This window comes from Streptomyces sp. NPDC090021, assembly GCF_044748225.1.
Classification (GTDB): Bacteria; Actinomycetota; Actinomycetes; order Streptomycetales; family Streptomycetaceae; genus Streptomyces.
Genome location: NZ_JBIVFO010000001.1, coordinates 1 through 111157 on the forward strand (window position 1 = coordinate 1; position 111157 = coordinate 111157).

A 111157-nucleotide genomic window follows, 5' to 3' on the forward strand; every position below is an offset into this window, starting at 1 on the left:
ACCCGTGATCGGGTGCACACGCACGAAAGAGCGGGCGCATCATGTCGGAATATGACCGACGCGCCACAACGTCCTCGCTGTGTTTGTCGCCTGCCGGCACCCGAAGGCCCGACAGGTCTTTTTCAAAGGAACCTCATCCACCGAAGTGGACGGGGTATCAACTTCTGGCGTTGATTTTTGGCACGCTGTTGAGTTCTCAAGGAACGGACGCTTCCTTCGTACTCACCTCAGCCTCTCGGCTGCGGCTTTCCTCCGGGCTTTCCTGTCTTGCGTTTCCAACTCTACCAGATCATTTCCGCGTCCTGCTTCTCGAAAGTCGCAGTCGATTCGGATTTGAATTCGGTGACCGTTGGGGGTCTTTGCCTCTCGGCTTTCCACTACGTTAGCGCTTTTCCCTTGCGACTCATAATCGAGCCGCCGGCCGGGAATTCGGGCATGCCGAATAGAGCCCCGCCAGGGGTAGGTCGTAGGTAGTGGGTTGGCCGCTCGAAGGTCTGCCGATGGCAGTGCCCCGTAAAAGCGGCTCGAGCAACGTTAGGCGTCCGGCCAGGGCGAGTCAAGTTGAGCGGCGGCGTGGCGCGTGGGCCCGGTAGGGGCTCACCGTCGGGTCGTGAGTGATCCAGAAGCGGTACGGGTGGTCCGCGCCGGCTCCGCCGACTCCCGTGCGCGGGCCGCTGCTCACCAGGTCGGACGAGGTGGGGGTACCCGCGAGGAGGGACAGCGGGGAAGCGGGGCCTCCGCAGAGGTCGGTCCCGTCCAGCGAGCGGTCGATGTCCAGGGCCATGGCGAGGCGGGCCGGCCCTTTGGCGAGTTCACGTGGGTTTCTGGCCGAAACTCGACGTTTGGCGGCCAGGTCGACACCGACCGTGATCTCGCCCGCGCGCACCAGCACCCCACTCGCCCGGCCCTCCGGGCCGCACACCAGGTTGAAGCTGAACCACATGCCGTAGATGAAGTAGACGTACGCGTGTCCGGGCGGGCCGAACATCGATGCGTTCCGTGCCGTGCGCCCGCGGTAGGCGTGCGAGCCCGGATCGGACTCCCCCTCGTACGCCTCCACCTCCGTGATGCGCAGTTCCAGGGGCCCCTCCCCGGTACGGCGGACGAGGGTGCGGCCGAGGAGGTCCGGGGCCACGGTGAGGGCCGGGCGGTCGAAGAAGGACCGGGACAGGGGCGTACGGTCAGGACGCGCGCTCATCCGGTCGAGCGTAGTGGACCGCGCCCACCTGCAACCGGGACCTAGTGTTCCGCGTTGGTATGGGGTAGTCGCGGCGTAGTCGCCAGAACGTTCAAGGGGAGTTTGAGCATGGGCTTCAAGAAGCTGTTCGCGAGCCTGGGTGCCGGTGGTGCTTCGGTGGACACGATCATCACCGAGCCGAACGTCGTTCCGGGCGGGATCGTCCAGGGCGAGGTCCGTATCCAGGGCGGATCCGTGGAGCAGCAGATCGAGGGGCTGTCCATCGGGCTGCAGGCGCGGGTCGAGGTCGAGGGTGGTGACCAGGAGTACAAGCAGAACGTCGTCTTCACGAAGCAGCGCCTCGGCGGGGCCTTCCAGGTGCAGGCCGGTGCGCTGCACGTGGTGCCGTTCGCGATGGAGATCCCCTGGGAGACGCCGATCACCCATTTCGCGGGTCAGTACCTGCACGGTATGAACATCGGGGTCAGCACCGAGCTGGAGATCGCCCGTGCGGTCGACGCCGGCGACCTCGACGCGATCAACGTGCACCCGGTACCGGCGCAGCAGGCGATCCTGGACGCCTTCCGGCAGCTGGGCTTCACCTTCCGCAGCGCGGACATGGAGCGGGGGCACATCCGCGGGACGCGGCAGACGCTGCCCTTCTACCAGGAGATCGAGTTCCTGCCGCCCTCGCAGTACCGGGGGCTGAACCAGGTCGAGCTGACCTTCGTCTCGGACGGCCGGGAGATGGACGTCGTCCTGGAGATGGACAAGAAGCCGGGTCTGTTCAGCGAGGGCAGTGACACCTACCGCTGCTTCCAGGTGGGTCTGCAGTCGTACCAGGGCACGGACTGGGCGGCGTACCTGAACCAGTGGATCGCCTCGGTGGGCTCGCAGCGCAACTGGTTCTGATCCGGACGGCGGGGACGGGCCCCGGACGCCAGTGGCGTCCGGGGTCTACTGGGCCGTCCCGCTCGCCTGCGCGGGCCCGCGCGCCCACGAGGCCGGTCGCCGGCGTCGCCACGCGTGCGACGGGCGCCGCGAGCGGCGGGAAACGAGAGGGTCTTGCAGGTTTCGCAACGCGCGGGGTGATCGACGATCTTGCTGGAGGCCTAGGCTCCGTCTTTGCAGGGGTTTCCCATTTCGACCAGGAGGTCTTGACGTGTCCGAACGTGACAGGGCGCCGCTCCCCCACGATTTCCATCCCGAGGTGCACGAGTTCACCGTGACGAGTGAGGACGTCTCCCACGGAGCGGACCTGCACGCCGCACAGGTCCTCACGGGGAAGAACGTCTCCCCGCACCTGCGTTGGGAGGGCTTCCCCGAGGGGACGAAGAGCTTCGCCGTGACCTGCTTCGACCCGGACGCGCCGACGGGCAGCGGGTTCTGGCACTGGGTCCTCTTCGACCTGCCCGTCTCGGTGACGGAGCTGCCGGCCGGTGCGGGCACGGGGGACTTCCCGGGCCTGCCGGAAGGTGCCGTGCACGCGCGGAACGACTACGGGACGCGGGACTTCGGCGGTGCGGCCCCGCCGCGCGGGGAGCGGCACCGCTACGTGTTCACCGTGTACGCGGTGGACCGTGAGCAGCTCGGCCCGGACGAGGACTCCTCGCCGGCGGTCGTCGGTTTCCATCTGCGGTTCCACGCCCTGGGGCGTGCGCAGCTCGTCGCCGAGTACGAGGCGCCCGCCGCGCGCTGATCGTTCGCCCGGCGTTTGCCCGGTCCTGGTCTAAAGAAGGCCGGGACCGGGCATTTTTATTGCGTTGTCCCGCGTGGCGCGCGCGGCCAGAGTGGTTGCGGGCCCTGCCGCCATGGTGGTCGCGGGCCTGCACACGGGAGGTGGGCGAGATGCGGGACACGCTGGTGCTGAATGCGAGCTTCGAGCCGCTGTCGACGGTGACGCTGAACCGGGCTGTGGTCCTGGTGCTGCAGGACAAGGCCGTCGTCGAACAGTCGCACCCCGATCTCCGTGTCCGCGCAGCGACCATGGACCTTCCGATGCCCCGGGTGATCAGGCTCTGCCGGTACGTCAGGGTGCCCTTCCGAAGACACGCTCCCTGGTCGCGGAGGGGGGTGTTGGTCCGGGACCAGCACCGGTGCGCCTACTGCGGCAAGCGCGCGACCACGGTGGACCACGTACTGCCGAGGGCGCAGGGCGGCGGGGACACCTGGCTGAACACGGTGGCGTCCTGTGCCGAGGACAACCACCGCAAAGCGGCCCGGACTCCGGAGGAGGCGGGGATGCCGCTCCTCCGGAAGCCCTTCGTACCGTCTCCGGCGGACGCCATGCTCCTTGCGCTGGGGGTGGCCGGGCGGGAGGCGCTCCCGGATTGGCTGGAGCGTTCCGCCTAGGACGTCTGCGCTGGGCGGCGTAGTTCTGCTACGTCGCTCAGCGGACCAGCAGCTGGACGATCGCGAGGATCCCGACCGTTACGATGACGCCGCGCAGGACGGTCGGCGGGAGGCGGCGGCCGACCTTGGCGCCGATCTGGCCGCCGATCGTCGAGCCGACGGCGATGAGGAGCACGGCCGTCCAGTCGAACTCGGCGACGAACAGGAAGAAGACGGCCGCGATGCCGTTCACCAGGGCGGCGATGACGTTCTTGACGGCGTTGATCCGTTGCAGGTCGTCGTGGAGCAGCAGGCCCATCAGCCCGAGGTAGAGCACGCCCTGGGCCGCGCCGAAGTAGCCGCCGTAGGCGCTGGAGAGCAGCATGCCGCCGAGCAGGACCGGGCCTCCGTCGGGGTGGCCGGTGTCGCCCCCGGCGGCTTCCTGACGGCGGCGCAGGGCGGCGGCGAGCCGGGGCTGCAGGACGACGAGGACGAGTGCGAGTCCGATCAGGATCGGCACGATGGTGTCGAAGGAGTCCGACGGCAGGGCGAGGAGCAGGGCCGCGCCGGTGAGTCCTCCGACGGCCGAGACCGAGCCGAGGCGCAGGATGCGGGCGCGCTGCCCTTGGAGCTCCTTGCGGTAGCCGATGGCCCCGCTGATCGAACCGGGCACCAGGCCCAGGGTGTTGGACACGTTGGCGGTGACCGGTGGCAGACCGGTGGCCAGCAGCACCGGGAAGGTGATGAGGGTGCCGGAGCCGACGATGGTGTTGATCGTGCCCGCGCCGATGCCGGCGGCGAGAACCGCGAGTGATTCCCAGATGGACATGGACTGTGCCATCCCCTTTGCATGAGTGAGTCGCCTCCCCGCCATGAAGGTCGAGGGGCCTCACTGATCATGCATCAGGGGGTGTGCGGGCTCAGTCGATGGGGGGCTGCTCGCGACGCTCGGCGGCGTCCTTGTCGCGGGCGGCCGGGATGCCACCGCCGTCCTTGCCGGAACCCTGCGGGTTGAATCCCGAACCTCCGCCGAGGGGACCGAAGTTGCCCATGGCGCCGGAGAGGCCCTTCAGTGCGTCGCCGATCTCGCTGGGTACGATCCAGAGCTTGTTGGCGTCGCCCTCGGCGATCTTCGGGAGCATCTGCAGGTACTGGTAGGCGAGGAGCTTCTGGTCGGCGTCGCCGGCGTGGATGGACTCGAACACCGTACGAATGGCCTGCGCTTCACCCTCGGCCTTGAGCGCGGCGGCCTTGGCCTCACCCTCGGCGCGCAGGATGGAGGACTGCTTCTCACCCTCGGCGCGCAGGATCTCGGACTGCCGGACACCTTCGGCCTGGAGGATCGCGGCCCGCTTGTCGCGGTCGGCGCGCATCTGCTTCTCCATCGAGTCCTGGATGGAGGTGGGCGGCTCGATGGCCTTGAGCTCGACGCGGTTGACGCGGATGCCCCACTTGCCGGTGGCCTCGTCGAGGACCCCGCGCAGGGCGGCGTTGATCTCCTCGCGGGAGGTGAGGGTGCGCTCCAGGTCCATGCCGCCGATGATGTTGCGCAGCGTGGTGACGGTGAGCTGCTCGATGGCCTGGATGTAGCTGGCCACTTCGTACGTCGCGGCCCGGGCGTCGGTCACCTGGTAGTAGATGACGGTGTCGATGTTGACGACCAGGTTGTCCTGGGTGATGACGGGCTGCGGCGGGAAGGGGACGACCTGTTCGCGCAGGTCGATCCGGTTGCGGATGGAGTCGATGAACGGGACGACGATGTTGAGGCCCGCGTTGAGGGTGCGGGTGTAGCGGCCGAACCGCTCGACGATGGCGGCGCTGGCCTGCGGGATCACCTGGATCGTCTTGACCAGTGCGATGAAGACCAGAACCACCAGAATGATCAGGACGATGATGATCGGTTGCATGCGGTTCCCCGTGCCCTTCCGGCTGTCTGTGCTGCCCCGTTGATCGGAGTCTCGCAGACCTGTGGGCCGCGAGCAGGCTGCTTCTCACATCACGACGGCGGTCGCCCCGTCGATCTCCACCACGTCGACGGACTGGCCGGGCTCGAAGCTGGTGTCCGCGTCGAGGGTACGGGCGGACCAGATCTCGCCGGCGAGCTTGATGCGGCCGCCGCTGCCGTCGACGCGTTCGAGGACGACTGCGGTTCTGCCCCTCAACGCGTCGACTCCGCTGCGGTGCTGGGGCCGCTGGTCGCGGTGCCGTTTCGCGATGGGCCGGACGACGGCGACGAGCGCGACCGACACGACCACGAACACCAGGACTTGGGCCACCACTCCCCCGCCGAGGGCCGCCGTGACGGCGGCCGCCACCGCCCCGACGGCGAACATGCCGAACTCCGGCATGGCGGTCAGGACCAGGGGGATGCCCAGTCCGACCGCGCCGATGAGCCACCACACCCACGCGTCGATGTCCACGTGGTCATGGTAGGTCGGGTGGGCGCGGTCGGGACAGGGTGCGGGGGCCTGTACCGGAGGGTGACCGGCGCGGCTGCTCGGTGGCGGCTAGGGCGTGTTTCGAAAGTAGCGCCGTCCGCCCGGAGGGCGGGCCCCGCGGCGTCTGGTGCGTGCGATCGCAAGGCGGAGGGTCGTCCTCGTACTGGGCGTACTTGGACGATCCCGACAACGCGGCGAGCGTGCGTACCAGGCGCCGCGGGGCAGGCGGGACTTTCGAAACACGCCCTAGCCGAGGGGCAGGCCCTGGGCGGTCCAGCGGTCGGTCCCGTTGCGCTCGACGACCAGGGGGAGGCCGAAGCAGAGCGAGAGGTTGCGGGAGGTCAGTTCGAGGTCGATGGGACCGGCGGTGACGACCTTGCCCTGGCGGATCATCAGGACGTGGGTGAAACCGGGGGCGATCTCCTCGACGTGGTGCGTGACCATGACCATGGAGGGGGCGAGCGGGTCGCGGGCGAGGCGGCCGAGGCGGCGTACGAGGTCCTCGCGGCCGCCGAGGTCGAGGCCGGCGGCGGGCTCGTCGAGGAGCAGGAGCTCGGGGTCGGTCATCAGCGCTCGGGCGATCAGGGTGCGCTTGCGCTCGCCCTCGGAGAGGGTGCCGAACTTCCGGTCGAGGTACTCGGTCATGCCGAGCCGGTCGAGGAAGGCGAGGGCGCGCTGCTCGTCGACGGCCTCGTACTCCTCCTGCCAGGTCGCGGTCATGCCGTAGGCGGCGGTGAGGACGGTCTGCAGGACGGTCTGCCGCTTGGGGAGCTTGTCGGCCATCGCGATGCCGGCCATGCCGATGCGGGGGCGCAGTTCGAAGACGTCGACCTTGCCGAGGGTGCTGCCGAGGATGGTGGCGGAGCCCTTGGTGGGGAAGAGGTAGCTGGAGGCGAGGTTCAGCAGAGTGGTCTTGCCGGCGCCGTTGGGGCCGAGGATCACCCAGCGCTCACCCTCCTTCACCGACCAGGAGACCTGGTCCACCAGAGCCCGGCCCTCGCGGACCACGGATACGTCCACCAGCTCCAGAACATCGCTCATGAGCGTGTTGTCACCCCTTGCAGTCACGGTTCACTGTGCGCCGGTAGACGCAGCCCCAGGGGAAAACCTACGCCACTGGGGAAGGGGTCCGGGGCCGGGGCCCGGTGCCGGGGCCGATCCGTAAAGTGGGGGGATGCTTTTCGAACCACGTTCAGGGCGGCTGGCCGCCTGGGGGAACGCGCTGCTGGCCGGTCTGGTCTCGCCCGACGAAGCCGCGATGTCGATCGTGGGTGAGGACGCCGTGCACCGGGTGGAGGGTCTGCCGGGCGAGGCGGGTCCGGTGGGGCTCACGCTGGCGCTCGGCCGGCTCCGCGCGCTGGGGGTGACGGGACTGCGGGTGGCGCTGCCGGTGCCGGGGCATCCGCTCGGGCTGAGCGGGCCGCCGGAGTTCAACGCGCGGGCGCTGGAGGCCGAGGAGGCGATCGTCGCGGTGGGAGCGGCGCTGGGGCTGGTTCCGGAGGTGACGGAGGCCGGCCCGGCCGGTGACGTGCATGTGTCGGTGACCTGGCACGTGCTGCCGGTACGGGAGGCCCCGCCGGCGGACGTGCCGTCGCTCGGCGAGGCGGAGCGGGAGCTGGCGGAGGCGCTGCGCGAGGCGACCGTGGTGTTGACCCGGCTGGACGTGGCGGGGTCGGGTCCGGTGGCGGAGGCGGCGCTGTCGGCGTACCGGGCGCGGGCGGATGCGGGGCGGGACGCGCTGGCGCCGGGGTATCCGGCGCGGGCGGTACGGGTGCTGGCGCTGGCGCAGCGGGTCGATCTGATGGTGTCGCTGGCGTACGAGAGCGGGCACGGGGGTGCGGTGGCCGCGTCGGAGATGGCGGCGCGGTCGGAGGCCTTGCGGCCGGTGGAGCGGGTCGCACGGCGGGCGCTGGTTGCCGCGTACAACGCGGCGGTGGAGCAGCACTAGCGGTTCTGTCGGCTCTTTCGGATCTTGCCGGATGGGCCCGGGGCGTCCGGTGCGGTGCCTCGCGAGGCGGAGGGTGCCTGCGTACGGGACGTACTCGGGCGCCCCGGCGGCTGAGCGCGGTGCCGTGCCGCGGGCCGGGCAGGGCAGGGCCGGGCAGGGCCGTGCCGGGCAGGGCCGTGCCGGGCAGGGCCGTGCCGGGCAGGGCAGGGCCGGGCAGGGCAGGGCCGGGCCGGATCCGGGAGAGGGTCCGGGTCGTGTCCGGGACGGAGCGCCGGCCGCCGGGGCGGGGCGGGCGCGGCGGCGTCCGGTGCGTGGGGCCTCCCCGGGCCCGCAGATCGCGACGCGGCGAAGCGCCGGTGTCGGGGGCCGCGGGGCGGGGCGGGACGTTGCGGAAACGCCCCGGCCGTACGCCTCCTGCGGGGTTCCGGGAACCGGGCTGCGCCCGGCCTCGTGGGGGGGGCGGCCCGGTGCTCGGGGTCAGCCGTCGGCCCCGTGTCTCATGCGTCGGCGGGGCTGGCGGTGGCCAGGCCCGTGGGGACGTCGTCCACGACGCCGCCGTTGCGGGTGTCGACGACCGAGACGGTGTCGGAGTGCAGGCTCGCGCCGGGGGCGTGCGGCAGCATCCGTCCGCCGTCCGGACACGAGGATGCGGCCCCGCTTCCAGGGAGAGGGGGGAAGCGGGGCCGCAGGTCGGGACGGGGTCAGGCGTTCACGCCGGTGTTGCCCCACGCGCCGTTGAGCAGGCCGATCACGTTGACCGTGTTGCCCACGACGTTCACCGGGACGTGTACCGGGGCCTGGACGAGGTTCCCCGAGGCCACGCCGGGCGAGTTCAGGGCCTCGCCCTCCGCCGACGCACCGCCGTGCGCCGAGGAGACACCCGCGCCGGCGGCGAGGAGGCCGCCCGCGATCATGGTGACGGCTGCGGCCTTCTTGAAGTTCTTCACGTTCTCGTCCTCCAGTACGTCGGCCGCGACCAGCCGTCGCGGCACGTCATGGAGAACGGCCGCCCACGGCCGGGGATACGCCATGTGGGCTACATACACCCGACCGTATGAATCTCAGACCGGAAGGACTCGGTCCGATTCGGCCGCCTCACTCCGTTATTCCGTGCCTGACCGCCCACAATGCGGCCTGGGTCCGGTCGGAAAGGTCCAACTTCATCAGGATGTTCGAGACGTGCGTCTTGACCGTCTTCTCGGACAGCACCAGCGCGCGGGCGATCTCGCGGTTGGAACGGCCGTCCGCGATGAGGCCGAGGACCTCCCGCTCGCGGTCGGTCAGCGAGCCGGGGCGGCCCGCCGCCGGGCTCTGCTCCTCCTGGGCGAGCAGGGCCTCGGCCACCTCCGGCTGGAGCACGACATGACCGGCGCGGACGGAGCGGATCGCTGCGGCCAGGGCGTCGGGGTCGATGTCCTTGTAGACGTATCCGGCGGCGCCCGCGCGCAGGGCGGGGACCGCGGTCCGCTGCTCCGTGAAGCTGGTGACGATCAGCACCCGCGCGGGGTTCGCCGGCTCGCGCAGCCGGCGCAGGGCCTCGATGCCGTCGGTGCCCGGCATCTTCACGTCCATGAGGATCACGTCGGGCCGCAGCTCCTCGGCGCGGGCGATGCCCTCCTCGCCGTCGGAGGCCTCCCCGACCACCTCGATGTCCTCCTGGACCTCCAGGAAGGTGCGCAGGCCCCGCCGGACCACCTGGTGGTCGTCGACCAGCAGGACCCGGATACGGCTGGCGCTTCGGCCGGTGCTGTCAGCCACCGGGTACCTCCATCTCGATCGTGGTGCCCTGCCCGGGCTCCGAGTGCACGGTGAGGCGGCCTCCGACACCGCTCGCGCGGTCCCGCATGGAGACCAGCCCCAGATGACGGCCCGCCCGGCGGACGGCCAGGGGGTCGAAGCCCTTGCCGGAGTCGACGACCCTGAGGACGGCGCCCCCGGCGGCTGTACGGGCCAGGGTGACCTCGACCCGGTCGCCGTCCGCGTGGCGCAGGGCGTTGTGGAGGGCCTCCTGGGCGACGCGCAGCACCGCTTCCTCCTGGGCGGCGGGGAGGGCCCGTACGCCGTCGCAGGTGAAGGTGACGTGCGCGGTGTGCGCGCGGTCGAGTACGTGCACGTGCGTGCGCAGGGTGGCCACCAGGCCGTCCTCGTCCAGGGCTGCCGGGCGCAGCTCGGTCACGGCGGCGCGCAGTTCGTCGGCGGCCTCCGCCGCGAGGGCGGCCACCTGCTGGAGCTCGTCCTTGGCGCGGGCCGGATCGCGGTCGACGAGGGTCGCGGCGGCCTGGGCGGTGAGGCGCAGGGAGAAGAGCTTCTGGCTGACGGCGTCGTGCAGTTCGTGCGCGAGCCGGGAGCGTTCCTCCGCGATGGTGAGCTCGCGGCTGCGTTCGTAGAGCCGGGCGTTGGTGAGGGCGATGGCCGCGTGCTGTGCGAGGAGGGAGAGCAGTTCCTGGTCCTCGTCGGTGAAGACGCGGTCGGTGCCGTCGGGTGCGCCCCGCTTGTTCGCGAGGAAGATCGCGCCGAGGGTCTCCTCGCCGTCCCGGACCGGCATGCCCAGGAAGTCGGACATCTCGGGGTGGGCGGCGGGCCAGCCCTCGAAGCGGGGGTCCTTGCGTACGTCGGCCAGTCGCTCGGGGCCGTCCTCGTGGAGCATCGCGGCGAGGATGCCGTGCTGCCGGGGCAGCGGGCCGATCTGCCGCCACTGTTCCGCGCTGATGCCGTCGACGACGAACTGGGCGAAGCCGCCGTGGTCGTCCGGGACGCCGAGGGCCGCGTACTCGGCGTCCAGCAGTTCGCGGGCCGACACCACGATCGTGCGCAGGACGTCGCGGACCTCCAGGCGGCGGCTCATGGCGAGCAGCGCGGTGCTCACGGCGGCCAGGCCGCTGCGGGGTCCGCCCTGCGGGGGGCTTGCGGTCATGGCCTCACCGTACCGGCGGCCGTGACCTGCGGGATCGGGCGGTGGAGGGACTCCGGGCCCGCCGCAGGGCGTAGGTCGAAGGGACCGGTACGGGTGGGGCCGGCGGCCGACGCGGGTGCGACCCGGCGGTTCCTAGGTTGAGGGCATCTGCTGATCGGGACGAAGGCGAGAGGTGCTGTCATGTCGGTGGCGATCGTGACGGGGGCTTCCAGGGGGCTCGGCCGGGCACTGGCCGGGGAGCTGGCGGGGCGCGGCTGGGACCTGGTGCTGAGCGCGCGGGGTGGGGCGGCGCTGGGGGAGGTGGCGGCCGGGCTGGAGCGGGCCGAGGGGGTGCGGGTGGTGGCGGTGGCCGGTGACGTGTCCGCGGCGGCGCACCGGGCGGCGCTGGTGGCGGCCGCACGGGGGCTGGGCGGGCTGGACCTGCTGGTCAACAACGCGGGGGTGCTGGGGGCCGAGCCGCTGGTGCCGCTGGCGGCCCAGCCGGAGGCCGGGCTGCGCGAGGCGTTCGAGGTCAATGTGCTGGGGCCGCTGGGGCTGGTCCAGGAGGGGCTGGTGCTGCTGCGGGCCTCGGCGGCGGGGGCGGTGCTGAACATCAGCTCGGACGCCGCGGTGGTTCCGTACGCCACGTGGGGTGCGTACGGGGCGACCAAGGCGGCCGTGGACCTGATGTCGTCCGTGCTGGCGGTGGAGGAGCCGGGGCTGCGGGTGTGGTGGGCGGATCCGGGGTCGATGCGGACGCGGATGATGGCGGCGGCCGAGCCGGGTGAGGACCTGGCGGGGCTGCCGGCGCCGGAGGAGGTGGCGCCGGTGCTGCTGCGGCTGCTGGAGCGGGGTCTGCCGAGCGGGCGGTACACGGCGGAGGGGCTGGCCGCGGCTCAGGCACCGGCCGGGTCCTCGGCGGGCGGCGGGACCGAGCGATGAGCGGGACCGGTGCGTACGTCGGCGGGGTGGACGGGAGTCGGGCCGGGACGGGAGGCCGGGCGGCGATGGTGCGGGAGGAGACGACGGCAGGACTGTATATAAGGGACATTCCTCGCGAACTGCTGGCTCGGGTTCCGGCCGAGCAGCGGGGTCCGGGGCTGGGGCGGGACGCGGTACGGCTGCTGGTGTCCCGGGGCAGCACCCGGGTGTCGCTGCACGGCTTCCGGGAGCTGCCGCACCTGCTGCGGGCCGGTGACGTGCTGGTGGTGAACACCTCGGCCACCCTCGCGGCCGCAGTGGACGCCCGGCTGGGCGGCGAGGCCCTGGTGGTGCACTTCTCGACCCGGGGTGACGACGGCCGCTGGGCGGTGGAGCTGCGCACCCCGGCGGGCGGCGGGACGACCCGGCCGCGGCCGGGCGGGCCGGCCGGTGCGGTGGTGGAGCTGCCGGGTGGCCGCCGCCTGGTCCTGGAGGAGCCGCTGGCCGCGGGTGCGGACCGGCTCTGGTGGGCGCGGCCCTGCTCCGACCGCTCCTCCTCCGACCGCTCCCCCTCCGACCGGCCCTCCCCCGTTCCGTACGGCGTTCCGGAGCTGCTGCGGGAGCACGGGCGGCCGATCCGGTACGCCTACACCGAGCGGGACCTGCCGCTGTCGGTGTACCAGACGGTGTTCTCGGCGCCCGAGTCCGACGGGGCGGGCTCGGCGGAGATGCCGAGCGCGGGCCGGCCCTTCACGGCGGAGCTGGTGGCGCGGCTGGTGAGCCGGGGGGTGCAGTTCGCCCCGCTGACCCTGCACACGGGGGTGGCCTCACAGGAGGCGCACGAACCGCCGTACCCGGAGCGGTACACGGTGCCGGCCACGACGGCGGCGCTGGTGAACGCGGCGAGGGCCGGGGGCGGGCGGGTGATCGCGGTGGGGACCACCGCGGTGCGGGCGCTGGAGTCCGCGGCGGACCCGCGGGGGGTGGTGCGCGCGGCGGGCGGGTGGACCGACCTGGTGGTGACGCCGGAGCGCGGGGTGCGGGTGGTGGACGGCCTGCTGACCGGGCTGCACGAGCCCGAGGCCTCCCACCTGCTGATGCTGGAGGCGGTGGCGGGGCGGGACGCGGTACGGCTGGGGTATGCGCAGGCGCTGGCCCGGCTCTGCCTCTGGCACGAGTTCGGCGACGTCCATCTCCTCCTCAGGGATGACAACCGTCACTGAATGAATTGCTGGAGCAACGCATGGTGAGGACGACGTAAGGGCGGTGTGAGCCCCGGCATAGGACCCACATCACTTACGAAGCTCCCTAGTGGAGGAGACCAGGCCCTGTCAGGGCGGACGGGCGTAGCGCCGAGGCCGGAAAACGCGCCTCGGCGCCCGCCCCTGATCCACTAAGCGGGATCGTACGTCACACCTTTGCCACAGGATTTTGCCGCCGCTAAGAATTGCTCCCGTCGCCAGGCGCCGCGGATCCCGGATCCGCTCGGCGCCTTCCTGCGGCCCCCGCTATTCGAAGAGGTTGCCCCGCCATGTCTGCTTCCCGCACTCCCGGTCACAGTCGTCTGACGAAGGCACACAAGCTGTCCATCGCCGGTGTCGCCACCCTGAGCGCCGCCGCCGTCGCCTTCTCCCTCGTCCCGGCCGACGCAGCCGAGGCCGAGACCCTCTCGGCCGCCCCCGTCGCCTGGACCCAGGCCGTGAACGGCACGCAGACGAAGGCCCTGTACGGCCACCTCTCCACGCAGCACGTCATCGCCGACGCCAACGCCAAGGCCGCCGCCGTCGCCGCGAAGGCCAAGGCCGACGCAGACGCCAAGGCCAAGGCCGAGGCCGCCGCGAAGAAGGCCCGCGAGCAGAAGGCGGCCGCCAGCCGCTCCGCCGCCCGCACCCCCGTCTTCGCGAACAACCTTGACGGCTGGATCAAGGAGGCCCTCTTCATCATGAAGAAGGAGGGCATTCCGGGCACGTACGCCGGTATTCACCGCAACATCATGCGCGAGTCCAGCGGCAACCCGCTGGCGATCAACAACTGGGACATCAACGCCCGCAACGGCGTCCCCAGCAAGGGTCTGCTCCAGGTCATCTACCCGACCTTCAAGGCGTACCACGTCAAGGGCACCAAGTTCGACCAGTACGACCCGGTCGCCAACATCGTCGCCGCCTGCAACTACGCGGCCGACCGGTACGGCTCGATGGACAACGTCAACAGCGCCTACTAGGCCTTCGGCGGTCCTCGCCCACCCCGACACGCGCCGAAGGGCGGCACCCGGATCACGGATCCCGGGTGCCGCCCTTCGGCTTTCCGGCGCTTACTTGCCCGCGCGCATGACCTCGGGCTCGTGGCGGCGCAGCAGGCGCTGCACCAGGAACCCGCAGGCGATACCGAGGGCCAGCAGGACGATGATGTTCAGGCTCCACTGGCCGACCGTGGCGTCCCAGAGCGGGTCGGTGTTGGTCGGGTTGTCCTGGTCCCACGGCGGCATGAGCCTGCCGAGGTTCAGGGTGGTGCCGGCGGCGGCGATGGCCCAGCGGGACGGCATCAGCCAGGCGAACTGCTCCAGGCCCGGGGAGTCGTACACCTGGAAGAGGATGCCGGTGAAGACGACCTGGACGATCGCGAACATGACCAGGAGCGGCATGGTCTTCTCGGCGGTCTTCACCAGCGAGGAGATGACCAGGCCGAACATCATCGAGGTGAAGCCGAGCGCGATGACCGACACGCACAGCTCGACGGCCGGCGGCATCAGCAGGCCCTCGGTGGGCAGGTCGCGCGGGGTGAAGCCGATCGCGCAGATGATCACGCCCTGGATGGCCGTGATGAAGCCGAGGACGATCACCTTCGACATGAGGTACGCCGACCGGGACAGGCCGGTCGCGCGCTCACGCTCGTAGATGACGCGTTCCTTGATCAGCTCACGGACCGAGTTGGCGGCGCCGGAGAAGCACATGCCGACCGCGAGGATCAGCATGATCGTGCCCGCGTCGCCGTTGAAGCGCGACGGCGGCCTCGGCGGCGCCAGGCCGAAGGTCGCGGGGATGACCGTGGAGACCACGCCCAGGACGGCCGGCAGGATCAGCATCAGACCCATGAAGCCCTTGTCCGACGCGATCACCGAGACGTAGCGGCGGATCAGCGTCCACAGCTGCGAGCCCCAGCCCTGCGGCTTGGCGGGGCGCATCTGCTGGGCCGGCGGCATGACGACCGGCTGCGGGGCGACCGCGTCGAGCTCGGCGGCGTAGAGCTGGTAGTGCTGGGAGCCCTTCCAGCGGCCCGCCCAGTCGTAGTCGCGGTAGTTCTCGAAGGCCGAGAAGACGTCCGCCCACGTGCCGTAGCCGAAGAAGTTCAGCGCCTCGTCCGGCGGGCCGAAGTAGGCGACGGACCCGCCCGGAGCCATGACCAGCAGCTTGTCGCAGAGCGACAGCTCGGCGACGGAGTGCGTGACGACGAGGACCGTGCGGCCGTCGTCGGCGAGGCCGCGCAGCAGCTGCATGACGTCGCGGTCCATGCCCGGGTCGAGACCGGAGGTCGGCTCGTCCAGGAAGATCAGCGAGGGCTTGGTGAGCAGCTCCAGGGCGACGGACACGCGCTTGCGCTGACCACCCGAGAGCGCGGTGATCTTCTTGTCCTTGTGGATGTCGAGCTTGAGCTCGCGCAGCACCTCGTCGATGCGGGCGGAGCGCTCGGACTCGGCGGTGTCGCCGGGGAAGCGGAGCTTGGCCGCGTACTTGAGCGCGGTGCTGACCTTCAGCTCCTTGTGCAGGATGTCGTCCTGCGGGACCAGGCCGATGCGCTGGCGGAGTTCCGCGAACTGCTTGTACAGGTTGCGGTTGTCGTAGAGGACGTCGCCCTGGTCGGCGGGCCGGTAGCCGGTCAGCGCCTTGAGCAGGGTGGACTTGCCGGAGCCGGACGGGCCGATGACGCCGATCAGCGACTTCTCCGGGACGCCAAAGGTGACGTCCTTGAGGATCTGCTTGCCGCCGTCGACCGTGACGGTGAGGTGGCGGGCCGAGAAGGAGACCTCGCCGGTGTCGACGAACTCCTCCAGGCGGTCCCCGACGATGCGGAACGTCGAGTGGCCGACGCCGACGATGTCGTTCGGGCCGAGGAGCTGGGTGCCGGACTTGGGCAGCGGCTGGCCGTTGACGTAGGTGCCGTTGTGGCTGCCGAGGTCGCGGATCTCGAAGCGGCCGCCGGGCATCGAGTGGAACTCGGCGTGGTGGCGGGAGACCTGGAGGTCGGAGACCACCAGGTCGTTCTCCAGCGCACGGCCGATCCGCATGACGTGGCCCAGCGCGAGCTGGTGGAACGTCGTCGGGCTGCGGTCGCCGCCGTAGCCCGGTGCGCCGCCCTGCGCCTGGCCGGGCGCGGCGCCGCCCTGCTGGTGCGGGACGTGGGCCTGCGGCTGCTGGGGCTGCTGGGGCTGCTGGTTCCAGGCCTGCTGGGGCTGCTGGGGCTGCTGCGGGGCCTGGTAGGCCGCGGACTGCGGCTGGGGGTACGCCTGGGCCGGCGTCTGCTGTGCCTGCTGCGCGTGCGCTGCCACGGCGGACTGCGGCGCGCCGGCGGCGCTCAGATTCAGCCGCGGTCCGTCGGTGGCGTTGCCCAGGTGGACCCGCGTGCCGGGCACCAGCGCGATCTGCTGGACCCTGGCCCCCTGTACGTAGGTGCCGTTGGTGCTGCCGTGGTCGTCGAGCCCCCAACCCTGGCCGTTCCAGGCGATGGTGGCGTGCCGCCATGACACCCGCGCATCGTCGATCACCACGTCTCCCTGGGGGTCACGCCCGAGGGAGTACGACCTGGACGGATCGAGCGTCCAGGTCCTGCCATTCAATTCCAGTACGAGTTCCGGCACTCCAGCCCCACTTAAGTCCCCCGAGAATCCCCCATGACGTCAGGGAGTCTAGGGATGGCGAACATCCGGGGGAACTATTTCAGGCCTGCACCCGTATGTGGAATCCGGGCCTTGCCGGGGCGTCTACGTCTGCCCGTTGACGGGGTCGAAAGTCGCCCGGAGAGTGAGATACGGGACTTCTCGCCCGGGAGTTCCGTCGCATACCGCTCGGCATGCATCGGGGGGTCGCCGCGTGCGCCGCATCCGTTGGGGAGACGTCTTCCTGTCCGCCGTGGCCGCCGTGGGCTGGTCCCTGATCGCGATGGCGGCCGTGGCCGGCCCGGGGCTGCACCTGCTGGGCGCCGACGCCGCAGGGGGTTCGCTCGGACCGATGACAGCGGCCGTGGTGGTCCTCGCGATCGGTGGAACCGTGGACCCCTCGGGTGACGTCTCGGTCTTCGGAGTTGCCGGGGCGGAGGCCGAAGCCTCGCTGGACGTCATGCCCTTGGGGGTGTCGCTGGCCGGCGCCCTGGTGCTGGCGGGGGTGTTCCTGCGTTCGCTGCGGGCCGGCGCGGGGCCGGGCGAGACGGCCGCCCGGGTCGCGGCGTTCACGGCGCTGCTCGTCGCGACGGCGGGCGGGCTGGCGTGGGCCGGCCACGACGTGGTCACCCTCGACGGCGCGGCGCTGCCGGGCACCCGCGTCCCGGTGCGGGTCGAGGTGCCGGGGGTCGGTGACGTCGGAGGGCTCCTCCCGGACCACGTAGGGGACCTGATCGAGGCTCGGACGAGGGTGGGTTTCTCCGTGGTGCCCGGGCCGACCCTGCTGGGCGCGGGTGTGTGGGCGCTCGCCGTGCTCGCGGTGGCGCTGCTGGTCTCGCGGCGCGGGCCCGCCGTGCTCGCCCGGTGGCGGCCCGCGGCCTCGGCGGTGGTGACGGTGCTGCTGGTCGCGGTGGTGGCGGGGCTGGCCTCGGCGGTGTGGGCGGCGGCGGACGACGATCACCCCGGGCGGGTGATGGGCGCCGCGCTGCTGGGCGCGCCGAACGGCAGCTGGCTGGGGGTGCTGCTGGGCCTGTTCGTGCCACTGCGCGGCAAGGCCTCGGGCGAGCCCGCGCGGTTGCTGCCCGATCCGCTGGACGAGCTGCTGTCGGCCTCCGTGCGGGAGCCGGTGACGGTGGCCCGGCTCGCGGAGTACGACGAACGGGTCTGGCTGCTGGTGGCGGGCGTGTCGCTGCTGCTGCTCGCCGCGGGCGTGGTGGCGGCCGTACGGACTCCCGGGCGCGGCGTCGCGGGCTGCGCGGTGCGGCTGGGGGCGGTCACCGGGGTGGCCCTGGCGGTGCTGGTGCGGCTGACGCGGCTGTCGGCGGACGCCTCGTCGGCGGTGCTGGGCGTGGACGTGGTGGACGCCGGGGTGGAGCTGAGGGGGGACGTCCCGTACGCGCTGCTGCTGGGCTCGGTGTGGGGTGCGGTGGCCGGTGCGGCCGGTGCGGTGCTGGCCGGCCGGCGCCGGGCGGCTGCCGTACCGGCCCGGGATCCGGGCGGCGGGCCGCCCTGGCCGGCGGCCGCGGGCGGTGCCGGCCGGCCGGCACCGGTGGATCGCGGGGCGCCCACGGCCCCGTACGGCGCCGGGCCGGGCGGGCAGGGCGGGCAGGGTGGCCCACCCGGGTGGGCGCTTCCGTACCTGGACCCCGACGTCTCCTGGGACGTGACGGTCACCGGCGTACCGCCGCACCCGCCGCGGCGCACCCGGCCCCCGCAGCGACCGCCCTTCACTCCACCGCCCCCGCCGGCCCCGCCACCCCCGCCGGAACCACCGCCCCCGCCGGAACCACCGCCCCCGCCGGCCCCGCCGGAACCACCGGGTCCGCCACCCCGGCCGCGCTGACGACCGGGCGCGGCGCGGCACGTTCAGGAAATGGGACGGGGGTCCTGTCCCGGGAGCCGGGAAGATACGGTGAGGGCACCATGAGCGCATCGCAGACCTCCGACGTCCCCACCCTCCTCGTCAAGATCTTCGGCAAGGACCGTCCCGGGATCACCGCCGGGCTGTTCGACACCCTCGCCGCCTACTCCGTCGACGTCGTCGACATCGAGCAGGTCGTCACCCGTGGCCGCATCGTCCTGTGCGCCCTCGTCACCAAGCCCGTGGGCGGCAGCGAGGGCGACCTGCGGGCCACGGTCCACAGCTGGGCCGAGTCGCTCAAGCTGCAGGCCGAGATCCTCTCCGGTACCGGTGACAACAGGCCGCGCGGCAGCGGCCGGTCCCATGTCACCGTGCTCGGACATCCACTCACCGCCGAGTCCACGGCCGCGATCGCCGCGGAGATCACCGGGGCCGGCGGCAACATCGACCGTATCTTCCGGCTCGCCAAGTACCCGGTGACCGCGGTGGAGTTCGCCGTCTCCGGCGTGGAGACCGAGCCGCTGCGCACCGCGCTGGCCACGGCCGCCGCGCACATCGGCGTGGACATCGCCGTGGTCTCGGCCGGGCTGCACCGCCGGGCGCAGCGCCTGGTCGTCATGGACGTGGACTCGACCCTCATCCAGGACGAGGTCATCGAGCTCTTCGCCGCCCACGCCGGGTGCGAGGCCGAGGTCGCCGAGGTCACCGAGCGGGCCATGCGCGGCGAACTGGACTTCGAGCAGTCGCTGCACGCCCGTGTGGCGCTGCTGGCGGGCCTGGACGCGTCCGTCGTCGACAAGGTCCGCGCCGAGGTGCAGCTGACGCCGGGGGCGCGGACCCTGATCCGTACCCTCAAGCGGCTCGGCTACCAGGTGGGCGTGGTCTCCGGTGGCTTCACCCAGGTGACGGACGACCTGCGGGAGCGGCTGGGGCTGGACTTCGCCTCCGCCAACACCCTGGAGATCGTCGACGGGAAGCTGACGGGCAGGGTCACCGGGGAGATCGTGGACCGGGCAGGCAAGGCCCGGCTGCTGCGCCGCTTCGCCGCCGAGGCCGGGGTGCCGCTGGCCCAGACGGTGGCCATCGGTGACGGCGCCAACGACCTGGACATGCTGAACGCGGCCGGGCTGGGCGTGGCCTTCAACGCCAAGCCGGTGGTCCGCGAGGCGGCGCACACGGCGGTGAACGTGCCGTTCCTGGACGCGGTGCTGTACCTGCTGGGGATCACCCGCGAGGAGGTCGAGGCCGCCGACCTGGCCTGACCTTCCGAAGGTGCGCGAGGCACCCCGATCCCGGACATGAGTGGGCCCCGACGGCCGGTGCTTGGCTGCCGGGGCCCCCGCGCGTGCGGCGCCGGTCAGTGCCCCTTGGGGGTCCAGTAGTCCAGCAGCGTGCCCACCCCGTGCTCAAGGGACTTCCACGAGCCGGTGAAGGAGACGACGGCGAGCGCCGCGGTCGGGAATCCCGTACGGGTCATCCGTGCCAGGGTGTCGCCCTCCGCGCGGCCGGCGAGGGCGTCGGCGAGGGCGTGCATGCCGGGGTTGTGGCCGATGACGAGGAGGTCGCAGACCTCGTCGGACGTCTCGTTCAGCAGGGCGATGAGCTCGCCCGGCGAGGCGTCGTAGATCCGCTCCTCGTAGTGGGTCTTCGGCCGGTGCGGCATCTCCTGGACAGCGAGCTTCCAGGTCTCGCGGGTGCGAGCGGCGGTGGAGCAGAGGGCCAGGTCGAAGACGATTCCGGTCTCGGCGAGCTTCAGACCGACGGCGGGTGCGTCCTTGCGGCCCCGTTCCGCCAGCGGACGGTCGTGGTCGGACACATCGGGCCAGTCGGCCTTGGCATGCCGGAGGAGGGCGATCCTGCGGGGTGTGTCTGCGCTCATGGCTCCCAGCTTCGCATGAAACGGGCCGTGGGGCGCAGGGGGTTGAGGGGGCTCGTCCCCGGTGGTGAGGGGCGCTCGGAAGGTCAGCCGACGGCGCGCAGGAGCTGCTGCGCGACCTGGACGAGGCCGGAGACCTCGCCGGTGGCCGCGTGGGCCTCGCCGGATCCGGCGAGGAGCAGCAGGAGGAGGCCGAAGGCGAGTGCGGGCAGGGCCAGCGCCCACCAGTGCAGCCGGGTGCTCGCGGCGGTCGCGCTGCGGGCGCGGCGGGTGGGCGGGAGGGACCGTGGGTGCGTGGGGGCCGACATGGCCGCCTCCGTGGGTGTGTGGACCGGGCTGACTCGCTGCCTTCCGAATCTATTGATCCGGGAGGGCGGTTCCCATCCGGGGCGCACCCCACTTCACCCTGAGCCTGTCCCCCTAGGGGTTGGTGGGGGTGTCCCCACCGACCCGGGCGGCGGCGGCCGGCGTCACGGGGAGGCGATCGTCGCGATGACGGAGATGATCACGGAGACGACGAGCATGGCGCCGAGGACGAGGCCGAGCTTCCTGCGGCCGCCCTCGGGGTTCGGTTCGAGTACGGGAGACATGCGGGTCAGTCTCGCATGCCGCATTCGTCCTCGATCGTGCGGTCCCGGCCCGCCAGGACCCCGAGGGCGATCTGCGGCACGAGCAGGCCCGCCATCAGGGCGAGAGGCAGGTCCCAGCCTCCGCTGTGCTGGTAGAGGGTGCCGATGACGAGGGGGCCGGGGATGGAGATGAGGTAGCCGGTGCTCTGGGCGAAGGCGGAGAGCTTCACCACCCCGGCCGGGGACTTGGCCCGCAGCCCGATCATGGTGATGACCAGGGGGAACGCGCAGTTGGAGACGCCGAGCAGGAGCGCCCAGGCCCAGGCTCCGGCGGCGGGCGCGAGGGAGAGCCCGAGGTAGCCGGTGAGGCCGAAGACGCCGAGGGTGACGGCGATGGCTCCCTGGTTCCTCATGCGGCCGGCGAGGCCGGGGATGACGAAGGCGAGCGGGACGCCCATGACCATGGTGACGGCGAGGAGCACACCGGCGGTGGAGGCGGAGACCCCGGCGTCACGGAAGATCTGCGGGAGCCAGCCCATGGTGATGTACGCGCCGGTGGCCTGCAGGCCGAAGTAGCAGGCCAGGGCCCAGGCGGTACGGCTGCGGGCGACCCGCGGGCCGGTGTCGGTCCGTACGGCCGCGCCCGCGCCGGTGCCTGCCGCGCCGGTGCCTGCGGTGGCCGGGCCGGTGCCCGCGGCCGTCGGGGCCCGGTCGGCGCGCCGGGCGGCCCGGGCGATGGGCAGCCACAGCAGTACGGCGACCAGGGCGGGGGAGGCCCACATCAGCAGGCCGGTGCGCCAGCTGCCGCCGAGGGCGTCGGTCAGCGGGACGGTCGCGGCGGCGGCGAGCGAGGTGCCGGCGGCGAGGGCCATGGAGTAGAGGCCGGTCATGGTGCCGACCCGGTCCGGGAAGTAGCGCTTGACGATCACCGGGAGCAGGACGTTGGTGAGGGCGATGCCGGCCAGGGACAGGGCGCTGGCGGCGAGGAAGCCGGCGGCACCGTCGGCGAAGGGGCGTATCAGCAGTCCGGCGGCGACGGCGGCCATGCCGGCGCAGACGACGGCGACCGGGCCGAAGCGGCGGGAGAGCCGGGGTGCGGTGACTCCGAAGACGGCGAAGCACAGGGCCGGGACGGAGGTGATCAGTCCGGCGACGGTGCCGCTCATGCCCAGACCGGCGCGGGTCTCCTCGAAGAGGGCGCCGAGGCTGGTGATGGCCGGGCGCAGGTTGAGGGCGGCCAGCACGATTCCGACGATGAGCACCGGGCCGAGCCAGGCCGGCTGCGCCGTCGCGGACGGGGCGGGGACCGCGGTGCGGCCCGCGGCGGGCCGGGTGAGCGTCTTGGTCTCTTCGTCGGACATTCCGCCATCATAGAATCATGGGATGATTGGTTGTCCAGTCGTCGTCCGCCACTCCTGCCGTCCGTCACACCTGCACGCGCACCGCATGCGCGGCCGCAGCCGCACGTGAGAGGAACCCATGCCGCTGACCTCGCCCCGGCGCTCCGCACTCGTCGATCAGGTGATCGCCCAGTTGCGCAACCAGATCACCTCCGGCGAGTGGCCGGTCGGCTCGCGCATCCCCACCGAGCCAGAGCTCGTGGAGCTGATGGGCGTCGCCCGCAACACCGTGCGCGAGGCGGTGCGCGCGCTGGCGCACAACGGCCTCCTCGACATCCGGCAGGGCTCGGGCACGTACGTCATCGCGACCAGCGAGCTGGCCGGCGTGATGCACCGGCGCTTCGCCGGGGCCGAGCCGAGGCACATCGCCGAGCTCCGCTCCACGCTGGAGTCCTCGGCGGCCCGGCTGGCGGCGGAGCGGCGTACGGAACGGGACCTCGTCCAGCTGGACGCCCTGCTCGCGCGTCGCGAGGAGGCCTGGGCGGGCGGGGACGCGGAGGTCTTCGTGGCCGCGGACGTCAGCCTGCACATGGCGGTGGTGACGGCCTCGCACAACGAGGTGCTGATCGAGCTGTACGCGGACCTGGGCGAACTGGTGGCCGACTGGCTGCGGGCCGACGTGGGCACCGCGCTGGATCCCGCGGCCCATCTCGACCACGCCCGGCTGATCGAGGCGATCCGGCGCGGGGACGGGGACGCGGCGGCCTCGGAGGCCGCGGGCTACCCCTTCGTGTGCCTGGGCAGGGAAGCGCCGGGGGGTGCGGTCACGGCCGCCGGTGACTGACCCAGGCCGCGCGGACCTCCTTCCAGCAGCGGCCGACGAGCTCGGCCCGGCCGGCCGGGCCGACGGCCACGGCCGCGCCGTCGCCGTCCAGGTCCCACCAGCGGTCGCACTCGACGTGCAGGCTCACCAGGTCGGTCTCCGGGTAGGCGTTGTGGCAGTGCGCGGTGACCAGGGAGCCCTCGACGGTGGTCGCGCAGTCGGCGCCGAAGAGTTCACGGCCGGCGGGCGGGGAGGGCTGCACGGGGGGTTCGGCGGGGATGTCGGCGAGGTCCACGACGGCCGGTGCGGCGGGCCCGGAGCCGGGTACCGCCTCGTCTCCGGAGGGCTGCGCGGCGACGGCCGGGATCAGGAGTCCGGTCACGATCACCGACGTGACCAGTATCGATACCGCTCGGCTCGGCCTGGTGCGCACCCCTGCCTCCTCCCCGCCGAAGCCGGGAAGATCCCGACTTGGCTAGTTTGCAGGCATCTGTCCCGGTTTTCGACTCGGGAAGATCCGGTCGGCCGGTGAACATGCGAGCGAAGCCGCCGGCCCGTCCCGGTCCGCGGGCGCACACGAGAACGGCGGCGGCCGCCCCTCCCTGAGGGAAGGGGCGGCCGCCGCCGTACGGACACGGGGTCCTGACCGGGGGTCAGGCACCCATCGCGTGCACGCCGCCGTCCACGTGGACGATCTCGCCGGTGGTCTTCGGGAACCAGTCCGACAGCAGGGCGACGACGCCGCGGCCGGTCGGCTCCGGGTCGCTCATGTCCCACGACAGCATGGAGCGGGTGTTCCAGACCTCGGCCAGCTCACCGAATCCCGGGATGGACTTCGCGGCCATGGAGCCGATCGGACCGGCCGAGACCAGGTTGCAGCGGATGTTCTCCTTGCCCAGGTCGCGGGCGAGGTAGCGGCTGGTGGCCTCCAGCGCGGCCTTGGCCGGGCCCATCCAGTCGTACTGCGGCCAGGCGAACTGCGCGTCGAAGGTGAGGCCGACGACGGCCCCGCCCTCCGCCGGGAAGAGCGGCTTGCAGGCCATGGTCAGCGACTTCAGCGAGAAGGCCGAGACGTGCATGGCGGTGGCGACCGACTCGAACGGCGTGTTCAGGAAGTTGCCGCCGAGGGCGTCCTGCGGCGCGAAGCCGATGGAGTGCACGACGCCGTCGAGGCCGCCGAGCTCCTCGCGGACGAGGCCCTCCAGGCGGGCCAGGTGCTCGTCGTTGGTGACGTCGAGCTCGATCACCTTGACCGGCTTGGGCAGCTTCTTCGCGATGCGCTCCGTCAGGGACGGGCGCGGCCACGCGGTGAGGATGACCTCGGCGCCCTGCTCCTGCGCCAGCCGGGCCGTGTGGAAGGCGATGGAGGACTCCATCAGCACACCCGTGATGAGGATGCGCTTGCCCTCGAGAATTCCGCTCATGGTGATCAGTGACCCATGCCCAATCCGCCGTCAACGGGAATGACGGCTCCGGTGATGTACGCGGCGTCGTCGGACGCCAGGAAGCGGACGGCTGCCGCGATCTCCTCGGGCTGCGCGTAACGGGCGAGCGGCACCTGCGCCACGATGCCCGCGCGCTGCTCGTCGGTGAGCACCTTCGTCATGTCGGTGTCCACGAACCCGGGCGCGACGACGTTGAAGGTGATGTTGCGGGAGCCCAGCTCGCGGGCGAGCGAGCGGGCGAAACCGACCAGTGCGGCCTTGGAGGCGGCGTAGTTGGCCTGCCCCGCCGAGCCGAGGAGCCCGACCACCGAGGAGATCAGGACGACGCGGCCCTTCTTCGCGCGGAGCATGCCGCGGTTCGCGCGCTTGACCACCCGGAAGGTGCCGGTGAGGTTGGTGTCCACGACCGAGGCGAAGTCCTCCTCGGACATCCGCATCAGCAGCGTGTCCTTGGTGATGCCGGCGTTGGCCACGAGCACCTCGACCGCGCCGTGCGCGTCCTCGATCTGCTTGTAGGCCTGCTCCACCTGCTCGGAGTCGGTGATGTCGCACCGCACCGCCAGGACACCGAGTTCGGTGAGGGCCTGCGGCGGCTCACCCGACCGGTACGTGATCGCGACCTTGTCGCCGGCCTCCGCGAAAGCTCGGGCGATGGCGAGGCCGATGCCCCGGTTTCCTCCGGTGACGAGAACCGAGCGGCTCAACGGATCACCCTTTCACTAGCGTTCTGAATACCGAAAACCTATAGGCCGCATCGCTCGTACGGGGAATCGGCCCCGACAGGGCCTCGCAGCGGGCTCTGTCGAATCCCTACAGAAAGATGTAGGCACAAGGGCCCCGATCACGACATGATCGGGGCGACCGGCCCCGACCCCGGGAGGACTTCCGTGCCCCATTCCATCGACGCGGCATTCACCGCGCTGCCCCTGCGGGCGCTCGCCGACGCGGCGCTCGCCCGGGCCCGCGCGCTGGGCGCCGACCATGCCGACTTCCGGCTGGAGCGGATCCGCAGCGCCTCGTGGCGGCTGCGCGACGCCAAGCCCTCCGGCGGGTCCGACACCACCGACCTCGGCTACGCGGTCCGGGTCGTGCACGGGGGCAGCTGGGGGTTCGCCTCCGGCGTGGACCTGACCATGGACGCCGCCGCCAGGGTGGCCTCGCAGGCCGTGGCCATGGCGAAGCTGTCCGCCCAGGTGATCAAGGCCGCCGGTTCCGACGAGCGGGTGGAACTCGCCGAGGAGCCGGTGCACGCGGACAGGACGTGGATCTCCGCCTACGAGGTGAACCCCTTCGAGGTGCCGGACGCGGAGAAGGCGGCCCTGCTCGCCGACTGGAGCTCCCGGCTGCTGGCGGCCGACGGCGTCGCACACGTGGACGCCTCGCTGCTCGCCGTGCACGAGAACAAGTTCTACGCCGACACCGCGGGCACCACGACCACGCAGCAGCGGGTCCGGATCCACCCGCAGCTCACCGCGGTCGCCGTCAACGGCGCCACCGGTGAGTTCGACTCGATGCGCACCATCGCCCCGCCCGCCGGCCGCGGCTGGGAGTACCTGACCGGCACCGGCTGGGACTGGGACGCCGAGCTGGAGGAGATCCCCGGCCTGCTCGCCGAGAAGATGCGGGCGCCGAGCGTCCAGGCCGGGCGCTACGACCTGGTGGTGGACCCGTCCAACCTGTGGCTCACCATCCACGAGTCCATCGGCCACGCCACCGAACTCGACCGGGCGCTGGGCTACGAGGCCGCGTACGCGGGGACCTCCTTCGCCACCTTCGACCAGCTGGGCAAGCTCAGGTACGGCTCTCCGATCATGAACGTGACGGGCGACCGCACCGCCGAGCACGGGCTGGCCACCGTCGGCTTCGACGACGAGGGCGTCCAGGCGCAGAGCTGGGACCTCGTCAAGGACGGCACCCTGGTCGGCTACCAGACGGACCGGCGGATCGCGAAGCTCACCGGGCTGGGCCGCTCCAACGGCTGCGCCTTCGCCGACTCCCCCGGACACGTGCCCGTCCAGCGGATGGCGAACGTGTCGCTCCAGCCGGATCCCGGCGGCCTGTCGACCGAGGACCTGATCGGCGGAGTGGAGCGCGGTATCTACGTGGTCGGCGACCGCTCCTGGTCGATCGACATGCAGCGCTACAACTTCCAGTTCACCGGGCAGCGGTTCTTCCGGATCGAGAACGGCCGGCTGGCCGGACAGCTGCGGGACGTCGCCTACCAGGCCACCACCACCGACTTCTGGGGCTCGATGGAGAAGGTCGGCGGCCCGCAGACCTACGTCCTGGGCGGCGCCTTCAACTGCGGCAAGGCCCAGCCGGGCCAGGTCGCGGCCGTCTCGCACGGCTGCCCGTCCGCACTGTTCCGCGACGTGAACATCCTGAACACCACGCAGGAGGCCGGCCGATGAGCACGCACGATCACCACGGGATCCGCCGGGGGTCCGGGGGTCGCCCCCCGGGACAGCACAGCCTGAACACCACGCAGGAGGCCGGCCGATGAGCCGATCGACCAAGCCGCACGAGATCGTCGAACGTGCCCTGGAGCTGTCCACCGCCGACGGCTGCGTCGTCATCGCCGACGAGGAGTCGAGCGCCAACCTGCGCTGGGCCGGCAACGCCCTGACGACCAACGGCGTCACCCGCGGACGGACCCTGACGGTCATCGCCACGGTCGACGGCAAGGAGGGCACGGCCTCGGGGGTCGTCTCGCGCTCCGCCGTCACCGCGGACGACCTGGAGCCCCTGGTGCGGGCCGCCGAGGCGGCCGCGCGCGGCGCGGGCCCCGCCGAAGACGCCCAGCCGCTGGTCAGCGGGACCCCGGTCTCGCCGGACTTCACCGACGCTCCCGCCGAGACCACCTCCGCCGTGTTCGCGGACTTCGCCCCGGCCCTCGGCGAGGCCTTCGCCCGGGCCCGGGCGGGCGGGCGGGAGCTGTACGGCTTCGCCCACCACGAGCTGGTTTCCACGTACGTCGGCACCTCGACCGGCCTGCGGCTGCGCCACGACCAGCCCAACGGCACCCTGGAGCTCAACGCGAAGTCTCCGGACCGCCAGCGTTCGGCCTGGGCCGGGCGCGCCACGCGGGACTTCAAGGACGTCGACCCCACCGCGCTGGACGCGGAGCTCGCCGTACGGCTGGGCTGGGCGGAGCGGAAGATCGACCTGCCCGCCGGACGGTACGAGACCCTGCTGCCGCCGACGGCCGTGGCGGACCTGCTGATCTACCAGATGTGGTCGGCGTCGGCCCGGGACGCGGTGGAGGGCCGTACGGTCTTCTCCAAGCCCGGCGGCGGCACGCGGCTCGGCGAGCGGCTCACCGAGCTGCCGCTGACCCTGCGCAGTGACCCGAACGCGCCGGGCCTGGAGTCCGCGCCGTTCGTCATCGCGCACAGCTCCGGCGACGACGTCTCGGCCTTCGACAACGGCCTGCCGGTCCCGGCGACCGAGTGGATCCGCGACGGCGAGCTGGCCCGGCTGTCGACGACCCGGCACACGGCCGGCCTGACCGGCCTGCCGGTCTCCCCCGGCTTCGGGAACCTGATCCTGGACGGCGGCGGCGAGAAGTCCCTCGACGAGATGGTCGCGGACACCGAGCGGGGCCTGCTGCTGACCTGCCTCTGGTACATCCGCGAGGTGGACCCGGCGACGCTGCTGCTGACCGGCCTGACCCGGGACGGCGTCTACCTGGTGGAGAACGGGCAGGTCGTGGGCGAGGTGAACAACTTCCGCTTCAACGAGTCCCCCGTGGACCTGCTGTCGCGCGCCTCGGAGGCGGGCCGGACGGAGAGGACCCTGCCGCGCGAGTGGAGCGACTGGTTCACCCGGGCCGCGATGCCTCCTGTCCGCATCCCGGACTTCAATATGAGTTCGGTGAGCAAGGGCGTCTGACCCACCTAGACTGAGCACGGCATTTCCACAAAACGTAAGGAGTCGAGAGACCGTGACGGACATCGTCGACGAACTGAAGTGGCGCGGGCTCTTCGCCCAGTCCACCGACGAAGAAGCGCTGCGGAAGGCCTTCGCGGACGGTCCGGTCACGTTCTATTGCGGCTATGACCCGACCGCTGCCTCGCTGCACGTCGGCCACCTGGTGCAGGTACTCACGATGCGCCGGCTGCAGCTGGCGGGCAACCGGCCGCTCGCGCTGGTCGGCGGGGCCACCGGTCAGATCGGTGACCCCCGTCCGACCGCCGAGCGCACCCTGAACGACCCCGCGGTCATCGCGGAGTGGGTGAACCGGCTGCGCTCGCAGATCGAGCCGTTCCTGTCCTTCGAGGGCGAGAACGCCGCGGTCATGGTCAACAACCTGGACTGGACGGCGGGCATGTCCGCCATCGAGTTCCTGCGGGACATCGGCAAGCACTTCCGCGTCAACAAGATGCTGACGAAGGACTCGGTCGCCAAGCGGCTGGAGTCGGACCAGGGCATCAGCTACACGGAGTTCAGCTACCAGCTGCTCCAGGGCATGGACTTCCTGGAGCTGTACCGGCGCCACGGCTGCACCCTGCAGCAGGGCGGCTCGGACCAGTGGGGCAACCTGACGGCCGGCCTCGACCTGATCCACCGGGTCGAGCCGGACGCCCACGTCCACGCGATGGCGACCCCCCTGATGGTCAAGGCGGACGGCACGAAGTTCGGCAAGACCGAGGGCGGGGCCGTCTGGCTGGACCCGGAGATGACCACCCCGTACGCGTTCTACCAGTTCTGGCTGAACGTGGATGACCGGGACATCTCCACCTACATGCGGATCCTTTCCTTCAGGTCCCGTGAGGAGCTGGAGGAGCTGGAGGCGCAGACCGCCGAGCGGCCGCAGGCGCGCGCCGCCCAGCGGGCGCTGGCCGAGGAGCTGACCGCCCTGGTGCACGGCGCCGACCAGTGCGCCGCCGTGATCGCCGCGTCGCGGGCGCTGTTCGGCCAGGGCGATCTGGCGGAGCTGGACGAGGCCACGCTGGCCGCGGCCCTGTCCGAGCTGCCGCACGCCAAGGTGGCGGAGCCGGGCCTGGTGGTGGACCTCTTCGCGGAGACGGGTCTGGTCGCGAGCAAGTCGGCCGGCCGGCGGACCGTGAAGGAGGGCGGCGCCTACGTGAACAACGTGAAGGTCACCGCCGAGGACGCGGTCCCCGCCCGGGAGGACCTGCTGCACGGGCGCTGGCTGGTCCTGCGCCGGGGCAAGAAGAACCTGGCGGCGGTCGAGGTCACCGGCGCCTGACCCGTCCCGTACGGCACACGGCGGAGGGGCCGGTTCGGACGTCACGGTCCGGCCGGCCCCTCCGCCGTGCGCCGCGGGTGCCGCAGGTGCCGCAGGTGCCGCAGGTGCCGCGGGAGCCGCGGGAGCCGCAGGTGCCGCAGGTGCCGCGGGAGCCGCGGGTGCCGCAGGTGCCGCGGGAGCGGCTCAGGTCACCTGGCGGCTGCCTCCGCGCATCGCCTTGTAGGCCATTTCGCCGAGGAAGACGAAGAGGACCGCGCCCGCGAGCTGCAGCAGGTGGCGGGTCCAGTCGATGCCGCGGGTGTCGGCGACCCCGATCCAGGCCGCGACGGCGTTGCCGAGGACGCCGCCGATGATTCCCATCAGCGTGGTCAGCCACAGGGGCTGGTGCTGTCTGCCCGGCAGGACGGCCCTGGCTATCAGCCCCAGCACGAAACCGACGATGATCGCCCACAACCAGCTCATGTCCAGCCTCCTCCTGGCGCGGTGTGCGCACGTGCGCCCAGTGTCGGCCCGTCCGGCGCACCGCGCATTTCGGGCGGCCCGCCCGGGGGTCCCGCTGTCCCCGCCGTGGCGGGGGCCGCGTACCGTGGAAGGGTCCGGGCCGGGGAAGGCCCGGCCGGCGATCGGGTGGTAGGACGTGGAACGGGTGAAGCGACAGAAGCGGAACGGGGCCGAGGTCTTCCGGATCACCGGCGCCCGGATGGGGCTCGCCGAGGACGTGCGGGGCCGCCAGCGCCGCTATGTGATCTCGATGGCCGTCAGGACCCTGTCGGTCATCGCGACCGTGCTGTTGTGGAACGTGTCGCGCCCGGTGGCCGTCGTGACGCTCGTCGCCGGGGCCCTGCTCCCCTACATCGCCGTGGTCATCGCCAACGCGGGCCGCGAGTCGGCGCCGTCACTGCCCTCCCATTTCGTCCCGTCTCCCGTCCGCCCGGCCCTGGACACGGGAAACCTCAAGAAGACCTCAGATCAATCATGAAGTTCCGGTGCACTGCACCGGGTCCTGCGTGACATACTGCTCACGCGCTCCGCATCCCCCGTCGGAGCGACGGACCGACGCCGGGCAGCTCCCCCCGTGGCTGCTCGGCGTCGCCTTTCCGTTCGGTGCACCCTCTAGGGTGAGGTCGTGACTTCCTCCGACTCCCCCGCTCCCGAAGAGATCCCCACCTGCTCGGCCAAGGGCTGCCGTGACGCGGCCGTCTGGGTCCTCGCGTGGAACAACCCGACGCTGCACACACCGGAGCGGCGCAAGACCTGGCTCGCCTGCGAGGAGCACCGCGAACACCTCTCGCAGTTCCTGGGGGTCCGCGGATTCCTCAAGGACGTCGTGAAGCTCGACGAGTGGGTGCAGCCGGAGGGTTCGGAGCGCCCGCGCTGACCCGCGGTGGCGGTCGGCCCGTACCGGCCGCCACGTCGGCGGGGTCAGCCGCCGATCGCGGACATGGGGCGCTCGGGCTGGAGGAACGACGGGTCGTCGAGGCCGGAGCCGGCCTTCTTGCCCCACATCGCCACCTTCCACAGGCGGGCGATCTCCTCGTCCGGGGCGCCCGACCGCAGCGCGGAGCGCAGGTCCGACTCCTCGGTGGCGAACAGGCACGTACGGACCTGGCCGTCGGCGGTGAGCCGGGTTCGGTCGCAGGCCCCGCAGAACGGGCGGGTGACCGAGGCGATGACGCCGACGGTGGCGGGGCCGCCGTCGACGACCCACCGCTCGGCCGGGGCGGAGCCGCGTTCCTCGGCGCCCTCCTCGGTGAGCGTGAAGCGGGTGCGCAGGGACTCCAGGATGTCCCCGGCGGTGATCATGCCGTCGCGCTTCCAGCCGTGCTGGGCGTCGAGGGGCATCTGCTCGATGAAGCGGAGTTCGTACGCGTTCTCCACGGCCCAGGCCAGCAGGTCGGGGGCCTCGTCGTCGTTGAGCCCCGGCATGAGCACGGCATTGACCTTGACGGGGGTCAGGCCGGCGTCGCGGGCGGCTGCCATGCCCTCGATGACGTCCTTGTGGCGGTCGCGGCGGGTGAGGGTCTTGAAGACCTCGGGCCGCAGGGTGTCCAGGGAGACGTTCACCCGGTCCAGGCCGGCGGCCTTCAGGGCCTGCGCGGTGCGCTTCAGGCCGATGCCGTTGGTGGTGAGCGACATCTTGGGGCGGGGCTCCAGGGCCGCGCACTGCTCGACGATCCCGACGAGGCCGGGCCGCAGCAGCGGTTCGCCGCCGGTGAAGCGGACCTCGGTGACGCCGAGCCGCGTGACGGCGATGCCGATCAGCCGGACGATCTCGTCGTCGGTGAGCAGGTCGGACTTGCCGAGCCACTGCAGGCCCTCTTCGGGCATGCAGTAGGTGCAGCGCAGATTGCACCGGTCGGTGAGCGAGACGCGCAGGTCAGTGGCCACGCGGCCATAGGTGTCGAGAAGCACTGTGGGCCCCCTCCCCTGTCCGGAAGTAGACATACGCGCGACATGGGAGCTACTTCACGCGTTCTATTTCGAGACTACGTGACGCATGTGTCGTTCCGTGATGCCCGAATGAACGAGACGTGACGTGGCCGTGTCGTAGATCCCTACGACACGGCCACGCTGGGTGTTCGGACGATGTCAGTGCGCCCCTGCTCCGGTGAGGGAGCGCACCTCCAGCTCGGCGAACTTCTGCGGGTCCGCCTTCTCCTTGGTGAGGACGGTTCCCAGCCATCCGAGGAGGAAGCCGAGGGGGATCGAGATGATGCCCGGGTTCTCCAGGGGGAACCAGAAGAAGTCGGCGTCCTTGAACATCGAGGTCGGCTTGCCGGACACGACCGGGGAGAAGAGCACCAGGCCGACCGCCGAGACCAACCCGCCGTAGATCGACCAGAGCGCCCCCTGCGTGTTGAAGCGCTTCCAGAAGAGGCTGTAGAGGATCGTCGGCAGGTTCGCGGAGGCGGCGACCGCGAAGGCGAGCGCGACGAGGCCGGCCACGTTCAGGTCGCGGGCCAGCGCGCCCAGGCCGATGGCGACGGCGCCGATGACCACCGTGGACCAGCGGGCGGCGCGCACCTCCTCCTGCTCGGTGGCCCTGCCCTTGCGGATCACGTTCACGTACAGGTCGTGGGCGAAGGACGAGGAGGAGGCGAGGGTGAGGCCCGCGACCACGGCGAGGATGGTGGCGAAGGCGACGGCGGAGATGACGGCGAGCAGGACGGCCCCGCCGGTGGAGTCCGCGCCGCCGCCCACGGCCTGGGCCAGCAGGGGTGCGGCGGTGTTGCCGGCCTTGTTCGAGGCCAGGATGTCGGCGCGCTCCAGCAGGGCCGCGGCGCCGAAGCCGAGGGCGATGGTCATCAGGTAGAAGGCGCCGATGATGCCGATGGCCCAGTTCACGGACTTGCGGGCGGCCTTCGCGGTGGGCACGGTGTAGAAGCGGATCAGGATGTGCGGGAGGCCGGCGGTGCCGAGGACGAGGGCGAGGCCGAGGGAGAGGAAGTCCAGCTTCGAGGTCGCGTCCTTGCCGTACTTCAGGCCCGGTTCGAGGAACTTGGCGCCCTGTCCGCTGTTCTCGGCGGCCTTGCCCAGCAGGTCGGAGACGTTGAAGTTGAACTTCACCAGCACCAGGAGGGTGATCAGCAGGGCGCCCGCGATCAGCAGGACCGCCTTGACCATCTGGACCCAGGTGGTGCCCTTCATGCCGCCGATGGTCACGTAGACGATCATCAGGACGCCGACGAGCGCGACGACCGCCACCTTGCCGCCGTCGCTGGTGATGCCGAGGAGCAGGGAGACGAGCACGCCGGCTCCGGCCATCTGGGCGAGCAGGTAGAAGATCGAGACCACGATGGTGGAGGTGCCGGCGGCGGTGCGGACGGGCCGCTGGCGCATCCGGTACGCGAGGACGTCGCCCATCGTGTAGCGGCCGGAGTTGCGCAGCGGCTCGGCGACGAGCAGCAGGGCGACCAGCCAGGCGACGAGGAAGCCGATGGAGTAGAGGAAGCCGTCGTAGCCGAAGAGGGCGATGGCTCCGGCGATGCCCAGGAAGGACGCGGCGGACATGTAGTCGCCGGAGATGGCGAGGCCGTTCTGGAAGCCGGTGAACTGGCGGCCGCCCGCGTAGAAGTCCGCGGCGTCCTTGGTCTGGCGGCCGGCCCAGACCGTGATGATGAGGGTCGCGACGACGAACAGCCCGAACAGGGTGATGATGAGCGGGCGGTGCTCGGAAGCGCCGGCCGCGACCGTCGTCAGGTGGTGCGCTCCGCTCATTCGGAGGCCTCCATCCGCGCCTTGATGGCCGCCGCCCGGGGGTCGAGCCTGGCGGCGGCGTGGCGCGCGTAGAGCCAGGCGATGAGGAAGGTCGTCGCGAACTGGGCGAGGCCGAGCACCAGGGCGACGTTGACGTTGCCGAAGACCTTGGTCCCCATGAAGTCGCCCGCGTAGTTGGACAGCAGGACGTAGAGCAGGTACCAGGCGATGAAGGCCACGGTGAGCGGGAAGGCGAAGGAGCGGTAGGAGCGGCGGAGTTCGGCGAACTCGGCGCTCTGCTGGACGCTCACGAACTCATCGGCCGTGGGGCCCGCAAGGGGCGTTCCCGCGCTGCCCGGGGGCGGCGCTGCTTCGGTGGTCACGGGGGAATCTCCTTGTGACGCGGGTGCGGTGGGGACGACGGACAAAGCAACCTCCGTGTGGGGGGATCGATGGCGCTGAGCCCCCTCTGTCAACGGCACGGCCGGCGTGTCGGGACGGTTCAACGCCCGGGGATCTTTCAGGAACTGATTTCTCGAACTGATGGCGGAAAGGGGAACGGCGGCACTAGGTTCACTTGTCATGGACCCGTCCGGCGCGACCGCGCGCGGACGGCTTTTTCAAGATGATCTGGAGAACCCATGGCTCATCTGGGATCCGCCCGCCGGCGTGCCCTCGCCGTACCGGTCGGCCTGGCGCTCACCGCCTCGCTCGCCCTGCTGCCCTCGGTGTCGGCCTCCGCCGCCTCGCTGGACGCCTCCGCGGGCACGGCGACGGCCCGGAAGGCCACCGCCGACGGCCCCAAGCTGTCCTACGTGGCGAACCTGAACGCGTACGCCACGGTGAAGGCGGCGAAGAAGGCCGTCGAACGGGCCGGCGGAACGGTGGTGACGGCCTATGAGCAGATCGGGGTCGTCGTCGCACACTCCCAGAACCCGGACTTCGCCAGGCAGCTGCGCGCCCAGCGTGGGCTGTTCGTGTCGGTCGGCGCCACCCGGACGGCCCCGATGCAGGCGGTGCAGACCACCGACGAGGGCGCGACCCAGCGGCTGAGCGAGGCGGACGCCGCCAGGGCGGCGGCGCAGGCCCAGGAGGGTCAGGAGCCGCTCGAACCCAACCAGTGGGACCTGCGGACGATCAAGGCCGACGAGGCTCACAAGATCAACGATGGCAGCCAGGACGTCACCGTGGGCATCATCGACACGGGTGTGGACGACACCCACCCCGATCTCGCCCCGAACTTCTCCAAGGGCCAGTCGGCCAACTGCGTCGGCGGCGTCGCCGACACCACCGAGGGCGCCTGGCGCCCGTACCCGGACGGCAGCGACCACGGCACGCACGTGGCCGGCACCATCGGCGCCCCGCGCAACGGCGTCGGCATCAGCGGTGTGGCGCCCGGCGTGAAGATCGCCGCGATCAAGGTGAGCGAGCCCGGGACCAGCCTCTTCTACACCGAGGCGGTCGTCTGCGGCTTCATGTTCGCCGCCGAGAAGGGGATCGAGGTGACCAACAACAGCTACTACGTCGACCCGTGGCTCTTCAACTGCAAGACCGACGACGACCAGAAGGCGCTGGTGGAGGCCATCGGCCGGGCCACCAAGTACGCCGAGCGCAAGGGCACCCTGCACGTGGCCTCGGCCGGCAACTCCAACCAGGACCTGGCCGCGGCCTCCCTGGAGGACACCACCAGCCCGAACGACACCACCCCGGTCACCCGCACCATCAACCCGAAGGTCTGCCTGGACCTGCCCACGCAGCTGCCGGGCGTCGTCACCGTCTCCGCGACCGGTGACAAGGGCCTGCGCTCCTACTACTCCAGCTACGGCCTCGGAGTCGTGGACGTCGCGGCCCCCGGCGGCGACAAGTGGCAGGTCCCGGCCACCCCGGACGGCAACGGACGCGTGCTGTCGACCGTCCCGGGCGGCGGCTACGGGTACAAGCAGGGCACCTCGATGGCCGCCCCGCACGTCGCGGGCGTCGCGGCGCTGCTCAAGAGCGCCCACCCGTCGGCCACGCCCTCCCAGCTCCAGGCGATGCTGAAGGCGCAGTCCACCAAGGCCACGTGCCCGGCCCAGATCTACGACGCCACGGGCACGCTGATCAACGCCACCACCTGCCGGGCCAGGTGGGGCCAGACCGGCTACTACGGCTACGGCGTCGTGGACGCCCGCAAGGCCGTGAAGTAGTACGGCTCACCGTGCCGGACGGGCCGGGCGGGAAGCTCCCCGCCCGGCCCGTCCGTCGCTCCGGCGCCCCGGTCAGGGCTTGATCAGCACCTTGAGCGCGCTGCGGTCGTGGCGGCCGTCCTACGGTACGCCTGCTTCGCGGGTGGTCGCGCCCGTGGCCAGCAGGTACTGGGCGGCCAGGTAGGTGGCCATGATCCAGAAGTCCGGGCGGGGCAGCTGCGGCCATTCCGCGACGCCGGAGGCGATCAGGGTGTCGGAGAGCAGGAACAGCGCACCGCCGATGCCGGCCCGCAGGCCGAGGGCACTGGAGCGGAAGGCCATGGCGGTGAGCAGCAGGCTGTAGCCGGCCACGGGGATCCGCAGGCCGGCGGGCAGGTCGGCCCACAGCAGGGCGACGGTGCCGAGCAGGGCCAGGGTGTAGGCGCCCCCGAGCAGCGGGTTCGCGGGCCGCTTGCCGAACAGGACGAGGTAGCAGACGTGCCCGACGGCGAAGGAGCCCATGCCGGCCAGGAAGGCGGCCTCGGCGTCGAAGAGCAGGGCCAGGTCCCCGCCCCAGCCGAACAGCAGGGCGGCGACCAGCAGGCGGGGCGCGCCGCGCGTGATCACGTACCCGACCAGCAGCGGCATCAGCAGCGGCTTGGCGATGACGTGCCCGAGGTGCCAGTCGGCCAGCAGGGACACGAGGTCCGCGGCGGCGGCCACGGCGAAGGCCACCAGGGCGGTGCGGCCGAGCCGGGCCCGGCCGGGCGCCGCCCGGTCGGTGGCCCAGGAGGGGGCGGGACGGCCGGTGGACTCTGCGGTGCTCACGCGGCGCTCTCCTGTACGGCCGGGTCGGCGGCGGGCGCGGCGGCCGGGGTGCCCGGGGCGGGCGCGGCGGCCTTGTCCGACGCGGCGGCCGGGGCGGGCTGCCAGCCGGGGCCTCGGAAGACCCGGCCGGCCCGCTCGCTCCAGCTCCGGGCGGCGCGTACGTCCCGGGCGATGGCGGCGTACTCGTGGGTGGCCACGCGCAGCGGGTTGTAGGTGTTGATGTTCTTGGTGAGCCCGTAGACGGGCTTGTCCGTCTCGCCCACCCAGGAGCCGAACATCCGGTCCCAGATGATCAGGATGCCGCCGTAGTTGCGGTCCAGGTATCCGCCCTGGGACGCGTGGTGGACGCGGTGGTGGGACGGGGTGTTGAAGACGTACTCATAGGCCCGCGGCAGCTTCCCGATGCGCTCGGTGTGGACCCAGAACTGGTAGAGCAGGTTGATGCCGTAGCAGAACGGGATCACGGCCGGGTGCACCCCGACGGCCACCATCGGCAGGTAGAACCAGTACGTCGTGGCGCTGGTCCAGGGCTGGCGCAGGGCGGTGGTGAGGTTGAACTTCCGGCTGCTGTGATGGACCACGTGGCAGGCCCACAGGATGCGGATGACGTGGTGGCCGCGGTGCTGCCAGTAGTAGAGGAAGTCCTGGGCGAGCAGCATCAGCGGGAGGGTCCACCACAGCAACGGCACGCGCAGCGGGGTCAGTTCGTAGACGGCGGTGAAGACCGCGACCACCGGGATCTTCCAGAGGAGGTCGAAGCCGATGCTGCCGAGCCCCATGCCGATGCTGGTGACGGCGTCCTTGGTGTCGTATCCGGCCGCGTCCTCGTCGGGATGGAGCCGGTAGCTCACCAGCTCGATGACGGTGAGCAGCACGAAGGCGGGTATGGACCACAGCACGACATCGGGCAGGTTCGGCATGTCCGCACCATAGAGGCGCCTTCGGGGCTGCCGCTAGAGGTTGTTACCGATCGGTATCCGTCGAGGTTACCGACGGTTCGCCGCTGCCGGTGTTCCTGGCCCGCGCTCAGGTGGAACCGCTCCGCCGGACGGCTCCGCCACAGGGGCCGAGCCGCCCGGCGGGTCGGGGCGCTACCAGACGCGGACCGAGCCGCCCTTGGCGAAGGCCGGGCTGGTGGCGTCCGGGGGGATCTCCGTCAGGGGTTCGGCGATCTCCGAGACCAGGGGGCCGTGTTGCGCGGCCAGCGTGTCCAGCAGGGTGAGGTCGAAGCCGTAGACGCGGGCCGCGTTGCCGCCGGCCATCGCGGCGACCTCGTCGCGCGGGAGGCCCGCGTAGGCGATGCGGAGGCCTTCGCGGGAGTACGGAGTGGTGCCCTCGTCGTGGGGGTAGTCGCTGCCCCACATGATCTTGTCGAGGCCGATCCGGTCCCGCAGCGGGACCTCGTGGGGACGCATGAAGCTCGCTCCCACGAAGCAGTTGTCCCGCCAGACCTCGCTCGGGCCCTTGCCCATCGCCCCGGCGAGGCCCGCCCCGAACTTGGACTCGGCGGTGGAGGAGGCCGCGACCAGGCGGCCGTGGTAGTAGTCCAGCATGTCCAGCACGCCCGGGATCCAGCCCGAGCCCTGCTCCGTCAGGACCAGCTTGAGACCCGGGTGGCGCCGGAACGCCCCGCCGAAGACGAGGTGCCACAGGGCGCGGTGGGAGAACCAGGTGGTCTCCACCATGAAGACCGCCCGGGCCGCCGGTTCGTCCCCGAGCGGCGGCGAGGCCGAACCCCCGTGGTGGTTGACCGGGACGTCCAGTTCGTCGCACACCGCCCAGACGGGGTCGTAGGCGGCCGAATACAGCTCGGGGACCGTGGAGCCGGGCGGCACGCCGGGCAGCAGGATGCCGCCCGTCAGGCCCGCCTCCTTCGTGCGGCGGATCTCCCGCACCGCGGCGTCGACGTCGTTGAGGAGGATCTGCGCGACCCCCGCCCGCCGGCCCGGCGCGTCCGCGCAGAAGTCCGCCAGCCAGCGGTTGTGGGCCTGGAGGCCGGCCCAGCGCATCGCGTACTCCGCGGCCGTCGGCGGCTGCGCCACCAGGGAGGCCTTGGGGAAGAACGGCGGGATGGTGTTGGGGAAGACGACCTCGGCGACGATGCCGTCGGCCTCCAGTTCCGCCAGGCGCCGCGCCGAGTTCCAGTTGCGGTCCGCCGTGTCCGCGAGGAGGTCCTCGTACGGGTTCACGTAACCGGCGGCCCAGGCGTCGAAGTCGTCGTGGTGACGCTTCTCCAGGTACGGCTTGTAGTCCAGCAGGTCGGCGCCCGCGTGGCAGTCCGCGGAGATCACCGTGTAGCGGTCGTCGCCGGTCACCGCGCGGCCCCCAGGACCGGGAAGTCGTGGCCGGTCAGCCAGTGCCGGCCCACCTCGCGCGAGCGCGCCCAGGAGGCCGCCACCGCCGCCTGGTCCGGGGACTGGCCCAGCTCGGCCGGGGTGGGGCCGATCCGGCGGGCGATCGGCGCCAGCTTCGCGGTGTCGAAGCCGAAGACCTCGGCCGCGGCGAGCCCGAGCATCCGCCGGGTCTCGTCGACCGGGATGTCGTGGAAGGTCCGGCGCAGCCAGTTCCGGGTGTCCGGCCAGGTGCCCTCGGGGTGCGGGAAGTCCGAGCCCCACAGGATGTTGTCGACGCCGATCTCGTAGCGCTGGGCCAGTTCCCGCCGCTTGGTGTTCGTCGCGCAGACGAAGACCTGGCGGTCCAGGTACTCGCTCGGCGGCCGCTTCAGCTCCTCGAAGGGCGAGAGCTTCTTGCCGCCGTGCGCGCCCAGGTAGAGCCGGTCCATGAACCACAGCTGGTTCGGCAGCCACCAGCAGCCCGACTCGGCGACCCCGAAGCGCAGGCCCGGGTGCCGCTCGAACACCCCCGACCAGAGCAGGAACCACAGCGGGCGGGCCGGCCACCAGGTGACCTCGGAGACGAAGATGCCCAGGTGGTCTCCGTACTCGTGGCGCGGCGAGGACCCGGAGTGGGTCACGATCGGCATCCGTGTCTCGGCCGCCGCCGCCCAGACGGGGTCGTAGCGGCGGTCGTGGTAGGGCGCCCTGTCCACCCACATGGCGGGAATCATCAGCGCGCCCAGCCCGGACTCCTTGGCCCGGTGGATCTCGGCGACGACCTTGTCCGGCTCGCCCGTGATGGGCAGCAGCGCGACGCCGCAGTGGCGTTCGGGGGTCTGCGAGACGAACTCGGCCAGCCAGCGGTTGTGCGCCTGCGCGCCCGCCATGCCGAGCTCGGGGTCCTGATCCCCGGACAGCCCGAGGCCCACGCCGAAGGGGGCCGCGGTCTGGCTGTCGACGGCGTCCGCGTCCGGGAAGACGACCTCGGCGGCCACGCCGTCGCCGTCGAGCTCCTTCAGCCGCTGCCCCGTGTCCCAGCCTCCCCGCAGGCCCTCCTCGTGATCGTGGAACCACTTCTCGGCGAAGGCCTCGTTGCGGACGCCCAGCCGGGTGGCCTCCGCGCGGCGGGCGCCCTGCTGACCGAGGAACTCGTCGAACTGGCGGTGGAAGCGGGAGTCGAGGTAGGGGCGGTACCGCTCGGTGGGCAGGCCCGCGTGGCAGTCGGAGGAGATGATCAGGTACGGGTCTTCGTACGGGGTGTCGCTCGTGCTCTCGCTCGTGCTGTCACTCGTGGTGTCGCTCATGGCGGACGCTCCTCAGTCGAGGATGAAGCTCTCCAGGTAGGCGGGGTCGGCGCGGTCGAGCATCGACTGCGACCGGGCGCGGATCTGCCGGTCGCTGTGCTCGCTCGGCGGCAGCATCCAGAAGCGGTCGGCGCGGATGCCGTCGACGACGTGCTCCGCGACCTCCTCGACCGGGGTGAAGCGCACCTCGTGGCCGGCCCGCTTCATCGCGGCCTCGTACTGGTCGAGGCTGCGGTACGGGGTCCTGCGCGGGCGCTCCTTCGCGTACCGCTCGGGCCGGTTGCGGTGGGACTCCCACAGTCCGGTGCGCAGCATGTGCGGTCCGGGGAAGAGCACCGAGGCGCCGACGGCCGCGCCCTCCGCCTTGAGGTGGGCGTAGAGGGACTCGGTCATGGTGACCACGGCGGCCTTGGTGACGGCGTACACGGAGGCGGTGGGCAGCGGGGCGATGCCGCCGTCGCCGGAGGAGGTGTTGACGACGTGGCCGGGGGCGCCGCCGGCGATCATGCGGGGGACGAAGGCCTGGATGCCGTGGAAGACGCCCCACACGTTGACGGAGAAGGCCCACTTCCAGTCGTTGGGCTCGTGCTCCCACATCCGGCCCTCGGCGCCGGAGCCGACGCCCGCGTTGTTGCACAGGACGTGGGCGGCGCCGAAGGCGTCGTACGCCGCGTCGGCGAGGGCGAGGACGCTGTCGCGGTCACTGACGTCGACGGGCCGGGCGAGGACCCGCGCCCCGTCCGCGGCGAGTTCGCCGGCGGCCTCGCGCAGGGCGGCCTCCTCGACGTCGGCGAGGACGACCGCCAGTCCTTCGGCGGCGAAGCGGCGGGCCATGGCGAGGCCGATGCCGCTCGCCGCGCCGGTGACGACGGCCGTCTGTCCCGGTTCGAGCCGCATCTCACAGGCTCCCGTCCGGCGGGCCGTCGAGGATCTGCATCGGGTCGTCGTAGCGCTGGTGGAGGTACGGGAGCAGGGCCTGTGCGCCGACCCGCTCGACGACCCGGCCCTGCTGGTCGGTGGTCTTCTCGCCGATGGTGATCTCCACGAGGCGGCGGACAGGAAGGTCCGCCACGGGATCGAACATGGACTCGCGCAGGACGACGTCGCCGGTGACGTGCTCCAGCCTGCGGACCTTCTCGTTGCGGACGCAGTGCACGAGGACCGGGTCCGCGTCGAAGCCCGAACCGTCCACGGCGGGCAGGAACTTGAAGTAGAAGTCGGTCTTGCGGGTGGGCCCGGGCAGCGGGAGCGCGCGGTCCACGGCGCCGCGCACCTCGACGAAGGCGATCCCGTGCCGGGCGAGCGCGGCGCGCACGACGAGGCCGTCGCGCTCGACGGTGACCTCGCCCAGCTTCTTCGGTTCGCCGAAGACCTCGCGGCCACCGGTCAGGGCACGCTCGTGCGTCATCGGCATGACGAGCGGGTACCAGCCCTCCACCCCGTCGTGCCGGGCGGCGACGGCCACCGAGCCGGCACCGAGCGGGTAGCCGGGCAGGTCGACCGTGCTGATGTTCGCCCGTACGAGGGGCCTCTCGGCCGGCTTGAGCGGTGGCGGGAGGACCGCGGCGACCACGTCGGGATCGGTCTCCCAGAGGGCCACCACACCGGTGGACCAGATGTCGGGGAGCTTGGAACTCTTCTCGCGCGACGCGGCGATCTCGGCCTCGCTGCGCGCTCCGTACCGTACGCGTGCCATGTCTCGCACCACCTCTCGGTTCGGGTCTGTAACACAGTTACACCGCCGCCGATGAAGGGTAAAGACCCCTGCACACACCAGAACTGACGCATCGACAGATCGGCGGACCGCAGACATGGCCCGATCCTCGCTGACCCGCGACGAGGTGCTGGACGCCGCCGCGTCCCTGGTCAAGCAGCACGGTCCGGCCGCCCTCACGATGCGGGGGCTCGCCGCCGAGCTGGGCACCGCGGTGACGTCCATCTACTGGCACGTGGGGAACCGCGAATCGCTGCTCGACGCCCTCGTGGAGCGGACCGTGCGGGAGATGGGCGCGATCCGGCCGGCCGGCCGCACCCCGCCGGAGCGGATCCTCTCGGTGGCCCGGATCCTGCGCCGCGAACTGCGCGGGCGCCCGCACCTGATCGCGCTGGTCCACGAACGCGGTCTCACGGAGCGGATGTTCCTGCCCGCACAGCAGGCGCTCGTCCACGAGGTGCACGCCGCGGGGCTGCGCGGCGCCCGGGCGGCCGACGCGGTGCGCGCCGTGCAGTTCCAGATCGTCGGGTTCCTCCTGGTCGAACGCAACCGCGAGCGCTCCCCCGCCCAGCACCCGGCCGAGAGCGAGCTGTGGGATCCGGCCGCGGCACCCGACGATCCGGCCCTCGCCCGGGCGCTGGCCCGGCCCGCGGATCCGGAGCGGCTCTTCCTGCTGTCCGTACGGTCCCTGGTGACGGCCCTGCTGGCGCCGCCGCCCCGGGCTCCGGGAACCGGCCGCTGACGCGCCGTCCGCCCCGGGCCGACCCAGGGTGGGGTCACGGTGTCGGTCCGTGCCGATATCCTCTGTGACCATGCTCGACGACCGTACGACCGCAGAGACGACGTGGCCGACCGCGTACCCCCAGGGGTACGCGGTCGTCGACGTGGAGACCACCGGGCTCGCGCGCGACGACCGGATAGTCTCCGCCGCCGTCTACCGGCTCGACGCACAGGGCAACGTGGAGGACCACTGGTACAGCCTGGTCAACCCGCAGCGGGACCCGGGACCGGTGTGGATCCACGGCCTGACGAGTGACGTGCTCGCCGGTGCGCCCCTCTTCAAGGACATCGCCGAGGAGTTCGCCGGCCGGCTCGCGGACCGCGTGCTGGTGGCGCACAACGCCATCTTCGACTGGCAGATGATCGCCCGGGAGTACGCGCGTGCGGAGACGACCGCGCCGGTCCGTCAGCGGCTGTGCACCATCGCCCTGTCGAAGGAGCTGAACCTCCCGCTGCCCAACCACAAGCTGGAGTCGCTGGCCGCGCACTTCGGTGTGGTCCAGCAGCGCGCCCACCACGCGCTCGACGACGCCCGGGTGCTCGCGGAGGCCTTCCGCCCGTCGCTGCACGCGGCGGCGCAGGGCGGCGTACGGCTGCCGCTGCTGGAGTGCCGGCCGCTGACGGAGTGGTCGGACTCGGCCGCCGCCCCGCGCGTCGGCCACCAGGCGTCGTACCGGGGCGGCGGCAGCTGGCGGCCCTCGCGCAAGCGGCCGGCCTGCCCGCATCCCAACCCGGGGCGCTTCGAGGACGGCAAGCCCCTGAAGCAGGGCATGCGGGTCGCCTTCTCCGGCGACACCTCGGTGGAGCGGGAGCTGCTGGAGGACCGGGCGATCGAGGCGGGCCTGCACGTCGCGACGAGTGTGTCGCGGCTCACCAGCCTCCTGGTGACGAACGACCCCGACTCGGCGACCTCGAAGACGGTCAAGGCGAAGTCCTTCGGCACCCCCGTGGTCGACGAGGCGGCCTTCACGCAGCTGCTGCGGGACGTGGCCCCGGCCGGGGACTGAGCGGACCGGCCGCCGGCCGTTGCGCCGGGCGGGTGTCCGCACGGCGACTCACCAGGGTGGATCTTGTTCCGCTGCTCCGCCGTGCGCAGCATGCGGCGCATGGCACGTTGTGAGGTCTGCGGAAACGATTACGGCATGTCCTTCGAGGTTCATGCACAGGGAGCGGTCCACGTCTTCGACTGCTTCTCCTGCGCCATCCACCGCATGGCGCCCATCTGCGAGCACTGCCGCGTCCAGATCATCGGACAGGGCGTCGAGGTCGAGGGCCAGTGGTTCTGCGGCGGGCACTGCGCCCGCGCGGAAGGGAAGGTGGGCATCGTCGACCACGTCTGACCGCAGCTCCCCCGCCCGGCGACCCCGGAGGGCCACCCGGCCGCCGGGGTCCGCTCCGGCCGGGGTACCGTCGTGGGCGTGTACCGCTTTGTGCTGACCCGGCAGTGGGTGTGTCTCACCCTCATCGCCCTCGTCCTCATCCCCGTGATGATCAAGCTCGGGTTCTGGCAGTACCACCGCCATGTGCACCGGGTCGCGCAGAACCAGCTGATCGAGGCGAACCTGCGGGCGAAGCCCGTCCCCATGACGGAGGTCACCTCCCCCGGCCACAAGGTCCCCCGCACCGACTTCTGGCGGACCGTCACGGCGACCGGCACGTACGACTCCGCGCACGAGGTGGTCGTACGGATGCGGACCGCGAACGACGACAAGGTCGGTTTCCACGTCGTGACCCCGCTCGTCCTCACCGACGGCCGGGTGGTGCTGGTCAACCGCGGCTGGGTCGCGGGCGGCGGCGACCCGCGCGCCTACCCGCCGGTGCCGGCCGCGCCCGCGGGCGAGGTCACGGTCACCGGCCGGCTGAAGGCGGACGAGACGAGCGGCGGCAGCGGCATCAAGGACCGCAAGGGCCTGCCCGACCGTCAGGTGATGCTGATCAACAGCGGGCAGCAGGCGCAGTCGCTGGGCCGGCCGGTCCTCGGCGGGTACCTGGAGCTGACCGATCCGGCTCCGGAAGGCGGTCCCGAGACCGTCGCCGACCCCGACCACGACTCGATCGGTGCCCACATGGCGTACGCGGTCCAGTGGTGGCTGTTCGCCTCCGCGGTGCCGGTGGGCTGGCTGGTCCTCGTACGGCGCGAGAAGCGCGACCGCGAGGAGGCCGCGGCCCGGGCCGAAGCCGCCGAACAGGAGCCCGCGACGGCGTAGCGTGTCGGGCATGGATCTTGGATTGAAAGACCGTGTCTACATCGTCACCGGGGCCTCACGCGGCCTCGGCTTCGCCTCCGCCCGGGAGCTGATCGCCGACGGCGCGAAGGTCCTCGTGACGGGCCGGGACGAGAAGCGGGTGACCGAGGCCGCCGCCGAACTCGGCCCGAACGCCGCCGCCGCGGCTGCGGACAACGCGGACCCGGCGGCCGCCGGGCGGCTCATCGCCACCGCGCACGAGCGCTTCGGCCGCTTCGACGGCGTCCTGATCAGCGTCGGCGGCCCCGTCCCGGGCTTCGCCGTCGACAGCACCGACGAGCAGTGGTCGGCCGCCTTCGAGTCGGTCTTCCTCGGTGCGGTGCGTCTGGCCCGGGCGGCCGCCGCGGTCCTGGGCGAGGGCGGGGTCATCGGCTTCGTCCTGTCGGGCTCGGTCCACGAGCCGATCCCCGGCCTGACCATCTCCAACGGACTGCGCCCGGGTCTGGCCGGCTTCGCGAAGTCCCTCTCGGTGGAGCTCGGCCCGCGCGGGATCCGCGTCGTCGGCCTGCTTCCGGCCCGCATCGACACCGATCGCGTGCGGGAGCTCGACGCGCTGTCCGGCGACGCCGACGCCTCCCGCGCGGGCAACGAGTCCCGCATCCCGCTGCGGCGGTACGGCACCCCGCAGGAGTTCGGCCGCACGGCCGCGTTCCTGCTCTCACCGGCCGCCTCGTACCTGACGGGCGTGATGCTCCCGGTCGACGGCGGCTCCCGGCACGGCTTCTGAGCGTCCGCTGCGGCAGCCGCCCTGCGGCGGCTGCCGCGACGGTCCTCAGCTGACGCGACGGGCGCGGTGCGAGGTCACCTTGAAGCGGGCCTCCGCCGGCAGTGCGGGGAGGTTCGCGGAGGTCCGGGCGTGCGTCAGCACCGGCCCCGCCAGTCCGGCCAGGGTGTCGGCCGGGACGGCGTGGGGTTCGAGCTCCACCGCGAACCGCAGTGCGGGCGAGCCGCGGCGGCCGCGCAGGGCGACCCGGCAGCCGGCGACCCCGTCCAGGGCGCCGGCCTCCGCGGCCACCGCGTCCGACAGGGCGCGCCCGCGCAGCAGGGCGAAGGCACCGTCCCCGGTGTCCACGGCGACCGTCCGCAGCCGGGCGCGCTTCAGCTGGGCCAGCAGCCACCACAGGGCCAGCAGCAGGCACACGACGAGGGCGGCGATCAGCACCCACCACCACCAGCCGTCGGCATGCAGGTACCTGCGCCGGTCGGCGGCGGTCAGCAGGGGCTCGGCGCGGCCCTTCAGCGGGCGTACGGCCGTCAGCAGGACGACCCCGGCCGCCAGCAGGACCGCGCCGACCACCGCCAGCAGGGTCCGGTTCACGATCCCGATCAATCCGCTCGCCTCCTGACCCGCAGACGCGGCCGCGGCGGGTGCACCAGGCCCAGTTCCTCGATCCCGACGGCGATCACCGCGGCCAGGTCGGCCCGTACCTCGTCCAGTTCGCGGAAGTGGGACGTGGCCCGCACCCGGACCCGGGAGCGGCCCATCCGGACCCGGGCGGACCGCACGCCGGGCACCTCCATGGCCCGGTCCCGCAGCACCTGGGCGGCGTCCTTGCGGCCGATCCCGGCGCGCAGCGGCGGCGGGCCGTCCTCCGGCTCGCCGTCCCCGTCGGGGCCCCGCATCATCAGGATCCGGCGGATGCCGGGTGTGAAGGCCAGCAGCAGGAGCACCGCACCGGCCAGGGCCAGGACCCCGCCGGCCACCTGTACCCACGGGTCGGCCGGGGTGTAGAGCTCCAGCCGGTGGGCGAGTTCCCGGCGCCAGGCCATGGCGGGGCGGTCGGCGCGTACGGCGGCCAGGTCGTAGAGGAGGAGGCCGGCCGCGCCGAGCACGAGCAGGGCGACGAGGGCCGCGGGGATGCGGCGGGCGGACCGGAAGCGGTGTGCCGTCATCGCAGCCGCCGGTCCCGCCCGGCGCCGGTCCGGGTGTGGACGGAGTGCAGTTGCTCGATGTGGACGTCCACCTCGGGCACGGACATGTTCGCGTACTCCTCGACACGGCGTACGACCCTGCTGCGTACGGCGGCGCACTGGGCCGCGAGGTCGCCGGGGTAGTCGAGCTCCACGCCCACCCGGACCCGGGCGATGTCGTGGTGCACGGTGACGGTGGCGTGCGGAGGTGCGCCGGAGCTGCCGGCGAGGGCCTCCCGGGCGGCCTGCGCCGCGATCTTGGCGACGACCCGGTCGGCGATGCGGATGGCCCCGCGGTCGGCGGGGGCCACCTCGGCCGGGGTGGGCCGGGCGCCGGTGGGCGGCGCGGTGGGGCCCGGCGGGGTGGCCTGCGGCAGGGGGCTCATCCGCGGCTCACCTCCGCCGGTCGTCGCGGCGGCGGAACAGGTCCCCGGGATCCAGGTCCCCGTCGAGGAAGCGACCGGCGACGAAGCCGACGGCTCCGAGGGCCGCGACCAGCAGGAAGGCACCGAAGCCACCGAAGTAGCCGGCGAATCCCAGGGCCATGCCGGCCAGCATGCAGGCGACCGCCATGCTCATGTGGGGGCTCCTCTCGGCTACTGGAGTCGGGACTCCGGCTCCTCGTCGGGCTCGTCGGGCAGCTTGACGTCACCCACGGCGATGTTGACCTCGACGACCTCCAGGCCGGTCATCCGCTCGACGGCGGAGACGACGTTCTCACGGACGGCCCGTGCCACGTCACGGATCGACACGCCGTAGTCGACGACGATGTCCAGGTCGAGGGCGGTCTGGACCTCGCCGACCTCCGCCTTGACCCCGCGGGTGACCGCGGCCTTGTCGCCACCGGGGACGCGGTCCCGGACGGCGCCGAACGTACGGGAGAGGCCGGTGCCCAGGGCGTGCACGCCGACCACTTCACGGGCGGCCAGTCCGGCGATCTTCTCGACCACCCCGTCCGCGATGGTCGTGCGCCCCCGGTCGCCGGGTGCCTTGTGGGAGCCCCCTGATGCGGTGTCGGTCATCGCGTGTCCCTTCACGTGTACGGACTCACTCCGCTCCACGGTAGGCGCGCGGAGCCACAAAGGCGCCCCGGGACTACGCCGGTCGGCGTGCTCCCGGGGCGCCTTCCGGCACGCCGTGGGGTGGCGTCAGTCCGAGAGGCCCGCCAGGTCCCGCAGGCGACGGGCCTGGGCCGCGCGCTCGGCGGCGCGCTGGTCGTCGTACGGCCGGGCCTGGGCGGCGCGCAGCAGCGTCTTCGTCTCGATCACGGCGTCCCGGGGCGGGGCCAGCAGGGCGGTGGTCAGGTCCTGGACGGCCGCGTCGAGCTCGTCCGCCGGAACCACGAGGTTGGCGAGACCGACCCGCTCCGCCTCCTCGGCGTGCACGAATCGGCCCGTCGCGCAGATCTCGAGCGCGCGGGCGTACCCGACCAGCGAGGCCAGCGGCTGGGTGCCGGCCAGGTCGGGGACGAGGCCCAGGCTCGTCTCGCGCATGGCGAACTGCACGTCGTCGGCGACCACGCGCAGGTCGCACGCCAGTGCGAGCTGGAAGCCGGCGCCGATCGCGTGCCCCTGCACGGCGGCGACGGAGATGATGTCGTTACGCCTCCACCAGGTGAACGCCTCCTGGTACTCGGAGATCGTGGCGTCGAGCCGTTCGTCGGAACCGCGCGCCAGATCGAGGAAGGACGGCTCGCCCTCGAAACCTTCGGGGGTGAACGCCTGCCGGTCGAGTCCGGCGGAGAAGGACTTGCCCTCGCCGCGCAGCACGACGACCCGGACGGTGCCCGGCAACAACCTGCCCGCCTCGGCCAAAGCCCGCCAGAGCGCGGGGGATTGGGCATTTCGCTTGGCCGGATTGGTCAGCGTCACCGTGGCGACCGTGTCGTCGACGATGAGTCGTACGCCGTCCTTGTCGAGCAGAGCCATCCGTGTGCCTCCGGTGTGCAGTCGGCCGCAAGCTCGGCCTAAGTGACTGCACAGTAACCACCCAGTCGGCCGGGTGGCCGACCGGGGGTCACCGAAGGGAACGTCGGATCATGTGAGCCTTGAAGCCGTTGGAGCGTTGGATCCGATGGGCCGGGGTCAGGCCGTAGCCGCCTTCTTGCCGCGCGTCGCGCCACCGCGGCCACGCAGCGAAACCCCGGACTCACTGAGCATCCGGTGGACGAATCCGTAGGACCGGCCGGTCTCTTCGGCCAGCGCCCGGATACTCGCACCGGAGTCGTACTTCTTCTTCAGGTCTGCCGCGAGCTTGTCGCGCGCGGCGCCGGTAACCCGGCTGCCCTTCTTCAGAGTCTCGGCCACCCGTGCCTCCTCGTGGGAAGTGCGCTCTGGACTTCTCATGATCACCCCTCCCCGGCTTCCTGGCCACCCATTCAGCAAGGTCGGTACGACGGCATTTCGCGAGCCATGGACGCCCGAGCAGAACGGAATCCCCCCTTCCGCTGCATGACTTCCGTCACACTTGGCCGCCCTGTGCGCGAATCTCCTGGTCAGGGGCCGGACCGCGGAAAATCGACGGCCCCGGTCGCGCACCTCCGTGGGTGCGGCCGGGGCCGTCGTACGACGCGCAACGGTACGAGACCGTCTCACTCAGATGATGGATCACCCCTGAGCCGAATGATCCATAAGGAACTGGATCAGAGCCGGGACGCCGTCCCGGCACCTCCCGGCGCCGCCGGGCGGCGGTCAGGCGAGGGCCACCAGGTCCCGGTAGTCCGGGCCCCACAGGTCCTCGACACCGTCCGGGAGCAGGATGATGCGCTCCGGCTCCAGCGCCTCCACGGCGCCCTCGTCGTGCGTCACGAGGATGACGGCGCCCTTGTACGTGCGCAGCGCGCCCAGGATCTCCTCGCGGCTGGCCGGGTCGAGGTTGTTCGTGGGCTCGTCGAGGAGCAGCACGTTCGCGGAGGAGACGACCAGCGTGGCCAGGGCCAGACGGGTCTTCTCACCGCCGGAGAGGACTCCGGCGGGCTTGTCGACGTCGTCGCCGGAGAAGAGGAACGAGCCGAGCGTCTTGCGCACCTCGACCAGGTCCAGGTCGGGCGCGGAGGAGCGCATGTTCTCCAGGACGGTGCGGTCCGGGTCCAGGGTCTCGTGCTCCTGGGCGTAGTAGCCGAGCTTGAGGCCGTGGCCGGGGGTGACCTGGCCGGTGTCGGGCTGCTCGGTGCCCGCGAGCAGGCGCAGCAGGGTGGTCTTGCCCGCGCCGTTGAGGCCCAGGATGACGACGCGGGAGCCCTTGTCGATGGCCAGGTCGACGTCGGTGAAGATCTCCAGGGAGCCGTACGACTTCGACAGACCCTCGGCGGTCAGCGGGGTCTTGCCGCAGGGCGCCGGGTCCGGGAAGCGCAGCTTGGCGACCTTGTCGGAGACGCGGACGGCCTCCAGGCCGGACAGCAGGCGCTCGGCCCGCTTGGCCATGTTCTGCGCGGCGACGGTCTTGGTGGCCTTGGCGCGCATCTTGTCGGCCTGCGAGTTCAGGGCCGCGGCCTTCTTCTCGGCGTTCTGACGCTCGCGCTTGCGGCGCTTCTCGTCGGCCTCGCGCTGCTGCTGGTAGAGCTTCCAGCCCATGTTGTAGACGTCGATCACGGACCGGTTGGCGTCCAGGTAGAACACCTTGTTCACGACGGTCTCGACCAGGTCGACGTCGTGGGAGATCACGACGAAGCCGCCGCGGTAGTTCTTGAGGTAGTCCCGCAGCCAGACGATCGAGTCGGCGTCGAGGTGGTTGGTCGGCTCGTCGAGGAGGAGGGTGTCGGCGTCCGAGAAGAGGATCCGGGCAAGCTCGACACGGCGGCGCTGACCACCGGAGAGGGTGTGCAGCGGCTGGCCGAGGACCCGGTCCGGGAGGCTGAGGGCGGCCGAGATGGTCGCGGCCTCGGACTCGGCGGCGTACCCGCCCTTGGTGAGGAACTCGGTCTCCTGGCGCTCGTACTGCTTGAGCGCCTTCTCGCGGGTGGCTCCGGAGCCGGTGGCGATGCGCTCCTCGTTCATCCGCATCTTCTTGATGAGGACGTCGAGACCGCGGGCGGACAGGATCCGGTCGCGGGCCAGGACGTCGAGGTCACCGGTGCGCGGGTCCTGCGGGAGGTAGCCCACCTCACCCGAACGGGTGATGGAGCCGCCGGCGGGCTGGCCCTCCCCCGCGAGGCACTTGGTGAGGGTGGTCTTGCCGGCGCCGTTGCGGCCGACCAGGCCGATGCGGTCGCCCTTGGCGATGCGGAAAGAGGCGGACTCGATGAGGACGCGGGCGCCGGCGCGCAGCTCGATGCCGGTGGCGGTGATCACGGAAATACTCCAGGGCGGGTCGGGACGGCGGAAGGGGGCAGGACGCGAGGCTTCGACGCCGCTAATCCGCGAGGAGATTTGCCATGGGAGACATTCTACCGGGGGTGTGCAACTGGTTTCCGGGGCGGCGGCCGGGTGACCGCCGGACCGCCCGGCGGCCGCCGGCGCTCCCCCGCGTCACCCGTCCGGCCCAGGGTCTTCGGGGAGGTGCCGGGGCGTGGATCGGCAGAGCTGGGGCGCGCACCGGTACGAATGGGTCGATACTCACCGCAGGGGCGGTCATGCGGCCGCGCCGGCTTCACGAAGGGAGGGCGGTGCGGGATGCAGTTCGACGACAACGCCGATCTGGACACCTCAGAGGTCAAGGATGTGCGCGGCGGTCGCATCCCGGGCGGGAGGGCCACCATCGGCGGCGGCCTCGTCGGCATCATCGCGCTGATCATGGGCCTGCTCTTCGGTGTGGGGCCGGAGCAGCTGGGGCTGTCCTCCGGGGACAAGGAGCCCGCCCCGGCCGCGTCCTCCGTCAACCAGGTGCAGCAGGCGTGCAGGACGGGGCAGGACGCGAACGCGCGCGAGGACTGCCGGATGGTCGCGGTGGTCAACAGCACCCAGGACTTCTGGCGGCAGGAGTTCACGCGGCGCGGCGGCCGGTACGGACCGGCCTCGACGGTCTTCTTCACCGGCCGGGTGAACACCGCGTGCGGGGCGGCCACCTCGGCGGTGGGCCCCTTCTACTGCCCGGCCGACCGCCAGGTGTACCTGGACCTGGGGTTCTTCAACGAGCTGCGGACGAAGTTCGGCGCGAGCGGCGGCCCCTTCGCCCAGGCCTACGTGGTGGCCCACGAGTACGGCCACCACATCCAGAACCTGACCGGCACCCTCCAGCGGGCCCAGGACGGCCGGCAGGGCGCGGACAGCAACGCGGTCAGGGTCGAGCTGCAGGCGGACTGCTACGCGGGGGTGTGGGCGCACAACGCGACGCGGACCCCGGACGAGTCCACGGGGCGGCCCCTGATCACCCGGCTGACCGACGAGGACATCCGGGACGGGCTGGACGCGGCGGCGGCGGTCGGCGACGACCGCATCCAGGAGAGGTTCCAGGGGCGGGTGACCCCGGAGTCCTGGACGCACGGCTCGGCCGAGCAGCGCCGGCAGTGGTTCTACCAGGGTTACCGGACGGGCGACATGGCCCAGTGCAACACCTTCCGCTGACCGTCGGCGACGCCTGCCATGCTGTGTGACGCGGGTCACCGTCACGAGAGGGAGTGATCGTCATGGCAGGCGTTCCGTCCATCTGTCCCACGCTGGTCTACCGCGACGCGAAGGCGGCCATCAAGCTGCTGACCGAGGCCTTCGGCTTCAGCCAGGTCGCGGTGTACGAGGGGGACGACGGCTCGGTGGTGCACGCGGAGCTGGCGTACGGCAACGGTGTGGTGATGCTGGGCAGCACGGGCACCGGCGGGGCCTTCGACAAGGCCATGGAGGGCGCCGGGCCCGCGGGCGTCTACGTGGTGGTCGACGACGTGGACGCCCACCACCTGAGGGCGGTCGAGCACGGTGTGGAGATCCTGATGGGCCCCACCGACCAGGACTACGGCTCCCGCGACTACATGGCCCGGGACGGTGAGGGCAACATCTGGAGCTTCGGCACCTACGCGCCGCAGGCCTGAGAACCCGCGGCGCGTACGCGCGTAGCGCCGGGGTCAGGCGCCGCCGGTGTGGACCTGGAAGGCGGCCCGGCGGACCGCCTTGGCCAGGGCCGGGTCGGGGTGCGCCGCGGCCAGCGCGACCAGGACCTGGACGGTGCGCGGATGGCCGACCGCACGGACCTCGTCCAGCAGCCGGGGGACGGTGGTGCGGACGGCCGAGTCCAGGTGGCGGGCCAGCAGATCGGCCTCGCCGTGGTCGGCGATGGCTGCGGCGGTGTCCACCCAGAGCCAGGTCGACTCCTCCGCGGTGAGCACGTCCTGCGCCTCGTCGGGGTCGACCCCGTCGTGCTCGGCGAGCCAGAGCAGCGCGTACGGGCGCAGCGCGGGCTCGCGCACGGTGGCGCGCACCTCGGGCTCGGCGGGCGCGCCCACCACGCGCAGCGCCTCGAAGGCCAGGCCGCGCAGCAGGGCGTCCTCGCCGCGGGCGGCCTGGAGGAGTTCGGCGACGGCGTGGCCGACCGGCCGGGCGGCGAGCCAGGCCTGGTACTCGGCGCGGGCCGGGCCGGGGGTGAGCCGTGCGCAGCCGTGCAGCATGGCGGCGGCGGACTGCTCGATGTTCCCGGCGGGGCTCTGTGCCGCGACGCAGATCTGCTCCAGCTTGACCCATACGGCCCAGCTGCCGAGCGGGGTGAGGGTGGCCCGGGCGGGTCCGAGGGTGACGGCGTCCACGGCGGCGAGGCCACCGAGCGCCCAGCGCAGCAGCCGGGCGAGCGGAACCGGCGGGGCCTCGGCGCAGGGGGCGGCCGCGGCCGTCCGGGCCGCCGCGGGCTCCGCCTCGTAGGGGATCTCGCAGCGCTCGTCGCGCAGTTCGGTGACGCGCTGCCCGAGCAGGTCGAGCAGGTCGGGGACGGTCACCGGGCCCGCGGACAGCTGGAGCAGGGAGAGCAGCTGGGGCATGGCCTCGACGACCTCGGCGACGACCGCGGGGGCGATGTCGGCGGGGGCGGGGTGGACCAGCGACCAGGCGTCGAAGAGGGCGACCCAGCCGCGCAGTACCGCGGTGTCGTCGCGGTCCCAGGCGCGCAGCCGCCAGCCGGGCCGGGCGTGGCCTCCGTGCACCTCGACGAGGCCGGCGAGGCGGGCGCGGTCCCAGCCAACGCGGATCTGGCCGTGCGTGAGGCCCAGTTCGGCGGCGGCACGTTCGACGTCGGCGGCGGGCAGGGCTCCCGTCGGGGCGGGCCGGCCCCCGTCCACCGCGCCGAGGTTGCGTTCGGCCCAGCGGGTCAGGCGTACGGCGTCCGCCAGCGAGGCCCTGGCCCGGTTCGCGAGGTCGGCGGTGGCCGGGGTGCCCGCGGGGGGCCGCGGGGCGGGGCGGGTGCGTCGGTCGGTCACCGCCTTGCGCGCGGTGGCGACGGAGCGCGGGGAGACGAGTCGGAGTCTGGAGTCGCGAGCCAACTGCTCATCAGGCTTTCGGGACGTCACGGAAGCAGTCTCGCCCGTCACTGGCCGAAAGCCCAAACGGAATCGGCTCCTTCCACCCCCGGCCCGGGGGCAGACCGGGACAAGCCGCCCGCAGGGCCCGCTCCGTCACACGGCCTTCACATCAAAGGGGTGAGGAAGCGGCGCAGGGCTTCCTCGTAACCGGCGGGATCGGCGTTCCACATCGCCCCGTGCCCGGCCTGCCGCACCGTGTGCAGGGTGACCAGGTCGGGGCGGGCGGCGGCGAGCCTGCGGGAGGGTTCCCACGGGGCGAGGGCGTCGTCCGGGCCGTGGAAGACCAGTACGGGGACCCGCAGCGCTCCGGGGTCGGCGCCGGGCGGGAGACGGTCGGCGCGCAGTCCGGCGCGGCTCTCGGCGGCCCGTACCGCCAGCGGCAGCACGGGAGCCGGGGTGCGGCGCGCCGCGACGAGTGCGCGCAGGGTGGCGTGCCGGTCGAGCACGGGCGAGTCCAGGACCAGGCCGGCGATCCGGTCGGCGAGCGCCGAGCGCTCGACGGCGCGCAGGGCCATGGTCGCGCCGGTGGACCAGCCGTGCAGGACCACCCGCCGGGCGCCGTAGCGCAGGGCGTAGCGGATGGCGGCGTCCAGGTCCCGCCATTCGGATTCGCCGAGGTGGCCGAGGCCGTCGGGGGGTTCGGGGGCGCCGAGGTCGCCGCGGTAGCCGAGGTCCAGGACGGGCAGCCGGTGCCGGTGCAGGAAGGGCATGACCACCATGGGGTGCTCCCGCCCGGACCCGAGTCCGTGCACGGTGATCACCCAGGTGTCCCGGGCGGCGGGGACGAACCACGCGGGGAGCGCGCCGAGCTCCCCGGGGATGTCCACGTCGGCGTGGTCGAGCCCGAGCGCGGTGCGCGGGTCGCCGATGTGCACCTGGGGGGTGAGGGTGACCCGGGTGCCGGGGGCCAGGCTGCCGTGGGTGACGGCGAGGAGCCTGCGCACGACGGTGTCCGGGCCGTGTTCGGCGTCCGGGAGGACGGGCCCGACGACGGCGTGCGCCCCGGGCGCGGCCAGGCCGTAGGTGCCGGGGCGCAGGGAGGCGAGCGAGCGGGTCAGCGCGATCCTGCCGTCGCCCGCGGAGTGCACGCTCAGCCGCGGTCCGCCGGGGAGGGGCGTACCGGGCCGGGGGCGCAGGGCGGCGTCGGCGGCGTACCGGCCGGCCGCCACGGCGGCCGCGCCCGCGCCGATGAGGGTGGTGGTGACGGCCGCTGCCGCCGCAGTAACGGTACGCACCGTTCCAGTTTCGTCGCACAGAGTCCGGAGAGCCACCGGAGGGGATCCCTCCGGGTCTACGCGGGGAGAGTGATCTGGGTCTCTTTCCAGGGGCGCCAGGGGTGGCGGCGGGCGCCGCCGGGGACACGCGGAGGCGCGCATTCACCCGGCTTTGGCCTGCACTTACGCCGAAATCTACGTAAGAATCAGGACGAATGTCCCGATCGCGCCCCGTGCCCGTACACCGCTCCGCCGGAGTCAGTTCACCTTCTGTTCATCCAGGTTGCCTAGGTTCGCCGAGCCACTGACGCCAAACAGAAGCCTGGGTAAATGGAGCACATAACGCTTCTCCTCGGGATCGTGATCATCACCGCTCTCGTGTTCGACTTCACGAACGGTTTTCACGACACGGCCAACGCGATGGCCACCACCATCTCGACCGGCGCCCTCAAGCCCAAGACCGCGGTGGCCATGTCCGCCGTGCTCAACCTCGTCGGCGCGTTCCTGTCCGTGGAGGTCGCCAAGACGATCTCCAAGGGCCTGGTCAACGAGGAAGGCATCCAGCCAGAGGTGATCTTCGCCGCGCTGGTCGGCGCGATCCTCTGGAACCTCGTCACCTGGCTGGTCGGACTCCCGTCCAGTTCCTCCCACGCCCTGATGGGCGGCCTGATCGGTGCCGCGGTCGCCTCCGCCGGCATCGGCGCGGTCAACGGCGGGGTCGTCGTGACCAAGGTCCTCATCCCCGCGATCGCCGCGCCGCTGGTCGCCGGCATCGCCGCGTACCTGGCCGCCAAGCTCACCTACAAGCTGGGTGACAAGGTCGGCGAGAAGACCTCCGCCAAGGGCTACCGCGCCGGTCAGATCGCCTCTGCCGGTCTGGTCTCCCTCGCGCACGGCACCAACGACGCGCAGAAGACGATGGGCATCATCACGCTGGCCCTCATCGCCGGCGGCGCGCTGGCGCCCGACGCGAACCCGCCGGTCTGGGTCATCGTCTCCGCCGGTCTGGCCATCGCGCTCGGCACCTACCTGGGCGGCTGGCGCATCATCCGCACCATGGGCAAGGGCCTGACCGACCTGCAGCCGCAGCAGGGCTTCGCCGCCCAGACCTCGGCCGCGTCCGTCATCCTCGCCTCCTCGAACCTGGGCTTCTCGCTCTCCACCACCCACTCGTGCTCCGGCGCGGTCATGGGTGCGGGCCTGGGCCGCAAGGGCGGTGTGGTCCGCTGGTCCACCGCGACCCGCATGTTCGTCGCCTGGGGCCTGACCCTGCCGGCCGCGGCGCTGGTCTCGGCCGGTGCCGAGCTGGTCATGCGCGTCGGTGACATCGGCATCGCCGCCGTCACCGTCTTCCTGGTCGGCTCCTGCCTGGCCATCTGGCTCATCTCGCGCCGCCAGGTCGTCGACCACCACAACGTCAACGACGTCGAGCAGGCGGACGCCGCGGCACCGGGCGTCGTCACCACGGCCATCGCGGCCGTCACCGTCCCGCCGACCGTCGCCGCGGCCGGCACCACCGCCGCCGTCACGGACGAAGACCTCAAGGCCACCATCCCGGCCGCGACGCAGACCCCGGCGGCTCCGGCCGCCACGGTCTGACCGAGACAGAGACACACAGAGGAATCGGCAGTATGAAGATCGACTGGGAAGCGCTCGGCTCCGTCTTCGGGGTCAGCCTCTTCGCCACCGTCGCCCTCGTGGCCCTGTTCACCCTGGGCCTGGTGGGCCTGTCCAAGCACGAGGCCGCCACCGAGCAGGGCGGCAGCGCCACCCTGGCCCGCAGCGGCGCGTACCTGTGCTTCGCGCTCGTCACGGCGGCCGTGACGTACGGGATCTACCTGATCGTCGCCTGATCCCCCGCAGCAGCGCGGGCACGGCGTGAAAGCCCCCTCCGGGTTCGTCCCGGAGGGGGCTTCCGCATCTCCGGGCCCGGCCGCACCGCAGGTCAACGGCGAGTTGACGGGCCTTCCGGCTGCGTGGTGGACTGCCCGAGCCAATACGGCGGCATGGAGAGGAAGTCCGGTGCGAATCCGGCGCGGTCCCGCCACTGTCACCGGGGAGCGCACGCCGCGCGTGCGTCCCGGGAGCCAGGAACTCTCGCCGCCGGACACGTCGAACCAGGGCGCGGACCCTGAGTGAGGACATACCTGCCACCATGCGTGCCGATCGCGTTTTCGCGTACGGCGCCACGGCGGGCCTGATCGGCGACCGGATCCTCGGTGATCCCCGCCGCGGGCACCCCGTGGCCGCCTTCGGACGAGCCGCCGCCGCAGTCGAGCGCTCCCTGTGGCGTGACGACCGCGCCCGCGGCGTCCTGCACACCCTGCTGTGCGCCGGGGGCGCGGCCGCCGTCGGTGCGCTGGGCGCCCGCGCCGTGCGCTCCCGCCCGGCAGCCGCCCGTATCGCCCTGACCGCCGCCGCCACCTGGGCCGTCGTGGGCGGCACCTCGCTGGGCCGTGAGGCCCGTGCCATCGGCGGCGCGCTCGCCGTCGGCGACGTCGAGGTGGCACGCGAGCGGCTGCCGCACCTGTGCGGCCGCGACCCGCACTCCCTGGACGGGCAGCAGATGGCCCGGGCCGTCGTGGAGTCCGTCGCCGAGAACACCTCCGACGCCGTGGTCGGGGCCCTGGTGTGGGGCGCCGTCGCCGGGGTCCCCGGACTGCTGGCGTTCCGCGCCGTCAACACGCTGGACGCGATGGTCGGCCACAAGTCCCCCCGCCACTTGCGCTACGGCTGGGCGTCGGCCCGGCTCGACGACCTCGCCGGGTGGCCCGGAGCCCGGCTGACGGCCCTGGCCGCCGTGGTGGCCGGCCCCGACCGGCGCGGGGCCGTGCGCGCCTGGCGCGCGGACGCCGCCGCGCACCCGAGCCCCAACGCCGGGCCCGTGGAGGCCTCCTTCGCCGGGGCGCTCGGCGTCAGACTGGGCGGAACCCTGGCTTACGGCGGCCGGGTCGAGCACCGGGCCGTGCTGAACGGCGCGCAGGGGCGGCCGGTGGAGGTCGCGGACATCGAGCGCGCGGTACGGCTGTCACGCCGGGTGACGTGGCTGGCCCTGGGCGCCTGCGTGGCCGCCCGGCTGCTGGTGGGACGAGTACGAGGGGTACGAGGGGGACGCGCATGAGCGGCACGAGGCGCGGCGGCGGACTGCTGGTCGCCGGTACGACGTCGGACGCGGGCAAGAGCGTGGTCACGGCGGGCATCTGCCGCTGGCTGACCCGCCAGGGCGTGAAGGTGGCGCCCTTCAAGGCGCAGAACATGTCGCTGAACTCCTTCGTCACCCGGGAGGGCGCCGAGATCGGCCGCGCCCAGGCGATGCAGGCCCAGGCGGCCCGCGTGGAGCCGACCGCGCTGATGAACCCGGTGCTGCTCAAGCCCGGCGGCGACCGCAGCAGCCAGGTGGTGCTGCTGGGCAGGCCGGTGGGCGAGATGAGCGCCCGCGGCTACCACGGCGGGCGGCAGGAGCAGCTGCTCGGCATCGTCACGGACTGCCTGGAGCAGCTCCGGGGCACGTATGACGCCGTGATCTGCGAGGGGGCCGGCAGTCCGGCCGAGATCAACCTGCGCCGGACCGACATCGTGAACATGGGCATCGCGCGGGCCGCGCGCTTCCCCGTGGTCGTGGTCGGCGACATCGACCGCGGCGGGGTCTTCGCGTCCTTCTTCGGGACGACGGCACTGCTCTCCCCCGAGGACCAGGCGCTGATCGCCGGCTACCTGGTCAACAAGTTCCGCGGCGACGTGTCGCTGCTGGAGCCGGGCATGGAGATGCTGCGGGGGCTGACCGGGCGGGCGACCTACGGGGTGCTGCCGTTCCGGCACGGGCTGGGCATCGACGAGGAGGACGGCCTGCGGGTCTCGCTGCGCGGCGCCGTGCGCGAGTCCGTGGTGGCGCCGCCCGTGGGCGAGGACGTGCTGCGCGTCGCCGTGTGCGCGGTGCCGCTCATGTCGAACTTCACCGACGTCGACGCGCTCGCGGCCGAGCCCGGGGTCGTGGTGCGCTTCGTGGACCGCGCCGAGGAACTCGCCGACGCGGACCTGGTCGTCGTACCCGGCACCCGGGGCACGGTGAAGGCCCTGGCGTGGCTGCGCGCACGCGGACTGGCCGACGCGCTGGCGCGACGGGCCGCCGAGGGCCGGCCCGTCCTGGGCATCTGCGGCGGTTTCCAGGCCCTGGGTGAGCACATCGAGGACGACGTCGAGTCGAAGGCCGGCTCGGTCGAGGGCCTGGGCCTGCTGCCGGTACGGGTGCGCTTCGCGCGCGAGAAGACCCTGGCCCGGCCCACCGGGACCGCGCTCGGCGAACCGGTGGACGGGTACGAGATCCACCACGGGGTGGCCGAGGTGCTCGGCGGCGAGGCGTTCCTGGACGGGTGCCGCGTCGGCGCGGTCTGGGGCACGCACTGGCACGGCTCGCTGGAGTCGGACGGCTTCCGCCGGGCGTTCCTGCGGGAGGTGGCGGCGGCCGCCGGGCGGCGGTTCGTCCCGGCCCCGGACACCTCGTTCGCCGCGCTGCGCGAGGAACAGCTGGACGTGCTGGGCGACCTGATCGAGGAACACGCCGACACGCACGCGCTGCTGGGCCTGATCGAGACCGGCGCCCCCACCGGCCTGCCGTTCCTCCCCCCGGGCGCCCCGTGACGGGCCGGAAGCCGGTTGTCCGCACCGGGTGCCGGAGCGACAGGGGGCGCGCCGCCCGCGCTGTCGCGGGGACCACTCAAGCCGCTCGATCAGGTACTCGTGCGGGAGCGGGCCGTCCCCGCCGGTGCGGGCAACAGGTACCGAGCCCGGCGAACCGTCGGAACGACGGCACCGACGTCCATCGCAAGCCACTCGAAGGAGCGACCGTTTCATGAGCAGCGCCCACTTCCCGTTCTCCGCCGTCGTCGGGCAGGACGACCTGCGGCTGGCGCTCCTGCTGAACGCCGTGAGCCCGGCGGTCGGCGGGGTGCTCGTGCGCGGCGAGAAGGGGACCGCCAAGTCCACCGCCGTGCGCGCGCTCTCCGCGCTGCTGCCGGCCGTCGACGTCGTGCCCGGCTGCCGGTTCTCCTGCGCGCCCGCCGCGCCGGACCCGGGCTGCCCCGACGGTCCGCACGGGTCCGGCCCCGGCGGCGCCCGGCCGGCCCGCATGGTGGAGCTGCCCGTCGGCGCCTCCGAGGACCGTCTCGTCGGCGCCCTCGACATCGAACGGGCCCTCGCCGAGGGCGTGAAGGCCTTCGAGCCGGGCCTGCTCGCCGACGCCCACCGCGGCATTCTCTACGTGGACGAAGTGAACCTGCTCCATGACCATCTGGTGGATGTCCTTCTCGACGCCGCCGCGATGGGCGCCTCGTACGTGGAGCGCGAGGGCGTCTCCGTCCGGCACGCGGCCCGCTTCCTGCTCGTCGGCACCATGAACCCGGAGGAGGGCGAGCTGCGGCCGCAGCTCCTCGACCGCTTCGGTCTGACCGTGGAGGTCGCCGCGTCCCGCGAGCCCGCCCAGCGGGTGGAGGTCGTCCGCCGCCGCCTCGCCTACGAGGACGATCCCGCGGGCTTCGCCGCCCGCTGGTCGGGGGACGAGAACGAGGTCCGCGCCCGGGTCGTGGCCGCGCGGGCCCTGCTGCCGCAGGTCCGCCTCGGGGACACCGCGCTCCTGCAGATCGCCGCGACCTGCGCCGGCTTCGAGGTCGACGGCATGCGGGCCGACATCGTGATGGCGCGGACCGCGACCGCGCTGGCCGCCTGGGCCGGACGGACCACCGTGCTGAAGGAGGACGTGCGCCAGGCCGCGCTGCTCGCGCTCCCCCACCGGCGCCGCCGCAACCCCTTCGACGCGCCGGGCCTGGACGAGGACAAGCTGGACGAGATCCTCGACCGGTTCCCCGACGAGGACCCGCAGGACGAGACCGAGCCGGACCCGGACCCTGGCCCCGGGCCCGAGGGTCCCGAGGGCGGCCCGGACGACGACGGGGGCGGCCCCGACGGCGGCGGCGGGGTGCCGCCGCAGGGCGGCGGTGCCCAGGACGCCCAGCCCCCGGCCCAGACCCCCGACCCCCCGGCGCGGTCCCCCGAGGAGGCCCCCCAGCCCTCCGCCCAGGAGGCCGGCGGGCCCGAACAGGCCGCCGTACGGGCCGACGAGCCGTTCCGCACCAGGATGCTGAGCGTGCCGGGGCTCGGCGAGGGCGCCGCCGGGCGGCGTTCGCGCGCCCGCACCGCCCACGGCCGGACCACCGGCGCCCAGCGTCCCCGCGGCCAGCTCACGAAGCTGCACCTGGCGGCCACCGTGCACGCCGCCGCCCCGCACCAGAGGGCGCGCGGCCGGGCCGGGCGCGGCCTGGTGGTCCGCAAGGACGATCTGCGCCAGGCCACCCGGGAGGGCCGCGAGGGCAACCTCGTCCTCTTCGTGGTCGACGCCTCCGGCTCCATGGCCGCCCGGCAGCGGATGAGCGCGGTCAAGGGCGCCGTGCTGTCGCTGCTCCTGGACGCCTACCAGCGCCGGGACAAGGTCGGCCTGGTCACCTTCCGCGGCGCCGCCGCCGAGCTGGCGCTGCCGCCGACCTCCTCGGTGGACGCGGCCGCCGTCCGGCTGGAGAAGCTGCCCACCGGGGGCCGCACCCCGCTCGCGTCCGGGCTGCTGAAGGCCCACGAGGTGCTGCGGATCGAGCGGTTGCGGGATCCGAGCCGCCGCCCGCTGCTGGTCGTGGTCACCGACGGGCGGGCCACCTCGGCCGGTGCCCTCGGGGGCGACCCGCGGGAGCTGACGACGCGCAGTGCCCGGCTGCTGGCCGCCGACGGGGTCGCGTCGGTCGTCGTGGACTGCGAGTCGGGGCCGGTCCGGCTGGGACTGGCCGGGGCGCTGGCAGCCGACCTCGGCGGTCCGGCCGTCACCCTCGACGGGCTGCGGGCCGATGCGCTGGCCGGGCTCGTGAAGGACGTACGTACCGCAGTGACCACTTCCGCTTCCCACACCACCAGGAGGGCCGCGTAATGCCTCAGGGACAGCCGTCCGTCGTTCCGGACGACGGACTCACCACGCGCCAGCGCCGCAACCGTCCGCTCGTCTTCGTCCACACCGGACCGGGCAAGGGCAAGTCCACGGCGGCCTTCGGGCTGGCGCTGCGCGCCTGGAACCAGGGCTGGCCGATCGGGGTGTTCCAGTTCGTCAAGTCGGCGAAGTGGAAGGTCGGCGAGGAGAACGCGCTGAAGGTGCTCGGCGCCTCTGGCGAGGGCGGCACCGTCGTCTGGCACAAGATGGGCGAGGGCTGGTCCTGGGTCCAGCGGGACGCGCAGCTCGACAACGAGCAGGCGGCCAGGGAGGGCTGGGAGCAGGTCAAGCGCGATCTGGCCGCCGAGACGCACAAGCTGTACGTGCTCGACGAGTTCGCGTACCCGATGCACTGGGGCTGGATCGACGTCGACGAGGTCATCGAGGTGCTCCGCAACCGTCCCGGCAGCCAGCACGTGGTGATCACCGGCCGCAACGCGCCGGAGAAGCTGGTGGAGTTCGCGGACCTGGTCACCGAGATGGCCAAGGTGAAGCACCCGATGGACACCGGCCAGAAGGGCCAGAAGGGCATCGAGTGGTGACCTCGTTCGACATGCCCCGGCTGGTGGTCGCCGCGCCGTCGTCCGGCAGCGGCAAGACCACCGTGGCCACGGGCCTGATGGCGGCCTTCGCGGAGCGCGGCCTCGCCGTGTCCCCGCACAAGGCCGGGCCCGACTACATCGACCCCGGCTACCACGCGCTGGCCACCGGCCGGCCGGGCCGCAACCTCGACGCCTTCATGTGCGGGCCGGAGCTCGTCGCCCCGCTGTTCGCGCACGGGGCGGCGGGGTGCGACCTGGCCGTGGTCGAGGGCGTGATGGGGCTCTACGACGGGGCCGCGGGCCGGGGCGAGCTGGCGTCGACGGCGCAGGTGGCGAAGTTGCTGCGGGCGCCGGTGGTGCTCGTGGTCGACGCGTCCTCGCAGTCGAGGTCGGTGGCGGCGCTGGTGCACGGCTTCGCGTCCTTCGACCCGCAGGTGCGCCTCGGCGGCGTGATCCTCAACAAGGTCGGCTCCGACCGGCACGAGGTGATGCTGCGGGAGGCCCTGGAGGAGGCGGGGATGCCGGTGCTCGGGGTCCTGCGGCGGGCTCCCCAGGTGGCCACTCCCTCACGCCACCTGGGACTGGTGCCGGTGGCCGAGCGGCACGCCGACGCGCTGGCCGCCGTCGCGGCGCTGGCCGAGCAGGTGCGGGCGGGCTGTGACCTGGACGCGCTGATGGCGCTGGCCCGGACGGCCCCGCGGCTGTCCTGCGCCCCGTGGTCGCCGGCGGCCGCACCGACGGGCAGCGGGGGCGCCGCACCGCAACGACGGCCCGTCGTCGCCGTCGCCGGCGGGGCCGCGTTCACCTTCTCGTACGCCGAGCACGCGGAACTGCTCACCGCCGCCGGGGCCGAGGTCGTCACCTTCGACCCGCTCCGGGACGAGGTGCTGCCCGAGGGGACCGCCGGCCTGGTGATCGGCGGCGGCTTCCCCGAGGTGTACGCGCCCGAACTGTCCGCCAACGAGGCGCTGCGCGGGGCGGTCGCCGCGTTCGCGGCGGCCGGAGGTCCGGTGGCGGCCGAGTGCGCCGGACTGCTGTACCTGGCGCGGTCGCTGGACGGGAAGCCCATGTGCGGGGTGCTCGACGCGGACGCGCGGATGTCGGAGCGGCTCACCCTGGGGTACCGCGAGGCGGTGGCGGTGTCCGACAGCTCGCTCGCGGCGGCCGGGACCCGGCTGCGCGGGCACGAGTTCCACCGGACGGTGATCGAGCCGGGCGCCGGGGCCGCTCCGGCGTGGGGGTTCACGCACCCGGAGCGCAGGGTCGAGGGCTTCGTCCGGCGGGGCGTGCACGCCAGTTACCTGCACACGCACTGGGCGGCGGAGCCGTCCGTCGCCCGCCGTTTCACCGAGGCCGCGGCCACGTGGACGGCGGCCGTGCGGGATGCCGCGGCAGCACGGCCGTGAACCCCGCCGGCTCACTCCGCGATGCCCACCACGAGCCAGATCGCGGCCACCCCGCCCACCGTGCACATCAGCGTGGACAGGGCGGGGTGCTCGTGGTGCGCCTCGGGCAGGATCTCGGCGGCCGCGAGGTAGAGCAGGAGACCTCCGAAGAACCCGAGGTACGCGCCGAGGGGTTCCTCCGGAAGGGTGAAGAGCAGCGTGGACGCGGCGCCCACCACCGGGGCGGCCGCGTCCGCGAAGAGCATCATCAGGGCCTTGCGGCGGTCGTTGCCGTAGAGACTGGTGAGGGTGTAGGTGTTGAACCCGTCGGCGAAGTCGTGGGTGATGACGGCCAGCGCCACGGCCACGCCCATACCGCCGCCGACCTGGAAGGCCGCGCCGAGCGCCACCCCGTCGGCGAGGCTGTGGCCGACCATCGCGGCGGCCGCGGTGAGCCCGACCTCCGGGACGCGCGCGCCGTTCTCGGCGCGGTGCGCGGCCTGACGGACGGCCAGCAGCCGCTCGACGACATGGGCGACGAGGAAACCGGCCACGAAGAGCAGCAGGGCGAGCGGGACGCCGAACACCTCGCTGCCCGCCGCGTGCAGGGCCTCGGGGAGCAGGTCGAGGCCGACGACGCCGAGCATCAGCCCGCCCGCCAGCCCCAGCACGAGGTGGCGGCGGTCGGTGACGCGCTGCGCCGTCCAACCGCCCAGCAGGGTCATCAGGAACGCACCCAACGCCACGATCACGGCCATGTGCCCCTGAATACAGACTCCCCGGGCCGCGCGCACGTCCGCGCGCGGGCGGCGGGCGTCGCAGTGTTGACGGCTGACGGATGTCCGGCGGCGTGCCGGTGACCGTGACGACGGAGGGAGGCCCCGCGGTGGGCGAGGACACGCGGCTGGTGGTCGGGGTCGGCGGGCGGGCGGGAGTGTCCGTCGAGGAACTCTGCGCGCTGGTGGAGGAGACGCTGCGGGGCGCCGGGCTGGCCGCGGCGGCGGTGACGGCGCTGGCCACGGTGGACTCGAAGGCGGGCGAGGCGGGAATCGCCGGGGCGGCTAAACGTTTCGGCGTGCCCGTCGTCGGCTATCCCGCGGACCGGCTGGCCGCCGTCCCCGTACCGCACCCCTCGGAGGCGGCGCGGGCCGCGACCGGCACGCCCTCGGTGGCGGAGGCCGCCGCCCTCGTGGCGGGCGGCGAGCTCCTCGTGCCCAAGCGCCGCTCGCTGTCGGCGACCTGCGCGGTGGCCACGGCGCAGGCCCACGACCTGCGCCATCACGGGGACGCCGAGGTGCTGGGCGCGGGCTCCGACGTGGAGGACCTCGCGGTCAACGTACGGGCGCACACGCCGCCGGAGTGGCTCAAGGAGCGGATCGCCACATCCCTCGGGGACCTCGCCGCGTATCCCGACGGGCGCGCGGCCCGTGCGGCGGTGGCGGCCCGGCACGGGCTGCCGGTCGAGCGGGTGCTGCTGACGGCGGGGGCCGCGGAGGCCTTCGTACTGATCGCGCGGGCCCTGGGCGCCGTACGGCCGGTCGTGGTGCATCCGCAGTTCACCGAGCCGGAAGCCGCCCTGCGGGACGCCGGCCATCAGGTCGAGCGGGTGGTGCTGCGCGCCGAGGACGGGTTCCGGCTGGATCCGGCGGCCGTGCCGGAGGACGCCGACCTGGTGGTCGTCGGCAACCCGACCAATCCGACGTCCGTCCTGCATCCGGCGGCGGCCCTGGCCGCGCTCGCCCGGCCGGGCCGGATCCTGGTGGTGGACGAGGCCTTCATGGACGCGGTCCCGGGCGAACGGGAGGCCCTCGCGGGCCGGACGGACCTGCCGGGGCTGGTGGTGCTGCGGAGCCTGACGAAGACGTGGGGCCTGGCGGGGCTGCGGATCGGCTACGTGCTGGCCGAGCCCGCGGTGATCGCGAAGCTGGCGGCGGCACAGCCGCTGTGGCCGGTGTCGACGCCCGCCCTGGTGGCGGCCGAGGCCTGCGTGGCTCCGGCGGCGCTGGCCGAGGCGGAGGAGGCGGCGCGGCGGATCGCGGTGGACCGGGCGCACCTGCTGGCCGGGCTCGCGGAGTTCGAGGAGGTGACGGTCGTGGGCCGGGCGGAGGGTCCGTTCGTCCTGATCCGGGTGGCGGACGGCGCGGAGGTCCGCACCCGGTTGCGGGCCCTCGGCTTCGCCGTCCGACGCGGGGACACCTTCCCCGGGCTGGACCGGACCTGGCTGCGGCTGGCGGTGCGCGACCGGGCGACGACGGGACGGCTGCTGCAGGCCCTGGACCGGGCCCTGGCACTGACCTCGCGCTGACCTCGCGCCAGCCCGGCGCCGGGCTGGGCCCGGCCTCGCGCCGGCCTGGGCCCGGCCTCGGGAACGTCGCGCACTCACCCGCCTGACCTGCGCGTTCTCAGGGACTCCGGTGCCGGGTTCACTCGAACGGCCCCCTTACGATGGCTGCGGGGGCGGGGCCGTTCGACGATCCCCGCATCGGTGCACGGACAACGGGGGCAAGGGTATGAGGGCATCCGCAGCGACAGGCGCAGCGCTGGCCGGACTGGTGATCGTGGGCGGCGCACTGTACGCCGTGCCGCAGCTGCTCGACGGGGACGACGCGTCCGCCGCACGGCAGCGGCTGGGGGCCGGACAGGACCGCGTCGCGACACCCCCGCCGACGGCCGCCGCCGCTCCCGCGGGGCAGCCGTTCACGCTGCTGGCGACCGGGGACATCATCCCGTACCCGTCGATCGTCCAGCGGGCGGGCGACGATGCCGGCCAGGCCGGGGAGTACGACTTCCGGAAGATACTCGCCGGGGTCAAACCCCTGGTCTCCGCCGCCGACCTGGCGATATGCCACCACGAGATACCGTACGGGCGCCCCGGCGGCCCCTACACCGGCTATCCCACCTTCAAGGCCCCGCACCAGCTGGCGGACGCCCTCAAGGACGCCGGGTACGACGGGTGTTCCACCGCCTCGAACCACACGCTGGACGACGGCTACGAGGGCCTGGCCCGCACCCTGGAGCACCTGGACCGGGTCGGCATCCCGCACGTCGGATCGGCGCGCAGCGCGGAGGAGGCCAGGGCCCCGGCCCTGCTCTCGGCGGGCGGCGCGAAGGTCGCCCAGCTGTCGTACACGTACGGCACGAACGGCATCCCGCTCCCCCCGGACAAGCCGTGGGCCGTGAACCTGATCGACAAGGACCGGATCATCGCCGACGCCCGGGCCGCCCGGGCGGGCGGCGCGAACGTCGTGGTCCTCAGCGTCCACTGGGGCACCGAATGGCAGACCGCCCCCGACCGGCAGCAGACGGAGCTGGCGCAGGCACTGACCGCCTCCCGCTCGGCCGACGGCCTTCCCGACATCGACCTGATCATCGGCACGCACAACCACGTGCCGCAGCCCTACGAGAAGATCAACGGCACCTGGGTGGTCTTCGGGATGGGCGACCAGGTCGCCAGCTTCGTCCCGGCCGACAAGCTGCGCGGCAACCAGTCCTCGGTCCCCCGCTTCACCTTCGCCCCGGCGGCGGACCGGCCCGGCCGCTGGGACGTGGTGAAGGCCGAATACCTCACGCAGTACTCGGACATGGGTCCGCCGTTCCGCGTCGTCTGTGCCTCCTGCGCGGCCGCGGACGAGACGCTCCCGGCCGTGAAGCGCGGCGAGTACGCGCGGATCGACCGGCAGGTCACCGACGCCGTGATGTCACGCGGCGCGGGTGATCAGGGGCTCACCCACGCCACCCGTTGAGCACTCCCCTCCGATGTGCTCGCCGGGTGGCGGTGGTGCCGGCCGCGGCAGCACCGGACGGCGGGCCGGGCTCCGGGCCTGACTCCGGGCCGGGTGACCCGGCGGTCCTACTGGGCCCTGCCCCGCCGGGTCAGGAAGAGCGCGCCGCCGCCGAGGGCGAGGAGAGTCAGCGCACCGCCCGTGATGAAGGGGGTGAGCGAACCACCGCCGGTCTCGGCCAGGTTGGCGTCCGTGGCGCTGCCCGCACCGGTGCCCGAGCCCGTGGCGCCGCCGGTGCCGGTCCCGGTCTGGGTCTGGGTCTGGGTCTTGATGCCGGGCTGCTCGGGTGCCTTCGCCGTCGGGGCCGGGCCCTTCGGGGATGCGCAGTGCGCCTCGGCCAGCACAATCTCGCCGTCCACCTGTGCGACGTTCAGGTTCAGCGGGTTCACCGCCACCTTCAGCCGGAGCGCGGCCGCGGCGGCGGTGGTGGACGTGGTCTCGGTGCCGGACAGCTCCATGCTGACCATGCCCACGCCGGGGACCTCGACCTTGGTGGGACCGCCCGCCGTCAGGGTGACCTTCTTGCCGAGCACGGTCACCGTGCCGAGGACGTTGGCGCTGGCCACCGGCTTCTTGCCGGCTTCGCAGACGGCCCTGGAGGTGACCTTCTCCACCTCGATCAGCGAGAGCAGCGGGAGTCCGGGCACGTGCACGCGGGCCTTGGCCAGATGTGCCTCGGCCTCCGCCTTCGTCCTGTCCGCGGTGGCCTTGGACGTGGCGACGTCCGCGCGCAGCACGCTGACCGGCTTGTTCCCCTCGACCCCGTCCAGGGTGACGGTCAGCGCCGTCTTCTCGGCCGTCGCGGGGGCGCTGACCTCGTTGAGGGTCGCCTTCAGCGGGACGTGCACGGTCTTGTTGAGCAGACCCACGTCCAGCCCGGTACGCAGGACGACAGCGCCGGACCTGCCCTCTCCGCCGGCGGGGGTGCCTCCCGTGGCGGAGGCGGGCGGTGCGGTGAGCAGGGCGACCGCCCCCGTGGCGAGCAGAACGGCCGCGGGCATGCGGAAGGTATTGCTGTTCAAGGTGCTGGAACCCCCGGGGAGTTGGGTGCCGTCGCGCGGCCAATGGGGGACATCGCACGCGCCGACGGCTTCGACCCTGGGAATCCTTACTCAATGTGGGTGACGGGGCAGCCACCTGAGGCCACTTCACCCCAAAGGGTGGTTTCCGCATTGGATTTCGATTTGCCGCCCCGCTCACCGCACCACGTTCGGTCCACGGCGTTCGGGCCACCCCCTTCGAGCCACCGCGCTCGGGCCACCGCCCTCAGGCCCTGACCCTGCCGTCGACGACCACCCGCCGCGGCTGCGCCAGCACCCGTACGTCGGCCCGCGGATCGGCGTCGTAGACGACCAGGTCCGCCGGGGCGCCCTCGGTGAGCCCCGGCCTGCCGAGCCACTCGCGGGCCGCCCAGGCCGTAGCCGAGAGGGCCTCCAGGGCCGGGATCCCGGCCTTCACCAGCTCGGCGACCTCCGCCGCGACCAGCCCGTGCGGCAGGGAGCCCCCGGCGTCGGTACCGACGAAGACCCGGATGCCCGCGTCGTGGGCGGCCCGCACGGTGTCGTAGCGCCGCTCGTGGAGCCGCCGCATGTGGGCCGACCAGCGGGGGAACTTCGCGTCACCGCCCGCCGCGAGCTTCGGGAAGGTCGCGATGTTCACGAGGGTGGGGACGATCGCCACCCCGCGCTGCGCGAACAGCGGGATGGTGTCCTCGGTGAGGCCGGTGGCGTGTTCGACGCAGTCGATGCCCGCCTCGACGAGGTCGCGCAGCGAGTCCTCGGCGAAACAGTGCGCGGTGACCCGGGCACCCAGCCGGTGCGCCTCGGCGATGGCCGCCTCGACCTCGGCGCGCGGCCAGCAGGCCGTCAGGTCGCCGGCGTCGCGGTCGATCCAGTCGCCGACCAGCTTCACCCAGCCGTCGCCGCGCCGCGCCTCGCGGCCGACGTACTCGACGAGGTCGGCCGGCTCGATCTCATGGGCGTAGTTGCGGATGTAACGGCGGGTGCGCGCGATGTGCCGACCCGCCCGGATGATCTTCGGGAGGTCCTCGCGGTCGTCGATCCAGCGGGTGTCCGAGGGCGATCCGGCGTCGCGGATCAGGAGGGTGCCCGCGTCACGGTCGGTGAGTGCCTGGCGCTCGGCCGTCCCGGGGTCGACCGGCCCGTGGGCGTCGAGCCCCACGTGGCAGTGCGCGTCGACCAGCCCGGGCAGGACCCAGCCGGTCACCGTGGTGACCTCGCGGGCGCCGGGCGGGCGCTCGTAGGAGACGCGCCCGCCGACGACCCAGAGTTCGTCGCGGACCTCGTCGGGTCCGATCAGCACCCGCCCCTTCACGTGCAGCACCTCGCCCGGACCGCTCGGATCGCCCGGACCGCTCACATCGCTCACATCGCTCATGGCGGCACTGTACGTGCGGCCCCCGCAGCCTCAGGAGGCGGAGAGGACGTCCAGGAGCCGGTCCACCTCCGCCTCCGTGTTGTACAGGTGGAACGAGGCTCGCAGCAGACCCGCGCGGGCCGAGGTGAGAATGCCGGCCGCCTCCAGGGCGGGCTGCCGGTCGGCGAGGCCCGGCACGGAGACGATGGCGGCGTCACCGGGCACGGGCTCGTGGCCGAGGCTCGCGAGTCCGGCTCGGTAGCGGGCGGCCAGGGCGGTGTCGTGGGCGTGCACGGCCTCGATGCCGATCCGCTCGAACAGGGCCAGCGAGACCTCTGCCGCGTGGTAGGCGAGGAAGGCGGGGGACTCGTCGAACCTCCGCGCGGAGGTGGCCAGTCCGGGCATCGGACCGTAGATGGCGTCCCACATGGACTCCGCCGCCACCCATCCGGCGTGCAGCGGGGTCAGCGCGTCCTGCGCCTCCCGCGAAACGGTCATGAACGAGGCCCCGCGGACGCCGAGCAGCCACTTGAAGCCGACGGCGACCGTGTAGTCGTACGGCGAGGCGTCGAAGGGCAGCCAGCCCGCCGCCTGGGACGCGTCCACGAGCATCCGGGCCCCGTGCGCGGCGGTCGCCGCACGGACCGCCGCCAGGTCGGCCTTGCGCCCGTCCGCGGACTGGACGGCGCTCAGCGAGACCAGGGCGGTCTCGGGGCCGACGGCCTCGGCGAGGGACTCCAGCGGCGCGAACCGCACCTTGAGGTCGTCCCGCACCACGAACGGGTTGATCACGGAGGCGAAGTCGTCCTCCGGGCACAGCACTTCGGCGCCGGAGGGCAGCGAGGCCGCGACGAGGCCGACGTGGGTGGCCACGGCCGAGCCGACGGCCACCCGGTCGGCGTCCACCCCGACCAGGCGGGCGAAGGAGGCGCGGGCGCGGTTCACGCGGTCGAAGTCCCCGAATCCGGCGGGGGCCCCGGCCCCCGCCGCCTCGGCCAGCTCCTTCATGGCCGCGACGGCGGAACGCGGGACGACTCCGCACTTGGCGGAGTTGAGATAGGTGGTGGAGTGGGCGAATTCGGCACGGGTCGCTTCGGCGATCGGAAGATCCATGTCGTCAACTCTGCGCCAGGAACGACCCAAAGTCCATTGCCGATTTTCACTCACCCACCCCAAGCAATACTTATACCTGTGGGGCGGCGCACGACCCGTCGGGCTCGCACGCGTCGGCCGCGTCGGCCGGTTCCGCCACCTCGCGCCCGGCCCACGCCTGCTCCAGGGCCCGGGTGAACACCTCGGCCGGCTGCCCGCCGGAGATCCCGTAGCGGCGGTCGAGGACGAAGAAGGGCACGGCGTTCGCACCCAGCTCAGCGGCCTCGCGCTCGTCGGCGCGGACCTCGTCGGCGTAGGCGGAGCCGTCGGCGAGGACGGCACGCGCCTCCGCCTCCTCCAAGCCGGCCTCGACCGCGAGCGAGACCAGCACCTCGGGGTCGAACACGGAGCGCTCCTCGGCGAAGTTGGCCCGGTAGGCGAGGTCGAGCAGCTCCTCCTGCCGGCCCCTGGCGTCGGCCAGGTGCAGCAGCCGGTGGATGTCGAAGGTGTTGCCGTGGTCGCGCCCGTCGGTCCGGTACGCCAGCCCCTCGGCGCGGGCGCTCGCGGCGACGTGCTCCTCCATGCCGCGCGCCTCGTCGAGGGTGCGGCCGTACTTCTTGGCGAGCATCTCCACGACGGGGGCGGTCACGCCCTTGGGGCTGCGCGGGTCGAGCTCGAAGGACCGGAAGACGACCTCCACCTCGTCACGGTGCGCGAACTCGGCCAGCCCCTTGGTGAAACGGGCCTTGCCGATGTAGCACCAGGGGCAGGCGATGTCGCTCCAGATCTCGACGCGCATGATCCTTCTTCTCTCCGGGGTCGCGGGGGGACGGTTTGCCGTTCAACCATCAGTGGTGTGAACCATCTACCCCGCCGTCTCATTCCCCGGACGCCGCGGGCGGCGCGGCTGCCTCAGGCGACGTCCAGCCAGAGCGTGCGGTGGCTGCCCGACGGGGTGTCCGCCGGGTCGGGCAGCCAGCCGTGGGCCGCGTAGAAGGCCTGGGCACGGAGGTTGTGCTCGTACACCTCCAGGCGGACCCGGCGGACGCCGGAGCGCCGCCAGGCCGCCACGCACGCGGCGTGCAGGGCGCCCCCGGTTCCCCGGCGCCAGTGGACCGGATCGACGTGCAGCTGGGTGAGGGTGGTCCGGCCGTCCTGCGTGCGGTACGCGGCGACCCCGGCGAGTTCACCGCCCACCTCGGCGCAGAGAACCCCGCCCTCGGTGGCGTCGCGGGCGACGGCCAGAGCCCAGCCCTCGCGGGTGCGGGCCAGCTCGGCCTCCCCGGCGTAGGCCTCCTCGGGTATGTGGCCCTCGTAGTAGGTGGCGCGGGCCCTGGTGTGGAGGGCGGCGATGGCGTCGAGGTCGGCGGGGCGCGCATTCCTGATCATGAAGACAGATACGCGCCGGGAACCACGTCGGTTCCCGGCGCGTCGGGCACGGAGCCCCGCCCGCCTACTTCTTCAGCCAGGCCTGCATCATCTTCTGCGCGATCGGCGCGGCCAGCTTGCCGCCGCCGATCTCGGAACGGTCGGTGTCGGAGTTCTCGATCACCACGGCCACGGCGATCTGCTTGCCGTTCGCCTTGCCGTAGGAGGTGAACCAGGCAAGCGGCGCCAGGCTGTTGTTCACGCCGCGCTGGGCGGTGCCGGTCTTGCCGCCCACCTCTGCGCCCGGCACCTGGGCCGGCTTGCCGCCGCCCTCGGTGGCGACGGTGCGCATGGCGTCCCGGATCATCGAGGCCGTCCGCTCCTTCATCACCTGCTGGGACGTCGGGTCCTTGAAGCTCTCCAGCACGTTGCCGTTGGCATCGGTGACCTCGGAGACCATGTGCGGGGCGACGAGCTTGCCGCCGTTCTCGATCGCGGCCGTGACCATCGCCATCTGCAGCGGGGTGGCCTGGACGTCGAACTGGCCGATGCCCGTCTGCGCGACCTGGTCGATCGACATCTTCTTGGACGGGTACTTGCTCGGCGGGTTGGTGCGGACCGGGGTGTCGATCTGCGTGTTGAAGCCGAGCTTCTCGGCGGTCGCGCGCATCTTGTCCTGGCCGAGCTTGGAGGCCAGCTCGGCGAACACGTTGTTGCAGGACAGACGCAGGGCGGTGCGGACCGAGACGTTGTTGCAGGCCGCGGAGCCCGCCTCGCTGGGCAGCGGGGTGCGGGTGCCGGGGATGGTGTACGGGTCGGCGATGCCGGTCTGCCGGTCGATGTCGGTGACCAGACCGTTCTCGATCGCCGCGGCGAGGGTGACCAGCTTGAAGGTGGAGCCGGGCGCCTGGGGCTTGCGGAGGGCCACGTTCTCCATGGCCTTGCCCTTGTCGGCGGAGAGCGCGTCCCAGGCCTTCTGATCGTTGGCGCCGGCGATGCTGCCCGGGTCGAAGGAGGGGTTGTTCACGACGGCGAGGATCTCGCCGGTGACGGGGTCGATGGCCACGGCGGCGCCCTGCTTGCCCTGGAGAGCGTCGTAGGCGGCCTTCTGGACGTCCTTGTCGATCGTGGTGAGGACATTGCCGGGGTCGGCGCGCTTGTTGGTGAGCATGTCCATCACGGTCTTCAGCCGGCTGTCGGAGCCGTTGAGCACGTTCTTGTAGACACCCTCCAGCATGCTGGTGCCGAAGGCCTGTGAGCTGTAACCGGTGACGGGCGCGTAGAGGGGGCCGTCGACGTACGTCCGCTTGTAGCCGAAGTCCTTGCCTCCCGTCTTCTCCGAACCGGTGATCGCCTCCCCGCCCACGATGATGTTGCCCAGCGGGTTCTCGTACTGCCCGATGAGATTGCGGCGGTTGTGCTTGTCGTCTGCGAGGGCCTGGCCTTGGTACGCCTGCACCCAGGTGACGCGGACCAGCAGGGCCAGCACCAGGAGCAGACAGAAGACCGACGCACGCCTGATCGTTTTGTTCATCGAACGAAAAGACGTCCCGGCGACCCCTGGCGTTCCGCTCTGCCCCGATTGTGGCCGAGTTCTCAGCGGTTCTTCATGATGAAGCCTCCCTCGTAGGCCGCGATGACCGCCTGGGTGCGATCGCGGGAGCCGGTCTTGGTGAGGACCGACGCGACGTGTGTCTTGACCGTCTGGGGTCCGACTCCGAGGCGTTCGCTCATCTCGTGGTTGGACAGTCCGGTGGCCATCAGGCGCAGTACATCGGCCTCCCGGTCGGTGAGCCTGGCGATCCATGGGGCGGCGGCGGGAGCGGGGGCCGACGCGTGCGTGGCGGCGAGGGAGCGGACGGCGGCCGGGAAGAGCAGCGAATCGCCGCGGGCGACGAGCCGGACCGCTCCGATCAGCTCGTCGGGGTCGGCGCGCTTGAGGAGGAAGCCGACGGCGCCGGCGCGCAGCGCGTCGTAGACATGGGCGTCGTTCTCGAAAGTGGTGACGACCACGATCCTGGGCGGCTCGGCCATGGTGGCGAGGATCTGCTCGGTGGCCCGGATGCCGTCGATCTCGGGCATCCGGACGTCCATCAGCACCACGTCGGGGGTGAGGGAGCGCACCAGCGGGATCGCCTCGGCACCGGTGGCGGCCTCGCCGACGACCTCCAGGTCCGCCTCGGCCTCGAGGAGGACGCGCAGGGCGGTGCGGACCATCCGCTCGTCGTCGCAGAGCACGATGCGCAGCGGCGGCCGGCCCGCCGGGGCGGTCGCGGTCATCGGTCGCCTCCGGCCAGCGGGAGGACCGCGCGCAGCCGCCAGCGGTCCTCGTACGGACCCGCCTCGATGCTCCCGCCGAGCAGTGCGGCCCGCTCCGCGGAGCCGCGCAGCCCGCGGCCGCCGGTGGTGCGGCCCTCCCGGCCCTCGGGCCCGGCAGGCGGATTGGTCATGGTGATCTCCAGTTCTCGCGGTGCGGTGTCGTGGCCGGCCCGGACGAGGATCCGCAGATCCACCGGGCCGCCGCCGTGGCGCAGGGCGTTGCTGAGGCCCTCCTGGACGATCCGGTAGGCCTCGCGCGAGGTGATCTCCGGAAGCCTGCGCCAGTCCTCCACGGGCCCGGGGTCCTGGTGTGCGGTGACGGCGGCTCCCGCGGCCCGGGTGCGGGCCAGCAGGCCGTCGAGGTCGGCGGCGAGGGTGGGGGCGGGGGCGGTCGCGCCGTCCGGCCGGGCCGGGTCTCCCTCGCGCAGCAGGCCCAGTACGGCGTCCAGCTCGCCCACCGTCCGCCGGGTGGTGTCCTCGATCGCGGTGAGCGCCTCCCGGACGAACGCGGGGTCGCGCTCCAGCATCCGCCGGGCGGCGGCCGCCTGGAGGGTGACGGCGCTGAGCGCGTGCCCGACCGCGTCGTGCAGCTCCCGGGCGAGCCGGTTGCGCACGGCCAGGTCGGCGGCCCGCTCCTCGGCCGCCGCGAGCCGGTCCGCCGCCGTCGGCCCGAGCAGTACGGGTGCCAGCCGGGCCAGCACCTTCCCCGCTCCGGCCGCGCACAGGGTGAGAGCGGCCAGGAGGCCGATCCCGAGGAGGGGCGCCGTGTACGTCTCCACGCCGGTGTTGAACCACCCGAATCCCAGCCGTACTTCGCGCAGTCCGCTGACGAAGGGCAGGAGGAGTAGCACCACTGCCATGGGCGGCACTGCCAGGGTCATCCCGCTGACCAGCGCCCCGACCCCCAGGTGCAGGGTCCACCAGGCGGAGGCCCGCCCCCGCGCGGCCCAGCTCCGCGCCGGCCCTTCGGCGAGCCGCTCCCCCGGCACCCCGCACATGGCCCGCACGGCGGCCACCGACAGCGGCCGGACCAGCCCGTACACCCCGGTGAGGGCGGCCAGCGGCAGAGCCGCCGCGTAGGCGGCGAGGCTCAGGGGGAGGGAGGACAGGGCGTTGGCCCCGCCGGCCGCCGAGCCGACCCCCACCGAGGCCAGGAGGAAGTACGGCATCAGCAGCGCCCCGCCGAGGATCTGGTGGAGCCATCGCAGCCGGGCCCGCTCGCCCAGCAGCCGGCCCGGGCCGTCGCGCATCAGCTCGTGCGTCGGGATATGAGGAACCGGGTGAGGACGGCGGTGGCGAGCGCTCCGGTGACCATCTGTCCAGCGTAGATCAACTGCCCGGCGGTGGACGGTGCTGCGCCGCCGTCCGGCTGCGGGCCCAGCGAGGCGATCAGCATCCAGGCCCCCCAGGCCAGGGTCGCCGCGGCGCCGACCCAGGTGAGCCCGAGCGGCCACCGTGCCCGCAGCGTCCCGCCGCGGGCCAGGAGCAACGTGCCCACTCCGGCGGCAAGCGCACAGATCGCGTGGGCAACCGAGGCCATGGCGCTCTCCACCGCATACGCCTCGGCACGCTCGGCGCTCAACCCGGCCGTACCGCCGAAGGCCCAGTAGAGGTCCAGCGTTCCCAGGGCCAGGGCGCACGGGACCGCGGCTGCCGCCACCACCCCCGTGGGCGACGGCAGCCGCTCTCCCAGCACGCCCTGCCACCGCCGGCCCCAGCGCCTGCGCGCATAGGGCACGAACAGTCCGGCCAGGGCGAGTCCTTGGACGGTGAATCCCGTGTACACGACGATGAAAACCCAGGAGTCCAGGAAGGGCTCCCGCGCGGCCGTCTCGTCCGGGCCGGTCCCGAAGCCGAGGGCCCGTACGAGGAGCTGGCCGGGGAAGCCGAGGAGGATCGGGGCCAGCAGGCCCGTGGCGGTGAACATCGGAACGGTCAGCATCCAGGCGGGCGTTCTCAGCCCCCAGGGTCTGGTGAGCACCAGGACGAGCACGATCACGGCCGCGTCCATGGCCAGCGTGACGGCATTGGCCGCGGTGAGGAACGGGCCGGCCTCCAACAGCACGCTGCCGTCCGGTATCCCGATCCGGCTGCCGGACAGCCAGGCGGCCTTGAGCGCCAGATACGGCACCGTGGCCGCCAGGGCCGCTGCCGCGAGGACGCGCCTCCCGGCCCCCTGCGACGGGGTGGAGGACCGCGGTTCGTACCTCGTGTGAACGCCTCGTGTGGTCATGTCCCAACGGTCGCGCGCACAGCGGCCCGCCACCTCCCCCTCGAAGGGGAACCGCCTCCCCCGTGCGGGGGAGGAACCTCCCGGACCCGCGGCGCCGCGCGCGCCGTCACATGCGGCGCGTCACCACCGACAGCCGGTCGCGTGCCTCGAACAGCGCCGCCTTGATGACCTGCTCGTGCCCGGGCGTCAGCCGGGCCACCGGCACCGAGCAGCTCACCGCGTCCCTGGCCGGTGTCCGGTACGGCACGGCCACGCCGAAGCAGCGCAGTCCGAGGGTGTTCTCCTCCCGGTCCACCGCGTACCCCTGCTCCCGTACCAGTTCCAGCTCCTCGATGAGCTGCTCCCGGTCGGTGATGGTGTGCTCGGTGACCGCCTCCAGCCGCCGCGGCAGCAGCGCCCGCACCTCCGCGTCCAAGTGCGTGGCGAGCAGCGCCTTGCCGAGCGCCGTCGAGTGCACGGGCAGCCGCCGTCCGACCCGGGTGAAGGGCCTCAGGTAGTGCTGGGACTGCCGGGTGGCGAGGTACACCACGCTCGTCCCGTCGATCCGGGCCAGGTGGATGGTCTCCGTCGTGTCGTCGGAGAGCCGGTCCAGGGTGGGCCGGGCCGCGGCCACCACCTCGTCGCCGTCGATGTACGAGCTGCCGACCAGCAGGGCCCGTACGCCGATGCCGTACCGCGTGCCCGTCGCGTCGGTCTCGACCCAGCCCAGGTTCACCAGGGTGCGCAGCAGCATGTAGAGGCTGGACTTGGGCAGGGAGAGGTCGTTCTGGATGTCGGCCAGGCTGTGCAGCCCCGGCCGCGCCGCGAAGTGCTCCAGCAGCAGGACGGTGCGGACCGCCGATTTGACCGGCGCGGCCTGGGCAGGGATCCCCGGCTCGGTCGTCGTCATACGCCTGCTTCCCCTCTGGCCGCCACTCGTCGGCACTTGTCACGCGGAGGACCCGGAAATAGAGTCCGCAGCAGATGTGATCATTCATCCACCGGAACCGCGTTCAGAATACTGAACGATCCAGGAGGCAGTGGGCCATGACAGCGACACCAGTCTGGAGTGTGGACCCCCGCACCGGGAAGCAGCGCGAACAGGTTGCGGTGGAGGCCACACCCCGCGAGGTGGACGAGGCCGTACGGGCCGCCCACGCCGCCCGCGGGCCGCTCGCGGACGCCGGCGTCCGCGCCGCCTTCCTGCGCACCGCCGCCGCGCTGCTCGACGAGGCCGCCGCCCACGTCATCGAGGCCGCCGACGCCGAGACCGCGCTGGGCCCGGGCCGGCTCACCGGCGAACTGGCCCGCACCACCGGCCAGCTGCGCGCCTTCGCCGACGCCGTCGACGAGGGGTCCTACCTCGACGTCCGGATCGACCGCGCCGATCCCTCGCTCAGCCCGCCCCGCCCCGAGCTGCGCCGCTACAAGGTGCCGCTCGGCGTGGTCGCGGTCTACGCCGCCTCCAACTTCCCGCTCGCCTTCTCCGTCCCCGGCGGGGACACCGCGAGCGCGCTGGCCGCGGGCTGCCCGGTCGTGGTCAAGGCGCACCCCGACCACCCCGCCACCTCCGAGCTGTGCGCCTCGCTGCTGCGCCGCGCCGCCGTCGCGGTCGGGCTGCCGCCCGAAGTGGTGAGCGTGGTGCACGGGTTCGACGCAGGCCTGGAGCTGATCCGCCACCCGCTGGTCGCCGCCGCCGGATTCACCGGTTCCGTCCGGGGCGGCAGGGCGCTGTTCGACGCCGCCGCCGCCCGGCCCGTGCCCATCCCCTTCCACGGGGAACTGGGCTCCCTCAACCCCGTCGTGGTCACCCCGGCCGCGGCCGCCGAACGCGCCGAGGAGATCGGCTCCGGTCTCGCGGGCTCGATGACCCTCGGCGTCGGCCAGTTCTGCGTGAAGCCCGGTCTGGTCCTGGTGCCCGACGGCGCGGACGGCGACCGGATCACCGGCGCGCTCACCAAGGCCCTCGGCGAGATCGAGCCCGGGGTGCTCCTCGACCGGCGGATGCGGGAGAACTTCATCTCCGGGGTGCGCGAGCGGGCCGCGCTGCCCGGCGTCGAGGCCCCCGTCACGCCGGGGGCCGGCGGTGAGCACACCGTGGGTGCGGGCTATCTGACCGTGCGGGCCGGGGACCTCCTCGCGGGCGACGGTCACGGCCTCCTCCTGGAGGAGTGCTTCGGTCCGGTCACCGTCGTCGTGCGGTACGGCGGGCAGTCCGAGGCGGGCGCTGTCCTCGGGCTGCTGGACGGGAACCTGAGCGCCACCCTCCAGCTGTCGGCCGTCGAGACCGAAGGCGCCCCGGGCCCGGCGGCCGAGCTGATCGGGCAGGTCACCCGGCTGGCGGGGCGGATCGTGGTCAACGGGTGGCCGACGGGGGTCGCGGTGGCCCCGGCCCAGCACCACGGCGGGCCGTACCCGGCCGCGACCTCGCACTCCACCTCCGTGGGCGGCACGGCGATCGAGCGCTGGCTGCGGCCGGTGGCCTACCAGTCGGTGCCGGACGCGCTGCTGCCGGCCGAGCTGCGCGAGGCCAACCCCCTGGGACTCCCCCGCCGGGTCACGGGCGGCTGACCCCGCCGGCCGGGCCCCGGGGTGCCCGGCCGCCCTGCGCGCCCGGGCAGGCGCGCGCACGACCGCCCGCATGCGGGAACAAATCCGTTGCCCGCCCCGCCCCCGGCGGGGCAGGCTGCGGGCCATGCCGACACCGCACGGGTTCACCTACGACCGACGAGGCGACGGTCACGTCGTCATCACCCACCGGGGCCGCGCCGCCGCCACCCTGCGGGGGGAACGCGCCGCCGCGTTCCTGGCCGAAGTGGAAGCCGGGGATCCGCAGCTCGTGATGGCCCGGTGGACCGGCTCCTACAAGTTCGGCAACGAGCGCACCGCGAAGAACCACCCCCGCAACCGGCGCGGAAATATCCCGCGAGGGTAAGGGAACGGCAAAGCCCCTCCGGTCGTTCTCCGGGCATGACCGCTATGACCCCTGGATCCAACCTGCCGCTCAACGCCGTCCGCGTGACGGTCGACGTGGCTGCCCCGGTGCGGCTCGACGTGTCCGCCCTGCTCCTCACGGCGGACGGCAAGGTGCGCTCCGACGCCGACTTCATCTTCTTCAACCAGCCCGCCGGGCCCGGTGTCACCTACCGGTCCGGTGGCGGCGCGGCGCCGGACTCGGTCACCGTGGACACCGCCTCGGTGCCCCCGGGCATCGAGCGGATCGTGGTCACGGCCAGCCCCGACGCCGCCGGACAGACCTTCCAGGGCATCGAGCCCACCGCCACCGTGCGCAACGCCGACGGCGGCTCGGTGATCGCCGCGTTCACCCCGCCGCAGCTGGCCACCGAGACGGCACTCGTCGTGGTCGAGATCTACCAGCGCGGCGGTGCGTGGAAGGTCCGCGCGGTCGGCCAGGGGTATGCGAACGGCCTCGCCGGCATCGCCACCGACTTCGGGGTCAGTGTGGACGAGGAACCGGCTCCCGCGGCGGCCGTCGCCCCGCCCGCGCCCCCGGCGCCCCCGGCTCCGCCCGCCCCGCCGGTCCACCAGCCCTCCCCCTGGCTGACCGCCGGCGCAGGCACCCCCACCCCCGTCACCCCCGCCCCCGCCGCACCGGCCCCCGCCGCACCCCCGGCCGCCCCGGCCGCCGCCGGGAAGATCAACCTGGACAAGGGCCGGGTGAGCCTGCAGAAGAACCAGACCGTCTCGCTGGTCAAGGGCGGCCGTCCGCTGCTCTCGCAGGTCAAGATGGGCCTCGGCTGGGAACCGGCCTTCCGCGGCCGGGACATCGACCTCGACGCGTCCGTCATCGCGTACGGCCCCCAGCGCAACCACATCGACAGCTGCTACTTCGGCAAGCTGTCCATCCTGAACGGCGCCATCAAGCACTCCGGGGACAACCTCACCGGTGAGGGCGCGGGCGACGACGAGGTGATCGTCGTCGACCTCGGCCGGCTCCCCGCCGACGCCACCGGCCTGGTCTTCACGGTCAACTCCTTCTCCGGCCAGAAGTTCACCGAGGTGGCCAAGGCCTACTGCCGCCTGATCGACGCGGCCAGCGGCGAGGAGCTGGTCCGCTTCGACCTCACGAGCGCCGAGCCGCAGACGGGCGTGATGATGGCGAAGCTGATCCGTCAGTTCTCCGGCGAGTGGGAGATGACGGCCATGGGCGAGTTTGTGAAGTCGCGCACAGTGCGCGGCATGGTCAAGCCCGCCGCGCAGGCACTCTGAGCAGGTGGGCGGGCACGGGCGGCCACCGGACGGGGTCCGCGGGTGATGGATGCCACGCGTAATCCGTGGGTGGCTGTCAGTGCCCGCCCGTAGCCTTGGAAGCATGCACGAGACACTCACGCCCGCGGGGCCCGCCCGCCCGTCCGCCACCGAGGCGAACGAGGCGATACGGCACCTCGTGGAGACCCGGGTGGACGGCGAGTGGCCTTCCGAGGCCTATGAGTTCCTGCTCGCCGAGTGGGCCGAGGCCTCCCGCGCGGAGGTCTCCCCGGCCCACTGAGGCCCGCGATGCCGGCCGGGCGGAGCGTCAGCGAGCGCGCCGCCACGGCCCGGTGACGGCCAGCATGATGCCCGGGTCCTGGATGTTGGCGTAGAGGGTGCGCCCGTCCGGCGAGAAGCAGACCCCGGTGAATTCGGAGTATTCGGGCTCCTCGGCCGACCCGATGTTCAGCTCGTTGCGCGCCAGCGGATAGGTGCGCCCCGAGTCGGTCGCGCCGAACAGGTGCTGCAGCCCCGAGCCGTCCTCGGCGATGACCAGGCCTCCGTACGGCGAGACGGTGATGTTGTCCGGGCCGTCGTAGCCGCCGTCCGCCGACGGGTCGGCGTTGACCCCGATCAGGACGGTCAACCGGATCGTGCGCCGCTTGGGGTCGTAGAACCAGACCTGGCCGTCGTGCGCCGCGCCCGGGCTCTCCTCACGGGCGTAGGAGGACACGAAGTACGCGCCCCCGTCGGCCCACCACATGCCCTCCAGCTTGCGGCCGCGCGTCACCGCGTTGTCCGCGAACTGCTTGCGCACGGGCACGGTCCGCGCGTCGCGGTCCGGCACGTCCACCCAGTCGACACCGTAGACGGTGCCGATCCGCGTGGCGCGCGAGAGATCGTCGACGAACCGGCCGGAGCTGTCGGTGCACTTGGCGGCCTGGAGCACACCGGCGTCGGCGGCGAGCGTACGGAGCCTGCCGCGCCCGTGCCGGAAGCCGCGGGGCGGGGTCCAGCGGTAGAGCAGCCCGTTGGGGCCGGAGGCGTCCTCGGTCAGGTACGCGTGGCCCTGGCGCGGGTCGATGACCACTGCCTCGTGGTCGTAGCGGCCGAAGGCCTTGATCGGCCGCGGGTCGCGGTTGGCCCGGCGGTCGTGCGGGTCGACCTCGAAGACGTAGCCGTGGTCCTTGGTCATGCCGTTCCTGCCCGCGAGGTCGGAGTTCTCCTCGCAGGTCAGCCAGGTGTCCCAGGGGGTGGCGCCGCCCGCGCAGTTGGTCGAGGTGCCGGCGATGCCCACCCATTCGGCGACCTCGCCGCCCCGGCGGACCTCGACGACCGTGCATCCGCCGGCCGCGGCCGGGTCGTAGACGAGTTGCTCGGCGAGCGGGACGGGACGGGCCCAGTTCTCCCGCTTGCCCTTGAGCTCGTGGTTGTTGACGAGGAGCGTGACACCGCTGTGGCCCTCGAAGGCCGCGGTCCCGTCGTGGTGGGAGGGGGTGGTCTCGCCGGACTCCAGCCTGGTGACGCCGCTGTGCGTGATCACGCGGTAGGTGAAGCCGACGGGCAGGGCGAGGATGCCGGCCGGGTCGGGGACGAGCGGGCCGTAGCCGGGCTCGCAGGGCCGCCCGTGCTCGTCGCGGTCCGCCGCGTCCTCGGCCGCCAGCGCGCCCGGGGCGGTGGCGAGGGCGCCGACCGTCCCGGTGAGCGCGACTCCCGCGCCGGCGATGACGGTACGGGCGGTGAAGTCTCTGCGGCTGAGCGGCATCGGGTCTCCAGGGGTGGGGAGTGGTGCGCCTGTCGTACGGTCGTCGGCGCACACGCTCCCGCCCGCACGTGAACGGCGGCTCAATTACCCACCAAGGGGAACCGATCCCTTGCGGGTCGGCGTCAATGGCCGACTCCGGCCCAGGAACGGCGGATTGTCGCCGGACCCGGGCCGTGCGCTCAGGCCCTGCGGGAGCGCGCCTTGAAGGCGGCCCTGCGGGCCTCCTTCGCCGTCCTCCGGTCGGGGTGCAGCCGGCCCATCGCTTCCAGGACCTGGACCGTCGAAGGATGCCGGACCCGCCACACCCGGTCGAAGAAGCCCGTGTGATGGGCGGTCAGGGTCTCCATCAGCAGGGGCAGCTCCTCGGTCTCCCCGTCCGCGGCGAGCTGCGCCGCGATCGTGTCGACCGTCAGCCAGAAGACCATCTCCGGGGCCGGCGCCGGTACGCCGGTCACTCCGTGCTCCGCCAGCCAGACCCGGGCGAGCCCGCCGAGTTCCGCCTCGTCCAGCACCGCGCGCACCGCCCCTTCGGCCTCCGGCCCGGCCAGCGCGAGGGCCTGCTGGCAGCGCAGCCGGCGCAGCGGGCCCCCTTCGTCGTCCCCGCGGGCGGCGGCCAGCAGTTCGGCGACGGCGGCGGACGGTTCGCGGCCGGCCATCCACTGCTCGATCTCGGCCTGCGCCGCGTGCTCGGGGTAGGAGGAGACGCCGTCGAGGAGGGCGTCGGCGCCCTTGTCGGCCAGTTCGCCGACGGCGGGGGCCACGACTCCGGCCTCCAGCATCCGGGCGCGGATGCCGTAGAGGCCGAGCGGGGTCAGCCGGACCATGCCGTAGCGGGAGACGTCCTCGTCGTCGGCCTCGTGCTCACCGCGCCCGCCGTCCTCGTCGGCCTGCGCCATCAGCTCCTCGTCGACGGGCCGGAACTCCACCAGTCCGATCGGCTCCAGCTGCCGGAACTGGTCGTCCAGGCGCATCATCGTGTCCGACACCTGCTCCAGCACGGCATCGGTCGGCTCGTCCATTCCGTCGGGCACGACCACCGAGGCGGCCAGCACCGGAAGTGGAATCTGACGGTCCGCAGTCCTGCCCCCGGTGACGCTGAGCAGGTACAGATGGCCGAGGACCTCGTCGAGCAGGTCCGCCTCGCGGCCCGGGTTCCAGCCCAGCCGGTCGAAGTCGATCTCCCCGCCCGCGTCCAGCGCGTCGACCAGGTCCTCCAGATCCGGCACCGCCGCGTCGGCAAGCACCGCCTCCAGGGCCGCCCGCCACAGGCCGAGGACGTCGGCGGGCGCCCCGCCCGTCACCAGCGCCAGGTCCTCGCCGGGCGCGGCCGTGCCGTACGGCTCCTCGCCCGCGCCGCCGCCCTCCTCCGCGGCCGTGTCCTCCTCCGGTTCGGTCACGTCCACCAGCCCGGTGTCCACGGCCACCCGCCAGGCCTGGCCGGCGCACACGGCGGCCTCCTCGTCGTCGGCGTCGAGACCGAGATGGGCGGCGGCACCGGGCAGCTGGTCGGCCGCCAGTTCGCCGCCGACGCCGATGCGGGTTGCGGGCCCGGCCCAGCGGGCCAGCCGCACGGCGCGCGCGAACAGCGGGGCACCGAGGGCGTCGCGGGCCAACTCCGCGTCGGAGTGCAGCCGTACCGGCGGAAGTGTGGGGTGCGACTCAGCGGACATGGATGAGGGTCTCCTCGCGAACGCGGTGATGAGGGCGGGCCGTGACGGCCCGGCCGGGCGGCCGGACCGTCATACGTGCCCGAAAACCGGCGACATGGCCGACATGGCGGGGCAGTGCGGGCATGGCGGATGTGGCGCAGATGACAGTCGTGGCCGTCGTACGGCGACCCAGCGTAGACGCATATCGGGCACACCCGCCGGGCCATCGCCTTTGGTTCATCCCACAGTCGTCCGGCGTCTGCTCTGGAGGGCTTGACAACTTTGCTGACAACACAGGAAATTGACGCGCGTAGACGTTTGGGGGCTGACCAACCCCCCGCAGATCTCGCTGTTCGCAGCCTCTCCCTGCCCCTCTCCCACACCGGAGTTTCCTGACCATGCGCTCCTCGCATCCCCGCTCCGCCGCCGTCGCGGCCCTCGTCGCCTCCGCGCTGGCCACCGGCCTGCTCGCGGGCTCCGCCGACGCGGCCGAGGGCGCGGCGTCCGCCGACCCGGTACGCATCCACGACATCCAGGGCACCACCCGGATATCCCCGCTCAACGGCAAGCAGGTCTCCGACGTCGAGGGCATCGTGACGGGCGTGCGGACCTACGGCTCGCGCGGCTTCTGGATCCAGGACCCCGACGCCGACGACGACGACGCGACGAGTGAGGGCGTCTTCGTCTTCACCAGCTCGGTCCCGACCGTCGCCGTCGGCGACGCGGTCAAGGTCTCCGGCACCGTCGGCGAGTACATCCCCGGCGGCGTGAACTCCGGCAACCAGTCGGTGACCCAGATCTCCAAGCCGACGGTCACCGTGGTCTCCTCCGGCAACGCGCTGCCCGAGGCCACCGCGATCAACGAGTACACGGTGCCCGCCGAGTACACCCCGGCCGGCGACCCGGCCGCCGGCGGCAGCATCAACGGCCTGACGCTGGAGCCCTCGCGCTACGCCCTGGACTTCTACGAGTCCCTTGAGGGCATGAACGTCAAGATCGGCACCTCGCGCGTGGTCGGCGCCACCACCCCGTACTCGGAGCTGTGGGTCACGGTCAAGGGCTGGGAGAACACCGCCAGGCGCGGCGGCACCGTCTACGGCTCCTACGAGTCCCAGAACACCGGCCGCCTGAAGATCCAGCAGCTCGCGCCGATCGCCGAGCAGCCCTTCCCCGTGGCCAACGTCGGTGACAAGCTGACCGGCACCACGCAAGGCCCGCTGGACTTCAACCAGTTCGGCGGCTACACGCTGGTGGCCCGCACCCTCGGCACCGTCAAGGCGGGCACCATCGCCCCCGAGAAGACCAAGCCGCAGGCCCAGCAGGAGCTCGCGGTCGCCACGTACAACGTCGAGAACCTCGACCCGACGGACCCGCAGCAGAAGTTCGACGCGCTGGCGAAGGCCGTCGTCGAGAACCTCGCCTCTCCCGACATCCTCGCCCTGGAGGAGATCCAGGACGACAACGGCGCCAAGAACGACGGCACCGTCTCGGCGGAGCAGACCCTCACCAGGTTCACCGCGGCCATCGCGGCGGCGGGCGGCCCGGCCTACCAGTGGCGGAGCGTCAACCCCGAGGACAAGAAGGACGGCGGCGAGCCCGGCGGCAACATCCGCCAGGTCTTCCTCTTCAACCCGGCCCGGGTCTCCTTCACCGAGCGCGCCCCGGGCGACGCGGTGACGGCGACGGGCGTCGTGAAGGAGAACGGCAAGACCCACCTGACCCACTCCCCCGGCCGCGTCGACCCCACGAACCCCGCGTGGGCCGACAGCCGCAAGCCGCTGGCCGGCGAGTTCGTCTTCCGCGGCAAGACGGTCTTCGTGATCGCCAACCACTTCGGCTCCAAGGGCGGCGACGAGGCCCTGACCTCGCACCACCAGCCGCCGCTGCGCTCCTCGGAGACCAAGCGACTGCTCCAGGCGCAGGCCGTGAACGGCTTCGTGAAGCAGATCCTGGCGGAGGACAAGAACGCCAACGTCCTCGTGCTCGGTGACATCAACGACTTCGAGTTCTCGGCGACCACGGACGCGCTGGCCGACGGCGGGGCGCTGTACCCGGCGATCAAGTCGCTGCCGAAGGCCGAGCGCTACTCGTACGTCTACCAGGGCAACGCCCAGGTGCTGGACCAGATCCTGACCAGCCCGGCGATCAAGAAGTTCACGTACGACAGCGTGCACATCAACGCGGAGTTCGCAGCGCAGAACAGCGACCACGACCCGCAGGTGCTGCGCTTCCGCCCGTAGCCCCCGGGCCCGGAGCAGCAGGGGGCCCGGCCGCCGTCCCGGGCGGGCCCCCTGCCACAATTCCGCCGTGATCTTCCGTGTCGCCACCCGCCGGGACCTGCCGGCCGTACTCGCCCTGCTCGCCGACGAGGACCGGGTCCTCGATCCGGCCTCGATGACGGTCGGGGAGGAGCACGAGCGGGCCTTCGCGGCGATCGCGTCGGACCCCCGCAACGAGCTGCTGGTCCTCACGGACGCGCCCGCGGACGCGCGGCCGGGCGCGGGGCCCCGTACGCGGCCCGGAGCCGGGGCGGGGGAGGTCGTCCTCGGCTGCCTCCAGCTGACGTACATACCGGGCCTGGGCCAGGGCGGGCAGGAGCGGGCCCTGGTGGAGGCCGTACGGATCCGCGCGGACCGGCGGGGCACCGGACTCGGCGCGGAGCTGATGCGGCTGGCCGCGGAGCGGGCCCGCGGACGCGGGTGCGGCCTGATCCAGCTGACCAGCAACAAGCGGCGCACGGCGGCGCACCGCTTCTACGAGCGGCTGGGCTTCGCCCGCAGTCACGAGGGCTTCAAGCTGCCGCTGGAGCGGCCGTGAGGGGCTGATCCCGGGCAAGATGGGGACTTTCGACCCTGGCGTGACGCTCGCCACATCTCCACCGAATCGACCGGTTGTGGTGTTGAGTGTCTGCACGCCCGATCTTGTCCCGGCTCGCACTCCCGCACCCCTGGAGGATCCTGGTGTTCCCCTCGATCTCCCTCGCCCAGGAAACCGGTCTCGCCGTCCTGCTCGTGGCCGTGCTCGTCTGGGTGGCCGGCCGGGTGGCCGGCCTGGGCCGCATGCTGTGGGACAGCCGCTTCCGCCGGCCGGAGCCCGTTCCCGGCGCGCCCCTGCCGATGATCCCGGCCCAGCGTGGCTGCGCCGGGCACCCGATGGAGTCGGTGCAGCTGACCGAGGCGGAGGAGCAGGCCTTCGCGGGCCTGATCCGCACGATCCCCCTCCACTGAGCGTCCGCCCGGCGCGCGGATCCCCGATGGGCGTCTTCGAGTGCCGCGCGGTGACCCCGCCCCCCGGTGGCCCGCCCTACGTGCTGGACGGCTCGTCCGGGCCGCCCGTCGAGTCCGGCCCGAGCGGCGCGACCGTGCTCGACCCCGCCGACGGCATCGGCACGGAGGCCCGTCCGGGCGTCCGGACGTCCACATGGGCCGCGGTCACTGCTGCGGGACGGACGGCGAACGGGCCCGACCCGGTGTGCGCGGGCGGCGCGGTCATCGCCACCGCCGGCCACCCGGAGACGTGCGGACCTGCGCGATGCCGCGGGTGCGATCGGCCATGACGACACACCGGGCGGATGCCCCGTGGGTCCCCGCGCGAACCGAGGGCCCGCAGCGCCGGCAGGACGGCCGGCCTCGCCCCCGGCCCGCCGTGAACACGGCCGGGCGCCCTCCCGGGCCGCGAGGTCCGCAAGGGCGCCCGGGGACGGCGGCGGCCGTCAGTTGTGGCTGTGCAGGACCTCGTTCAGGCCGCCCCAGTTCGCCTTGTACGGGCGGGCTTCGACGGCGCCGGTCACGGAGTTGCGGCGGAAGAGGATGTTGTCGGCGCCGGAGAGCTCCAGGGCCTTGACGACCTGGCCGTCCGGCAGGGTGACGCGGGTGCCGGCGGTGACGTAGAGGCCGGCCTCGACGACGCACTCGTTGCCGAGGGCGATGCCGATGCCCGCCTCGGCGCCGATCAGGGTGCGCTCGCCGATGGAGATGATCTGCTTTCCGCCGCCGGAGAGGGTGCCCATGGTGGAGGCGCCGCCGCCGATGTCGGAGCCGTCGCCGACGACGACACCCGCGGAGATGCGGCCCTCGACCATGGAGGTGCCGAGGGTACCGGCGTTGAAGTTGACGAAGCCCTCGTGCATGACGGTGGTGCCCTCGGCGAGGTGCGCGCCGAGGCGGACGCGGTCGGCGTCGGCGATGCGCACGCCCTTGGGGGCGACGTAGTCCGTCATCCGCGGGAACTTGTCGATCGAGGTGACCTGCAGGTGCAGGCCCTCGGCGCGGGCGTTGAGGCGGACGGTCTCGACCTGGTCGACGGCGACCGGGCCGAGCGAGGTCCAGGCGACGTTGGTCAGCAGGCCGAAGACACCGTCGAGGTTCTGGCCGTGCGGCTTGACCAGGCGGTGGCTGAGCAGGTGCAGGCGCAGGTACGCGTCGTGCGCGTCCAGCGGCTTGTCCTCCAGGGAGGCGATGACCGTGCGGACGGCTACGACCTCGACGCCGCGGACCGCGTCGCTGCGGATCGCCTTGGCCGCGGCGGCGCCGAGGGACTCCACGGCCTGCTCGGCGGTGAGGCGCTCGGTGCCGGCCGGGCCGGGCTCGGCGACCAGCTCGGGGGCGGGGAACCAGGTGTCGAGGACGGTGCCGTCGGCGGTCAGGGTGGCAAGTCCGGCGGCGACGGCGCCGGTGGTACGCGTAGCAGTCATGCCCGAAACCTAACCGGCGACGGCCTGAGGTTGCGAACCGGTCTCATGTGCCGGTCGGGCCGCGTGTCGCCGCTGCCGCGCCGAGGCCCACAGCACCGCCCCGCCCGCGGCCGCCGCGAGCCCGGCACACAGTGGCCACAGCAGCCCGGGCGCGGCCGCGTACAGCGCTCCGCCCAGCGGCGGGCCGATGACGACCCCGCTGACCGAGATCCCCGCGTACAGGCTCTGGAAGCGTCCGACGGCGTGCTCGGGCGCCTCGTCGGCGACGTAGGCGGTGGCGGTGGTCTTGTAGAGGATCTCGCCGAGGCTCAGCAGGACCATCATCACCACGGCGCTCGTGATCCCGGCTCCGAGCAGCAGCGCCGCGTACCCGGCCCCGACCAGCACCAGACCGGTGCCGATCACCTGCAGCGCCGGACGCTCGCGCAGCGCGACGGCGGCGGGCAGCTCCAGCAGCAGGATCACCCCGCCGTTGAGGGCGATGACGAGCCCGAAGACGCGCGGGTCCAGTCCGTGGTCGGTGAGGAAGACGGGGAAGGTGTAGTACTGCTGGCGGTAGACGACGTCGGTCACCAGGATCGCCCCGAGCACCACCAACAGGGCCGGTCGGGCCCGCAGTTCGGCGGCGAGTCCGCGGCCCCGACCCCCGTCCGGGGCCGCGGAGGTCGTGCGGTGGGCGCCGCGGGCCGGGACGACGCGGGCGGTCCAGAGGGCGAAGAAGAGGGTTCCGACGCCGTCGGCGACGAAGAGCCAGTCGTACGAGAGCCCGGTCGCGACCACGGCACCCAGCGGCGGCCCGAGGGTGAAGCCGCCGTTGGACGCGCACCGTACGAGGGCGAAGGCCTGGCGGCGGCCCCCCTCCGGGACGGTGACCGCGACCAGCGCGGAGTTGGCGGCCCGGATCACGCCGGAGGCGTACTGGGCCACCGGCATGGCCGCGAAGAGGAGCAGCGTGGGCAGCAGCGGGACGGCCGCGAGGGTCACTCCGGCGAGGGTGGCGGCGGCGAGCAGCACCCGGCGGTGGCCGAAGCGGTCCCCGTACCAGCCGCCGGTGAAGTTGCCCGCGACCAGGCCGATGCCGCCGATTCCGGTGACGAGGCCGGCCTGCGCGGCGCCGAGGCCGCGCGGGCCGGTCAGGTAGAGGAAGACGAAGACGAAGGTGAAGCTGACGACGGCGTTGACGAACACCCCCGCGGCCAGCAGCCACACGACCCTCGGTATGTCCTTGAACCCCTGCAGCACACCCGTGCCCCCGCTTCCGGCGCATCCATCCATGAGTAAGTTCCTTTTGGGAACGGACTATGTCAGCATGACAGCCTTGGGTCAACGGACGAAGGAGTTCCCATGGCCCAGCGCACCCACCTCGGCGACGCGGACTGCGCGATCGCCCAGGCCCTCGACGTCGTGGGCGACTGGTGGACTCTGCTGATCGTGCGGGACGCGGCGCGCGGCCTGCACCGCTTCGAGGAGCTCCAGCGCGAGCTGGGGGTCTCCCGCAAGGTGCTCGCGGAGCGGCTGAAGCTGCTCGTCGATGCCGGGGTGCTGTCGCGCGTGCCGTACCAGGAACGTCCGGTACGGCACGAGTACCGGCTGACCCCGCGCGGGCGGGGGCTGCTGCCGGTCCTGGTGGCCCTCCAGGACTGGGGTGACACCTGGGTCCTGGGAGAGGGAGAGATGACGGCGACGGCCGACGAGGCATCGCGCGAGGCGGAACGGGTGCACGCGCTGCACGGCACGCGGGTGCCGTCGCTGCTGCTGCCGGACCGTTTCGGCGGGGCCGGCGACCCGGTGGCGGACACCCCGTTCACGGTCCTGTACTTCTTCCCCGGCGCCTACGCGCGCGCCGAGTCCTATCCGCCCGGATGGGCCGGGATCCCGGGCGCGAAGGGCTGCACGTTCGAGTCGTGCACGTACCGCGACCAGCTCGCGGAGTTCACGGCGGCCGGCGCCACCGTGCACGGGGTCTCGACGCAGCGCCCCGACGAGCAACGGGAGTTCGCGGAGCGGGAACGGCTGCGCTTCCCGCTCCTCTCGGACGCCGACCTGGCACTGACGGCCGCACTGCGCCTGCCGACGTTCCGCGCGGCGGGGGTGAGCCGGATCAAGCGGCTGACCCTGGTCGTCGACCGCGACCGCACGGTGCGCGAGGTGATCTACCCGATCCGCGACATCGAGGCGAGCGTACGGACGGCCCTCACGGCGGTCCGCACCGCCGCCTCCGCGGGCTAGGGCCTGTATTGAGTTGCCCCGCGAGGCAACTCAATACAGGCCCTAGTGCTGTGACCGGCGGATCAGGACCGGGCCCGGTCCGCCGGACACTCCTGGGCCGCCTGCCGGCTCCCCAGGACCCGGGTCAGGATCTCGCGGGCCTGGCGCTCGTCGTACTCGGCGTCCGTCAGCAGGACCTGCAGGCTGATGCCGTCCATCACGGCCACCAACGCCCGGGCCGTCGCCGGGTCGGTCCGCGGCGTCAGCGCCGCGGCCGCGGCCTCGCACCACTCGGCGGCCACCGGCCGCAGAGCCGGGCGGCGCAGCGCCGCGAGGTAGAGCTCGTACTCGCGCTCCACCCGGCCCCGGTCCGCCGCCAGGACCTCGCCCAGCAGCCGGGCCAGCGCCCCGGCGAGGTCGGTGTCCGGGTCGGCCAGCGCGGCCGAGCCGGCCAGCGCCTGCGCGAAGCCCTCGTTGGCCTGCCGGAGCGCCGCGACCAGCAGGTCGTCCAGCGTCTTGAAGTGGTACGTCGTCGAGCCCAGCGGCACGTCGGCCTCCGCGGCGGCGCTGCGGTGGCTCAGCCCCGCGATGCCCTTGGCGCCGACCACCCGGATCGCGGCGTCGATGATGCGCTGGCGCCGGTCCGGGTCGTAGCGCCGTGCGCCCGGCGGCATCAGTGCGCCCCGCCCAGGTTCAGCAGGACCACCCCACCGATCACCAGGGCGATCCCGGCGATCTTCGCGGCAGTGGCCGCTTCCCCCAGGAACACCATGCCGATCGCGGCGATGGCGGCGGTGCCGACGCCGGCCCATATCGCGTAGGCCGTGCCGACCGACATGGTCTTCAGCGTCTGCGCGAGCAAGGTGAACGCTATGGCGTACCCCAGGAGGGTGCCGAGCGAGGGCCACAGCTTCGTGAAGCCGTCGCTGTACTTCATGGCGGTGGTGCCGGCGACCTCGGCGGCGATGGCTGCGGCGAGCAGGACGTAGGGCATGCGTACAAGAGTACACATCGGTGCGTACGACCGTACGCACCGAGGGCGTCCCACGCCCTCGTCCCGGCTGCGCCGACCGGCGCCCGCGGCCGTCGTACGTACGGGTCGGAATGGTCGTCGGCGGCCCCGGAGAGGCAGAACGCGGACCGTGCGAGGGCCGGCGCCCCCTACGTCATGGCCTGTGCGGAGCGGTGAGCCCGACGATCAGCAGCGCGCCGGAGCCGGCGGACACCACGGGTGCACGCCGTCCGTCCACCCGTCCGCCCGGAGGACAGCGAGGGCCCCCGGCACGTGCCGGGGGCCCTCCTGTGCGAGCGGGGGTGCTCAGACGTTGAAGCCGAGCGCGCGGAGCTGCTCGCGGCCGTCGTCCGTGATCTTGTCCGGGCCCCACGGCGGCATCCAGACCCAGTTGATCCGGAGTTCGTTGACGATGCCGTCCGTCGCCGACTTCGCCTGGTCCTCGATGACGTCCGTCAGCGGGCAGGCCGCCGAGGTCAGGGTCATGTCGAGGGTGGCGATGTTCGCGTCGTCGATGTGGATGCCGTAGATCAGGCCCAGGTTGACGACGTCGATGCCCAGCTCGGGGTCGACCACGTCGTAGAGGGCCTCGCGGACCTCCTCCTCGGTGGCCGGCTTGGTCGACGCCTCGGGCGTCGCGTTCTCGGTCATGCCGTCTTCCTCTCCGCGTCACCCAGGGCCTGGGCGGTCGCGTCCTTCCACGCCATCCAGCTCAGCAGGGCGCACTTCACACGGGCCGGGTACTTCGAGACGCCGACGAACGCGACCGCGTCCTCCAGCACCTCCTCCATGGCCTCGTCGGGCTCGATCTTGCCCTTGGACTGCATCATCTCCAGGAACACGGCCTGGATCTTCTGCGCCTCGGCCAGTTCCTTGCCCACGAGCAGCTCGTTCAGTACGGAGGCGCTGGCCTGGCTGATGGAGCAGCCCTGGCCCTCGTAGCTGACATCCGTCAGCTTCTCACCGTCGTACTTCACGCGCAGCGTGATCTCGTCGCCGCACGTCGGGTTGACGTGGTGCACCTCGGCGTCGCCGTCGCGCAGGCCACGCCCGTGCGGGTGCTTGTAGTGGTCCAGGATCAGTTCCTGGTACATCGAATCCAGCTTCACTGCGTCCTCGTCGCCTCGTCCGTCAGCCGAAGAAGTTCCGTACGTGCTCCAGCCCGTCGATCAGCGCGTCGACATCGGCCGGAGACGAGTACAGGTAGAAAGACGCTCGCGTCGTCGCCGGAATTCCGTAGCGCAGGCAGACGGGGCGCGCGCAGTGGTGTCCCACGCGGACCGCGATGCCCTGCTCGTCCAGGACCTGGCCGACGTCGTGCGGGTGGATGTCGCCGAGCACGAAGGAGATCGCGGCGCCGCGGTCCTCGGCCGTGGTGGGGCCGATGATCCGCAGGTCGGGCACCTCGGCGAGGCGCTTGATCGCGTACTCGGTGATCGCGTGCTCGTGCGCGGCGATCTTGTCCATGCCGATCGAGGTCAGGTAGTCCACGGCCGCGCCGAGGCCGACGGCCTGGGCGATCGGGGGCGTACCGGCCTCGAACTTGTGCGGCGCCGGGGCGTAGGTCGAGGCGTGCATCGACACGGTCTCGATCATCTCGCCGCCGCCGAGGAACGGAGGCAGGTCCTCCAGGAGCTCCTGGCGGCCCCACAGGACGCCGATGCCGGTCGGGCCGCACATCTTGTGGCCGGTGAAGGCCACGAAGTCGGCGCCGAGCGCCTGCACGTCCAGCGGCATGTGCGGAGCAGCCTGGGAGGCGTCGATCAGCACCAGCGCGCCGACGTCCTGGGCGCGCCGGACGATCGCCTCGACCGGGTTGACCGTGCCCATGATGTTGGAGACCAGCGTGAAGGAGACGATCTTCGTCTTCTCCGTGATGACCTCTTCGATGGTGGACAGGTCGAGCCGGCCCTCGTCGGTGAGGCCGAACCACTTCAGCTTCGCGCCGGTGCGCTGCGCAAGCAGCTGCCACGGCACGATGTTGGAGTGGTGCTCCATCTCCGTGATGGCGATCTCGGTGTCGCGGTCGACCCGGTAGGGCTCGTCCGCCCAGCCGAGCATGTTCGCGACGAGGTTGAGCGACTCCGAGGCGTTCTTGGTGAAGATCACCTCGTCGCGGCTCGGCGCGTTGATGAAGGCGGCGACCTTGTCGCGGGCGCCCTCGTACAGCGCCGTGGCCTCCTCTGCGAGCACGTGCACGCCGCGGTGGACGTTCGCGTTGTGCTGCTCGTAGTACTCGCTCAGCGCGTCGAGTACCTGGCGCGGCTTCTGCGAGGTCGCCGCGTTGTCCAGGTAGACGATCTTCTTCCCGTCGTGGACCACACGATCCAGCAGGGGGAAGTCCTTGCGGATCGCCTCGATGTCGAGGAGGCCAGGCAGCTGTGTCACGCGGTCGCGCCACCCTTCACGTACTTGTCGTAGCCCTCGTTCTCCAGCTGGTCGGCGAGCTCGGCGCCACCGGACTCGGCGATGCGGCCGTTCGCGAACACGTGCACGAAGTCGGGCTTGATGTAGCGCAGGATGCGCGTGTAGTGGGTGATCAGCAGGGTGCCGACCTCACCGGTCTCGCGGACGCGGTTGACGCCCTCGGAGACGATGCGCAGGGCGTCGACGTCGAGGCCGGAGTCGGTCTCGTCGAGGATCGCGATCTTCGGCTTCAGGAGCTCCAGCTGGAGGATCTCGTGGCGCTTCTTCTCACCGCCGGAGAAGCCCTCGTTCACGTTGCGCTCGGCGAAGGCCGGGTCCATCTGGAGCTGCTCCATCGCGGACTTGACCTCCTTCACCCAGGTGCGCAGCTTGGGGGCCTCGCCGCGGATGGCGGTGGCGGAGGTGCGCAGGAAGTTGGAGACCGAGACGCCGGGGACCTCGACCGGGTACTGCATGGCGAGGAAGACGCCGGCGCGGGCGCGCTCGTCGACGGACATCTCCAGGACGTCCTCGCCGTCGAGGGTGACGGTGCCGCCGGTGATGGTGTACTTCGGGTGCCCGGCCAGCGAGTACGCCAGCGTGGACTTGCCGGAGCCGTTCGGACCCATGATGGCGTGCGTCTCACCCTGCTTGACGGTGAGGTCGACGCCCTTGAGGATCTCGCGGGCGCCGTTCTCGGCCTCGACGGAGACGTGCAGGTCGTGGATTTCAAGCGTTGCCATGGATACCTCAGGACTCCTGGGTGAGGGAGACGAGCACGTCGTCCCCTTCGATCTTTACGGGGTATACGGGTACGGGGCGCGTCGCGGGCAGACCGGAGGGCTTGCCGGTGCGCAGGTCGAAGGCCGACCCGTGCAGCCAGCACTCGATCATGCAGTCCTCGACCTCGCCCTCCGAGAGCGAGACGTTCGCGTGCGAGCAGATGTCGTTGATCGCGAACACCTCCCCGTCGGTGGAGACGATGGACACCGGCGTGCCGTCGAGTTCCACCCGCTTGGGGGTGTTCTCCTCCAGCTCGCTCAGCGCGCAGGCCTTGACGTAGTTCATCAGACGGAACCCTGGAGCTCGGCCTCGATCTTGGCGATCAGGCGCTCCTCGATGTCGTCGACACCGATCTGCTGGACGAGTTCGGCGAAGAAGCCGCGGACGACCAGGCGGCGGGCCTCGTCGGCGGGGATGCCGCGGGCCTGCAGGTAGAAGAGCTGCTCGTCGTCGAAGCGGCCGGTGGCGGAGGCGTGGCCGGCACCGACGATCTCGCCGGTCTCGATCTCCAGGTTCGGCACGGAGTCGACCCGCGCGCCGTCCGTGAGGACGAGGTTGCGGTTCATCTCGTACGTGTCGGTGCCCTCGGCGCTCTTCTCGATGAGCACGTCACCGATCCAGACGGCGTGGGCGTCCTGGCCCTGCAGCGCGCCCTTGTAGACCACGTTCGACTTGCAGTGCGGGGCGTCGTGCGTGACCAGGAGGCGGTGCTCCTGGTGCTGGCCGGCGTCCGTGAAGTACAGGCCGAGCATCTCGGCCTCGCCGCCGGGGCCCGCGTAGGTGACGCGCGGGTGGAGGCGGACCAGGTCGCCGCCGAAGGTGACGACCACGGACTTGAAGCTCGCGTCGCGGCCGATGAGGGCGTTGTGCTGCGAGGTGTGGACGGCGGTGTCGTCCCAGTCCTGGACGGACACGAAGGTCACCTTGGCGCCGTCGCCGACGAGGATGTCGACGTTGGCGGCGCGCACGCCGTCGCCGGTGTGGTCGATCACGATGATCGCCTCGGCGAAGGGCTTCACGTCGAACACGGTGTGGCCGAAGGTCGTGCCGCCCTCGCCGTGCAGGGCGACGCGGATGGGCTCGGCGAGCACGGTCTCCTTGGGCACGGTGACGACCGTGGCCTTGGCGAACGCGGAGAAGGCCTGCGCGGCGACCCGGTCGACGGGGGTGCCGGCCTTGCCGATCCGCTCGTCGCCGCGCTCCACGGACTCGACGGTGACGCCCTCGGGCGCGTCGATCTGGGCCTTCATGGTGCCGCCTGCGACCGCGGTGCCGTCGTGCAGACCCTTGAGGCGGGCGAGCGGGGTGAAGCGCCACTCCTCCTCGCGGCCGTGCGGGACGGGGAAGTCGGCCACGTCGAAGGACGGGGGCGCGCTCATCCGGGTGGCGACGGTGGACTCGGCGGCCACCGCGATCGCGCCGGCGGTGGTGGAGCCCGCCGCGGGGGTACCGCCCTGAACCGTCAGGTTCTTGGGGGCGTTCTGAGCCTCAGCCATGGCTGTCGTCTTGCTCTCTTCCTACGTCTACAGAATCGTCGCTGTGCTGCGGTACGGGGGGCGTGCGGCCGGTCAGCCGACCGAGCCCTCCATCTGCAGCTCGATCAGCCGGTTGAGCTCCAGTGCGTACTCCATGGGCAGCTCCTTCGCGATCGGCTCGACGAAGCCGCGCACGATCATGGCCATGGCCTCGAACTCGGTGAGGCCGCGCTGCATCAGGTAGAAGAGCTGGTCGTCGGAGACCTTGGAGACGGTCGCCTCGTGGCCCATGGTCACGTCGTCCTCGCGGACGTCCACGTAGGGGTACGTGTCCGAGCGGGAGATCGTGTCGACGAGCAGCGCGTCGCAGAGCACGTTCGACTTCGAGCCCGCGGCGCCCTCGCCGATCTCGACCAGGCCGCGGTAGGAGGTGCGGCCACCGCCACGGGCCACCGACTTGGAGACGATGTTCGAGGAGGTGTTCGGCGCCATGTGAACCATCTTGGATCCGGCGTCCTGGTGCTGGCCCTCGCCCGCGAAGGCGATGGAGAGGGTCTCGCCCTTGGCGTGCTCGCCCATCAGGTAGACGGCCGGGTACTTCATGGTGACCTTGGAGCCGATGTTGCCGTCGATCCACTCCATGGTCGCGCCCTCGTACGCCACGGCGCGCTTGGTGACCAGGTTGTAGACGTTGTTCGACCAGTTCTGGATCGTCGTGTAGCGGCAGCGGCCGCCCTTCTTCACGATGATCTCGACGACGGCGCTGTGCAGCGAGTCGGAGGAGTAGATCGGGGCGGTGCAGCCCTCGACGTAGTGGACGTAGGCGTCCTCGTCGACGATGATCAGCGTCCGCTCGAACTGGCCCATGTTCTCCGTGTTGATGCGGAAGTAGGCCTGGAGCGGGATGTCCACGTGGACACCCTTGGGGACGTAGATGAACGAGCCGCCGGACCACACCGCGGTGTTCAGCGACGCGAACTTGTTGTCGCCGACCGGGATGACCGTGCCGAAGTACTCCTGGAAGAGCTCCGGGTGCTCCTTGAGCGCGGTGTCCGTGTCGAGGAAGATCACGCCCTGCTCCTCCAGGTCCTCGCGGATCTGGTGGTAGACGACCTCGGACTCGTACTGGGCCGCGACGCCGGCGACGAGGCGCTGCTTCTCCGCCTCCGGGATGCCGAGCTTGTCGTACGTGTTCTTGATGTCCTCGGGCAGGTCCTCCCAGGAAGCGGCCTGCTTCTCGGTGGAACGCACGAAGTACTTGATGTTGTCGAAGTCGATGCCCGAGAGGTCGGAGCCCCACATCGGCATGGGCTTCTTGTCGAAGAGCCTCAGGCCCTTGAGGCGGAGGTTCAGCATCCACTCCGGCTCGGACTTCTTCGCCGAGATGTCGCGGACGACGTCCTCGGACAGACCCCGCTTGGCAGCGGCACCGGCCGCGTCGGAGTCGGCCCAGCCGTATTCATAGGTGCCCAGGCCATCGAGCTCAGGGTGAGCGGTCTCCGTGGTCATGCGGGGTTCCTCCCGGCCGTACTTGCAGATACTGATGTGTCGGTCTGTGTGGTGCCCGCGCTGCGCGGAATGAACGTGGTGCACACTCCGTCGCCATGGGCGATCGTGGCGAGGCGCTGCACGTGCGTCCCGAGCAGGCGTGAGAAGACCTCGGTCTCCGCCTCGCAGAGCTGCGGGAACTGCTCGGCCACATGGGCGACCGGGCAGTGGTGCTGGCAGAGCTGTTCACCGCTGTGCGGACCGGGAGCGCTCTTCGCCGTAGCAGCGTACCCGTCCTGCGTCAACGCCTTGGCCAGGGCCTCCGCGCGGCCCTCGGGGGCGGCCGCCTCGACGGCTTCGCGGTAGGTCTGCGCCTGCGACTCCATCCGCGACCTGGCGAAGGCGGCGACGGCCGCCTCCCCCTGCTCGCCGCCGCCGACGGACTGCGCGATCCAGCGCAGGGCGTCCGCGGCGAGCGTGTCGTAGGACTGGTCGAAGGCGTCGCGGCCGCAGTCGGTGAGCGCGAAGACCTTGGCGGGCCGACCCCGGGTCCGCGCTCCGTACACGCGCTGCTCACGGGCTTCGACGACGTCGTCGGCGACGAGCGTGTCGAGGTGGCGGCGGACGGCGGCCTGGGTGAGGCCGAGGCGCTGGGCGAGGTCGGCGACGGTGGACGGGCCGTGGTCCAGGATCGAGCGCGCCACCCGGTTGCGGGTTGACCGCTCCCCGGTGGTGAGCTCCCCCTGGGGGGCCTCGTGCTGCCGTTCGCCGTATTTCACAACGCCATTGTTGCGTAATTAACCGAGCCCGTACAAGCCGTGACGGACGCCACGCCTGGTGGCCTCCATCACTAAGGGTTACCTTATTTATCGACGGAGAGTTATTCGGAGGGGTTAATTCCACCCCCGCCCCACCTCCGCGATTCCGCCGGACACACCACCCCCACCAGCACTCATGCCGCCATAACGGTTCCCGGCGCCCCCAGTGACGAGTTCGCCGGAAGATCACCGAAACCGGATGGGCCGTCCGGGAGGACCGGACTGAAAAAGGCCGTTTCCGAAAGCCGGGTGTTCGCATACCCCCGCCCCTCGGCCCGGTGGCCGCCCTCCGGCTCCGTAGACTCACCCCCCATGAGCAACGACCCCGCCGTGGAGATCCGCGGACTGGTGAAGCGGTACGGCGCCAAGACCGCGGTGGACGGACTGGACCTCACCGTCCGCAGGGGCTCCGTCACCGCGGTCCTCGGTCCCAACGGCGCGGGCAAGACGACCACGGTGGAGACCTGCGAGGGCTACCACCGCCCCGACGCCGGCACCGTCCGCGTCCTCGGCCTCGACCCGGTCGCCCGGGCGGAGGCGCTGCGCCCGCGCGTCGGCGTGATGCTCCAGTCCGGCGGCGTCTACTCCGGTGCCCGCGCCGTCGAGATGCTGCGCCACATGGCCAAGCTGTACGCCGACCCGCTCGACCCCGGCACCCTGGTGGAACGCCTCGGACTCGGCGGCTGCGGCCGCACCCCCTACCGCAGGCTCTCCGGCGGCCAGCAGCAGCGCCTCGCCCTGGCCATGGCCGTCGTGGGCCGCCCTGAGCTCGTCTTCCTCGACGAGCCCACCGCCGGCCTGGACCCGCAGGCCCGCCGCGCCACCTGGGACCTCGTACGGGAGCTGCGCGGCGACGGGGTCACCGTCGTCCTCACCACCCACCACATGGACGAGGCCGAGCAGCTCTCGGACGAGGTCGCCATCGTGGACGCGGGCCGGGTCGTCGCCCACGGCAGCCCCGAGCAGCTGTGCCGCGGCGGCGCCGAGAACACCCTGCGCTTCACCGGCCGCCCCTCCCTCGACCTCGCCTCACTGCTCAAGGCGCTGCCCGACGGCACCCAGGCGGCCGAGGTCACCGCGGGCGTCTACCGGGTGACCGGCGAGGTCGACCCGCAGATGCTGGCCACCGTCGCCTCCTGGTGCGCGCAGAACGGCGTACTGCCCGACAGCCTCGCGGTGCAGCGGCACACCCTCGAAGACGTCTTCCTCGAACTGACCGGTAAGGAGCTGCGCGCATGAGCGCCGGTACGTTCACCCCCCGCCCGGGGGCCGCGCCCGTGTCCCGCATGATCCTCGCGCAGACGGCGCTGGAGACCCGGATGCTGCTGCGCAACGGCGAGCAGCTGCTGCTGACGGTGATCATCCCGGCGCTGCTCCTGGTGCTGTTCTCCGCCGTCGACATCGTCGACACCGGCGCCGGGAGGTCGGTGGACTTCCTCGCACCGGGCGTCCTCGCTCTCGCCGTGATGTCCACGGCCTTCACCGGCCAGGCCATCGCCACCGGCTTCGACCGCCGCTACGGCGTCCTCAAGCGGCTCGGGGCCTCCCCGCTCCCCCGCTGGGCGCTGATGGCCGCCAAGACCCTGTCGGTCCTGGTGACCGAAGTGCTGCAGATCGCCCTGCTGACGGTGATCGCGCTCGCCCTGGGCTGGTCCCCGCAGGGCGACCCGCTGTCGGTGGCGGCGCTGGTCCTGCTGGGTACCGCCGCCTTCTCGGGGCTCGGGCTGCTGATGGCGGGCACGCTCAGGGCCGAGGCCACCCTGGCCGCCGCCAACCTGGTGTTCCTGCTGCTGCTCGTCGGTGGCGGGGTGATCGTACCGATGGAGAAGTTCCCGGACGCCGCGCAGTCCCTCCTGGGGCTGCTGCCGATCTCGGCGCTGTCCGACGGCCTGCGCGAGGTGCTGCAGCACGGAGCGATGCTGCCGTGGGGCGACGTGGCCGTGCTCGCGGCCTGGGCCGTACTCGGTCTGGGCGCCGCCGCGCGCCTCTTCCGCTGGGAATGAAACCCTTTCCCTCGCGACCGCGCAGCCGCGAGGATGGGCGCCTCCACACATGAAGCCGGGGGGCGGACATGGTGCAGCGGGAGGCCGTTTTTCGGCTGGACGACCAGTGGGCGCGGGTGCGGGCGGGGGCCGCGCAGGCGGCACCGGCGGAACGCGAGAGGCTCCTCGACGAGCTGATCGGTGCCCTGCGCACCCTCCCGGGCGACCCCGAGTGCACCGCCCTGCTCGGGCTGCGCCTCGCCGACCGGGCGGCCCTGCGGTTCGCCGCGGGGGACCGCGCGGGCGCCCTCGCCACCATCGAGGAGGGCCTGCGCAGCTCCGAACGCGCGGCCCGGCACGCCCCGGAGTACGCCCGCTGGTACGCCCGCGGGCTGATCAACCACGGGGTGTGGCTGGCCTGGCCGCTGAGCGACGCGGACCGGCTGCCGAAGCACCCGCTGGGACCGGCCGCCACCGGCGGGGGCCCCAGCGCCATGGAGCGGGCCGCCGGTGAGCGCGCCCGCCATCTGACCCGTACCGCGGTGGAGGTGTGGGCCGGACTGGACCAGCGGGACCCGGTCAACCGGCGGGGCCTCGCGCAGGCCAAGGTGTTCCTCGGGGACCGCCTCGCCGAGCTGGGCCTGACCGAGGAGGCGGTGGCCTGGGCGGTGGACGCGGAGTCCGACTTCCGCCGGCTGCTGCTGGCCGACCCGGCCGCGGAGGAGGCCGAGGCCGCCGAGGAGGCCCTCGACCACATCGGCCGCCAGCTGGAACTGCGCCTGCGCTACCTGGCCTTCGACGAGCTGGTGGGCCTGCGCGCGCGGGCGCTGCTGCCCGAACGGCTGCTGCCCCAAGCCGTGGTGGCCGCCCGCATCCGGTCGGTGGAGGAGCCCGAGATCGCGGCCCGGCTGCACCTCGGTGCCGAACAGGTGCGCACCATGCTGGAGGTCACCCCGTGGCTCGCGGTGTGGCGGTTCGACGTCCGGGGCCCTGACGGCCTGTGGAACACACTCCCCCATCCCTGGCACAGCGCCACAGAAGTGAGGAATCGGACCGCCGAGGAAGTGGCGACCGAACTGATACGGGGGTTCACGCACGCGCCGGACCACCCGGGCGACGGCGCGCACTGGCGTGTGCTGCTCTGGTGGCACGAGGAGGGCGACCCCGCCGGTGCCAGGTTCCGCCTGCTCGTGGGCCCCGACGCGGCACCCCCCACCCCCTCGTGAAACTTTGCACAAGGGGTCGCCTACGATATGGGGCGTGTTGAACCCCCTCGCATACATCGCCGGCCGCTGGACTCCGTCACCCCGGATCGTCCGGCGAGCCGCGCTCGCCGCGCTCTTCATGAGCGTGGCCATCGTCGTGACCGGCGGCGCGGTGCGGCTGACCGGATCCGGTCTCGGCTGCGACACCTGGCCCAAGTGCACCGACGACAGCCTGATCGTGACGCAGGAGCAGGGCTTCCACGGCGCCGTCGAATTCGGCAACCGGATGCTGACGTACGTGCTCAGCGCCGCCGTCGGCTGGGTGATCGTCGCGGCCCGGTCGGCCGAGCCCTGGCGCCGTTCGCTGACGAGGCTCGGCTGGGTCCAGTTCGCCCTCGTGGTGTGCAACGCCGTGCTCGGCGGCATCACCGTCATGACGGGCCTGAACCCGTACAGCGTGGCCGGACACTTCCTGCTCGCCACCGCGCTGATCGCCGTGACGACCATCACCTGGCAGCGCGTCGGCGAGGGCGACACCGCCCCCCGCCCGCGCGTTCCCGCCCCGGTGCGCAAGCTGTCGTGGGCGCTGATCGCCACCACCCTCGTCCTGATCGCCGCCGGCACGGTGGTCACCGGCTCCGGCCCGCACGCCGGTGACAGCAGCGAGATCAAGCGGATGCCGTTCGACTGGGAGGCGACCGCGCACGTGCACGCGATCGCCGCCTGGGTGGTCTGCGCGCTGGCCGTCGCGATGTGGCTGGTGCTGCGGGTGGTCGACGCCCCCGTCGACACCCGGGCCCGCGCCCGCGACCTGCTGCTCGTACTGCTCGCCCAGGGCGGCATCGGCTACGTGCAGTACTTCACCGATGTGCCCGAGGTCCTGGTCGCCGTGCACATGCTGGGCTCCTGCCTGGTGTGGATCGCCGTGCTCCGCCTCGCGCTGAGCCTGCGCGAGCGGCCGGCGGACGAGGCGGGGGTCGCCGCCCGGGACGACGCCCGGCTCTCCTCCGTCTGATCACCTCCGCCCGGGCGGTGAGGTCCCGTCCACCGCGGACGGGACCTCACGGCCCGTCCAGGCGGTAGACGCGGCGCGCGTTGCCCGCCGCGACCATGCCCGCCACCCGGTCCGCGTCCCGCCACGACCAGGACCCCTCGGCGACCCAGCCGCCCAGCACCCGGGTCAGCGCCTCCCGGAACACCAGGGCGCCCACCGCGTGCAGTTCAGGCAGCCCCCGGCCCCCGCTGGAGAACAGCAGCTTCCCGAACGGCACGGTCTCCAGCAGCTCGGCCAGGACCGCGGCGGCCCGCGCCCCGGTCCGCCCGAGGCCCGCGCCCGCGTCGGCGTACACGTGCGGGAAGACCTCCGCGAGCCGCGCCACGTGCCGGTGGTACGGGTAGCCGCCAAGCAGCACCAGCCGGGTGCCCAGTCCCGCGGTGGCCCGCACGAACCCGGTCAGCGTCGCGGGATCCCCCGCACCCGTGTGCAGCTGCAGCGGCAGCCCGGACGCCACCGCGCTCCACAGCAGGTGCCGCAGGAGCACGGGATCCCGTACGGGGCCACCGCACGGCCGTCGGGCCAGCCACCGCCCGGCCGCCCCGCGCACCTCGCCCGGGCCGGGCGGGCCGGGGTCGAGGGCGGGCGCGTCGGCGTGGTCGGGGACCGCGGCGCAGGCGAAGGCCGCGGTTCCGGCGGCGGCGTGGTGGACGGCCTCGGCGAGGCCCGTGAGGAAGGCGGCCACGGTCCCGGAGGTGTCGGCGACCCGTACGGCCAGCGCTTCCAGCCGGACCGTCTCGAAGGCCTCGGCGTCCGCGGCGAGGGCCAGTTCCTCGGGGCCGGCGAGGTCCCCGGCCTGGCCGGTGTCGACCAGGTAGACACCGGCCCCGGACCCCCGAAGCAGCCGCCGCGCGGCCTCGGCCGGGCCCAGCTCGCGGCGCCGGGCCAGATAGCGGGCGGGGGCCGCGTGCGGCTCCAGACCCAGCAGCGGCGGACACCAGCGGCGGACCGCGAATCCGGTCTGGGTGTCGAAGAAGGTGGTGCCCGAGGCGGGCGGACCGGCCGAAGGGATCAGCTGGGCCTCGAAGGTACCCAGGCCCAGCTCCGTACGGAGGACTCCGTGGCAGTACTGGTCCACCAGGGGCGGCGTTTCGATCATCCGGGCATCCCGTTGCGGACGTGAGGAAGGCGCTTCCACACGTCCTAACGGGTGAGCGGGGTGTGAGGTGTTGCTCGGGCTGTTGACCGAGACCGCACACCGGGCCCCGGGAAGGGGCCGGGGGCGGTCAGGCCGCCGGGTTCTCGGATCCGCCGAGCTGGATGCCGGCCATCCGCGACCACTCGTACGGGCCCGTCCGCACGCGCGCGGCGAACTCCCCGTCGAACTCCTCGTGGAGGGTCAGGCCGGCCTTCTCCGCGGCCAGCCGCGCCACCGCGAAGGTCGGGGCCACCAGGTCGCCCCAGCCGCCGTCCGTGCCCACGAGCACGATCCGGGTGCCGGCCTGGCCGATGTGGGCGAGCTGGCCCTCGGCGCCGCCGTGCTGCTTGGCGAAGGCGCCGATCTGCTTGGCCAGCTTCGCGGCCGTCCGGTCCTGCTTCTTGTCCGCGGCGCCTGCGGCGGCCGCCGTGTCTGCGGTGTCTCCCATGGAAGCCATGCTACCGGCGAGTAATCAACGGAGGAAGGGATCCACGGCCACCGCCACGAACAGCAGCGACACATAGGTGATCGACCAGTGGAACAGGCGCATCTCCTTGAGCTTCGCGCCCGTCACACCCGCCTTGGCCCGCGCGTGCAGCGCGTGCGCCTCCCACAGCCACCAGCCGCCGGCCAGCAGCGCGACCGAGGTGTAGAACCAGCCGGTGTACCCCAGCGGGGTCAGCAGCAGCGAGACGCCGACCATGACCCAGCTGTAGAGGACGATCTGGCGCGCCACCACCTTGTTGCCCGCGACGACGGGGAGCATCGGCACACCGACGCGCGCGTAGTCGTCGGCCACCTTCATCGACAGCGGCCAGTAGTGCGGCGGCGTCCAGAAGAAGATGACGAGGAAGAGGATGACGGCGGCCCAGGAGACCTCGTTGCGGACCGCGGACCAGCCGATGAGGACCGGCAGGCAGCCGGCGATGCCGCCCCAGACGATGTTCTGGGTCGTGCGCCGCTTCAACAGCATCGTGTAGACGACCACGTAGAAGAGGAGCGCGCCGAGCGAGAGCGCCGCCGACAGCCAGTTGACGAGCAGGCCGAAGAACAGTGTGGAGACCACGCCGAGCGTGATGCCGAAGACCAGGCACTCCCGCGGGCTGACCATGCCGGTCACCAGCGGGCGCTGCGAGGTCCGGTCCATCAGGGCGTCGATGTCGCGGTCGATGTACATGTTCAGCGCGTTGGCGCCGCCCGCGGACAGGTAACCGCCGACGCAGGTCACCAGGACCAGCCACATCGACGGCACGCCCTGCTCCGCAAGGAACATCACCGGCACTGTGGTGATCAGCAGAAGTTCGATGATCCGCGGCTTGGTCAATGCCACGAAAGCCATGACGCGGGTCCCGAACGGCCGGTGACCGGGGCTCGTCCCGAGCACCCCCGCTGGACGGGATTCGACGGCCGTCACGCACACCCCTGAGAGAGAATCCAGCAAGCTCCGACTCCGGCCGTTCACGGTGTGGGGGCCGGGTTGGGGCTTGCGCGTACCACGCCACTGTAGACGTTGCGCTTACGTCGCCCCGCGCCGGGGTCGCCTCGTGTTGAGCCGATCGGACCGTGCATACATACGGGGGACGACACCCGCCGCGTCCCCGCGGCCGGGTGAACGCGGGTCGGCGGCGCGGTGACGGACCGCCTGCACTCGAATAGCTGCACGCCGTTGCGGGGGTAGGCTCGGAATCGCCGGTGCACCGTTCGTCACCGGGATACGAACATGTGGAGAGGAGCCCTGACCCACGGTGAGCACCAAGCCGACCACCACAGAGCTCGAGTGGACCGAACTGGACCAGCGGGCCGTCGACACCGCCCGCATCCTGGCCGCTGACGCGGTCCAGAAGGTCGGAAACGGCCACCCCGGGACGGCGATGAGCCTCGCCCCCGCCGCGTACACCCTCTTCCAGAAGGTCATGCGGCACGACCCGGCGGACCCCGAGTGGGTGGGCCGCGACCGATTCGTGCTCTCCGCGGGGCACTCGTCCCTGACCCTCTACACCCAGCTGTACCTGGGCGGGTTCGGGCTGGAACTGGACGACCTGAAGTCCTTCCGCACCTGGGGCTCCAAGACCCCCGGCCACCCGGAGTACGGCCACACCGCCGGCGTCGAGACCACCACCGGCCCCCTCGGCCAGGGCGTCGCGAACGCCGTGGGCATGGCCATGGCCGCCCGCTACGAGCGCGGTCTCTTCGACCCGCAGGCCGCTCCCGGCACCTCCCCGTTCGACCACATGGTCTACGCGATCGCGGGCGACGGCTGCCTCCAGGAGGGCATCTCCCACGAGGCCTCCGCACTGGCCGGCCACCAGAAGCTCGGCAACCTCGTCCTGCTCTGGGACGACAACCACATCTCCATCGAGGGTGACACGGAGACGGCCGTCTCCGAGGACACCATGAAGCGCTACGAGGCGTACGGCTGGCACGTCCAGCGCGTCGAGCAGCAGGAGAACGGCGACCTCGACCCGAAGGCGCTGTTCGCCGCGCTCCAGGCCGCGAAGGCCGTCACGGACCGCCCGTCCTTCATCGCGGCCCGCTCGATCATCGCCTGGCCCGCCCCGCACGCCCAGAACACCGAGGCCGCCCACGGCTCGGCGCTCGGCGACGACGAGGTCGCGGCCACCAAGCGCGTGCTCGGCTTCGACCCGGAGCAGACCTTCGAGGTCGCCGACGAGGTCATCGCCCACACCCGCAAGGCGCTGGACCGGGGCCGCGAGGCCAAGGCCGCGTGGGAGAAGGACTTCTCCGCCTGGCGCACCGCCAACCCGGAGCGCGCCGCCGAGTTCGACCGCATCAACGCGAACGAACTGCCCGCGGGCTGGGAGGAGCAGCTCCCCGTCTTCGAGGCCGGCAAGGGCGTCGCCACCCGCGCCGCCTCCGGCAAGGTCCTGCAGGCGCTCGGCGCGGTCATCCCGGAGCTGTGGGGCGGCTCGGCCGACCTGGCCGGCTCCAACAACACCACCATCGACAAGGACTCCTCGTTCCTGCCGGTGGGCAACCCGCTGCCGGAGGCCGACCCGTACGGCCGCACCATCCACTTCGGCATCCGCGAGCACGCCATGGCCGCGGCCATGAACGGCATCGCCCTGCACGGCCACACCCGTATCTACGGCGGCACCTTCCTGGTGTTCTCCGACTACATGCGCAACGCCGTGCGCCTGTCCGCCCTGATGCACCTGCCGGTGACCTACGTGTGGACGCACGACTCCATCGGCCTCGGCGAGGACGGCCCGACCCACCAGCCGGTCGAGCACCTGGCCTCGCTGCGCGCCATCCCGGGCCTGACCATCGTCCGGCCGGCCGACGCGAACGAGACCGCGATCGCCTGGCGCGAGATCCTGAGGCGTCACACCAAGGTGTTCGGCAAGGGCACCCCGCACGGTCTGGCCCTCACCCGCCAGGGCGTGCCGACGTACGAGGCCGACGAGAACACCGTCAAGGGCGGCTACGTGCGCTTCGAGGCGGAAGGCGGCGACGCCCAGGTCGTCCTGATCGGCACCGGTTCCGAGGTGCACGTGGCCGTCGAGGCCCGCGAGCAGCTCCAGGCCGCCGGCATTCCGACCCGTGTGGTCTCGATGCCGTCCGTCGAGTGGTTCGAGGAGCAGGACCAGGCGTACAAGGACAGCGTCCTGCCGCCCTCCGTCAAGGCCCGGGTCGCGGTCGAGGCGGGCATCGGCCTGACCTGGCACCGCTACGTCGGTGACGCGGGCCGGATCGTGTCGCTGGAGCACTTCGGTGCCTCGGCCGACGCGAAGGTGCTGTTCCGCGAGTTCGGGTTCACGCCGGAGGCCGTCGCCGCCGCCGCCCGCGACTCCCTCGCCGCCGCCGCGCGCTGACGCCCGTACTACACCAGTAGGAGATGCAATTCCCATGACAGACGCACTCAAGCGCCTCTCCGACGAAGGCGTGGCGATCTGGCTGGACGACCTGTCCCGCAAGCGCATCACGTCCGGCAACCTGGCCGAGCTCATCGACCAGTCGCACGTGGTCGGTGTCACCACCAACCCGGCGATCTTCCAGAAGGCGATCAGCGGCGGCGAGGGCTACGAGCAGCAGCTCACCGACCTCGCGACCCGCAAGGTCACCGTGGACGAGGCCCTGCGCATGATCACGACGGCGGATGTCAGGGACGCCGCCGACATCCTGCGCCCGGTCTACGACCGCACCGACGGCCAGGACGGCCGCGTCTCGATCGAGGTCGACCCCCGTCTGGCCCACGACACCGCGGCGACGATCGCCGAGGCCAAGCAGCTCGCCTGGCTGGTGGACCGGCCGAACACACTCATCAAGATCCCGGCGACGAAGGCCGGCCTGCCGGCGATCACCGAGGTCATCGGCAAGGGCATCAGCGTCAACGTCACGCTGATCTTCTCGCTGGAGCGCTACCGCGAGGTCATGGACGCGTACCTGGCGGGTCTGGAGAAGGCCAAGGCCGCCGGCCTGGACCTCTCCCTGATCCACTCGGTCGCCTCCTTCTTCGTGTCCCGCGTGGACACCGAGATCGACAAGCGCCTGGACGCCGTCGGCACCGACGAGGCGAAGGCCCTCAAGGGCAAGGCGGCGCTCGCCAACGCCCGTCTGGCCTACGAGGCCTACGAGGAGGTCTTCTCCTCGGACCGCTGGAACGCCCTGGAGCGCGCCGGAGCCAACAAGCAGCGTGCGCTGTGGGCCTCGACGGGCGTCAAGGACCCGGCGTACAAGGACACCCTGTACGTGGACGACCTGGTCGCCCCCAACACGGTGAACACCATGCCGGAGGCCACCCTGGAGGCCACCGCCGACCACGGTTCGATCACGGGTGACACCGTGCGCGGCACCTACGAGCAGGCCCGCGCCGAGCTCGATGCGGTCGCGAAGCTGGGCATCTCGTACGACGATGTCGTTCAGCTGCTGGAAGACGAGGGCGTCGAGAAGTTCGAGGCGTCCTGGAACGACCTGCTGAAGTCGACCGAGGCGGAGCTGCAGCGCCTCGCCCCCACGGAGGCCTGAACACCTTGTCTGTAAACGGAGCGAACCCGCTTCGTGACGCACAGGACCGGCGGCTCCCGCGCATCGCGGGGCCGTCCGGCCTGGTCATTTTCGGCGTTACGGGTGACCTGTCGCGCAAGAAGCTGATGCCTGCCGTCTACGACCTGGCCAACCGCGGCCTGCTGCCGCCGGGCTTCTCCCTCATCGGCTTCGCCCGCCGGGAGTGGGAGCACGAGGACTTCGCCCAGGAGGTGTACGAGGCGGTCAAGGAGCACTCGCGCACCCCCTTCCGCGAGGAGGTCTGGCAGCAGCTCGTCCAGGGCTGCCGCTTCGTCCAGGGCGACTTCGACGACGACGCCGCCTTCGAGACGCTCAA

Annotated in this window: 112 protein-coding genes and 1 riboswitch (1 of these 113 cut by a window edge); of the genes, 47 read left to right on the top strand and 65 right to left on the bottom strand. The window is 72.5% G+C overall.

Annotated features, from left to right (window positions below):
* Positions 1-556: 556 nt before the first annotated feature.
* A complete protein-coding gene (locus ACIPXC_RS00005; RefSeq protein ID WP_401611521.1) occupies positions 557-1198 on the bottom strand; it encodes a DNA-3-methyladenine glycosylase in 642 nt (213 codons plus the stop codon).
* A gap of 108 nt (positions 1199-1306) precedes the next feature.
* Between ACIPXC_RS00005 and ACIPXC_RS00010 the strand changes: the two genes are divergently transcribed.
* The 3 genes from ACIPXC_RS00010 to ACIPXC_RS00020 all read left to right on the top strand — a co-directional run bounded on the left by ACIPXC_RS00010 (position 1307) and on the right by ACIPXC_RS00020 (position 3529).
* Complete coding sequence (locus tag ACIPXC_RS00010; protein ID WP_401611524.1) at positions 1307-2089, top strand: sporulation protein; 783 nt, start codon at positions 1307-1309, stop codon at positions 2087-2089.
* Positions 2090-2339: 250 nt separating this feature from the next.
* Positions 2340-2876: a YbhB/YbcL family Raf kinase inhibitor-like protein gene (locus tag ACIPXC_RS00015; protein ID WP_183069639.1), complete on the top strand. Its 537-nt coding sequence runs from the start codon at positions 2340-2342 to the stop codon at positions 2874-2876.
* Positions 2877-3025: 149 nt separating this feature from the next.
* On the top strand, positions 3026-3529 hold the full coding sequence (locus ACIPXC_RS00020; RefSeq protein WP_401611526.1) for an HNH endonuclease: 504 nt from the start codon (positions 3026-3028) through the stop codon (positions 3527-3529).
* 37 nt (positions 3530-3566) lie between these two features.
* Here the strand turns inward: ACIPXC_RS00020 and ACIPXC_RS00025 are convergent, their stop codons facing one another.
* The 4 genes from ACIPXC_RS00025 to ACIPXC_RS00040 all read right to left on the bottom strand — a co-directional run bounded on the left by ACIPXC_RS00025 (position 3567) and on the right by ACIPXC_RS00040 (position 6987).
* Positions 3567-4337, bottom strand: coding sequence for a sulfite exporter TauE/SafE family protein (locus tag ACIPXC_RS00025; protein WP_392577319.1), 771 nt, complete (start codon positions 4335-4337; stop codon positions 3567-3569).
* Between the two features lie 91 nt (positions 4338-4428).
* Positions 4429-5415: an SPFH domain-containing protein gene (locus tag ACIPXC_RS00030; RefSeq protein WP_030962223.1), complete on the bottom strand. Its 987-nt coding sequence runs from the start codon at positions 5413-5415 to the stop codon at positions 4429-4431.
* Positions 5416-5499: 84 nt separating this feature from the next.
* Positions 5500-5928, bottom strand: a complete 429-nt coding sequence (locus ACIPXC_RS00035; protein WP_401611530.1) for an NfeD family protein — start codon at positions 5926-5928, stop codon at positions 5500-5502.
* A gap of 264 nt (positions 5929-6192) precedes the next feature.
* Entirely contained in the window at positions 6193-6987 is a 795-nt protein-coding gene (locus tag ACIPXC_RS00040) for an ABC transporter ATP-binding protein (protein WP_401611533.1), read from the bottom strand.
* Positions 6988-7120: 133 nt separating this feature from the next.
* On the opposite strand from ACIPXC_RS00040, the gene ACIPXC_RS00045 reads away from it, so the two are divergent.
* Positions 7121-7894 (top strand): hypothetical protein, encoded by a 774-nt coding sequence (locus tag ACIPXC_RS00045; protein ID WP_401611535.1) that lies wholly within the window; start codon positions 7121-7123, stop codon positions 7892-7894.
* Positions 7895-8391: 497 nt separating this feature from the next.
* Here ACIPXC_RS00045 and ACIPXC_RS00050 read toward each other — a convergent pair whose 3' ends face one another.
* The 4 genes from ACIPXC_RS00050 to ACIPXC_RS00065 all read right to left on the bottom strand — a co-directional run bounded on the left by ACIPXC_RS00050 (position 8392) and on the right by ACIPXC_RS00065 (position 10808).
* On the bottom strand, positions 8392-8517 hold the full coding sequence (locus ACIPXC_RS00050; RefSeq protein WP_401611537.1) for a hypothetical protein: 126 nt from the start codon (positions 8515-8517) through the stop codon (positions 8392-8394).
* A 78-nt stretch (positions 8518-8595) separates the two neighbouring features.
* Complete coding sequence (locus ACIPXC_RS00055; protein ID WP_030962220.1) at positions 8596-8841, bottom strand: chaplin; 246 nt, start codon at positions 8839-8841, stop codon at positions 8596-8598.
* A gap of 148 nt (positions 8842-8989) precedes the next feature.
* Positions 8990-9652 carry a response regulator gene (locus ACIPXC_RS00060; RefSeq protein WP_401611540.1) on the bottom strand — a complete coding sequence of 221 codons (663 nt, stop codon included), beginning with the start codon at positions 9650-9652 and terminating at the stop codon, positions 8990-8992.
* Positions 9645-10808, bottom strand: a complete 1164-nt coding sequence (locus ACIPXC_RS00065; RefSeq protein ID WP_401611543.1) for a GAF domain-containing sensor histidine kinase — start codon at positions 10806-10808, stop codon at positions 9645-9647. The genes ACIPXC_RS00060 and ACIPXC_RS00065 overlap by 8 nt, the downstream gene beginning before the upstream one ends.
* Before the next feature lie 180 nt (positions 10809-10988).
* Between ACIPXC_RS00065 and ACIPXC_RS00070 the strand changes: the two genes are divergently transcribed.
* From ACIPXC_RS00070 to ACIPXC_RS00080, 3 genes are all read left to right on the top strand, one after another.
* Entirely contained in the window at positions 10989-11729 is a 741-nt protein-coding gene (locus ACIPXC_RS00070) for an SDR family NAD(P)-dependent oxidoreductase (RefSeq protein WP_401611545.1), read from the top strand.
* Positions 11730-11794: 65 nt separating this feature from the next.
* Entirely contained in the window at positions 11795-12931 is a 1137-nt protein-coding gene (locus ACIPXC_RS00075) for an S-adenosylmethionine:tRNA ribosyltransferase-isomerase (protein ID WP_401612004.1), read from the top strand.
* Positions 12932-13239: 308 nt separating this feature from the next.
* Complete coding sequence (locus tag ACIPXC_RS00080; protein WP_401611548.1) at positions 13240-13929, top strand: transglycosylase SLT domain-containing protein; 690 nt, start codon at positions 13240-13242, stop codon at positions 13927-13929.
* Positions 13930-14019: 90 nt separating this feature from the next.
* Here the strand turns inward: ACIPXC_RS00080 and ACIPXC_RS00085 are convergent, their stop codons facing one another.
* Positions 14020-16560, bottom strand: a complete 2541-nt coding sequence (locus tag ACIPXC_RS00085) for an FHA domain-containing protein (protein WP_401611551.1) — start codon at positions 16558-16560, stop codon at positions 14020-14022.
* 232 nt (positions 16561-16792) lie between these two features.
* On the opposite strand from ACIPXC_RS00085, the gene ACIPXC_RS00090 reads away from it, so the two are divergent.
* Positions 16793-18421, top strand: a complete 1629-nt coding sequence (locus tag ACIPXC_RS00090) for a streptophobe family protein (protein ID WP_401611555.1) — start codon at positions 16793-16795, stop codon at positions 18419-18421.
* A gap of 80 nt (positions 18422-18501) precedes the next feature.
* Entirely contained in the window at positions 18502-19701 is a 1200-nt protein-coding gene (gene serB, locus ACIPXC_RS00095; RefSeq protein WP_386462554.1) for a phosphoserine phosphatase SerB, read from the top strand.
* A gap of 95 nt (positions 19702-19796) precedes the next feature.
* Here the strand turns inward: serB and ACIPXC_RS00100 are convergent, their stop codons facing one another.
* The 4 genes from ACIPXC_RS00100 to ACIPXC_RS00115 form a co-directional block, all read right to left on the bottom strand.
* On the bottom strand, positions 19797-20318 hold the full coding sequence (locus ACIPXC_RS00100) for a SixA phosphatase family protein (protein ID WP_401611558.1): 522 nt from the start codon (positions 20316-20318) through the stop codon (positions 19797-19799).
* A gap of 83 nt (positions 20319-20401) precedes the next feature.
* The gene (locus ACIPXC_RS00105) at positions 20402-20623 is read right to left on the bottom strand and encodes a hypothetical protein (RefSeq protein ID WP_401611560.1); all 222 of its coding nucleotides are present in this window, start codon (positions 20621-20623) and stop codon (positions 20402-20404) included.
* Positions 20624-20785: 162 nt separating this feature from the next.
* The gene (locus tag ACIPXC_RS00110) at positions 20786-20905 is read right to left on the bottom strand and encodes an SGM_5486 family transporter-associated protein (RefSeq protein ID WP_257855467.1); all 120 of its coding nucleotides are present in this window, start codon (positions 20903-20905) and stop codon (positions 20786-20788) included.
* A gap of 5 nt (positions 20906-20910) precedes the next feature.
* Positions 20911-22245 carry a CynX/NimT family MFS transporter gene (locus ACIPXC_RS00115; RefSeq protein WP_401611563.1) on the bottom strand — a complete coding sequence of 445 codons (1335 nt, stop codon included), beginning with the start codon at positions 22243-22245 and terminating at the stop codon, positions 20911-20913.
* Positions 22246-22363: 118 nt separating this feature from the next.
* Between ACIPXC_RS00115 and ACIPXC_RS00120 the strand changes: the two genes are divergently transcribed.
* Positions 22364-23068, top strand: a complete 705-nt coding sequence (locus ACIPXC_RS00120; RefSeq protein WP_401611566.1) for a FadR/GntR family transcriptional regulator — start codon at positions 22364-22366, stop codon at positions 23066-23068.
* Here ACIPXC_RS00120 and ACIPXC_RS00125 read toward each other — a convergent pair.
* The 3 genes from ACIPXC_RS00125 to fabG form a co-directional block, all read right to left on the bottom strand.
* On the bottom strand, positions 23049-23480 hold the full coding sequence (locus ACIPXC_RS00125; protein ID WP_401611569.1) for a hypothetical protein: 432 nt from the start codon (positions 23478-23480) through the stop codon (positions 23049-23051). The two genes, ACIPXC_RS00120 and ACIPXC_RS00125, sit on opposite strands and share 20 nt — an antisense overlap.
* 220 nt (positions 23481-23700) lie before the next feature.
* A complete protein-coding gene (gene fabI, locus ACIPXC_RS00130; RefSeq protein WP_401611571.1) occupies positions 23701-24471 on the bottom strand; it encodes an enoyl-ACP reductase FabI in 771 nt (256 codons plus the stop codon).
* Positions 24472-24476: 5 nt separating this feature from the next.
* Complete coding sequence (gene fabG / locus ACIPXC_RS00135) at positions 24477-25196, bottom strand: 3-oxoacyl-[acyl-carrier-protein] reductase (protein WP_031148971.1); 720 nt, start codon at positions 25194-25196, stop codon at positions 24477-24479.
* 144 nt (positions 25197-25340) lie between these two features.
* Between fabG and ACIPXC_RS00140 the strand changes: the two genes are divergently transcribed.
* The 3 genes from ACIPXC_RS00140 to tyrS all read left to right on the top strand — a co-directional run bounded on the left by ACIPXC_RS00140 (position 25341) and on the right by tyrS (position 29704).
* Positions 25341-26903: a TldD/PmbA family protein gene (locus ACIPXC_RS00140; protein ID WP_401611573.1), complete on the top strand. Its 1563-nt coding sequence runs from the start codon at positions 25341-25343 to the stop codon at positions 26901-26903.
* 88 nt (positions 26904-26991) lie between these two features.
* Positions 26992-28383, top strand: a complete 1392-nt coding sequence (locus ACIPXC_RS00145) for a metallopeptidase TldD-related protein (protein ID WP_401611576.1) — start codon at positions 26992-26994, stop codon at positions 28381-28383.
* Between the two features lie 52 nt (positions 28384-28435).
* Positions 28436-29704 (top strand): tyrosine--tRNA ligase, encoded by a 1269-nt coding sequence (gene tyrS, locus ACIPXC_RS00150; protein ID WP_401611578.1) that lies wholly within the window; start codon positions 28436-28438, stop codon positions 29702-29704.
* Positions 29705-29887: 183 nt separating this feature from the next.
* Here tyrS and ACIPXC_RS00155 read toward each other — a convergent pair whose 3' ends face one another.
* Positions 29888-30166 (bottom strand): GlsB/YeaQ/YmgE family stress response membrane protein, encoded by a 279-nt coding sequence (locus ACIPXC_RS00155; RefSeq protein WP_401611580.1) that lies wholly within the window; start codon positions 30164-30166, stop codon positions 29888-29890.
* 238 nt (positions 30167-30404) lie between these two features.
* Here ACIPXC_RS00155 and ACIPXC_RS00160 point away from each other — a divergent pair, with 238 nt between their 5' ends.
* Both ACIPXC_RS00160 and ACIPXC_RS00165 read left to right on the top strand, forming a co-directional pair.
* Positions 30405-30683 (top strand): DUF3099 domain-containing protein, encoded by a 279-nt coding sequence (locus ACIPXC_RS00160; RefSeq protein WP_401612006.1) that lies wholly within the window; start codon positions 30405-30407, stop codon positions 30681-30683.
* Between the two features lie 147 nt (positions 30684-30830).
* A complete protein-coding gene (locus tag ACIPXC_RS00165; RefSeq protein WP_030962190.1) occupies positions 30831-31082 on the top strand; it encodes a hypothetical protein in 252 nt (83 codons plus the stop codon).
* Positions 31083-31126: 44 nt separating this feature from the next.
* Here ACIPXC_RS00165 and moaA read toward each other — a convergent pair whose 3' ends face one another.
* The 3 genes from moaA to ACIPXC_RS00180 form a co-directional block, all read right to left on the bottom strand.
* Positions 31127-32116 (bottom strand): GTP 3',8-cyclase MoaA, encoded by a 990-nt coding sequence (gene moaA, locus ACIPXC_RS00170; protein ID WP_401611582.1) that lies wholly within the window; start codon positions 32114-32116, stop codon positions 31127-31129.
* A 177-nt stretch (positions 32117-32293) separates the two neighbouring features.
* Entirely contained in the window at positions 32294-33922 is a 1629-nt protein-coding gene (locus tag ACIPXC_RS00175) for a cation acetate symporter (RefSeq protein WP_401611585.1), read from the bottom strand.
* Positions 33919-34284, bottom strand: a complete 366-nt coding sequence (locus ACIPXC_RS00180; protein ID WP_401611587.1) for a DUF485 domain-containing protein — start codon at positions 34282-34284, stop codon at positions 33919-33921. Before ACIPXC_RS00180 ends, ACIPXC_RS00175 begins: the two co-directional genes overlap by 4 nt.
* A gap of 258 nt (positions 34285-34542) precedes the next feature.
* On the opposite strand from ACIPXC_RS00180, the gene ACIPXC_RS00185 reads away from it, so the two are divergent.
* Positions 34543-36087 carry a S8 family serine peptidase gene (locus ACIPXC_RS00185; protein WP_401611590.1) on the top strand — a complete coding sequence of 515 codons (1545 nt, stop codon included), beginning with the start codon at positions 34543-34545 and terminating at the stop codon, positions 36085-36087.
* A gap of 120 nt (positions 36088-36207) precedes the next feature.
* Here ACIPXC_RS00185 and ACIPXC_RS00190 read toward each other — a convergent pair whose 3' ends face one another.
* From ACIPXC_RS00190 to ACIPXC_RS00215, 6 genes are all read right to left on the bottom strand, one after another.
* Positions 36208-36894: a lysoplasmalogenase gene (locus tag ACIPXC_RS00190; protein ID WP_401611593.1), complete on the bottom strand. Its 687-nt coding sequence runs from the start codon at positions 36892-36894 to the stop codon at positions 36208-36210.
* On the bottom strand, positions 36891-37814 hold the full coding sequence (locus tag ACIPXC_RS00195) for a sterol desaturase family protein (protein ID WP_401611596.1): 924 nt from the start codon (positions 37812-37814) through the stop codon (positions 36891-36893). The genes ACIPXC_RS00190 and ACIPXC_RS00195 overlap by 4 nt, the downstream gene beginning before the upstream one ends.
* 171 nt (positions 37815-37985) lie before the next feature.
* Positions 37986-39209: an amidohydrolase family protein gene (locus ACIPXC_RS00200; RefSeq protein ID WP_401611599.1), complete on the bottom strand. Its 1224-nt coding sequence runs from the start codon at positions 39207-39209 to the stop codon at positions 37986-37988.
* Entirely contained in the window at positions 39206-40534 is a 1329-nt protein-coding gene (locus ACIPXC_RS00205; protein ID WP_401611601.1) for an amidohydrolase family protein, read from the bottom strand. The genes ACIPXC_RS00200 and ACIPXC_RS00205 overlap by 4 nt, the downstream gene beginning before the upstream one ends.
* Before the next feature lie 12 nt (positions 40535-40546).
* Positions 40547-41431 (bottom strand): SDR family NAD(P)-dependent oxidoreductase, encoded by an 885-nt coding sequence (locus ACIPXC_RS00210; RefSeq protein WP_401611603.1) that lies wholly within the window; start codon positions 41429-41431, stop codon positions 40547-40549.
* 1 nt (position 41432) lies between these two features.
* Positions 41433-42230, bottom strand: coding sequence for an acetoacetate decarboxylase family protein (locus tag ACIPXC_RS00215; protein WP_401611606.1), 798 nt, complete (start codon positions 42228-42230; stop codon positions 41433-41435).
* 115 nt (positions 42231-42345) lie between these two features.
* On the opposite strand from ACIPXC_RS00215, the gene ACIPXC_RS00220 reads away from it, so the two are divergent.
* The 5 genes from ACIPXC_RS00220 to ACIPXC_RS00240 all read left to right on the top strand — a co-directional run bounded on the left by ACIPXC_RS00220 (position 42346) and on the right by ACIPXC_RS00240 (position 46001).
* The gene (locus ACIPXC_RS00220) at positions 42346-42990 is read left to right on the top strand and encodes a TetR/AcrR family transcriptional regulator (protein ID WP_401611609.1); all 645 of its coding nucleotides are present in this window, start codon (positions 42346-42348) and stop codon (positions 42988-42990) included.
* Positions 42991-43054: 64 nt separating this feature from the next.
* Positions 43055-44035: a DEDDh family exonuclease gene (locus ACIPXC_RS00225; RefSeq protein WP_401612008.1), complete on the top strand. Its 981-nt coding sequence runs from the start codon at positions 43055-43057 to the stop codon at positions 44033-44035.
* A 99-nt stretch (positions 44036-44134) separates the two neighbouring features.
* Positions 44135-44368 carry a hypothetical protein gene (locus ACIPXC_RS00230; protein WP_075972011.1) on the top strand — a complete coding sequence of 78 codons (234 nt, stop codon included), beginning with the start codon at positions 44135-44137 and terminating at the stop codon, positions 44366-44368.
* A gap of 78 nt (positions 44369-44446) precedes the next feature.
* Entirely contained in the window at positions 44447-45235 is a 789-nt protein-coding gene (locus tag ACIPXC_RS00235) for an SURF1 family protein (RefSeq protein ID WP_401611612.1), read from the top strand.
* A gap of 10 nt (positions 45236-45245) precedes the next feature.
* Positions 45246-46001 carry an SDR family oxidoreductase gene (locus tag ACIPXC_RS00240; protein ID WP_401611614.1) on the top strand — a complete coding sequence of 252 codons (756 nt, stop codon included), beginning with the start codon at positions 45246-45248 and terminating at the stop codon, positions 45999-46001.
* 45 nt (positions 46002-46046) lie between these two features.
* On the opposite strand, the gene amaP is transcribed toward ACIPXC_RS00240, so the two are convergent.
* The 8 genes from amaP to ACIPXC_RS00280 all read right to left on the bottom strand — a co-directional run bounded on the left by amaP (position 46047) and on the right by ACIPXC_RS00280 (position 51474).
* Positions 46047-46604 carry an alkaline shock response membrane anchor protein AmaP gene (gene amaP, locus ACIPXC_RS00245; protein ID WP_401611617.1) on the bottom strand — a complete coding sequence of 186 codons (558 nt, stop codon included), beginning with the start codon at positions 46602-46604 and terminating at the stop codon, positions 46047-46049.
* The gene (locus ACIPXC_RS00250) at positions 46601-47167 is read right to left on the bottom strand and encodes a DUF6286 domain-containing protein (RefSeq protein ID WP_401611620.1); all 567 of its coding nucleotides are present in this window, start codon (positions 47165-47167) and stop codon (positions 46601-46603) included. The genes amaP and ACIPXC_RS00250 overlap by 4 nt, the downstream gene beginning before the upstream one ends.
* Positions 47164-47571 carry a hypothetical protein gene (locus tag ACIPXC_RS00255; RefSeq protein WP_401611623.1) on the bottom strand — a complete coding sequence of 136 codons (408 nt, stop codon included), beginning with the start codon at positions 47569-47571 and terminating at the stop codon, positions 47164-47166. Before ACIPXC_RS00255 ends, ACIPXC_RS00250 begins: the two co-directional genes overlap by 4 nt.
* A gap of 7 nt (positions 47572-47578) precedes the next feature.
* Positions 47579-47764, bottom strand: a complete 186-nt coding sequence (locus ACIPXC_RS00260; protein ID WP_386456345.1) for a hypothetical protein — start codon at positions 47762-47764, stop codon at positions 47579-47581.
* Positions 47765-47781: 17 nt separating this feature from the next.
* Positions 47782-48207: an Asp23/Gls24 family envelope stress response protein gene (locus ACIPXC_RS00265; protein ID WP_107081198.1), complete on the bottom strand. Its 426-nt coding sequence runs from the start codon at positions 48205-48207 to the stop codon at positions 47782-47784.
* 126 nt (positions 48208-48333) lie between these two features.
* Positions 48334-49113 (bottom strand): enoyl-CoA hydratase/isomerase family protein, encoded by a 780-nt coding sequence (locus ACIPXC_RS00270; protein ID WP_401611626.1) that lies wholly within the window; start codon positions 49111-49113, stop codon positions 48334-48336.
* A 156-nt stretch (positions 49114-49269) separates the two neighbouring features.
* Positions 49270-49491, bottom strand: a complete 222-nt coding sequence (locus ACIPXC_RS00275; RefSeq protein ID WP_030010789.1) for a helix-turn-helix domain-containing protein — start codon at positions 49489-49491, stop codon at positions 49270-49272.
* A gap of 384 nt (positions 49492-49875) precedes the next feature.
* Positions 49876-51474, bottom strand: coding sequence for an ABC-F family ATP-binding cassette domain-containing protein (locus ACIPXC_RS00280; RefSeq protein WP_030962157.1), 1599 nt, complete (start codon positions 51472-51474; stop codon positions 49876-49878).
* Positions 51475-51795: 321 nt separating this feature from the next.
* On the opposite strand from ACIPXC_RS00280, the gene ACIPXC_RS00285 reads away from it, so the two are divergent.
* Positions 51796-52686 carry a neutral zinc metallopeptidase gene (locus ACIPXC_RS00285; protein ID WP_401611629.1) on the top strand — a complete coding sequence of 297 codons (891 nt, stop codon included), beginning with the start codon at positions 51796-51798 and terminating at the stop codon, positions 52684-52686.
* Positions 52687-52748: 62 nt separating this feature from the next.
* On the top strand, positions 52749-53144 hold the full coding sequence (locus ACIPXC_RS00290; protein ID WP_386456341.1) for a VOC family protein: 396 nt from the start codon (positions 52749-52751) through the stop codon (positions 53142-53144).
* A 33-nt stretch (positions 53145-53177) separates the two neighbouring features.
* Here ACIPXC_RS00290 and ACIPXC_RS00295 read toward each other — a convergent pair whose 3' ends face one another.
* Both ACIPXC_RS00295 and ACIPXC_RS00300 read right to left on the bottom strand, forming a co-directional pair.
* Positions 53178-54605, bottom strand: a complete 1428-nt coding sequence (locus tag ACIPXC_RS00295) for a hypothetical protein (RefSeq protein WP_401611632.1) — start codon at positions 54603-54605, stop codon at positions 53178-53180.
* A gap of 116 nt (positions 54606-54721) precedes the next feature.
* Positions 54722-55852, bottom strand: coding sequence for an alpha/beta hydrolase (locus tag ACIPXC_RS00300; protein ID WP_401611635.1), 1131 nt, complete (start codon positions 55850-55852; stop codon positions 54722-54724).
* Between the two features lie 309 nt (positions 55853-56161).
* On the opposite strand from ACIPXC_RS00300, the gene ACIPXC_RS00305 reads away from it, so the two are divergent.
* The 7 genes from ACIPXC_RS00305 (at position 56162) to ACIPXC_RS00335 (ending at position 64800) form a co-directional block, all read left to right on the top strand.
* Positions 56162-57430: an anion permease gene (locus ACIPXC_RS00305; protein WP_401611638.1), complete on the top strand. Its 1269-nt coding sequence runs from the start codon at positions 56162-56164 to the stop codon at positions 57428-57430.
* A gap of 32 nt (positions 57431-57462) precedes the next feature.
* On the top strand, positions 57463-57684 hold the full coding sequence (locus tag ACIPXC_RS00310) for a hypothetical protein (protein WP_046775416.1): 222 nt from the start codon (positions 57463-57465) through the stop codon (positions 57682-57684).
* Positions 57685-57841: 157 nt separating this feature from the next.
* Positions 57842-57928: riboswitch (cobalamin riboswitch) on the top strand.
* A gap of 58 nt (positions 57929-57986) precedes the next feature.
* Positions 57987-58952, top strand: coding sequence for a cobalamin biosynthesis protein (locus ACIPXC_RS00315; protein WP_401611641.1), 966 nt, complete (start codon positions 57987-57989; stop codon positions 58950-58952).
* Positions 58949-60469 (top strand): cobyric acid synthase, encoded by a 1521-nt coding sequence (locus ACIPXC_RS00320; RefSeq protein ID WP_401611643.1) that lies wholly within the window; start codon positions 58949-58951, stop codon positions 60467-60469. The genes ACIPXC_RS00315 and ACIPXC_RS00320 overlap by 4 nt, the downstream gene beginning before the upstream one ends.
* A gap of 211 nt (positions 60470-60680) precedes the next feature.
* Positions 60681-62795 carry a putative cobaltochelatase gene (locus tag ACIPXC_RS00325; protein WP_401611646.1) on the top strand — a complete coding sequence of 705 codons (2115 nt, stop codon included), beginning with the start codon at positions 60681-60683 and terminating at the stop codon, positions 62793-62795.
* Positions 62795-63394, top strand: coding sequence for a cob(I)yrinic acid a,c-diamide adenosyltransferase (gene cobO, locus ACIPXC_RS00330; protein WP_401611649.1), 600 nt, complete (start codon positions 62795-62797; stop codon positions 63392-63394). Before ACIPXC_RS00325 ends, cobO begins: the two co-directional genes overlap by 1 nt.
* Positions 63395-63405: 11 nt before the next feature.
* Positions 63406-64800 carry a cobyrinate a,c-diamide synthase gene (locus tag ACIPXC_RS00335; protein ID WP_401612010.1) on the top strand — a complete coding sequence of 465 codons (1395 nt, stop codon included), beginning with the start codon at positions 63406-63408 and terminating at the stop codon, positions 64798-64800.
* Positions 64801-64811: 11 nt separating this feature from the next.
* On the opposite strand, the gene ACIPXC_RS00340 is transcribed toward ACIPXC_RS00335, so the two are convergent.
* Entirely contained in the window at positions 64812-65537 is a 726-nt protein-coding gene (locus ACIPXC_RS00340; RefSeq protein WP_401611651.1) for a ZIP family metal transporter, read from the bottom strand.
* An 80-nt stretch (positions 65538-65617) separates the two neighbouring features.
* Here ACIPXC_RS00340 and cobC point away from each other — a divergent pair, with 80 nt between their 5' ends.
* Both cobC and ACIPXC_RS00350 read left to right on the top strand, forming a co-directional pair.
* Positions 65618-67084: an Rv2231c family pyridoxal phosphate-dependent protein CobC gene (gene cobC, locus ACIPXC_RS00345; protein WP_401611654.1), complete on the top strand. Its 1467-nt coding sequence runs from the start codon at positions 65618-65620 to the stop codon at positions 67082-67084.
* Positions 67085-67289: 205 nt separating this feature from the next.
* Entirely contained in the window at positions 67290-68522 is a 1233-nt protein-coding gene (locus ACIPXC_RS00350) for a CapA family protein (protein WP_401611657.1), read from the top strand.
* A 107-nt stretch (positions 68523-68629) separates the two neighbouring features.
* Here ACIPXC_RS00350 and ACIPXC_RS00355 read toward each other — a convergent pair whose 3' ends face one another.
* From ACIPXC_RS00355 to ACIPXC_RS00400, 10 genes are all read right to left on the bottom strand, one after another.
* Entirely contained in the window at positions 68630-69583 is a 954-nt protein-coding gene (locus ACIPXC_RS00355) for an SCO1860 family LAETG-anchored protein (RefSeq protein WP_401611660.1), read from the bottom strand.
* A 244-nt stretch (positions 69584-69827) separates the two neighbouring features.
* Positions 69828-70958, bottom strand: coding sequence for an amidohydrolase family protein (locus ACIPXC_RS00360; RefSeq protein ID WP_401611663.1), 1131 nt, complete (start codon positions 70956-70958; stop codon positions 69828-69830).
* Positions 70959-70988: 30 nt separating this feature from the next.
* A complete protein-coding gene (locus ACIPXC_RS00365; protein WP_401611666.1) occupies positions 70989-72050 on the bottom strand; it encodes an aminotransferase class V-fold PLP-dependent enzyme in 1062 nt (353 codons plus the stop codon).
* Positions 72051-72120: 70 nt separating this feature from the next.
* Entirely contained in the window at positions 72121-72828 is a 708-nt protein-coding gene (locus ACIPXC_RS00370) for a DsbA family oxidoreductase (RefSeq protein ID WP_401611669.1), read from the bottom strand.
* Positions 72829-72941: 113 nt separating this feature from the next.
* Positions 72942-73418 (bottom strand): GNAT family N-acetyltransferase, encoded by a 477-nt coding sequence (locus ACIPXC_RS00375; RefSeq protein WP_401611671.1) that lies wholly within the window; start codon positions 73416-73418, stop codon positions 72942-72944.
* A 64-nt stretch (positions 73419-73482) separates the two neighbouring features.
* A complete protein-coding gene (locus ACIPXC_RS00380; protein WP_401611673.1) occupies positions 73483-74931 on the bottom strand; it encodes a peptidoglycan D,D-transpeptidase FtsI family protein in 1449 nt (482 codons plus the stop codon).
* 62 nt (positions 74932-74993) lie between these two features.
* On the bottom strand, positions 74994-75677 hold the full coding sequence (locus ACIPXC_RS00385; protein ID WP_401611676.1) for a response regulator: 684 nt from the start codon (positions 75675-75677) through the stop codon (positions 74994-74996).
* Positions 75674-76966: a sensor histidine kinase gene (locus tag ACIPXC_RS00390; protein WP_401611679.1), complete on the bottom strand. Its 1293-nt coding sequence runs from the start codon at positions 76964-76966 to the stop codon at positions 75674-75676. Before ACIPXC_RS00390 ends, ACIPXC_RS00385 begins: the two co-directional genes overlap by 4 nt.
* A complete protein-coding gene (locus tag ACIPXC_RS00395; protein ID WP_401611681.1) occupies positions 76966-77949 on the bottom strand; it encodes a hypothetical protein in 984 nt (327 codons plus the stop codon). The genes ACIPXC_RS00390 and ACIPXC_RS00395 overlap by 1 nt, the downstream gene beginning before the upstream one ends.
* A gap of 106 nt (positions 77950-78055) precedes the next feature.
* Complete coding sequence (locus ACIPXC_RS00400; protein WP_401611684.1) at positions 78056-78838, bottom strand: IclR family transcriptional regulator; 783 nt, start codon at positions 78836-78838, stop codon at positions 78056-78058.
* Positions 78839-78975: 137 nt separating this feature from the next.
* Here ACIPXC_RS00400 and ACIPXC_RS00405 point away from each other — a divergent pair, with 137 nt between their 5' ends.
* From ACIPXC_RS00405 to ACIPXC_RS00420, 4 genes are all read left to right on the top strand, one after another.
* On the top strand, positions 78976-80499 hold the full coding sequence (locus ACIPXC_RS00405) for an aldehyde dehydrogenase (NADP(+)) (protein WP_401611686.1): 1524 nt from the start codon (positions 78976-78978) through the stop codon (positions 80497-80499).
* A gap of 124 nt (positions 80500-80623) precedes the next feature.
* The gene (locus ACIPXC_RS00410; protein ID WP_401611688.1) at positions 80624-80863 is read left to right on the top strand and encodes a hypothetical protein; all 240 of its coding nucleotides are present in this window, start codon (positions 80624-80626) and stop codon (positions 80861-80863) included.
* Between the two features lie 35 nt (positions 80864-80898).
* On the top strand, positions 80899-82158 hold the full coding sequence (locus ACIPXC_RS00415; RefSeq protein WP_401611691.1) for a TerD family protein: 1260 nt from the start codon (positions 80899-80901) through the stop codon (positions 82156-82158).
* 103 nt (positions 82159-82261) lie between these two features.
* Positions 82262-82438, top strand: coding sequence for a hypothetical protein (locus tag ACIPXC_RS00420; RefSeq protein ID WP_401611693.1), 177 nt, complete (start codon positions 82262-82264; stop codon positions 82436-82438).
* A gap of 27 nt (positions 82439-82465) precedes the next feature.
* On the opposite strand, the gene ACIPXC_RS00425 is transcribed toward ACIPXC_RS00420, so the two are convergent.
* Entirely contained in the window at positions 82466-83905 is a 1440-nt protein-coding gene (locus ACIPXC_RS00425; RefSeq protein WP_401611696.1) for an alkaline phosphatase PhoX, read from the bottom strand.
* 179 nt (positions 83906-84084) lie between these two features.
* A complete protein-coding gene (locus tag ACIPXC_RS00430) occupies positions 84085-85575 on the bottom strand; it encodes a hypothetical protein (RefSeq protein WP_401611698.1) in 1491 nt (496 codons plus the stop codon).
* 377 nt (positions 85576-85952) lie between these two features.
* Here ACIPXC_RS00430 and ACIPXC_RS00435 point away from each other — a divergent pair, with 377 nt between their 5' ends.
* The 3 genes from ACIPXC_RS00435 to ACIPXC_RS00445 all read left to right on the top strand — a co-directional run bounded on the left by ACIPXC_RS00435 (position 85953) and on the right by ACIPXC_RS00445 (position 88781).
* Positions 85953-87794: an endonuclease/exonuclease/phosphatase family protein gene (locus tag ACIPXC_RS00435; protein WP_401611700.1), complete on the top strand. Its 1842-nt coding sequence runs from the start codon at positions 85953-85955 to the stop codon at positions 87792-87794.
* A gap of 67 nt (positions 87795-87861) precedes the next feature.
* Positions 87862-88371, top strand: coding sequence for a GNAT family N-acetyltransferase (locus ACIPXC_RS00440; protein ID WP_401611703.1), 510 nt, complete (start codon positions 87862-87864; stop codon positions 88369-88371).
* A 143-nt stretch (positions 88372-88514) separates the two neighbouring features.
* Complete coding sequence (locus ACIPXC_RS00445) at positions 88515-88781, top strand: hypothetical protein (protein ID WP_401611706.1); 267 nt, start codon at positions 88515-88517, stop codon at positions 88779-88781.
* A 485-nt stretch (positions 88782-89266) separates the two neighbouring features.
* Here ACIPXC_RS00445 and dapD read toward each other — a convergent pair whose 3' ends face one another.
* Positions 89267-90247: a 2,3,4,5-tetrahydropyridine-2,6-dicarboxylate N-succinyltransferase gene (dapD, locus tag ACIPXC_RS00450; protein ID WP_401611709.1), complete on the bottom strand. Its 981-nt coding sequence runs from the start codon at positions 90245-90247 to the stop codon at positions 89267-89269.
* Between the two features lie 9 nt (positions 90248-90256).
* Positions 90257-91522, bottom strand: a complete 1266-nt coding sequence (locus ACIPXC_RS00455) for an MFS transporter (protein WP_401611711.1) — start codon at positions 91520-91522, stop codon at positions 90257-90259.
* Between the two features lie 69 nt (positions 91523-91591).
* Between ACIPXC_RS00455 and ACIPXC_RS00460 the strand changes: the two genes are divergently transcribed.
* Positions 91592-92476 carry a winged helix-turn-helix transcriptional regulator gene (locus ACIPXC_RS00460; protein ID WP_401611714.1) on the top strand — a complete coding sequence of 295 codons (885 nt, stop codon included), beginning with the start codon at positions 91592-91594 and terminating at the stop codon, positions 92474-92476.
* Positions 92477-92538: 62 nt separating this feature from the next.
* Here the strand turns inward: ACIPXC_RS00460 and ACIPXC_RS00465 are convergent, their stop codons facing one another.
* The 10 genes from ACIPXC_RS00465 to ACIPXC_RS00510 form a co-directional block, all read right to left on the bottom strand.
* Entirely contained in the window at positions 92539-93129 is a 591-nt protein-coding gene (locus ACIPXC_RS00465) for a TetR/AcrR family transcriptional regulator (RefSeq protein ID WP_401611717.1), read from the bottom strand.
* Complete coding sequence (locus tag ACIPXC_RS00470; RefSeq protein WP_030846229.1) at positions 93129-93449, bottom strand: multidrug efflux SMR transporter; 321 nt, start codon at positions 93447-93449, stop codon at positions 93129-93131. The genes ACIPXC_RS00465 and ACIPXC_RS00470 overlap by 1 nt, the downstream gene beginning before the upstream one ends.
* A gap of 324 nt (positions 93450-93773) precedes the next feature.
* Complete coding sequence (locus ACIPXC_RS00475) at positions 93774-94118, bottom strand: metal-sulfur cluster assembly factor (RefSeq protein ID WP_030027092.1); 345 nt, start codon at positions 94116-94118, stop codon at positions 93774-93776.
* On the bottom strand, positions 94115-94576 hold the full coding sequence (sufU, locus tag ACIPXC_RS00480) for a Fe-S cluster assembly sulfur transfer protein SufU (RefSeq protein WP_030846233.1): 462 nt from the start codon (positions 94574-94576) through the stop codon (positions 94115-94117). The genes ACIPXC_RS00475 and sufU overlap by 4 nt, the downstream gene beginning before the upstream one ends.
* 22 nt (positions 94577-94598) lie before the next feature.
* On the bottom strand, positions 94599-95855 hold the full coding sequence (locus ACIPXC_RS00485; protein WP_401611721.1) for a cysteine desulfurase: 1257 nt from the start codon (positions 95853-95855) through the stop codon (positions 94599-94601).
* A complete protein-coding gene (sufC, locus tag ACIPXC_RS00490; RefSeq protein WP_030846240.1) occupies positions 95852-96616 on the bottom strand; it encodes a Fe-S cluster assembly ATPase SufC in 765 nt (254 codons plus the stop codon). Before sufC ends, ACIPXC_RS00485 begins: the two co-directional genes overlap by 4 nt.
* A 7-nt stretch (positions 96617-96623) precedes the next feature.
* Positions 96624-96941 (bottom strand): bifunctional 3-phenylpropionate/cinnamic acid dioxygenase ferredoxin subunit, encoded by a 318-nt coding sequence (locus ACIPXC_RS00495; protein WP_030027083.1) that lies wholly within the window; start codon positions 96939-96941, stop codon positions 96624-96626.
* The gene (sufD, locus tag ACIPXC_RS00500; protein WP_401611724.1) at positions 96941-98152 is read right to left on the bottom strand and encodes a Fe-S cluster assembly protein SufD; all 1212 of its coding nucleotides are present in this window, start codon (positions 98150-98152) and stop codon (positions 96941-96943) included. The genes ACIPXC_RS00495 and sufD overlap by 1 nt, the downstream gene beginning before the upstream one ends.
* 72 nt (positions 98153-98224) lie before the next feature.
* Positions 98225-99640: a Fe-S cluster assembly protein SufB gene (sufB, locus tag ACIPXC_RS00505; RefSeq protein WP_037930110.1), complete on the bottom strand. Its 1416-nt coding sequence runs from the start codon at positions 99638-99640 to the stop codon at positions 98225-98227.
* Positions 99637-100398, bottom strand: coding sequence for a helix-turn-helix transcriptional regulator (locus ACIPXC_RS00510; RefSeq protein WP_401611728.1), 762 nt, complete (start codon positions 100396-100398; stop codon positions 99637-99639). Before ACIPXC_RS00510 ends, sufB begins: the two co-directional genes overlap by 4 nt.
* Before the next feature lie 351 nt (positions 100399-100749).
* On the opposite strand from ACIPXC_RS00510, the gene ACIPXC_RS00515 reads away from it, so the two are divergent.
* The 4 genes from ACIPXC_RS00515 (at position 100750) to ACIPXC_RS00530 (ending at position 104639) form a co-directional block, all read left to right on the top strand.
* Positions 100750-101676, top strand: a complete 927-nt coding sequence (locus ACIPXC_RS00515) for an ABC transporter ATP-binding protein (RefSeq protein ID WP_401611730.1) — start codon at positions 100750-100752, stop codon at positions 101674-101676.
* A complete protein-coding gene (locus tag ACIPXC_RS00520) occupies positions 101673-102440 on the top strand; it encodes an ABC transporter permease (protein ID WP_401611732.1) in 768 nt (255 codons plus the stop codon). Before ACIPXC_RS00515 ends, ACIPXC_RS00520 begins: the two co-directional genes overlap by 4 nt.
* A 68-nt stretch (positions 102441-102508) precedes the next feature.
* The gene (locus ACIPXC_RS00525; RefSeq protein WP_401611734.1) at positions 102509-103645 is read left to right on the top strand and encodes a hypothetical protein; all 1137 of its coding nucleotides are present in this window, start codon (positions 102509-102511) and stop codon (positions 103643-103645) included.
* Positions 103646-103679: 34 nt separating this feature from the next.
* The gene (locus tag ACIPXC_RS00530) at positions 103680-104639 is read left to right on the top strand and encodes a heme A synthase (RefSeq protein ID WP_401611736.1); all 960 of its coding nucleotides are present in this window, start codon (positions 103680-103682) and stop codon (positions 104637-104639) included.
* 46 nt (positions 104640-104685) lie between these two features.
* On the opposite strand, the gene ACIPXC_RS00535 is transcribed toward ACIPXC_RS00530, so the two are convergent.
* The 3 genes from ACIPXC_RS00535 to ACIPXC_RS00545 form a co-directional block, all read right to left on the bottom strand.
* Entirely contained in the window at positions 104686-105777 is a 1092-nt protein-coding gene (locus tag ACIPXC_RS00535; protein WP_401611738.1) for an amidohydrolase family protein, read from the bottom strand.
* A 127-nt stretch (positions 105778-105904) separates the two neighbouring features.
* On the bottom strand, positions 105905-106264 hold the full coding sequence (locus ACIPXC_RS00540; protein WP_401611740.1) for a hypothetical protein: 360 nt from the start codon (positions 106262-106264) through the stop codon (positions 105905-105907).
* Positions 106265-106288: 24 nt separating this feature from the next.
* Complete coding sequence (locus tag ACIPXC_RS00545) at positions 106289-107236, bottom strand: heme o synthase (protein ID WP_401612012.1); 948 nt, start codon at positions 107234-107236, stop codon at positions 106289-106291.
* Between the two features lie 325 nt (positions 107237-107561).
* Here ACIPXC_RS00545 and tkt point away from each other — a divergent pair, with 325 nt between their 5' ends.
* The 3 genes in view from tkt to zwf are tightly spaced (at most 34 nt apart) and all read left to right on the top strand, a layout consistent with a single transcriptional unit that may run on beyond the window.
* On the top strand, positions 107562-109649 hold the full coding sequence (tkt, locus tag ACIPXC_RS00550) for a transketolase (protein ID WP_401611742.1): 2088 nt from the start codon (positions 107562-107564) through the stop codon (positions 109647-109649).
* A gap of 34 nt (positions 109650-109683) precedes the next feature.
* Positions 109684-110802 carry a transaldolase gene (gene tal / locus ACIPXC_RS00555; RefSeq protein ID WP_386456267.1) on the top strand — a complete coding sequence of 373 codons (1119 nt, stop codon included), beginning with the start codon at positions 109684-109686 and terminating at the stop codon, positions 110800-110802.
* A 5-nt stretch (positions 110803-110807) separates the two neighbouring features.
* A protein-coding gene (gene zwf / locus ACIPXC_RS00560) for a glucose-6-phosphate dehydrogenase (protein WP_030766695.1) crosses the window boundary here: on the top strand, positions 110808-111157 show its 5' end (the start). 1177 nt of this gene lie beyond the right edge of the window; only the first 350 of its 1527 coding nucleotides appear in the window; the start codon lies at positions 110808-110810; its stop codon lies off the right edge, out of view.

Coding starts and splice junctions, on each gene's coding strand:
- ACIPXC_RS00205 (WP_401611601.1), bottom strand. CDS start 40,534: ATGAGCGACACCACGAGTGACAGCACGAGCGAGAGCACGAGCGACACC.
- ACIPXC_RS00395 (WP_401611681.1), bottom strand. CDS start 77,949: ATGACCACACGAGGCGTTCACACGAGGTACGAACCGCGGTCCTCCACC.
- ACIPXC_RS00040 (WP_401611533.1), bottom strand. CDS start 6,987: ATGAGCGATGTTCTGGAGCTGGTGGACGTATCCGTGGTCCGCGAGGGC.
- ACIPXC_RS00270 (WP_401611626.1), bottom strand. CDS start 49,113: ATGGCTCTGCTCGACAAGGACGGCGTACGACTCATCGTCGACGACACG.
- ACIPXC_RS00540 (WP_401611740.1), bottom strand. CDS start 106,264: ATGGGAGACACCGCAGACACGGCGGCCGCCGCAGGCGCCGCGGACAAG.
- sufB (WP_037930110.1), bottom strand. CDS start 99,640: ATGACCACGGAGACCGCTCACCCTGAGCTCGATGGCCTGGGCACCTAT.
- ACIPXC_RS00045 (WP_401611535.1), top strand. CDS start 7,121: ATGCTTTTCGAACCACGTTCAGGGCGGCTGGCCGCCTGGGGGAACGCG.
- ACIPXC_RS00075 (WP_401612004.1), top strand. CDS start 11,795: ATGGTGCGGGAGGAGACGACGGCAGGACTGTATATAAGGGACATTCCT.
- ACIPXC_RS00160 (WP_401612006.1), top strand. CDS start 30,405: ATGGGGCTCGCCGAGGACGTGCGGGGCCGCCAGCGCCGCTATGTGATC.
- ACIPXC_RS00410 (WP_401611688.1), top strand. CDS start 80,624: ATGCCGACACCGCACGGGTTCACCTACGACCGACGAGGCGACGGTCAC.
- ACIPXC_RS00100 (WP_401611558.1), bottom strand. CDS start 20,318: ATGAGCGCAGACACACCCCGCAGGATCGCCCTCCTCCGGCATGCCAAG.
- ACIPXC_RS00145 (WP_401611576.1), top strand. CDS start 26,992: ATGAGCCGATCGACCAAGCCGCACGAGATCGTCGAACGTGCCCTGGAG.
- ACIPXC_RS00350 (WP_401611657.1), top strand. CDS start 67,290: ATGAGGGCATCCGCAGCGACAGGCGCAGCGCTGGCCGGACTGGTGATC.
- ACIPXC_RS00465 (WP_401611717.1), bottom strand. CDS start 93,129: ATGCCGCCGGGCGCACGGCGCTACGACCCGGACCGGCGCCAGCGCATC.
- ACIPXC_RS00265 (WP_107081198.1), bottom strand. CDS start 48,207: ATGACCGACACCGCATCAGGGGGCTCCCACAAGGCACCCGGCGACCGG.
- ACIPXC_RS00230 (WP_075972011.1), top strand. CDS start 44,135: ATGGCACGTTGTGAGGTCTGCGGAAACGATTACGGCATGTCCTTCGAG.
- ACIPXC_RS00315 (WP_401611641.1), top strand. CDS start 57,987: ATGCGTGCCGATCGCGTTTTCGCGTACGGCGCCACGGCGGGCCTGATC.
- ACIPXC_RS00320 (WP_401611643.1), top strand. CDS start 58,949: ATGAGCGGCACGAGGCGCGGCGGCGGACTGCTGGTCGCCGGTACGACG.
- ACIPXC_RS00110 (WP_257855467.1), bottom strand. CDS start 20,905: ATGTCTCCCGTACTCGAACCGAACCCCGAGGGCGGCCGCAGGAAGCTC.
- ACIPXC_RS00305 (WP_401611638.1), top strand. CDS start 56,162: ATGGAGCACATAACGCTTCTCCTCGGGATCGTGATCATCACCGCTCTC.
- ACIPXC_RS00260 (WP_386456345.1), bottom strand. CDS start 47,764: ATGAGCATGGCGGTCGCCTGCATGCTGGCCGGCATGGCCCTGGGATTC.
- ACIPXC_RS00380 (WP_401611673.1), bottom strand. CDS start 74,931: ATGAACAAAACGATCAGGCGTGCGTCGGTCTTCTGTCTGCTCCTGGTG.
- ACIPXC_RS00335 (WP_401612010.1), top strand. CDS start 63,406: ATGCCCCGGCTGGTGGTCGCCGCGCCGTCGTCCGGCAGCGGCAAGACC.
- ACIPXC_RS00065 (WP_401611543.1), bottom strand. CDS start 10,808: ATGACCGCAAGCCCCCCGCAGGGCGGACCCCGCAGCGGCCTGGCCGCC.
- ACIPXC_RS00455 (WP_401611711.1), bottom strand. CDS start 91,522: ATGGATGGATGCGCCGGAAGCGGGGGCACGGGTGTGCTGCAGGGGTTC.
- ACIPXC_RS00495 (WP_030027083.1), bottom strand. CDS start 96,941: ATGAACTACGTCAAGGCCTGCGCGCTGAGCGAGCTGGAGGAGAACACC.
- ACIPXC_RS00050 (WP_401611537.1), bottom strand. CDS start 8,517: ATGCTGCCGCACGCCCCCGGCGCGAGCCTGCACTCCGACACCGTCTCG.
- ACIPXC_RS00430 (WP_401611698.1), bottom strand. CDS start 85,575: ATGTCCGCTGAGTCGCACCCCACACTTCCGCCGGTACGGCTGCACTCC.
- ACIPXC_RS00005 (WP_401611521.1), bottom strand. CDS start 1,198: ATGAGCGCGCGTCCTGACCGTACGCCCCTGTCCCGGTCCTTCTTCGAC.
- ACIPXC_RS00340 (WP_401611651.1), bottom strand. CDS start 65,537: ATGGCCGTGATCGTGGCGTTGGGTGCGTTCCTGATGACCCTGCTGGGC.
- ACIPXC_RS00185 (WP_401611590.1), top strand. CDS start 34,543: ATGGCTCATCTGGGATCCGCCCGCCGGCGTGCCCTCGCCGTACCGGTC.
- ACIPXC_RS00030 (WP_030962223.1), bottom strand. CDS start 5,415: ATGCAACCGATCATCATCGTCCTGATCATTCTGGTGGTTCTGGTCTTC.
- ACIPXC_RS00365 (WP_401611666.1), bottom strand. CDS start 72,050: ATGGATCTTCCGATCGCCGAAGCGACCCGTGCCGAATTCGCCCACTCC.
- ACIPXC_RS00155 (WP_401611580.1), bottom strand. CDS start 30,166: ATGAGCTGGTTGTGGGCGATCATCGTCGGTTTCGTGCTGGGGCTGATA.
- ACIPXC_RS00175 (WP_401611585.1), bottom strand. CDS start 33,922: ATGAGCGGAGCGCACCACCTGACGACGGTCGCGGCCGGCGCTTCCGAG.
- ACIPXC_RS00255 (WP_401611623.1), bottom strand. CDS start 47,571: ATGAGCCCCCTGCCGCAGGCCACCCCGCCGGGCCCCACCGCGCCGCCC.
- ACIPXC_RS00470 (WP_030846229.1), bottom strand. CDS start 93,449: ATGCCCTACGTCCTGCTCGCCGCAGCCATCGCCGCCGAGGTCGCCGGC.
- tal (WP_386456267.1), top strand. CDS start 109,684: ATGACAGACGCACTCAAGCGCCTCTCCGACGAAGGCGTGGCGATCTGG.
- ACIPXC_RS00115 (WP_401611563.1), bottom strand. CDS start 22,245: ATGTCCGACGAAGAGACCAAGACGCTCACCCGGCCCGCCGCGGGCCGC.
- ACIPXC_RS00025 (WP_392577319.1), bottom strand. CDS start 4,337: ATGTCCATCTGGGAATCACTCGCGGTTCTCGCCGCCGGCATCGGCGCG.
- ACIPXC_RS00370 (WP_401611669.1), bottom strand. CDS start 72,828: ATGCGCGTCGAGATCTGGAGCGACATCGCCTGCCCCTGGTGCTACATC.
- ACIPXC_RS00010 (WP_401611524.1), top strand. CDS start 1,307: ATGGGCTTCAAGAAGCTGTTCGCGAGCCTGGGTGCCGGTGGTGCTTCG.
- ACIPXC_RS00415 (WP_401611691.1), top strand. CDS start 80,899: ATGACCGCTATGACCCCTGGATCCAACCTGCCGCTCAACGCCGTCCGC.
- ACIPXC_RS00475 (WP_030027092.1), bottom strand. CDS start 94,118: ATGACCGAGAACGCGACGCCCGAGGCGTCGACCAAGCCGGCCACCGAG.
- ACIPXC_RS00400 (WP_401611684.1), bottom strand. CDS start 78,838: ATGACGACGACCGAGCCGGGGATCCCTGCCCAGGCCGCGCCGGTCAAA.
- ACIPXC_RS00250 (WP_401611620.1), bottom strand. CDS start 47,167: ATGACGGCACACCGCTTCCGGTCCGCCCGCCGCATCCCCGCGGCCCTC.
- ACIPXC_RS00390 (WP_401611679.1), bottom strand. CDS start 76,966: ATGCGCGACGGCCCGGGCCGGCTGCTGGGCGAGCGGGCCCGGCTGCGA.
- ACIPXC_RS00325 (WP_401611646.1), top strand. CDS start 60,681: ATGAGCAGCGCCCACTTCCCGTTCTCCGCCGTCGTCGGGCAGGACGAC.
- ACIPXC_RS00385 (WP_401611676.1), bottom strand. CDS start 75,677: ATGACCGCGACCGCCCCGGCGGGCCGGCCGCCGCTGCGCATCGTGCTC.
- ACIPXC_RS00425 (WP_401611696.1), bottom strand. CDS start 83,905: ATGCCGCTCAGCCGCAGAGACTTCACCGCCCGTACCGTCATCGCCGGC.
- ACIPXC_RS00290 (WP_386456341.1), top strand. CDS start 52,749: ATGGCAGGCGTTCCGTCCATCTGTCCCACGCTGGTCTACCGCGACGCG.
- dapD (WP_401611709.1), bottom strand. CDS start 90,247: ATGACTGCTACGCGTACCACCGGCGCCGTCGCCGCCGGACTTGCCACC.
- serB (WP_386462554.1), top strand. CDS start 18,502: ATGAGCGCATCGCAGACCTCCGACGTCCCCACCCTCCTCGTCAAGATC.
- ACIPXC_RS00525 (WP_401611734.1), top strand. CDS start 102,509: ATGGTGCAGCGGGAGGCCGTTTTTCGGCTGGACGACCAGTGGGCGCGG.
- fabI (WP_401611571.1), bottom strand. CDS start 24,471: ATGAGCGGAATTCTCGAGGGCAAGCGCATCCTCATCACGGGTGTGCTG.
- ACIPXC_RS00520 (WP_401611732.1), top strand. CDS start 101,673: ATGAGCGCCGGTACGTTCACCCCCCGCCCGGGGGCCGCGCCCGTGTCC.
- ACIPXC_RS00240 (WP_401611614.1), top strand. CDS start 45,246: ATGGATCTTGGATTGAAAGACCGTGTCTACATCGTCACCGGGGCCTCA.
- ACIPXC_RS00375 (WP_401611671.1), bottom strand. CDS start 73,418: ATGATCAGGAATGCGCGCCCCGCCGACCTCGACGCCATCGCCGCCCTC.
- ACIPXC_RS00120 (WP_401611566.1), top strand. CDS start 22,364: ATGCCGCTGACCTCGCCCCGGCGCTCCGCACTCGTCGATCAGGTGATC.
- cobO (WP_401611649.1), top strand. CDS start 62,795: ATGCCTCAGGGACAGCCGTCCGTCGTTCCGGACGACGGACTCACCACG.
- ACIPXC_RS00215 (WP_401611606.1), bottom strand. CDS start 42,230: ATGGCACGCGTACGGTACGGAGCGCGCAGCGAGGCCGAGATCGCCGCG.
- ACIPXC_RS00285 (WP_401611629.1), top strand. CDS start 51,796: ATGCAGTTCGACGACAACGCCGATCTGGACACCTCAGAGGTCAAGGAT.
- ACIPXC_RS00420 (WP_401611693.1), top strand. CDS start 82,262: ATGCACGAGACACTCACGCCCGCGGGGCCCGCCCGCCCGTCCGCCACC.
- sufD (WP_401611724.1), bottom strand. CDS start 98,152: ATGGCTGAGGCTCAGAACGCCCCCAAGAACCTGACGGTTCAGGGCGGT.
- ACIPXC_RS00460 (WP_401611714.1), top strand. CDS start 91,592: ATGGCCCAGCGCACCCACCTCGGCGACGCGGACTGCGCGATCGCCCAG.
- ACIPXC_RS00220 (WP_401611609.1), top strand. CDS start 42,346: ATGGCCCGATCCTCGCTGACCCGCGACGAGGTGCTGGACGCCGCCGCG.
- ACIPXC_RS00195 (WP_401611596.1), bottom strand. CDS start 37,814: ATGCCGAACCTGCCCGATGTCGTGCTGTGGTCCATACCCGCCTTCGTG.
- cobC (WP_401611654.1), top strand. CDS start 65,618: ATGTCCGGCGGCGTGCCGGTGACCGTGACGACGGAGGGAGGCCCCGCG.
- ACIPXC_RS00535 (WP_401611738.1), bottom strand. CDS start 105,777: ATGATCGAAACGCCGCCCCTGGTGGACCAGTACTGCCACGGAGTCCTC.
- sufC (WP_030846240.1), bottom strand. CDS start 96,616: ATGGCAACGCTTGAAATCCACGACCTGCACGTCTCCGTCGAGGCCGAG.
- ACIPXC_RS00435 (WP_401611700.1), top strand. CDS start 85,953: ATGCGCTCCTCGCATCCCCGCTCCGCCGCCGTCGCGGCCCTCGTCGCC.
- ACIPXC_RS00515 (WP_401611730.1), top strand. CDS start 100,750: ATGAGCAACGACCCCGCCGTGGAGATCCGCGGACTGGTGAAGCGGTAC.
- ACIPXC_RS00105 (WP_401611560.1), bottom strand. CDS start 20,623: ATGTCGGCCCCCACGCACCCACGGTCCCTCCCGCCCACCCGCCGCGCC.
- ACIPXC_RS00360 (WP_401611663.1), bottom strand. CDS start 70,958: ATGAGCGATGTGAGCGATGTGAGCGGTCCGGGCGATCCGAGCGGTCCG.
- ACIPXC_RS00140 (WP_401611573.1), top strand. CDS start 25,341: ATGATCGGGGCGACCGGCCCCGACCCCGGGAGGACTTCCGTGCCCCAT.
- ACIPXC_RS00405 (WP_401611686.1), top strand. CDS start 78,976: ATGACAGCGACACCAGTCTGGAGTGTGGACCCCCGCACCGGGAAGCAG.
- ACIPXC_RS00310 (WP_046775416.1), top strand. CDS start 57,463: ATGAAGATCGACTGGGAAGCGCTCGGCTCCGTCTTCGGGGTCAGCCTC.
- ACIPXC_RS00210 (WP_401611603.1), bottom strand. CDS start 41,431: ATGCGGCTCGAACCGGGACAGACGGCCGTCGTCACCGGCGCGGCGAGC.
- ACIPXC_RS00080 (WP_401611548.1), top strand. CDS start 13,240: ATGTCTGCTTCCCGCACTCCCGGTCACAGTCGTCTGACGAAGGCACAC.
- ACIPXC_RS00020 (WP_401611526.1), top strand. CDS start 3,026: ATGCGGGACACGCTGGTGCTGAATGCGAGCTTCGAGCCGCTGTCGACG.
- ACIPXC_RS00070 (WP_401611545.1), top strand. CDS start 10,989: ATGTCGGTGGCGATCGTGACGGGGGCTTCCAGGGGGCTCGGCCGGGCA.